110 protein-coding genes, 4 tRNA genes, 1 pseudogene and 1 riboswitch (2 of these 116 cut by a window edge) are annotated in these 112139 nt (G+C 63.4%); of the genes and pseudogenes, 35 read left to right on the top strand and 80 right to left on the bottom strand.

Translation table 11 applies throughout. The features are described 5' to 3' along the window. Positions 1 to 567, top strand: the 3' portion of a protein-coding gene (locus tag R2B70_RS02610) for an ABC transporter permease (RefSeq protein ID WP_019840685.1). 249 nt of this gene lie to the left of the window's left edge; 567 of the gene's 816 nt are visible here — the last part of the coding sequence; its start codon lies off the left edge, out of view; it ends in the stop codon at positions 565 to 567. 29 nt (positions 568 to 596) lie between these two features. Beyond that, the gene (locus R2B70_RS02605) at positions 597 to 2027 is read left to right on the top strand and encodes a gamma-aminobutyraldehyde dehydrogenase (RefSeq protein WP_318162565.1); all 1431 of its coding nucleotides are present in this window, start codon (positions 597 to 599) and stop codon (positions 2025 to 2027) included. A 72-nt stretch (positions 2028 to 2099) separates the two neighbouring features. Here R2B70_RS02605 and cyoE read toward each other — a convergent pair whose 3' ends face one another. The 4 genes from cyoE to R2B70_RS02585 all read right to left on the bottom strand — a co-directional run bounded on the left by cyoE (position 2100) and on the right by R2B70_RS02585 (position 5293). Beyond that, positions 2100 to 3005 carry a heme o synthase gene (cyoE, locus tag R2B70_RS02600; protein WP_318162564.1) on the bottom strand — a complete coding sequence of 302 codons (906 nt, stop codon included), beginning with the start codon at positions 3003 to 3005 and terminating at the stop codon, positions 2100 to 2102. Next, the gene (locus tag R2B70_RS02595; RefSeq protein WP_318162563.1) at positions 3002 to 4012 is read right to left on the bottom strand and encodes a COX15/CtaA family protein; all 1011 of its coding nucleotides are present in this window, start codon (positions 4010 to 4012) and stop codon (positions 3002 to 3004) included. The genes cyoE and R2B70_RS02595 overlap by 4 nt, the downstream gene beginning before the upstream one ends. Positions 4013 to 4088: 76 nt before the next feature. Continuing rightward, entirely contained in the window at positions 4089 to 4571 is a 483-nt protein-coding gene (locus R2B70_RS02590) for a hypothetical protein (RefSeq protein WP_318162562.1), read from the bottom strand. Beyond that, positions 4568 to 5293 carry an SURF1 family protein gene (locus R2B70_RS02585; protein ID WP_318162561.1) on the bottom strand — a complete coding sequence of 242 codons (726 nt, stop codon included), beginning with the start codon at positions 5291 to 5293 and terminating at the stop codon, positions 4568 to 4570. The genes R2B70_RS02590 and R2B70_RS02585 overlap by 4 nt, the downstream gene beginning before the upstream one ends. 18 nt (positions 5294 to 5311) lie before the next feature. On the opposite strand from R2B70_RS02585, the gene R2B70_RS02580 reads away from it, so the two are divergent. Beyond that, entirely contained in the window at positions 5312 to 5518 is a 207-nt protein-coding gene (locus R2B70_RS02580) for a DUF2909 family protein (RefSeq protein WP_209794132.1), read from the top strand. A gap of 8 nt (positions 5519 to 5526) precedes the next feature. On the opposite strand, the gene R2B70_RS02575 is transcribed toward R2B70_RS02580, so the two are convergent. From R2B70_RS02575 to R2B70_RS02550, 6 genes are all read right to left on the bottom strand, one after another. After that, a complete protein-coding gene (locus R2B70_RS02575; RefSeq protein ID WP_216991064.1) occupies positions 5527 to 6408 on the bottom strand; it encodes a cytochrome c oxidase subunit 3 in 882 nt (293 codons plus the stop codon). Between the two features lie 2 nt (positions 6409 to 6410). Beyond that, on the bottom strand, positions 6411 to 6965 hold the full coding sequence (locus R2B70_RS02570; RefSeq protein ID WP_216991065.1) for a cytochrome c oxidase assembly protein: 555 nt from the start codon (positions 6963 to 6965) through the stop codon (positions 6411 to 6413). Positions 6966 to 6974: 9 nt separating this feature from the next. Continuing rightward, a complete protein-coding gene (gene ctaD, locus R2B70_RS02565; RefSeq protein WP_216991066.1) occupies positions 6975 to 8573 on the bottom strand; it encodes a cytochrome c oxidase subunit I in 1599 nt (532 codons plus the stop codon). Positions 8574 to 8582: 9 nt separating this feature from the next. Further along, positions 8583 to 9707 carry a cytochrome c oxidase subunit II gene (gene coxB, locus R2B70_RS02560; protein ID WP_318162560.1) on the bottom strand — a complete coding sequence of 375 codons (1125 nt, stop codon included), beginning with the start codon at positions 9705 to 9707 and terminating at the stop codon, positions 8583 to 8585. A gap of 362 nt (positions 9708 to 10069) precedes the next feature. Beyond that, positions 10070 to 12142 (bottom strand): tRNA(Met) cytidine acetyltransferase TmcA, encoded by a 2073-nt coding sequence (locus tag R2B70_RS02555; RefSeq protein WP_318162559.1) that lies wholly within the window; start codon positions 12140 to 12142, stop codon positions 10070 to 10072. Next, on the bottom strand, positions 12139 to 12453 hold the full coding sequence (locus R2B70_RS02550) for an HlyU family transcriptional regulator (protein ID WP_318162558.1): 315 nt from the start codon (positions 12451 to 12453) through the stop codon (positions 12139 to 12141). Before R2B70_RS02550 ends, R2B70_RS02555 begins: the two co-directional genes overlap by 4 nt. A gap of 138 nt (positions 12454 to 12591) precedes the next feature. On the opposite strand from R2B70_RS02550, the gene R2B70_RS02545 reads away from it, so the two are divergent. The 4 genes from R2B70_RS02545 to R2B70_RS02530 all read left to right on the top strand — a co-directional run bounded on the left by R2B70_RS02545 (position 12592) and on the right by R2B70_RS02530 (position 16273). Next, positions 12592 to 12798 carry a bacterioferritin-associated ferredoxin gene (locus R2B70_RS02545; protein WP_216991069.1) on the top strand — a complete coding sequence of 69 codons (207 nt, stop codon included), beginning with the start codon at positions 12592 to 12594 and terminating at the stop codon, positions 12796 to 12798. A 143-nt stretch (positions 12799 to 12941) separates the two neighbouring features. Continuing rightward, entirely contained in the window at positions 12942 to 13421 is a 480-nt protein-coding gene (bfr, locus tag R2B70_RS02540; RefSeq protein WP_042077684.1) for a bacterioferritin, read from the top strand. A gap of 202 nt (positions 13422 to 13623) precedes the next feature. Then, positions 13624 to 15726, top strand: coding sequence for a DUF885 domain-containing protein (locus tag R2B70_RS02535; protein ID WP_318162557.1), 2103 nt, complete (start codon positions 13624 to 13626; stop codon positions 15724 to 15726). Positions 15727 to 15814: 88 nt separating this feature from the next. After that, positions 15815 to 16273 carry a methylglyoxal synthase gene (locus tag R2B70_RS02530; RefSeq protein WP_216991071.1) on the top strand — a complete coding sequence of 153 codons (459 nt, stop codon included), beginning with the start codon at positions 15815 to 15817 and terminating at the stop codon, positions 16271 to 16273. A 59-nt stretch (positions 16274 to 16332) separates the two neighbouring features. Here R2B70_RS02530 and R2B70_RS02525 read toward each other — a convergent pair whose 3' ends face one another. After that, on the bottom strand, positions 16333 to 16920 hold the full coding sequence (locus R2B70_RS02525) for a superinfection exclusion B family protein (protein WP_209794140.1): 588 nt from the start codon (positions 16918 to 16920) through the stop codon (positions 16333 to 16335). A 180-nt stretch (positions 16921 to 17100) separates the two neighbouring features. Further along, a riboswitch (yybP-ykoY riboswitch) is annotated at positions 17101 to 17207 on the top strand. 89 nt (positions 17208 to 17296) lie between these two features. Between R2B70_RS02525 and R2B70_RS02520 the strand changes: the two genes are divergently transcribed. After that, the gene (locus tag R2B70_RS02520) at positions 17297 to 18283 is read left to right on the top strand and encodes a sodium:calcium antiporter (protein ID WP_318162556.1); all 987 of its coding nucleotides are present in this window, start codon (positions 17297 to 17299) and stop codon (positions 18281 to 18283) included. Positions 18284 to 18372: 89 nt separating this feature from the next. On the opposite strand, the gene ansB is transcribed toward R2B70_RS02520, so the two are convergent. The 3 genes from ansB to R2B70_RS02505 form a co-directional block, all read right to left on the bottom strand. Continuing rightward, positions 18373 to 19431, bottom strand: coding sequence for an L-asparaginase 2 (gene ansB / locus R2B70_RS02515; RefSeq protein WP_318162555.1), 1059 nt, complete (start codon positions 19429 to 19431; stop codon positions 18373 to 18375). Between the two features lie 129 nt (positions 19432 to 19560). Further along, complete coding sequence (locus R2B70_RS02510) at positions 19561 to 19755, bottom strand: heavy metal-associated domain-containing protein (RefSeq protein WP_318162554.1); 195 nt, start codon at positions 19753 to 19755, stop codon at positions 19561 to 19563. Positions 19756 to 19833: 78 nt separating this feature from the next. After that, positions 19834 to 20784, bottom strand: a complete 951-nt coding sequence (locus R2B70_RS02505) for an AEC family transporter (RefSeq protein ID WP_318162553.1) — start codon at positions 20782 to 20784, stop codon at positions 19834 to 19836. 134 nt (positions 20785 to 20918) lie between these two features. On the opposite strand from R2B70_RS02505, the gene treR reads away from it, so the two are divergent. The 4 genes from treR to R2B70_RS02485 all read left to right on the top strand — a co-directional run bounded on the left by treR (position 20919) and on the right by R2B70_RS02485 (position 25847). Next, entirely contained in the window at positions 20919 to 21866 is a 948-nt protein-coding gene (treR, locus tag R2B70_RS02500) for a trehalose operon repressor TreR (RefSeq protein ID WP_209794143.1), read from the top strand. 186 nt (positions 21867 to 22052) lie between these two features. Further along, entirely contained in the window at positions 22053 to 23483 is a 1431-nt protein-coding gene (gene treB, locus R2B70_RS02495; protein WP_042077673.1) for a PTS trehalose transporter subunit IIBC, read from the top strand. A gap of 88 nt (positions 23484 to 23571) precedes the next feature. Beyond that, a complete protein-coding gene (treC, locus tag R2B70_RS02490; protein ID WP_318162552.1) occupies positions 23572 to 25236 on the top strand; it encodes an alpha,alpha-phosphotrehalase in 1665 nt (554 codons plus the stop codon). Further along, entirely contained in the window at positions 25236 to 25847 is a 612-nt protein-coding gene (locus R2B70_RS02485; protein WP_318162551.1) for a sugar O-acetyltransferase, read from the top strand. The genes treC and R2B70_RS02485 overlap by 1 nt, the downstream gene beginning before the upstream one ends. A 121-nt stretch (positions 25848 to 25968) precedes the next feature. Here the strand turns inward: R2B70_RS02485 and R2B70_RS02480 are convergent, their stop codons facing one another. Next, positions 25969 to 26427: an Lrp/AsnC family transcriptional regulator gene (locus tag R2B70_RS02480; RefSeq protein ID WP_318162550.1), complete on the bottom strand. Its 459-nt coding sequence runs from the start codon at positions 26425 to 26427 to the stop codon at positions 25969 to 25971. A 105-nt stretch (positions 26428 to 26532) separates the two neighbouring features. On the opposite strand from R2B70_RS02480, the gene R2B70_RS02475 reads away from it, so the two are divergent. Together R2B70_RS02475 and R2B70_RS02470 are read left to right on the top strand one after the other, a co-directional pair. Continuing rightward, complete coding sequence (locus R2B70_RS02475) at positions 26533 to 27399, top strand: DMT family transporter (protein WP_318162549.1); 867 nt, start codon at positions 26533 to 26535, stop codon at positions 27397 to 27399. Between the two features lie 350 nt (positions 27400 to 27749). Then, the gene (locus R2B70_RS02470; protein ID WP_042077666.1) at positions 27750 to 28082 is read left to right on the top strand and encodes a hypothetical protein; all 333 of its coding nucleotides are present in this window, start codon (positions 27750 to 27752) and stop codon (positions 28080 to 28082) included. A gap of 88 nt (positions 28083 to 28170) precedes the next feature. Here R2B70_RS02470 and R2B70_RS02465 read toward each other — a convergent pair whose 3' ends face one another. The 7 genes from R2B70_RS02465 to plsY all read right to left on the bottom strand — a co-directional run bounded on the left by R2B70_RS02465 (position 28171) and on the right by plsY (position 31632). Then, entirely contained in the window at positions 28171 to 28770 is a 600-nt protein-coding gene (locus tag R2B70_RS02465) for a Yip1 family protein (RefSeq protein WP_042077665.1), read from the bottom strand. Between the two features lie 214 nt (positions 28771 to 28984). Next, positions 28985 to 30328, bottom strand: coding sequence for a potassium channel family protein (locus R2B70_RS02460; RefSeq protein WP_042077664.1), 1344 nt, complete (start codon positions 30326 to 30328; stop codon positions 28985 to 28987). A 229-nt stretch (positions 30329 to 30557) separates the two neighbouring features. After that, positions 30558 to 30633: transfer RNA gene (locus R2B70_RS02455), tRNA-Asn, on the bottom strand. Between the two features lie 6 nt (positions 30634 to 30639). Then, positions 30640 to 30715, bottom strand: a tRNA-Phe gene (locus R2B70_RS02450). A 3-nt stretch (positions 30716 to 30718) separates the two neighbouring features. Then, positions 30719 to 30794, bottom strand: a tRNA-Thr gene (locus R2B70_RS02445). Positions 30795 to 30846: 52 nt separating this feature from the next. Next, a tRNA-Phe gene (locus R2B70_RS02440) sits at positions 30847 to 30922 on the bottom strand. Positions 30923 to 30969: 47 nt separating this feature from the next. Next, positions 30970 to 31632: a glycerol-3-phosphate 1-O-acyltransferase PlsY gene (plsY, locus tag R2B70_RS02435; protein WP_318162548.1), complete on the bottom strand. Its 663-nt coding sequence runs from the start codon at positions 31630 to 31632 to the stop codon at positions 30970 to 30972. 171 nt (positions 31633 to 31803) lie between these two features. Between plsY and folB the strand changes: the two genes are divergently transcribed. The 3 genes from folB to R2B70_RS02420 all read left to right on the top strand — a co-directional run bounded on the left by folB (position 31804) and on the right by R2B70_RS02420 (position 33293). After that, positions 31804 to 32175: a dihydroneopterin aldolase gene (gene folB / locus R2B70_RS02430; protein WP_318162547.1), complete on the top strand. Its 372-nt coding sequence runs from the start codon at positions 31804 to 31806 to the stop codon at positions 32173 to 32175. Continuing rightward, entirely contained in the window at positions 32175 to 32684 is a 510-nt protein-coding gene (gene folK, locus R2B70_RS02425; protein WP_042077658.1) for a 2-amino-4-hydroxy-6-hydroxymethyldihydropteridine diphosphokinase, read from the top strand. The genes folB and folK overlap by 1 nt, the downstream gene beginning before the upstream one ends. A 120-nt stretch (positions 32685 to 32804) precedes the next feature. Next, positions 32805 to 33293, top strand: a complete 489-nt coding sequence (locus R2B70_RS02420) for a YbaK/EbsC family protein (protein WP_318162546.1) — start codon at positions 32805 to 32807, stop codon at positions 33291 to 33293. A 24-nt stretch (positions 33294 to 33317) separates the two neighbouring features. Here the strand turns inward: R2B70_RS02420 and mdtD are convergent, their stop codons facing one another. The 4 genes from mdtD to R2B70_RS02400 form a co-directional block, all read right to left on the bottom strand. Beyond that, the gene (gene mdtD, locus R2B70_RS02415; RefSeq protein WP_318162545.1) at positions 33318 to 34715 is read right to left on the bottom strand and encodes a multidrug transporter subunit MdtD; all 1398 of its coding nucleotides are present in this window, start codon (positions 34713 to 34715) and stop codon (positions 33318 to 33320) included. A gap of 61 nt (positions 34716 to 34776) precedes the next feature. After that, positions 34777 to 35922, bottom strand: coding sequence for a GTP-binding protein (locus tag R2B70_RS02410; protein WP_318162544.1), 1146 nt, complete (start codon positions 35920 to 35922; stop codon positions 34777 to 34779). Between the two features lie 119 nt (positions 35923 to 36041). Continuing rightward, complete coding sequence (locus R2B70_RS02405) at positions 36042 to 37448, bottom strand: D-arabinono-1,4-lactone oxidase (protein ID WP_318162543.1); 1407 nt, start codon at positions 37446 to 37448, stop codon at positions 36042 to 36044. Between the two features lie 117 nt (positions 37449 to 37565). Further along, complete coding sequence (locus tag R2B70_RS02400; RefSeq protein WP_318162542.1) at positions 37566 to 38183, bottom strand: LysE family transporter; 618 nt, start codon at positions 38181 to 38183, stop codon at positions 37566 to 37568. A 76-nt stretch (positions 38184 to 38259) separates the two neighbouring features. On the opposite strand from R2B70_RS02400, the pseudogene R2B70_RS02395 reads away from it, so the two are divergent. Then, positions 38260 to 39170 (top strand): annotated as a pseudogene (locus R2B70_RS02395) (LysR family transcriptional regulator). Between the two features lie 6 nt (positions 39171 to 39176). Here R2B70_RS02395 and R2B70_RS02390 read toward each other — a convergent pair. The 3 genes from R2B70_RS02390 to R2B70_RS02380 form a co-directional block, all read right to left on the bottom strand. Then, positions 39177 to 40751, bottom strand: coding sequence for a cyclic diguanylate phosphodiesterase (locus tag R2B70_RS02390; RefSeq protein ID WP_318162541.1), 1575 nt, complete (start codon positions 40749 to 40751; stop codon positions 39177 to 39179). 227 nt (positions 40752 to 40978) lie between these two features. Further along, on the bottom strand, positions 40979 to 43576 hold the full coding sequence (acnB, locus tag R2B70_RS02385) for a bifunctional aconitate hydratase 2/2-methylisocitrate dehydratase (protein ID WP_042077646.1): 2598 nt from the start codon (positions 43574 to 43576) through the stop codon (positions 40979 to 40981). Positions 43577 to 43805: 229 nt separating this feature from the next. Beyond that, entirely contained in the window at positions 43806 to 46103 is a 2298-nt protein-coding gene (locus R2B70_RS02380; protein WP_318162540.1) for a patatin-like phospholipase family protein, read from the bottom strand. 271 nt (positions 46104 to 46374) lie between these two features. Between R2B70_RS02380 and R2B70_RS02375 the strand changes: the two genes are divergently transcribed. The 3 genes from R2B70_RS02375 to R2B70_RS02365 all read left to right on the top strand — a co-directional run bounded on the left by R2B70_RS02375 (position 46375) and on the right by R2B70_RS02365 (position 49122). Next, positions 46375 to 48285, top strand: coding sequence for a methyl-accepting chemotaxis protein (locus tag R2B70_RS02375; protein ID WP_318162539.1), 1911 nt, complete (start codon positions 46375 to 46377; stop codon positions 48283 to 48285). Between the two features lie 141 nt (positions 48286 to 48426). Beyond that, complete coding sequence (locus R2B70_RS02370; RefSeq protein ID WP_042077642.1) at positions 48427 to 48609, top strand: hypothetical protein; 183 nt, start codon at positions 48427 to 48429, stop codon at positions 48607 to 48609. Between the two features lie 252 nt (positions 48610 to 48861). Next, complete coding sequence (locus tag R2B70_RS02365) at positions 48862 to 49122, top strand: hypothetical protein (RefSeq protein ID WP_084202841.1); 261 nt, start codon at positions 48862 to 48864, stop codon at positions 49120 to 49122. Here R2B70_RS02365 and R2B70_RS02360 read toward each other — a convergent pair. The 6 genes from R2B70_RS02360 to ampD all read right to left on the bottom strand — a co-directional run bounded on the left by R2B70_RS02360 (position 49119) and on the right by ampD (position 58150). Beyond that, positions 49119 to 50075 carry a sensor domain-containing diguanylate cyclase gene (locus R2B70_RS02360; RefSeq protein ID WP_318163311.1) on the bottom strand — a complete coding sequence of 319 codons (957 nt, stop codon included), beginning with the start codon at positions 50073 to 50075 and terminating at the stop codon, positions 49119 to 49121. The genes R2B70_RS02365 and R2B70_RS02360 overlap by 4 nt on opposite strands. Positions 50076 to 50201: 126 nt before the next feature. Next, entirely contained in the window at positions 50202 to 51629 is a 1428-nt protein-coding gene (gene lpdA, locus R2B70_RS02355) for a dihydrolipoyl dehydrogenase (RefSeq protein ID WP_042077639.1), read from the bottom strand. Between the two features lie 148 nt (positions 51630 to 51777). Continuing rightward, positions 51778 to 53673, bottom strand: a complete 1896-nt coding sequence (gene aceF / locus R2B70_RS02350; RefSeq protein WP_318162538.1) for a pyruvate dehydrogenase complex dihydrolipoyllysine-residue acetyltransferase — start codon at positions 53671 to 53673, stop codon at positions 51778 to 51780. A gap of 120 nt (positions 53674 to 53793) precedes the next feature. Next, positions 53794 to 56454 (bottom strand): pyruvate dehydrogenase (acetyl-transferring), homodimeric type, encoded by a 2661-nt coding sequence (gene aceE, locus R2B70_RS02345; RefSeq protein ID WP_042077637.1) that lies wholly within the window; start codon positions 56452 to 56454, stop codon positions 53794 to 53796. 83 nt (positions 56455 to 56537) lie between these two features. Further along, positions 56538 to 57302 carry a pyruvate dehydrogenase complex transcriptional repressor PdhR gene (pdhR, locus tag R2B70_RS02340; RefSeq protein ID WP_010675815.1) on the bottom strand — a complete coding sequence of 255 codons (765 nt, stop codon included), beginning with the start codon at positions 57300 to 57302 and terminating at the stop codon, positions 56538 to 56540. Positions 57303 to 57580: 278 nt separating this feature from the next. Then, a complete protein-coding gene (gene ampD / locus R2B70_RS02335; protein ID WP_318162537.1) occupies positions 57581 to 58150 on the bottom strand; it encodes a 1,6-anhydro-N-acetylmuramyl-L-alanine amidase AmpD in 570 nt (189 codons plus the stop codon). A 112-nt stretch (positions 58151 to 58262) separates the two neighbouring features. On the opposite strand from ampD, the gene R2B70_RS02330 reads away from it, so the two are divergent. From R2B70_RS02330 to yacG, 9 genes are all read left to right on the top strand, one after another. After that, positions 58263 to 58733 carry a TIGR02281 family clan AA aspartic protease gene (locus R2B70_RS02330; RefSeq protein ID WP_042077632.1) on the top strand — a complete coding sequence of 157 codons (471 nt, stop codon included), beginning with the start codon at positions 58263 to 58265 and terminating at the stop codon, positions 58731 to 58733. Positions 58734 to 58736: 3 nt separating this feature from the next. Further along, positions 58737 to 59612 carry a carboxylating nicotinate-nucleotide diphosphorylase gene (gene nadC, locus R2B70_RS02325; RefSeq protein ID WP_318162536.1) on the top strand — a complete coding sequence of 292 codons (876 nt, stop codon included), beginning with the start codon at positions 58737 to 58739 and terminating at the stop codon, positions 59610 to 59612. A gap of 309 nt (positions 59613 to 59921) precedes the next feature. Further along, positions 59922 to 60338: a pilin gene (locus R2B70_RS02320; protein ID WP_318162535.1), complete on the top strand. Its 417-nt coding sequence runs from the start codon at positions 59922 to 59924 to the stop codon at positions 60336 to 60338. Between the two features lie 3 nt (positions 60339 to 60341). After that, positions 60342 to 62048, top strand: coding sequence for a PilB family type IVa pilus assembly ATPase TapB (tapB, locus tag R2B70_RS02315; protein ID WP_042077628.1), 1707 nt, complete (start codon positions 60342 to 60344; stop codon positions 62046 to 62048). A 127-nt stretch (positions 62049 to 62175) separates the two neighbouring features. After that, positions 62176 to 63417, top strand: a complete 1242-nt coding sequence (locus R2B70_RS02310; RefSeq protein WP_209794187.1) for a type II secretion system F family protein — start codon at positions 62176 to 62178, stop codon at positions 63415 to 63417. Positions 63418 to 63484: 67 nt separating this feature from the next. Continuing rightward, on the top strand, positions 63485 to 64360 hold the full coding sequence (locus tag R2B70_RS02305) for an A24 family peptidase (protein WP_318162534.1): 876 nt from the start codon (positions 63485 to 63487) through the stop codon (positions 64358 to 64360). Between the two features lie 18 nt (positions 64361 to 64378). Next, positions 64379 to 64993: a dephospho-CoA kinase gene (gene coaE, locus R2B70_RS02300; RefSeq protein WP_318162533.1), complete on the top strand. Its 615-nt coding sequence runs from the start codon at positions 64379 to 64381 to the stop codon at positions 64991 to 64993. Positions 64994 to 65030: 37 nt separating this feature from the next. After that, positions 65031 to 65753: a cell division protein ZapD gene (gene zapD / locus R2B70_RS02295; RefSeq protein ID WP_209794190.1), complete on the top strand. Its 723-nt coding sequence runs from the start codon at positions 65031 to 65033 to the stop codon at positions 65751 to 65753. Between the two features lie 12 nt (positions 65754 to 65765). Beyond that, positions 65766 to 65960: a DNA gyrase inhibitor YacG gene (gene yacG / locus R2B70_RS02290; protein ID WP_042077620.1), complete on the top strand. Its 195-nt coding sequence runs from the start codon at positions 65766 to 65768 to the stop codon at positions 65958 to 65960. Positions 65961 to 66018: 58 nt separating this feature from the next. Here the strand turns inward: yacG and mutT are convergent, their stop codons facing one another. The 20 genes from mutT to R2B70_RS02190 all read right to left on the bottom strand — a co-directional run bounded on the left by mutT (position 66019) and on the right by R2B70_RS02190 (position 88936). Beyond that, the gene (gene mutT, locus R2B70_RS02285; protein ID WP_318162532.1) at positions 66019 to 66423 is read right to left on the bottom strand and encodes an 8-oxo-dGTP diphosphatase MutT; all 405 of its coding nucleotides are present in this window, start codon (positions 66421 to 66423) and stop codon (positions 66019 to 66021) included. An 8-nt stretch (positions 66424 to 66431) separates the two neighbouring features. Next, positions 66432 to 67616, bottom strand: a complete 1185-nt coding sequence (locus R2B70_RS02280; protein WP_318162531.1) for a tetratricopeptide repeat protein — start codon at positions 67614 to 67616, stop codon at positions 66432 to 66434. Positions 67617 to 67684: 68 nt separating this feature from the next. After that, on the bottom strand, positions 67685 to 70405 hold the full coding sequence (secA, locus tag R2B70_RS02275) for a preprotein translocase subunit SecA (RefSeq protein ID WP_209794192.1): 2721 nt from the start codon (positions 70403 to 70405) through the stop codon (positions 67685 to 67687). A gap of 57 nt (positions 70406 to 70462) precedes the next feature. Beyond that, complete coding sequence (locus R2B70_RS02270; RefSeq protein WP_318162530.1) at positions 70463 to 71368, bottom strand: peptidoglycan DD-metalloendopeptidase family protein; 906 nt, start codon at positions 71366 to 71368, stop codon at positions 70463 to 70465. Positions 71369 to 71508: 140 nt separating this feature from the next. Then, complete coding sequence (gene lpxC / locus R2B70_RS02265) at positions 71509 to 72432, bottom strand: UDP-3-O-acyl-N-acetylglucosamine deacetylase (protein ID WP_124813883.1); 924 nt, start codon at positions 72430 to 72432, stop codon at positions 71509 to 71511. Positions 72433 to 72534: 102 nt separating this feature from the next. Continuing rightward, the gene (gene ftsZ / locus R2B70_RS02260) at positions 72535 to 73686 is read right to left on the bottom strand and encodes a cell division protein FtsZ (protein WP_005305686.1); all 1152 of its coding nucleotides are present in this window, start codon (positions 73684 to 73686) and stop codon (positions 72535 to 72537) included. Positions 73687 to 73725: 39 nt separating this feature from the next. Then, a complete protein-coding gene (gene ftsA / locus R2B70_RS02255) occupies positions 73726 to 74985 on the bottom strand; it encodes a cell division protein FtsA (RefSeq protein WP_025328454.1) in 1260 nt (419 codons plus the stop codon). Further along, complete coding sequence (locus R2B70_RS02250; RefSeq protein WP_029314839.1) at positions 74966 to 75718, bottom strand: cell division protein FtsQ/DivIB; 753 nt, start codon at positions 75716 to 75718, stop codon at positions 74966 to 74968. The genes ftsA and R2B70_RS02250 overlap by 20 nt, the downstream gene beginning before the upstream one ends. Before the next feature lie 97 nt (positions 75719 to 75815). Beyond that, positions 75816 to 77270 carry a UDP-N-acetylmuramate--L-alanine ligase gene (gene murC, locus R2B70_RS02245; RefSeq protein ID WP_318162529.1) on the bottom strand — a complete coding sequence of 485 codons (1455 nt, stop codon included), beginning with the start codon at positions 77268 to 77270 and terminating at the stop codon, positions 75816 to 75818. Positions 77271 to 77381: 111 nt separating this feature from the next. Further along, on the bottom strand, positions 77382 to 78449 hold the full coding sequence (gene murG / locus R2B70_RS02240; RefSeq protein ID WP_161653066.1) for an undecaprenyldiphospho-muramoylpentapeptide beta-N-acetylglucosaminyltransferase: 1068 nt from the start codon (positions 78447 to 78449) through the stop codon (positions 77382 to 77384). Continuing rightward, positions 78446 to 79630 carry a cell division protein FtsW gene (ftsW, locus tag R2B70_RS02235; protein WP_318162528.1) on the bottom strand — a complete coding sequence of 395 codons (1185 nt, stop codon included), beginning with the start codon at positions 79628 to 79630 and terminating at the stop codon, positions 78446 to 78448. The genes murG and ftsW overlap by 4 nt, the downstream gene beginning before the upstream one ends. Beyond that, entirely contained in the window at positions 79627 to 80910 is a 1284-nt protein-coding gene (murD, locus tag R2B70_RS02230; RefSeq protein WP_318162527.1) for a UDP-N-acetylmuramoyl-L-alanine--D-glutamate ligase, read from the bottom strand. The genes ftsW and murD overlap by 4 nt, the downstream gene beginning before the upstream one ends. Before the next feature lie 3 nt (positions 80911 to 80913). After that, positions 80914 to 81996, bottom strand: coding sequence for a phospho-N-acetylmuramoyl-pentapeptide-transferase (gene mraY / locus R2B70_RS02225; protein WP_042077605.1), 1083 nt, complete (start codon positions 81994 to 81996; stop codon positions 80914 to 80916). After that, positions 81990 to 83345 carry a UDP-N-acetylmuramoyl-tripeptide--D-alanyl-D-alanine ligase gene (locus R2B70_RS02220; protein WP_201997248.1) on the bottom strand — a complete coding sequence of 452 codons (1356 nt, stop codon included), beginning with the start codon at positions 83343 to 83345 and terminating at the stop codon, positions 81990 to 81992. Before R2B70_RS02220 ends, mraY begins: the two co-directional genes overlap by 7 nt. After that, positions 83342 to 84826 (bottom strand): UDP-N-acetylmuramoyl-L-alanyl-D-glutamate--2,6-diaminopimelate ligase, encoded by a 1485-nt coding sequence (murE, locus tag R2B70_RS02215; protein ID WP_318162526.1) that lies wholly within the window; start codon positions 84824 to 84826, stop codon positions 83342 to 83344. Before murE ends, R2B70_RS02220 begins: the two co-directional genes overlap by 4 nt. 95 nt (positions 84827 to 84921) lie before the next feature. After that, positions 84922 to 86688 carry a penicillin-binding transpeptidase domain-containing protein gene (locus tag R2B70_RS02210; protein ID WP_209794196.1) on the bottom strand — a complete coding sequence of 589 codons (1767 nt, stop codon included), beginning with the start codon at positions 86686 to 86688 and terminating at the stop codon, positions 84922 to 84924. Beyond that, on the bottom strand, positions 86685 to 86999 hold the full coding sequence (ftsL, locus tag R2B70_RS02205) for a cell division protein FtsL (protein ID WP_042077599.1): 315 nt from the start codon (positions 86997 to 86999) through the stop codon (positions 86685 to 86687). Before ftsL ends, R2B70_RS02210 begins: the two co-directional genes overlap by 4 nt. A 3-nt stretch (positions 87000 to 87002) precedes the next feature. Beyond that, on the bottom strand, positions 87003 to 87941 hold the full coding sequence (gene rsmH, locus R2B70_RS02200) for a 16S rRNA (cytosine(1402)-N(4))-methyltransferase RsmH (protein WP_209794197.1): 939 nt from the start codon (positions 87939 to 87941) through the stop codon (positions 87003 to 87005). Continuing rightward, entirely contained in the window at positions 87942 to 88400 is a 459-nt protein-coding gene (gene mraZ, locus R2B70_RS02195) for a division/cell wall cluster transcriptional repressor MraZ (protein WP_318162525.1), read from the bottom strand. It lies immediately after the preceding gene. Positions 88401 to 88639: 239 nt separating this feature from the next. After that, a complete protein-coding gene (locus tag R2B70_RS02190) occupies positions 88640 to 88936 on the bottom strand; it encodes a hypothetical protein (RefSeq protein ID WP_043762764.1) in 297 nt (98 codons plus the stop codon). A 255-nt stretch (positions 88937 to 89191) separates the two neighbouring features. Between R2B70_RS02190 and R2B70_RS02185 the strand changes: the two genes are divergently transcribed. After that, on the top strand, positions 89192 to 90040 hold the full coding sequence (locus tag R2B70_RS02185) for a lytic transglycosylase domain-containing protein (RefSeq protein WP_318163310.1): 849 nt from the start codon (positions 89192 to 89194) through the stop codon (positions 90038 to 90040). On the opposite strand, the gene R2B70_RS02180 is transcribed toward R2B70_RS02185, so the two are convergent. The 11 genes from R2B70_RS02180 to lafA (R2B70_RS02130) all read right to left on the bottom strand — a co-directional run bounded on the left by R2B70_RS02180 (position 89976) and on the right by lafA (R2B70_RS02130) (position 98758). After that, complete coding sequence (locus tag R2B70_RS02180; RefSeq protein ID WP_209794198.1) at positions 89976 to 90434, bottom strand: hypothetical protein; 459 nt, start codon at positions 90432 to 90434, stop codon at positions 89976 to 89978. The two genes, R2B70_RS02185 and R2B70_RS02180, sit on opposite strands and share 65 nt — an antisense overlap. Then, a complete protein-coding gene (gene lafU, locus R2B70_RS02175; protein ID WP_318162524.1) occupies positions 90421 to 91368 on the bottom strand; it encodes a lateral flagellar motor protein LafU in 948 nt (315 codons plus the stop codon). The genes R2B70_RS02180 and lafU overlap by 14 nt, the downstream gene beginning before the upstream one ends. After that, the gene (gene lafT, locus R2B70_RS02170; RefSeq protein WP_041211799.1) at positions 91368 to 92225 is read right to left on the bottom strand and encodes a lateral flagellar motor stator protein LafT; all 858 of its coding nucleotides are present in this window, start codon (positions 92223 to 92225) and stop codon (positions 91368 to 91370) included. Before lafT ends, lafU begins: the two co-directional genes overlap by 1 nt. Before the next feature lie 50 nt (positions 92226 to 92275). Beyond that, complete coding sequence (gene lafS / locus R2B70_RS02165; protein ID WP_209794201.1) at positions 92276 to 92986, bottom strand: FliA/WhiG family RNA polymerase sigma factor; 711 nt, start codon at positions 92984 to 92986, stop codon at positions 92276 to 92278. Positions 92987 to 92991: 5 nt separating this feature from the next. Next, entirely contained in the window at positions 92992 to 93417 is a 426-nt protein-coding gene (gene lafF, locus R2B70_RS02160; protein WP_318162523.1) for a lateral flagellar basal body-associated protein LafF, read from the bottom strand. A 72-nt stretch (positions 93418 to 93489) separates the two neighbouring features. Then, a complete protein-coding gene (locus R2B70_RS02155; RefSeq protein ID WP_318162522.1) occupies positions 93490 to 94572 on the bottom strand; it encodes a flagellar hook-length control protein FliK in 1083 nt (360 codons plus the stop codon). Then, positions 94563 to 94901, bottom strand: a complete 339-nt coding sequence (locus R2B70_RS02150) for a LafX (protein ID WP_216991106.1) — start codon at positions 94899 to 94901, stop codon at positions 94563 to 94565. Before R2B70_RS02150 ends, R2B70_RS02155 begins: the two co-directional genes overlap by 10 nt. Positions 94902 to 95021: 120 nt before the next feature. Continuing rightward, complete coding sequence (gene lafC / locus R2B70_RS02145) at positions 95022 to 95414, bottom strand: lateral flagellar export chaperone LafC (protein ID WP_134694753.1); 393 nt, start codon at positions 95412 to 95414, stop codon at positions 95022 to 95024. A gap of 39 nt (positions 95415 to 95453) precedes the next feature. Continuing rightward, positions 95454 to 96737, bottom strand: a complete 1284-nt coding sequence (gene lafB, locus R2B70_RS02140; RefSeq protein ID WP_216991108.1) for a lateral flagellar capping protein LafB — start codon at positions 96735 to 96737, stop codon at positions 95454 to 95456. 110 nt (positions 96738 to 96847) lie between these two features. Beyond that, the gene (gene lafA / locus R2B70_RS02135) at positions 96848 to 97714 is read right to left on the bottom strand and encodes a lateral flagellin LafA (protein ID WP_216991109.1); all 867 of its coding nucleotides are present in this window, start codon (positions 97712 to 97714) and stop codon (positions 96848 to 96850) included. A gap of 180 nt (positions 97715 to 97894) precedes the next feature. Further along, complete coding sequence (gene lafA, locus R2B70_RS02130) at positions 97895 to 98758, bottom strand: lateral flagellin LafA (RefSeq protein ID WP_318162521.1); 864 nt, start codon at positions 98756 to 98758, stop codon at positions 97895 to 97897. Positions 98759 to 98957: 199 nt separating this feature from the next. Here lafA (R2B70_RS02130) and fliB point away from each other — a divergent pair, with 199 nt between their 5' ends. After that, positions 98958 to 100121 carry a flagellin lysine-N-methylase gene (gene fliB / locus R2B70_RS02125; RefSeq protein WP_318162520.1) on the top strand — a complete coding sequence of 388 codons (1164 nt, stop codon included), beginning with the start codon at positions 98958 to 98960 and terminating at the stop codon, positions 100119 to 100121. A gap of 61 nt (positions 100122 to 100182) precedes the next feature. On the opposite strand, the gene R2B70_RS02120 is transcribed toward fliB, so the two are convergent. The 12 genes from R2B70_RS02120 to lfgB all read right to left on the bottom strand — a co-directional run bounded on the left by R2B70_RS02120 (position 100183) and on the right by lfgB (position 109954). Beyond that, a complete protein-coding gene (locus tag R2B70_RS02120) occupies positions 100183 to 101184 on the bottom strand; it encodes a hypothetical protein (RefSeq protein WP_318162519.1) in 1002 nt (333 codons plus the stop codon). A 19-nt stretch (positions 101185 to 101203) separates the two neighbouring features. After that, a complete protein-coding gene (lfgL, locus tag R2B70_RS02115; protein WP_318162518.1) occupies positions 101204 to 102103 on the bottom strand; it encodes a lateral flagellar hook-associated protein LfgL in 900 nt (299 codons plus the stop codon). Between the two features lie 10 nt (positions 102104 to 102113). Continuing rightward, entirely contained in the window at positions 102114 to 103433 is a 1320-nt protein-coding gene (lfgK, locus tag R2B70_RS02110; RefSeq protein WP_318162517.1) for a lateral flagellar hook-associated protein LfgK, read from the bottom strand. Next, positions 103433 to 103831 (bottom strand): rod-binding protein, encoded by a 399-nt coding sequence (locus R2B70_RS02105; RefSeq protein WP_043762724.1) that lies wholly within the window; start codon positions 103829 to 103831, stop codon positions 103433 to 103435. Before R2B70_RS02105 ends, lfgK begins: the two co-directional genes overlap by 1 nt. Positions 103832 to 103839: 8 nt before the next feature. Further along, positions 103840 to 104943, bottom strand: coding sequence for a lateral flagellar basal body P-ring FlgIL (fgIL, locus tag R2B70_RS02100; protein ID WP_318162516.1), 1104 nt, complete (start codon positions 104941 to 104943; stop codon positions 103840 to 103842). Between the two features lie 8 nt (positions 104944 to 104951). Next, complete coding sequence (flgH, locus tag R2B70_RS02095) at positions 104952 to 105623, bottom strand: flagellar basal body L-ring protein FlgH (RefSeq protein WP_318162515.1); 672 nt, start codon at positions 105621 to 105623, stop codon at positions 104952 to 104954. After that, positions 105623 to 106408 (bottom strand): flagellar basal-body rod protein FlgG, encoded by a 786-nt coding sequence (gene lfgG, locus R2B70_RS02090; protein ID WP_209794215.1) that lies wholly within the window; start codon positions 106406 to 106408, stop codon positions 105623 to 105625. Before lfgG ends, flgH begins: the two co-directional genes overlap by 1 nt. An 87-nt stretch (positions 106409 to 106495) precedes the next feature. Then, positions 106496 to 107230, bottom strand: coding sequence for a lateral flagellar basal-body rod protein LfgF (gene lfgF / locus R2B70_RS02085; RefSeq protein ID WP_318162514.1), 735 nt, complete (start codon positions 107228 to 107230; stop codon positions 106496 to 106498). Between the two features lie 10 nt (positions 107231 to 107240). Then, complete coding sequence (gene flgEL / locus R2B70_RS02080) at positions 107241 to 108434, bottom strand: lateral flagellar hook protein FlgEL (RefSeq protein ID WP_318162513.1); 1194 nt, start codon at positions 108432 to 108434, stop codon at positions 107241 to 107243. A gap of 18 nt (positions 108435 to 108452) precedes the next feature. Then, entirely contained in the window at positions 108453 to 109136 is a 684-nt protein-coding gene (locus R2B70_RS02075) for a flagellar hook assembly protein FlgD (RefSeq protein WP_318162512.1), read from the bottom strand. Further along, entirely contained in the window at positions 109137 to 109562 is a 426-nt protein-coding gene (gene flgCL / locus R2B70_RS02070) for a lateral flagellar basal body rod protein FlgCL (RefSeq protein ID WP_043762711.1), read from the bottom strand. 2 nt (positions 109563 to 109564) lie between these two features. Continuing rightward, the gene (gene lfgB / locus R2B70_RS02065) at positions 109565 to 109954 is read right to left on the bottom strand and encodes a lateral flagellar basal body rod protein LfgB (RefSeq protein WP_318162511.1); all 390 of its coding nucleotides are present in this window, start codon (positions 109952 to 109954) and stop codon (positions 109565 to 109567) included. Positions 109955 to 110015: 61 nt separating this feature from the next. Here lfgB and lfgA point away from each other — a divergent pair, with 61 nt between their 5' ends. The 3 genes from lfgA (at position 110016) to R2B70_RS02050 (ending at position 111598) form a co-directional block, all read left to right on the top strand. Next, positions 110016 to 110807 carry a lateral flagellar basal body P-ring formation protein LfgA gene (gene lfgA / locus R2B70_RS02060; RefSeq protein ID WP_318162510.1) on the top strand — a complete coding sequence of 264 codons (792 nt, stop codon included), beginning with the start codon at positions 110016 to 110018 and terminating at the stop codon, positions 110805 to 110807. 78 nt (positions 110808 to 110885) lie between these two features. Beyond that, positions 110886 to 111158, top strand: a complete 273-nt coding sequence (flgM, locus tag R2B70_RS02055; RefSeq protein WP_209794221.1) for a flagellar biosynthesis anti-sigma factor FlgM — start codon at positions 110886 to 110888, stop codon at positions 111156 to 111158. Continuing rightward, a complete protein-coding gene (locus tag R2B70_RS02050; protein WP_270821489.1) occupies positions 111155 to 111598 on the top strand; it encodes a flagellar protein FlgN in 444 nt (147 codons plus the stop codon). Before flgM ends, R2B70_RS02050 begins: the two co-directional genes overlap by 4 nt. A gap of 4 nt (positions 111599 to 111602) precedes the next feature. Here the strand turns inward: R2B70_RS02050 and lfiJ are convergent, their stop codons facing one another. Together lfiJ and lfiI are read right to left on the bottom strand one after the other, a co-directional pair. Next, positions 111603 to 112019, bottom strand: coding sequence for a lateral flagellar protein LfiJ (gene lfiJ / locus R2B70_RS02045; RefSeq protein ID WP_216991120.1), 417 nt, complete (start codon positions 112017 to 112019; stop codon positions 111603 to 111605). Positions 112020 to 112028: 9 nt separating this feature from the next. Continuing rightward, a protein-coding gene (gene lfiI, locus R2B70_RS02040; protein WP_318162509.1) for a lateral flagellar FliI-like assembly ATPase LfiI crosses the window boundary here: on the bottom strand, positions 112029 to 112139 show its 3' portion. 1221 nt of this gene lie beyond the right edge of the window; the window shows 111 of its 1332 coding nt (coding positions 1222-1332); its start codon lies off the right edge, out of view; it ends in the stop codon at positions 112029 to 112031.

The following is a 112139-nucleotide window of genomic DNA, read 5'->3' as shown; positions in this document are numbered from 1 at the left end:
GTGCTCGGCACTCTGGCGGCGGGGGCCATCGCCCGTAGCCGCTTCTTCGGCCAGGAGGTGGTGTCGCTCTTGCTGGTGCTGCCCATCGCCCTGCCCGGCATCGTCACCGGCATCGCACTGCGCTCCGCCTACGGGGTGATGGAGATCCCCTTCAGCTTCTGGACCATCGTCATCGGTCACGCCACCTTCTGCGTGGTGGTCGTCTACAACAATGCCCTGGCGCGCTTTCGCCGCACCAACCAGAGCCTCATCGAGGCGTCCATGGACCTCGGTGCCGACGGCTTCCAGACCCTGCGCTACGTGATCCTGCCCAACCTCGCCACCGCGCTGCTGGCGGGGGGCATGCTGGCGTTCGCCCTCAGCTTTGACGAGGTGATCGTCACCACCTTCACCGCCGGCCAGCAGACCACGCTGCCGATCTGGATGTATCAGGAGCTGATCCGGCCACGGGACAGGCCGGTCACCAACGTGGTGGCGCTCATCATAGTGGCCTTCACCACCATTCCCATTCTGCTTGCCTACTACCTCACCCGCGACGGCCAGGACGTCGCCGGCAGTGGCAAATAACGACTCAACGCGTGCGCAAGGATGCAACCATGAAACTCTCAACCCAACTCTTGATCGACGGCCAGTTCGTCACCGGTGACGGCCAGGCCGAGCCCATTCTCAACCCGGCCACCGGAGAGCTTCTCGCCTCGGTGCCAGAAGCCTCGTTCGAGCAGGTGAACCGGGCGGTGAACGGCGCCCAGCGCGCCTTCGCCCAGTGGAGCCGCACCACCCCAGCCCAGCGCAGTACCCTGCTGCTGCGCCTGGCCGATGCCATCGAGCGCCACGCCGAGGAGTTTGCGGCCCTCGAATCCCTCAACTGCGGCAAGCCCTATCTGGCGGTGCTCAATGACGAGCTGCCGGCAGTGGTGGACTGCTTCCGCTTCTTCGCCGGCGCCGCCCGCTGCCTGCAAGGGCCACTGGCGGGGGAGTATATCGAGGGGCATACCAGCATGATCCGCCGCGACCCCATCGGTGTGGTGGGCAGCATCGCCCCCTGGAACTATCCGTTGATGATGGCGGCCTGGAAGATGGCCCCCGTACTCGCCGCCGGCAATACTGTGGTGCTCAAGCCTTCCGAGCAGACCCCGCTTACCGCCCTGCGCCTGGCGGAGCTCGCCAGCGAGCTCTTCCCCCGCGGCGTCATCAACATCGTCTGCGGCCGGGGCGAGAGCGTGGGGGCGCCGCTGGTAGAGCACCCGCTGGTGCGCATGGTGTCGCTGACCGGTGACATCGCCACCGGCCAGAAGATCCTGCAGAGCGCCGCCCGCACCATGAAGCGCACCCACCTTGAGCTGGGGGGCAAGGCGCCGGTCATCATCTTCGATGACGCGGATCTGGAGGCCGTGGTGGCGGGCATTCGCACCTTCGGCTTCTACAACGCCGGCCAGGATTGCACCGCCGCCTGCCGCATCTATGCCCAGGGCAAGATCTACGACAAGTTCGTCGCCGCCATGACCGAGGCAGTGGCCTCCATCAAGGTGGGCGGTCCGCGCGAAGAGGGGGTGGAGATGGGGCCGCTCATCTCGGACCGGCAGCGCAACCGGGTGGCCAGCTTCGTGGAGCGGGCCCAGAGCAGCGGCCACGTGGAGGTGACCACTGGCGGCAAGATCCGCGCCGGCAACGGCTTCTTCTTCGAGCCGACCCTGATCGCCCATGCCCGTCAGGAGGATGAGATCGTGCGCCGGGAGGTGTTCGGCCCCGTGGTGTCGGTGACCCGCTTCAGCGACGCCGAGCAGGTGGTGCAGTGGGCCAACGACTCGGACTACGGCCTCGCCAGTTCGGTCTGGACACGGGATCTTGGCCTTGCCAGCAAGGTGGCCAGCCACCTGCAGTACGGCTGCACCTGGATCAACACCCACTTCATGCTCACCTCCGAGATGCCCCATGGCGGCATGAAGATGTCCGGCTACGGCAAGGATCTCTCCCTCTACGCGCTGGAGGATTACACTGTGCCGCGCCACATCATGCTCAAGCTCTGAACATGATTCAGGCTGGCCCCCGGGCCAGCCTGAATGCGCAAACAACAACGTGACTCCCCTGCCCGATACCTCCTACGACAACCGCCACAACCAGTGGTGATCCAGAATAAGCAGACCAAACAGCAGCATCAGGTAATAGATGGAGAAACGGAAGGTGCGCATCGCCTGACCGGGCCGCTCCCCATACTTCAGCAGCCAGCCATGCCAGCAGAACACGAGGTTCAGTCCCAGGCTGCCGACCAGGTAGAGCAGCCCCGACATGCCGATCAGGTAGGGCAGCAGGCAGACCAGGGTCAGGATCAGCAGGTAGAGCAGGATGGCCGTCTTGGTAAACGCGATGCCGTGAGTGACGGGCAGCATGGGAATATGGGCGCCGGCATACTCGTCGCGCCTGTGGATGGCCAGAGACCAGAAGTGGGGCGGCGTCCAGGCGAAGATGATCATCACCAGCAGCCAGGGTTCGGCCGAGAGCTGCCCCGTGATACTGGTCCATCCCAGCAGCGGTGGCATGGCCCCCGCCAGCCCGCCGATCACGATATTTTGTGGCGTGGCCCGTTTCAGCAGCAGGGTATAGACGACCGCATAGCCGAACAGGCTGGCCAGGGTCAGCCAGGCGGTCAGGGGATTCACCCCCCAATGGAGCAAGACAAACCCCAGCAAGGCCAGCAAGATCGCAAAGGTCATCGCCTGCCTCGGCGCTATCCGCCCCGTGGCGACCGGGCGCCCGCGCGTTCTTTGCATCCGGGCATCGATGCCGTGATCCAGAGAGTGGTTCATGGCCGCCGCCCCGGCCGCCAGCAGCCCTATCCCCGCCAGCCCCAGCGCCATCTCGTCCAGGGAGGCCCGCGTCGGCTCGGCCAGCAGCATGCCGACCCAGGCGGTCAACAGCAGCAGGGCCACCACCTTGGGCTTGGTCAGCTGGTAATAGTCCCGCAGCAGCCGGGGATCGATGAAGCGTGCCAAGGAGTGGCTGTTCATGTCTGACTCCTGATCGCCTCGGGCGACAGCAAGGGGGAAAGCCGGGGGATAGAGAGCCGCCCACGGGCCAGCACGCAGCACACCAGCAGATGGGCCGCCACCAGGTTGTGTGCGAGGGCGTTGGCCAGCGGCAGGGCCAGGTGGACATTCGCCAGCCCCAGCGCAATCTGCACTATCAACAGCACCAGCAAGAGCCCGCCGAGCCACCGCAGGGCAGCGCCCTGGCGGATCAGGGCGAGGGCAAAACTGCCCACCAGCAAGGCCGTGGCCAGGGCCCCCAGACGATGGGCGATATGGATGGTCTGGCGTGCCTCCTTGCTCAGCACCCCGAACTCATAGCTGGCGTGGCCGAGCGGCAGATGAAAGGCCTCCTCCCAGTTCAATTGCGCCTGCCAGCTCCCCTGGCAGAGCGGCAGCTCGACGCAGGCCATGGCGGCGTAGTTCGCCGACGTCCAGCCCCCCAGCGCTATCTGCAGCAGCAGCACGCCGCAGGCTGCATTGCCGAGCCAGGGCAGGCCCTGACCCCGGCAGACGGGCGCATTCGCGGGGGAGCGCGCAAGCTCGGTCCGATAGAGCCAGAGCAGGGTCAGGATGGCAAACCCACCCAGCAGGTGGGTGGTGACCACCAGGGGATGCAGCGCCAGCGTCACCGTCCACATGCCCAGCGCCGCCTGCCCAACCACCAGCACCAGCAAGGCCCCCGAGATACCGCGTAGGCGGCCGCCAGCGCGCCAGCTCAGCACGAACAGGGCCGCAATCACGCATCCCAGCACACCGGCGAAATAGCGGTGCACCATTTCGCTGCGCGCCTTGTGGGGCTCCAGCGGCGTATCCGGGTAGAGGTGAGCCGCCCGCGCTATGTGGCCAGATTGAGGGACGGCCAGGGAGCCGTAACAACCGGGCCAGTCGGGGCAGGCCAGCCCGGCATCCGTCAGCCGGGTATAGGCCCCGAGCAGGACCACCAGCACCGCCAACGCGATGGCGATCGAGGACAATCTCTTCTGCATTTTCATACACCACCTCGCTGACGCCGACCCGATCGTGCCGCAGCCTGGGCCATGTGATCCCACACCAGCCTCGTCGTCATTGCACGCCTCGCTGATACTTGAGCAGTTGCTGCAGATCCGACAGCACCGCCTTGCCAAACAACGGCCACTGCGCCGTGCTGGCCGGCACTCGGTAGCGCAGGATGGCCAGTCCCTGAGCGTCCACCAACAACATGTCACCAGCCCGGACCTCGTCGCTTGCCCCGCGCTGAGAGGGCAATTGCACCAGCGCCAGCTTGTCCAGATTGCGCCCCAGGGCGCTCTGGATCCGTGCCATCAACTCGGGTACCTGCCGGCACAGCCCCTCGCAGGGTCTGGCCACCAGATAGACCAGTCGCCACTGACTCTGGCTGGACGGGAGCGGGGGCAACAGATAGATCTCCTGGTGCATCCAGACCCCTTTGCTGCGGGTACCTGGCTCATACCAGCCCTGGTGAAGAGTCAGAGCCGCCAGCACCACAGGCAGCAGGATCACCGCAGCAAAGAGCGCTGGCACCCGCCAGCGTCGCCATCCGCTCATGGGGAGCACCTCCTTGTCAGCATGACCCCCCCTGACAGAACCACCAGCGCCAAGCCGAGCCATTGCACCGCATAGGCCCGGTGTTTTTCGGGCGGCATGACATTGTGCTGGTAGTGATAGAGGAATGGGGTTCGTCTTTGATACAACACGGCGTCTGCAAGCGGGGCTCCGATCGCCTGTCGCAGGGTCTCGACCCTGATGGATTGCAGCCGGTTCGGGTAGGGGCCTGGTTCTATGTTCTGTCCCAGCAGGAAGCCGCCGGGAGCCATGCGCAGAACACCTTCAAGGGTCATTGCGGCGGGGATGGCGGGATTGGGCAATTGCGACCTGTCGGATGGCGCGGGCACCCATCCCAGGTTGACCAGCAACAGTGAGGATCCCCCCTCTGTGCGTACCGGAATGAGCACGTCATAGCCAACCTCCCCGTTGACGATCTGGTTGTCCAGCAACCAGACATAAGGGCTGACCCACTCGGCTTTCCCTTGCAGAGGCTGGCCATCCAGTGACTCCGGGTGTTGCCAGTCGATCTGGGCCAATGTCCTTGGCCCGGCCTGCTGCATCTTTGCCATCTGCGCCAGCCAGGCCGTTTTTTCCATTCCGCGCTGCCACTGCCAGAACGCCAGCTTGCACAAACCGGCCGCCACCACCAGAGTGAACAACAGCACGAGCCAGCGTCTGTGATGCCAGGGTCGTTGCTTGTTCCATGTTGCCAAGTCGCTCATATCAAGAAGGATCCCGACATGTTGCTCAAGATAGTGCTGGTACTCATGCTGCTGCTCATCATAGGTCAGCTGTTTCACGCCCTCTGGCTGATGATGAGCGCAGGCCATACGCAGAAGATGTCGGCCCCCCTGGGACGCCGCGTCTTCTTCTCCCTGCTAGTAATCGTCATCCTGCTGCTCTCCCTTGCAATGGGCTGGCTGGAGCCCAACCCCCGCCCCTATTAAACACGCCTTCAGAGCAGGTAGACGAAGACGAACAGACAGAGCCAGACCACGTCGACGAAGTGCCAGTACCAGGCCGCGGCCTGAAAGGCGAAATGACGCTGTGGGGTGAAATGGTCCCTCAGCATGATGCGCAGCCAGATGATGGTCAGGAAGAGGGTGCCCAGCATAACGTGCAGACCGTGGAAGCCGGTCAGGATGAAGAAGGTATTGCCATAGATGCCCGAGTCGAACCGCAGCCCCAGATCCCGGTACGCATGCAGGTATTCATAGCCCTGCAGCCACAGGAATGTCAGCCCGAGCACCACTGTCACCAGCAGCATCCCCTTGAGTCGGTTGCGCTTCCCGGACTCCAGTCCGGTATGTGCAAACAGCAGGGTGACGGAGGATCCGAGCAGGATCACAGTGTTGATCAGGGGAATGCCATGCCAGGGCATCGCCTGGGTCGTGGTGCCCCCCGGGGTCTTGAGCAGGGGCCAGTGGGCGGTGAAATCCGGCCACAGCAACTGGGCCGTCATCGCCTTGTTGCCCGCGCCGTCGAGCCAGGGCATGGCGAGCTGGCGGGCATAAAACAGCACGCCGAAGAAGGCCAGAAAGAACATCACCTCGGAGAAGATGAACCAGACCATGCCCTGTCTGAAGGATCTGTCCATCTGGGCGCTGTAGAGCCCAGTCATGGACTCCTGGATGATGTGGCGAAACCAGCCGAACAGCATGAATGCCAACAGGGCAACACCGGCCATCATCAGATACCGACCGATACCTGTCTGTTCGCTCGCCAGCTCGTTGACCAGATGCCCTGCCCCCAGCGCCAGGAGAAACAAGGCCATGGCGCCTATGATGGGCCAGCGACTCTGGTCCGGGACGTAATATGTCTGATTCACCTTGGCCATGATTATTTCCTCTGTGCCAGTGCCGGAACGGGTGCGGCCTGGGTGATGTCATAGAGCGAGTAGGAGAGCGTGATGGTGTTGATGTCGTCAGGCAGCGCCGGGTCGATATAGAACTTGAGCGGCATCAGCTTGCTCTGCCCCGGTTGCAGCTCCTGGCGGTTGAAGCAGAAACACTCCACCTTCTTCAGGTAGGCAGCGGCAGGACCGGGTGAGACGGACGGCACCGCCTGACCCACCATGGTACGCTCAGTGGGGTTGAATACCCGGTAATTGACCAGCTTCACTTCCCCCGGTCGCACCGACAGCCGCACCGTTTCACCGCTGAACTCCCAGGGCATCCTGGCATCCGCATGGGCAAGAAACTCGACCTGTATGCTCCGCGTGCTGTCGGGCACCGCCCGCTCCGTCGTGGCTGGCCGGTCGTCGGTCTTGCCATTGAGACCGGTGATCCGGCAGAAGACGTCATAGAGGGGGACCAGCGCAAAGGCGAAACCAAACATGGCGAGCACGACCAGAGCCAGTTTTCTGAGCAGGGGGCCGTGATTGATCTGGGCCATATGGCCTCCTTACCGATCTTCCGGCCCTATGTCGGGCGGAGTCTTGAAGCTGTGATAGGGGGGCGGTGATGGCAGGGTCCACTCCAGCCCCTCGGCCCCCTCCCATACCCGATCGCTCGCCTGTTTCCCCCCCCTGATGCACTTGATCACCCCCCAGACGAACAGCAGTTGTGACAGCCCGAAGGCGAAGCCGCCGAGGCTGATCAGCATGTTGAAGTCCGCAAATTGCAGGGCGTAATCCGGTATGCGGCGTGGCATGCCCGCCAAGCCGACAAAATGCATGGGGAAAAACAGCACATTGACCGAGACGAGCGAGCACCAGAAATGCCATTGCCCGAGCCGCTCGTCATACATGTGCCCAGTCCATTTCGGCAGCCAGTAGTAAGCGGCAGCCAGGATCGAGAAGACGGCACCGGTGACCAGCACGTAATGGAAATGCGCCACCACGAAATAGGTGTCGTGATACTGGAAATCCGCCGGCGTCATGGCCAGCATCAACCCCGAGAAACCGCCTATGGTGAACAGGGTGATGAAGGCGATGGCGAACAGCATGGGGGTTTCGAACGTCAGGGAACCGCGCCACATGGTGGCAACCCAGTTGAACACCTTCACCCCGGTCGGCACTGCAATGAGCATGGTGGTGTACATGAAGAACAGCTCGGCCACGACCGGCAATCCCGTTGTGAACATGTGGTGCGCCCAGACCATGAAGGAGAGCAGGGCGATGCTGCTGGTGGCATAGACCATGGAGCGATAGCCAAACAGCTTCTTGCGGGAGAAGGTCGGTATGATGCTGGAGACGATGCCGAAGGCCGGCAATATCATGATGTAGACTTCCGGGTGACCGAAGAACCAGAAGATATGCTGGAACATCACGGGATCCCCGCCTCCGGCCGCGTCAAAGAAGCTGGTGCCAAAGTACTTGTCCGTCAGCACCATGGTCACCGCCGCCGCCAGCACCGGCATGACGGCGATGAGCAGAAAAGCCGTGATGAGCCAGGTCCAGACAAACAGCGGCATCTGCATCCAGCCCATGCCGGGCGCCCGCAGATTGAAGATGGTCACGATGACGTTGATCGCCCCCATGATGGAGGAGATCCCCATGATGTGGATGGCGAAGACGAACAGGGCCGTGCTGTTGCCACTGTATTGGGTGGACAGGGGGGCATAGAAGGTCCAGCCCGAGCTGGGTCCACCTCCCTCCATGAACAGACTCGACAGCAGGATCAGAAACGCAAACGGCAGGATCCAGAAACTCCAGTTGTTCATCCGGGGCAACGCCATGTCAGGCGCCCCGATCATGATGGGGATCAGCCAGTTGGCGAGGCCCGTGAAGGCGGGCATGACGGCACCAAAGACCATGATGAGACCGTGCACCGTGGTCATCTGATTGAAGAACAGGGGCTCGACCAGTTGCAGACCGGGGTGAAACAGTTCGGCCCGGATCACCATGGCCATGGCGCCACCGGTAAAGAACATGGTCAGGGCGAAGAGCAGATAGAGGGTGCCGATGTCTTTGTGGTTGGTGGTGTAGAGCCAGCGCCTCAGGCCCGATGCCGGTTGGTGGGCATGCTCGCTGTGCAGGGTATCCGTGATTCCATCGCTCATGCCGGCGCCTCACTTGTCCTTGATGGGTTCGACTGGGTTCAGAAGGGACTGCACCTCGGCAGCCTGGATGAGATCACCGGTCTTGTTGTCCCAGGCATTGCGTTCATAGGTGATGACGGCGGCAAGCTCCTGTGCCGTCAGTTGCTTGCCGAAGGGTTGCATCGCAGTGCCGCTCTTGCCGTACAGGACGATGTCCAGATGCTGGGCCCGATTCTCCGCCAGCGTGGTCACCTTGCTGCCCTTGAGCGCTGGGAAGATGCCGGGCAGTCCGGTTCCGGCGGGTTGGTGGCAGGCAGCACAATGCCCCAGATAGATCTTCTCCCCCATCTCCATGGCCTGCGGCAGCGTCATGGTCTCCGCTGCCTGCACCTGTTGCTCCGCCTGGGCGGCCGCCTGATCTGCCGCCGTCTTGGCGATCCACTCGTCGAACTCCCCGGCAGGTTTGGCCAGCACGACGATGGGCATGAAACCGTGGTCTTTGCCGCACAGCTCGGCACACTGCCCTCGATAGGTTCCGGCCTTGTCGATCCGGGTCCAGGATTCGTTGATGAACCCGGGGTTGGCGTCTTTCTTCACGGCAAAGGCGGGCACCCACCAGGAGTGGATGACGTCGTCCGAGGTCATCAGGAACCGGATCTTCTTGCCGACCGGCAACACCAGCGGTTTATCCACTTCCAGCAGATAGGTGTCGCTCTTGGGCGCTTCCCCAGAGATCTGCTGCTTGCTGGTCGCCAGCAGGGAGTAAAACGCCACAGGATGCTCGAGATATTTGTAATGCCACTTCCATTGCGACCCCGTGATGAGTACGGTCAGATCGGCCTTGGAGGTGTCTTCCATCTTCAGCAGCGTCGAGGTCGCCGGGGCCGCCATCGCGACCAGGATCAGCACGGGGATGGCCGTCCACAGCAGCTCGATGCGGGTACTTTCATGGAATTGGGCGGCCTTGGCACCGCGGGACTTTCGATGGTGCACTATGGACCAGAGCATGACCCCGAAGACGAGCAGGCCGATGACGCAGCAGATATAGAAGATCGTCATGTGCAGGTCATAGACCTGCTGACTGATGGCGGTCGCCCCGCGCGTCATGTTGAAGGTGAGATCGCTGGCGAAGGCGCTGCTGCTGGCAAACCACATCAGCCATGCGCCATGGTTAACTGCATTTTTTCCCACACTGCACTCCCTGTGCACGTTAGAAAAGATGGACGGCATTGACTACCAATAAAGCTAACCACATGAAAAACAATGCATTTATTAAAATGCTATTTACATTCAAGTATTAGTCCATATTCGGAAAAAACCAAAATGCTGGCAGTCGGGGTGGCGCTCGTCAGAGCCGTCGATTGCCAGATAGCCCCGAACGAGGAGCGATTGACGATCGCTCACTTCCTCCGACACTGACTTGGAGAGGCTGTTCAGCAAGCCAGAATGAACAAGGAGCCACCAGGGCTCCTCGTTCGTGTCACGACTATTCGCCTCGTCTTATATCGCCCAGGCGGTCAGCCAGCGATCTCCTTTGGCTCCAGCAGCCGGGCCAGCAGACTGCGCAAGGCCTTGATCAGGGCAGGCTTGCCGGCCATCCCCTGTTTCGTCGCCAGAGCGTCCCAGGGGGCATACTGCCAGATGGTCGCGATCAGCAGCCGGCGCTCGTCGGGGCTCAGTGCATCCAGCACCCTCAGCCGGCTGGCCAGCCAGCGTTGCAGCGTGGCCTGGCACAGCTCGAATGGCTTGTGATGGTGGGCAAAGCAGTCGAGCTCCTGCTGCTCGAACTCCCCCAGCCCAGCGGCCTGCCCCCCCTGCGCCCCTCTCAGGCATAGCCAGACCAGCTCAGGATCCAGCTGCTTTAACTCTCCCGCAAGCAGGGTCGGCAACTGGCTCACGAAACGCTGGCGCCATTGTGCCAGCTCGGCGTCGCAGCCGGTGTGCAGCGGCTTCAGCAGCAAAGCCGCATGACTGCCGCTGGCCGCATCCCGCTGCAGACCGATACGCAGCACCAGCATCCCCCCCTTGAGCCAGAAGGGCAGCAGGTCGGCGCTGGCGGAGAAGGCGGATCCCAGATAGTCGACGCCCTCTACGCGATAGTGTGTCTCCAGCCTCTCCAGCAACAGGGAACCCAATCCCAGGCGATGCAGGCTGGGATGAATGGCGATGCGCATCACCCTGGCGTAAGTGCGATCCCCCGCCGTAGTGAAGCTGGCGTGGGCCAGCAGCGACTGGGGCAGCAGATGACCGCGGGGACGCCGCCGCCCCGCCCAGATATCGCGGGCCAGTGCAGGGGAAATATTGCCCTCCCGCGCCACCAGCGCCACGCCGAGCAATGCCTCTTCCTGCTCCAGCAGGTGGATGTCGAGATCCGGCCCCTCCAGCAAATGCCTGAGGTCGCTGGGGCTGGTCTGGTAGTGGGCCAGCACCAGCAGACCGAATACCCGGTTGAGCAGGGCCTCATCGTCAGCCAGCTCGGCCTGCGCCACCCGACGCCAGCCGGGTGCCTTCGGCAACGACGGCGCCACTGTGTCGGCATCGAGGCCGAGCAGGCGGAAGATCAGGGGCTCCAGGGGGTCATGCCGGCTCCAGCGAATGGGCTCGACCAGGCGCAGCTCCTGCCAATCCGGGGTTTCCCGATCCAGCACCCGCTTGAAACGCAGGTGAAAACCACGCCCGGTCCCCTCGTAGCCGTGCTCCGTGGTGGCGAAGACGATGCGGCTGTGGTGCGCCAGCATGGCTTCCAGCAGCGGCGTCGGTATGGCGGCAGCCTCATCGACCAGCAGCAGATCCGCCTGTACCTCCCCCTGCGCCACCCGATCCGGCGAGACATACTTCAGCCCCGCCAGCCTCTCTGGCGTACCCGCCAGCACCGCCTCTGCATGGGCAAAAAGCGTCGCCACGGTCGCCTGGGAGGGGGCCGTCACCGCTATCGTCAGGGCGGGATCCCGGCTCAGCAAGTCGGCACTGGCCAGACCCAGCAAGGCGCTCTTGCCACGACCGCGATCCGCACTCAGCACCAGGGGTCGTCGGCGATGGCCGTGCAGCACCTTGTGGATGGCGGGCAGCCCCCGGGCCTGATCCACACTCAGTGGCCGGCTCGCATCGAGGGGATGCCAGGGCTCGCCACTGGACGCAGGATCCAGAGAGAGCGCCGGGTCTCCCGCCAGCAGTCGCACCAGGCGGGAGATGAACCCCTGACCGGCCCGTCCGGCATCCTCCGGCTGGGCAACCAGCCTCTGACGATCCGGATCCGGGTAGGCCGGCCACACCTCCCGGGGCGGAGTCAGCAGCAGCAAGAGGCCGCCCGCCCGCAGCGTGCCCGCCAAGGCACCGAACGCATCGGGATGAAAACCGCTGAAGGCGTTGAAGACCAGGGTGTCGCACTCCTGGCCCAGCCGCTGCAACGCCTTGGCGGCAGGCAGCGGAGCATGGTGATCCGGCCCATTGCCCAGCCAGAACACAGCCTCCCCCAGCAAAGGTTCGGCACGGGCGATGCAATCTACCTCCCGGCCTTCCAGCCAGATCAGGCGCCGCTCACCGGCACGGGCAAGAGATTGGCGCAGGGTGACCAGCTCGGCTGGATTCATGGCGCGGGGTTGGGTTCCGGTTTCACCCGGGGTTCAAACATGCCATCCCCCATCTGGTCGATGAAGGTATGGGCCTTCTGCACCATGAAATGCTCTGCATCGGCCGGGTTGGCAAAGAGATCGGAACGGATGAAGCGATGGGTCTGCAACACCCCGTCCAGCTCCTTGGTGATGCGACCGGCCAGCCGGAACTGCCCCCCTTCCGGCATGGGCTCGGGATAGATGAGATAGCCGGCGTATTCGGTAGGCGTCACCTCGGCGCGCTGTGCAGCCTGTCCCTTGAACAGGGCATTGAGTAGTTTCTTGAGCATGTTCGCCTCCTCTCTGGTGATGGCATTCTCCCCAAGGGGAGAATCAGTGGCAAGCACGGGATCTTATTACCATTCGTTCTTTGCACTACGAACTATTCTCATTTAGATTTCTCTCATTCCAGCATAGAGGTCCATATTATGTACGTGTGTTTGTGCCGCGGCATCACAGATACCCAGATCCGCAAGGCGGTACAGGCAGGCAAGACCGAGTTTCGACAGTTGAAACAGTCGCTGGAAGTCGGGGCCCAATGCGGCAAGTGCGTGCGCATGACCATGGAGATCATCGCCACCGAGCTGGACAAGATGGAGTCAGAGCAGGCGCCGCTCTATTACGAAGTGGCCTGATACGGCGTTTATCGGCCCATCACCTCTTATAAAGCGAATGCTCCCCGTCTCGGGAGTGGCAATTCGCAGTCCTTTTTTGGTCATGTTTCTGGACTAAGCTCTAGTGATCGTTGCCCTAGGCTCGAATACGAGGAGTAATGTCGATGAAAGGAGATCCCAAAATCATTGCCCACCTCAACAAGGTGCTGGCCAATGAACTGGTTGCCATCAACCAATACTTCCTGCATGCCCGCATCTATGATGACTGGGGCCTCAAGGGCCTCGGGCACAAGGAGTATCACGAGTCCATCGATGAGATGAAGCATGCCGACGAGCTGGTCAAGCGAGTGCTGTTTCTGGAAGGACTGCCCAACCTGCAGGATCTGGGCAAGCTGCGCATCGGTGAGACGGTCGAAGAGATGCTGCGTTGCGATCTCTCCCTGGAGATGGATGCCATCCCCGATCTGAAGCTGGCCATCACCTATGCCGAGTCCGTGCAGGACTACGTCAGCCGCGATCTGTTCCAGGACATCCTGGAGGACGAGGAAGAACATGTGGACTGGCTGGAAACCCAGCTCGATCTCATCGAACGCATCGGGCTGGAAAACTATCAGCAATCCCAGCTGCACTCGGAATCATCCTGAATAGTTATGGCATGAAATCCCTGCTTTCCAACCCGCTCCGGCGGGTTTTTTCATCTTTGTTCGCATAGCTTTTCACCACCATTATCCATATGAAATATAACGTTATTTTTGTTAAGTGAGTCGCAAAAGGCGGCGGTCTGAAGGTGCACTATTGGAACCCCTTTGTGGGACTCAAAATAACAAGGCATTAAAGGACTAAACCATGTACTTCTCACTCGACAAGGTGGCGCTGGGTTGCGCCATCGCCCTCTCCCTCACCGCCTGCAACGACAACAGCTCCAAGGCGCCGGCGGATCCCGTCGCCACCAAGGCAGCCCTGATGCAAACCATGGACGATGCCCTGCGCGAGAGCCAGGCGCTGGATCCCTACGGCTTTGCCATCGATGTCGCGAGCATCGCCAAACGCAAGGCGCTCGATGAAGCCCTGCTCAAGCGGCTGGATGCCCTGGATCCCGCCGTCCTGAGCGAACGGGATCGGCTGTTCTACGACATGATCCGCTGGGATCTGCAGATCAACCTGGAGGGTTATGGGCTGCCCCAATCCCAGATCCCCATCCATCACTTCCGCAACCGGGTGGTGGACCTGGCCGACGAGGTCGGGGCCGCCCCTGCCAGCGGCAGGGCGGCCCGCACCGTCGATGGGCGTTTCGACTACTTCACCGAGAGCTCGGCCGAGCGGGTCGCACCGGGGGATGCCAGCTGGCGCCGGGATCTCGACCGCACGGCCGCGGCCCCGGTGCAAACCAGGGCGCGAGCGGCGACGGCGCCGCTGGCCTGGTATCAGGAACACCTCATCTGGCTCAAGGCTTATGACGCCTATCTGGCCGAGGTGAAGCACCAGTTCGAGCAGGGCAGCGCCCGCGGCAACACCTTGCCGGATGAGCTGGTGGACCGGCTGCTGGCCCAGCTTGACGGCAAGCTGGATGGCGAGGCGATCGCCGGCTCCTACCTCGGCTGGCAGCAACTGCCCGGTGAGGCCGACGAGGCGCTGCGCACCGACTACAAGGCCGTGCTGGACAGCATCAACGCCCGCTATCTGGCGCTGCGGGACTATCTGGATTACCAGCATGGCGGCGCCTACGCGGTGCGTCTGGGCAACGGTGAGTGCGACGACGGCTTCTGCGGCATGACGGATGGCCGCGACTGGTATCGCTGGCTGCTGAAGAAGCACACCACCACCGAGATGACGCCGGAGGCGGTACACGAGCTGGGGCTGACCGAGGTGAGCCGGATCTTCGGCGCCATGGTCAAGGTGTGCCACACGGTCGGCAAGTGCGACAGCGATGACGTGGCCCGGAGCAAGCAGAGCGGCCAGATCTACGCCTTCTTCCGCTACCTCAACGAACCGGGCTTCTTCTACCAGAACCCGCTGGCGGCCTGGTCCGCCGGCCTGAATCCGGACAACGTGGCCGGAGCGACCTTGAGCGAGCCCCAGCAGCAGGCGCTGGCGGAGCATGAGCGGGCGCTGCGGGAGTACAACGCCTTCAAGAGCAAGGCGGCCCAGGTGCTGCCCGACTTCTTCGATGCCGAGCACACCATTCCCAAGCTGGATTACGAGGTGGTGCCGGTCGCCTACGAGGATGCGCCTTACGGCGGCGTCGCCTGGTATCAGGATGGCAACCCCCAGACCGGCCGCAAGGGGCAGTTCTTCCTCAACACCTATTACCCCTACGGCCTGCAGAGCTGGAACATCAGCACTCTGCTGGTCCACGAGGGGGCCCCCGGCCACCACTTCCAGATCACCATAGCCCAGGAGCTGGCGGCCAAGGATCCCGACTTCCCGCAGTACGTCGCGAACGCCTCCTATACCGCCTATGCGGAGGGTTGGGCGCTCTACACCGAATACCTGGCGGATCACGACATGGGGCTCTATCAGGGGCGTGGCCTCTACGATCCGACGGTGGGGGATGTGAAGGTCGAGGGCTCGCCTGCCTTCAACAACCAGTTGCAGTACTTCGGCCGCCTCAACGAGGAGATGCTGAGGGCCATGCGACTGGTGGTGGACACCGGCATCCACTGGTATGGCTGGAGCCACGACAGGGCCGTCGGCTACATGCAGGAGAACTCGGCGCTGGGGGCCGGCGACATCAGCTCCGAGGTGCCGCGCTACATGGCCTATACCAGCCAGGCCACCTCCTACAAGGCGGGTCAGCTGGCCCTGATCCGGATGCGGGAGTCCGCCGAACAGGCGCTGGGCGGAGGCTTTGACCTCAAGGCCTTCCACCACCAGGTGCTGGAATACGGCATGCTGCCCATCTCGGTGCTGGAGCAGAAGAACCGGCAGTGGATAGAAGCGTCGAAGTGATCACAGTTACGGCGCCCGGCAAGGCAGCGGGCGCCACTTTCGAGTAGGATACGCCCCTACTCCTGTCACTTTGCTACGGATGATCCCCATGGAACTGATTGCACGTGAGATGGCGCCCCACAAACGGGTCGCCCTGGTGGCTCACGACAACATGAAAGCCCCCCTGCTGAACTGGGTACTGCGCCGCAAGGAGGAGCTCAAGCTCCACCATCTCTATGCGACCGGCACCACGGGCACCCTGCTCGGCAAGCAGGCACAACTGCCCATCACCTGCCTCTTCTCCGGTCCCATGGGCGGCGACCAGCAGCTCGGCGCCCTGATCGCCGAGGGCAAGATAGACGTGATGATCTTCTTCTGGGATCCCCTCAACCCCGCCGCCCACGATCCTGACGTCAAGGCGCTGCTGCGTCTGGCGGCGGTGTGGAACATCCCGGTCGCCACCAACGAGGCGACCGCGGACTTCATCATGGACAGCCCGCACATGCAGCAGGCCTTCAGCGTGCAGGTGCCCGACTACGCCGGGTATCTCAAGGCCAGAACCGAGTAGCAGACCCCAGACAGCAAAGAGCCGGACATGGTCCGGCTCTTTTTATGGGTGAGGGGCGATCAGCGCTGGAGGCTCTTCTGGGCGAACTTGGGCCTGGCGTTCATGATCTGCTCCACCTGCTCGTCGCTCATCTTGCCCCGCGACAGCCCCAGCACCTTGTAGGTCAGCAGGGGGCGGGCCGGCAGCGCTATCATCAGGGCGCGGATCTGGTTCTCGTCCTCCTTCTCCCGCACCGGCTTGCCATAGGCATAGGTGAGCACACCGGCATCCATCAGGTTTTTGACGGCAGGCTCGGTGATCGGCAGGTTTATGACGCTCTTGCGCTGCAGCACGAACTCGCGCAGCACCGCCTTCTCGTTGAAATCGAGGAAGCCGATCATCTGGGCCAGCTGATCCTGCTGGCGGCGGGATTGCCACTCGTCGCAGGCCCACTCCCAGGCGATCAGGAAGCCCTGGCTGCAGAAGTAGGAGATGGCGATCAGCATGCCGACCCCGAGCCAGGCGGCGTGGGCCGTGGCCCACTGGCTGACGGCCCCCTTCATCAGACCGGCCGGGAACAGCAGTATGATGCTGCAGCAGAGCAGCAGCCAGACCATGAGCCAGTTGAGGCGGTTCAGCTGATAGAAATGTTGGATCCACCGTTTCATCGTTCACCCTTCCCAAGTCAATGTGGACAGTAGCCAACTCATAGCAATCGCTGTGCCAGCACCGAGATCCCGGGAGAAAGATCAGGATCCTGGCGGGCAGACGTTACATCCCCTTACAACTTGGCGGGCGTGATCCCAGGGTTTTGCCTTGTGGGGCGGCGGTCGACTTGGTAAAAATCCCGCACTGTCATAGGGGAGTAGCAACCCGCCCGTGATCCGGGCAGGGCCCATGTCAACATTCTTGGATCCGCAGATCCATGGCATGGGCGGCGATGGCATCCATCGCCCTGCAAGACCTTTGGCCTCGATATGCACGCCAGCCGGGCGAGCCATGTCGGGTCCATCGGTTGTCCTGCTCGCCCGGCGGTTACTCATCATGCTGATCACTCTGCTGTTGTTTCTGCTCTCCGCCGTCACCATCTACCTGGCCTGCGAATACTTCGTCAACGGCATCGAATGGACCGGCCACCACTTCAGACTTTCCCAGAGCGCCACCGGCTCCCTGCTGGCGGCCCTCGGCACGGCCCTGCCGGAATGCATCGTCACCCTGACCGCCTTGCTGATGGGGGATGCCCCCGCCCAGCAGCAGATCGGGATGGGCGCGGCCCTCGGCGGCCCCCTGGTGCTGGCCACCCTGGGTTATGGCGCCGTCGGCCTGCTTCTGCTGTTGTGCATGAGCCCAGAGCACAGGACCATCGCAGGCGAGGTTCAACGGGAAACGGCCAGGGACCAGGCCTGGTTTGTCGGCATCTTTCTGCTGGCGACGCTGCTCGGCACGGCCGCCTTCACCGGCAAGTCCTGGTTGGCCCCCCTGTTCGTGCTGGCCTACCTCGCCTATGCGAGACGCGAGCTGACGCGGGCCGACAGCCACGAGGCCCAGCTGCCCGAGCCCCTCAGGCTGGATCCGGCCGCCGAGATCCCGGCGCTCGGCAAGGTGCTGGTGCAGACTCTGGCAGCCCTGACGACGGTGGCGCTGGCGGCCCAGCTGTTCGTCCATCAACTGGAGGACATGGGCGAGCTGCTCGGTCTTTCACCTGTGCTGGCGGCCCTGCTGCTGAGCCCGGTGGCCACCGAGATGCCGGAGCTGATGAACGCGCTGATCTGGGTGAGGCAGGGCAAGCAGCGGCTGGCGCTGGCCAACATCGCCGGCGCCATGATGATCCAGGGCACCATCCCCAAGGCGTTCTGCCTGCTGTTCACGCCCTGGCTGCTGGACGGCACCATGATGCTCTCCTCTATGGTGACCCTGCTGGCGGTTCTCTTGCTGTGGTGGGGCTTTCGCCGGGGGCGGATGACGGCGGGCAGGCTCGCCTGGGCGGGACTTCTCTATCTCGGTTTCTGCGGCTGGTTGCTGGCAAGCTGACGGGGAGGACAGCACCATGAACAAGGGCGGGATCCTCTCCCGCCCTTTTCATTGTCATCACCCCATGCCGGCTGACGCCGGGCAGGGGATCAGAACTGCTGGAACCAGCGCTGGATCTGGGCCGGATCCTTGCTCTGGGTCAGGGAGAGCATCAACAGGATGCGCGCCTTCTGCGGGTTCAGGGTGCCGGCGGCCACGAAGCCGTATTTGGCGTCGTCGATCTCCGCATCCAGGGTGGTGGCACCGGTCGGCACGCGGGCGGAGCGCACCACGCGAATGCCGTCCTCGCTCGCCTTGGCCAGGGTATCGAACAGGCTGTGATAGAGGTTGCCGTTGCCCACCCCGGCGCTGACGATGCCGTCAAACTTGGCGTCCACCATGGCCTTGGCCGGCAGATCGCTGGCGTTGGCATAGCTGTAGACGATGCCGACCTGGGGCAGCTTGTCGAGCTTGCTCACGTCGAACGGAGTCTTGCTGGTGTGCTGGCGGGCCGGGCTGCGCTGGTAGTCTATCTTGCCGTTGTGGATGTAGCCGAGCGGGCCGAAGTTCGGGGCGGCGAAGGTCTGCACGCCGGTGGTGTTGGTCTTGGTGACGTCGCGGGCGTCCAGCACGGTGTCATTCATGGCGACCATGACGCCCCGACCCTTGGAGGCGGGATCGGAGGCGGTCACCACGGCGTTGTAGAGGTTCATCGGACCGTCGGCGCTCATGGCGGTGGAGGGGCGCATGGCACCGACCAGCACCACCGGCTTGTCGCTCTTGACGGTCAGGTTCAGGAAGTAGGCGGTCTCCTCCATGGTGTCGGTGCCGTGGGTGATGACGATGCCGTCCACGTCATCCTTGGCCAGCAGCTCGTTGACCCGCTTGGCGAGCTTGAGCCACACCTCGTCATTCATGTCCTGGGAGCCAATCTTGACCACCTGCTCCCCCTGCACCTCGGCCACGTTCTTCATCTCGGGCACGGCGGCGATCAGGGTCTCGATGGCCACCTTGCCGGCCTCGTAGTTGGACTGGGTGGCGGACTGGCCAGCCCCGGCGATGGTGCCGCCGGTCGCCAGTATGTGCACACTCGGCAGCGCCATGGCCATGGGGGAAAGGGTCAGGCCGAGTACGGCCGCGATCAGGGTCTTGCGGATAGGAAGGGTCATGCTGCAATCCTTTTTGATGAGGGTGTTGCAGCATTTTTATCCTTTTCAAACGGAATTTAAGTGATCACTCTCACCAATAAAAAGAGGTAATCAGAATATTAGTCTGATTTTTACCACTTAGGTGATAATTCACTCCGCGGTGAACCCCCTGGCTTCGATCAGGGCGATCAGCTCTTCCCTGCTCAGCTCGCTCTCGATGACGGCCTTGCTGCTGGCGAAGTCGACGCTGGCTTCGCTGACGGCTGGCTGGGCCAGCAGGGCTTTTTGCAGGCTGGCGGCACAGCCATCACAGGACATGCCGGAAACGGTCAGTTGAATGGTCATGGGATACCTCCTCTGTTGATGTGCAATCAGCCTAAAGCTGCCGCCCGCGGCAAGGTCAAGCCACATCTCGCCCCGTGGTCAGCCCATCAACCCCAGGTAGTTCATCAGGGCGGCCCCCAGGCTGGTGGTGACGAGCGAGCCCAGGGTGGTGGTGGCGATGATGTTCGCCGCCAGGGCGCTGTCCCCCCCCATGGCGCGGGTCATCACATAGCTGGCGGCGGCGGTGGGGGTGGAGCTGATGAGAAACAGGATGCCGAGGGCCTGCGGGCTGAAGCCCAGCCCCCAGGCGCCCGTCACCAGCAGCACCGGAATGCAGCACAGCCGGTTGACGGTGGCCCAGCCGGTCAGCAGGGCGCCGCCGCGCAGGGCCTTGAGGTTGAGGCTGGCACCGGTGCAGAGCAGGGCCAGCGGCAGGGTCATGTTGGCGAAGTAGTTGCCCGTGGAGATCACCAGCTGTGGCAGCTCGATGCCGAGCAGGCCGAAGGGCAGGGCCGCCAGGATGGCGATGATCAGGGGATTCTTGCCGATCCCCCTGAGGATGGGCCTTATCCCCTTGCCGCCCCCTAGGCTGCGGGTCAGGGTGATCACCGCGAGCACGTTGTAGAGCACTGTGATGGAGCCCACCAGCAGGGCCGCGGCCCCTATCCCCTCGGGGCCGTAGGCGTTCTGCACATAGGCCAGCCCCATGATCCCCATGTTGCCGCGAAAGCTGCCCTGCACGAAGATGCCGCGCAGCCTCTGCTCGCTGATGAAGCGGGCCGCCAGCAGCTCCAGCACCAGGAAACCGGCCAGGGTGCCGAGCAGGCCGTAAAGGATGAGCCAGGGGCTCGGCATGGTGGAAAAATCGGTGCGCACCATGCTGAGAAACAAGAGGGCTGGCAGGGTGACCTGGAACACCAGGCGGGAGGCAGACTCGACGAAGCTGTCGGGCAGCAATCCCAGCCGCTTGAGCCAGATGCCGAGTACCAGTACCAGGCAGATGGGGCCCGTGATGGAGAGGGAGAAGTGCAGACTTGCCAACAGATCCATGATGCGCGTCCTGTGCAATGGCGGAAGATCCGCCTCGGCAAAAGGGCATTCTAACGCCATGGGCTTGTATTCACAGGACTTAATCACAACAATGTCTGCATCCCGGTTGTCCCCCTCCCTGTCACGGATCCCACATGGAAAAGAAACTGACCATCCTCGATATCGCCAGCCTCAGCGGGGTCGGCAAGTCGACCGTCTCCCGGGTGCTCAATCAGGATCCCAGGGTCAATGCCCAGACCAGGGCCAGGGTCGAGGCGGTGATCGCCCAGCACGGCTTCGTGCCGAGCAAGTCGGCCCGGGCCATGCGCAGCCAGAGCCAGCAGGTGGTCGGCATAGTGGTGTCGCGCCTGGATTCCAGCTCGGAGAACCAGGCGGTGCGCGGCATGCTGGAGACCCTCTACGCCCGCGGCTACGACGCCGTGCTGATGGAGAGCAAGTTCTCCCCCGCCAAGGTGAGCGAACACCTGGCCGTGCTGGAGCGGCGTGGGGTGGACGGCATCATACTGTTCGCCTTCAACGATCTGGACTATGCCGCCATGGCGCCGCTGAAGGAGAAGCTGGTGCTGATGGCGCGCGAGCGCCCCGGTTTCTCGTCGGTCTGCTTCGACGACGACGGTGCGGTGCGATCCGTGCTCACACACCTCAGGGGGCGCGGCCTGAAAGAGGTGGCCTATCTCGGGGTCGAGCGCAGCGACCTCACCACCGGGCTGCGCCGGCATCAGGCCTATCTGGATTACTGCCGGGAACAGGGGCTCACGCCCCGCAGCGCCCTCGGGGATCTCGGCCTGCAGAGCGGCTACCGGCTGGCAGCCGAGCTGCTCACCCCCAGCACCCAGGCCATGGTCTGCGCCAGCGATACCCTGGCCATCGGCGCCGCCAAGTACCTGCAGGAGCAGGGGCGCACCGACATCCTGGTGAGCGGTCTCGGCAGCAACCCCATGCTCACCTTCCTGTTTGCCAACGCCCTCAGCCTGGACTTCGGCTACAAGGACGCCGGCATCCTGGCCGCCAGGCAGTTGCTAGCCCAGATTGAAGAGGGGCAAGCCCCCAGGGCCACCATAGCCCCCTGTCAGCCCCTGTAGTCTATCTTTCCTCTCATTCCCGGCGTTTTGCACTTTTTGTGACCAGCGCCACGAATTGGGAACGTTCCCATTGCTGCCAACGACCACTGGCTTCATGCTGATTGGGAACGATACCAAGAAGCGGGCGGTCATTGGCCAGCCGGTAAAGAAGCGACCATCATTCATGGAGTCACAGAGGGAAGGCTCATGTCAAAAGTCAACACACAACATCTGGCGCAGTTGATCGAGCGGATCGGCGGCAAGGAGAACATCACCACCGTCAGCCACTGCCTGACCCGGCTCAGGTTCGTGCTGGCCGATCCGGCCAAGGCCGACCCCAAGGCCATCGAGACCATACCGTCGGTGAAGGGCAGCTTCACCCAAGGCGGCCAGTTCCAGGTGGTGATCGGCAACGAGGTGGATCAGTGGTACAAGGCGCTGACCCAGGAGATCGGCGTCAGCGGCGCCAGCAAGGATGCCGCCAAGCAGGCCGCCCGCCACAACATGAACCCGCTGGAGCGCGGCATCTCCCACCTGGCGGAGATCTTCGTGCCCCTGCTGCCCGCCATCATCACCGGCGGTCTGATCCTGGGTTTTCGCAACGTCATCGGCGACATCAAGATGTTCGACGACGGGACTCATACCCTGGTGGAGATCAGCCAGTTCTGGGCCCAGGTGCACGCCTTCCTCTGGCTGCTGGGTGAGGCCATCTTCCACTTCCTGCCGGTGGGCGTCTGCTGGTCTGCGGTGAAGAAGATGGGGGGATCCGAGATCCTCGGCATAGTGCTGGGGGTGACGCTGGTCTCGCCGCAACTGATGAACGCCTACGGCATCGGCCAGCAGACCCCGGAAGTGTGGGACTTCGGCCTCTTCGTGATCCAGAAGGTGGGCTATCAGGCCCAGGTCATTCCGGCCCTGCTGGCGGGGGTCTTCCTCGCCTGGGTGGAGACCAACCTCAAGCGCATCATCCCGGCCTATCTCTACCTGGTGATAGTGCCCTTCGTCTCCCTGCTGCTGGCGGTGATCGTGGCCCACGCCTTCATCGGCCCGTTCGGCCGCTGGATCGGTGACGGCGTCGGCTTCGCCGCCAAGGCCGCCATGACAGGCTCCTTCGCCCCCATAGGGGCGGCCCTGTTCGGCTTCCTCTACGCGCCGCTGGTCATCACCGGCATCCACCACACCACCAACGCGGTGGACCTGCAGCTGATGCAGAGCATGGGCGGCACCCCCATCTGGCCGCTGATCGCGCTCTCCAACATCGCCCAGGCGTCTGCGGTGGTGGGGATCATCCTCATCAGCCGCAAGGAGAACGAACGGGAGATCTCGGTGCCCGCCGCCATCTCCGCCTACCTGGGGGTGACCGAGCCAGCCATGTACGGCATCAACCTCAAGTACAAGTTCCCCATGCTGTGCGCCATGGTGGGCTCAAGCTGTGCGGCCCTCATCTGCGGCTTCGCCGGGGTGATGGCCAACGGCATCGGGGTGGGCGGCCTGCCGGGCATCCTCTCCATCCAGCCACAATACTGGGGCATCTATGCCGTCGCCATGCTGGTGGCCATAGTGGTACCGGCCCTGCTGACCCTGCTGGTCTACAAGCGCCAGCAGGCGGCCGGCAAGCTGGATCTGGCCACGGCCTGATCCACACCATATCGGCGGAGCCCCGGCTCCGCCCTTTTTCTTTGCCCTGTTCCAACCAACCCGGTTTCAACCAATGAGCGAACCAACCATGACACAGACCCCCTGGTGGCAGAGCGCCGTGATTTACCAGATCTACCCCAAGAGTTTTCAGGACAGTGGCGCGCGCGGCACTGGCGATCTCAAGGGGATCATGGCCCGCCTCGATTATCTCAAGACCCTCGGTGTCGATGCCCTCTGGCTGACCCCTGTCTACGTCTCCCCCCAGGTGGACAACGGCTACGACATCGCCGACTACCTCAACATAGATCCGGCCTACGGCACCATGAGCGACTTCGAGGCGCTGCTGGCCGCCGCCCATGCGCGCGACATTCGCATCGTGATGGACATCGTCGTCAACCACACCTCCACCGAGCACGCCTGGTTCAAGTCGGCACTGGGGGACAAGAACAGCCCCTACCGCGACTACTACATCTGGAAAGACCCGCTGGACGGCGGCGTGCCGAACAACTGGCAATCCAAGTTTGGCGGCAGCGCCTGGGAGCTGGATCCCGCCACCGGCCAGTACTATCTGCACCTGTTTGCCCGCGAGCAGGCGGACTTGAACTGGGAGAACCCGGCAGTGCGTGCCGAGGTCAAAAACATCATCCACTTCTGGGCGAAGAAGGGGGTCGACGGCTTCCGCCTCGACGTCATCAACCTCATCTCCAAGGATCAGCGCTTCCCAAGCGACGAGGTGGGGGATGGCCGCCGCTTCTACACCGATGGGCCGCGCATCCACGAATTTTTGCAGGACATCAGCCGCGACGTGTTCGCCCCGGTGGGGGCCATGACGGTGGGAGAGATGTCCTCCACCAGCCTGGAGCACTGCCAGCGCTATGGCGCGCTGGACGGCTCCGAACTCTCCATGGTGTTCAACTTCCACCACCTCAAGGTGGATTACCCCAATGGTGACAAGTGGACCAGGGCGCCGTTCGATTTCCTCGAACTCAAGCGCATCTTCAACCACTGGCAGAGCGGCATGCATGGCAAGGGGTGGTCGGCGCTGTTCTGGTGCAACCACGATCAGCCGCGCATCGTCTCCCGCTTCGGCGACGAGGGGCAGCACAGAGTGGTGGCCGCCAAGATGCTGGCCAGCACCTTGCACGGCCTGCAGGGCACCCCCTACATCTATCAGGGGGAGGAGATCGGCATGACCAACCCCGGCTATCAGCACATCGACGACTATCAGGATGTGGAGAGCCGCAACATCTTCGCCATCAAGCGATCGGAAGGGATGAGCGAGGCCGAGATCCTCGCCATTCTGGCGGCCAAGTCCCGGGACAACTCCCGCACGCCCATGCAGTGGAGCGCGGCCCCCAACGCCGGCTTCACCTCGGGCACGCCCTGGCTCAAGCCCGCCGCCAACTACCCCGGGATCAATGCCGAGGCGGCGCTCGCCGACCAGTACTCGGTGTTCTGGCACTACCGGGATCTCATCGCCCTTCGCAAGGCGTACCCCGTCTTCACGCAAGGGGATTACCAGGAGCGGCTGGCGGGGCACGCTCAGATCTGGGCCTATACCCGGAGCGCTCATGGCCAGACCCTGCTGGTAGTGAGCAACTTCTACGGCGAACCGGTGACCTTCGAGCTGCCTGCCGAGCTGGCCGGTGGCGAGGGGCGCCTGCTGCTTGGCAACTACGCCGACAGCCCGGCCCGCCCGCAATCCTGCGAGCTGCGCCCTTACGAATCCCTGATCTGGCTGATGGAGCAATGATGACTGATGCAACGACTGTGCCGCGGCTCGCCGTGCGTGGCCTAGAGTGGCAGAAGATGGTGGCGGGAGAGCCCTATGACGCGGGTGACCCCGAGCTGAAGGCGGCGCGGGAACAGTGCCGCGCCCTGCTGGGAGAACTGAACCGGGAGCGAACCGATGCCCCGGGCTGGGATGAGCGCCTCACCCGCCTGCTGGGCGGCCGCGCAGCGCGCTGTTTCATCACGCCCCCCTTCTTCTGCGACTATGGCGCCAACATCTTTGTCGGCCAGAATTTCTACGCCAATTTCAACTGCACCATCCTGGATGTGTGCGAGGTGCACATCGGTGACAACGTGTTGCTGGCCCCCGGGGTGCAGATCTACACCGCCACCCACCCGGTGGCGGTGGCACCACGTATCAAGGGGGTGGAGTTCGGCAAGCCGGTGCGCATCGGCAACAACGTCTGGATTGGGGGCAGCGTCGTCATCTGCCCGGGCGTCACCATAGGGGACAACAGCGTCATCGGGGCGGGGTCAGTTGTCACCAAAGACATTCCGGCAGGCGTGGTGGCGGTCGGCAACCCCTGCCAGGTGCTGCGCCCCATGACGGCAGAAGAGCTGGTGGCCGGCTAACCCGGCCGACAGGGAGGGGCAGGCATCGCACCTGCCCTTTTTTTGCCCCCTTACCTGCACGCCCCCTGTTCGGGATGGCGTTGCACTCTCCCTGCAGGGCCCAGGCCTGGGCCACTCCAGCCTAGGCTGGCAGCAGGGCGCCACAGCGCTTGTGCTGCCCCATGACCACCAGGGTCTTGAAGCTGCGCACCTGATCCCTGGCGTGCAGCACCCGCCGGGTGAACTGCTCGTAGCTCGCCATGTCCCGGGCGGCCACCTGCAACACGAAGTCCTGCTCACCGGTGACGTACCAGAGATCCATCACCTCAGGCTCCCCCTTCAGGCAGGCGATCATCTCATCGACGATGCGGCCGTGATCCCGCTCCAGGGTCACCAGCACCAGCATGGTGATCGGCCAGCCCATGGTGGCCGGTGCCACCAGCGCAGCTTCCCGCTCGATGAGACCCGACTCCCGCAAGGCGCGGACGCGGCGGTAGCAGGCAGGGGCGGAGAGACCGACCCTGTGGGCCAGCTCCGGCGTGGGCAGACGGGCATCCTGTTGCAGTTCGGCGAGGATGAGCAGGTCGAATTTGTCGGTCATGGGGCTCATTAGATAAAAATTATCGCGCAAGGCCAGTATTAGACCGAAATTACGGCGAGCTCCAGATATATTTTCTTGCTCCTACCCTACTCAGGTTTGAACAAGATGCAGCCAACCAGCCCCGCCCTCTCCTCCCTGCTGGCCGTCATCCTCGCTATGCTGTCGATCACCCTCGGCGCCTCGCTGGCCAAGACGCTGTTTCCCCTGCTGGGAGCCGCCGGCACCACCTTGTTCCGGCTGGGGTGCGCCGCCCTGCTCCTCTCCCTGGTGTTCAGAGTCTGGCAAGCCCCCCTCGACCGGCGCACCCTGCTGGGTGCCCTCCCCTACGGGCTCTCGCTGGGGGCCATGAACCTGCTCTTCTATCTCGCCATCGAGCGCATCCCCCTCGGGGTGGCCCTGGCCATCGAGTTCATCGGCCCGCTGACGGTGGCCCTGCTCGGCTCACGCCACCGGGAAGACTTCATCTGGCTGGCGCTGGCCATCGTCGGCCTGCTGCTGCTCTTGCCGCTGCGGGCGGCCGAGCAGGCCATCGACCCCCTGGGGGTCGCGCTGGCCCTGGGGGCCGGCGTGTTCTGGGGGCTCTATATGCTGACCGGCAAGCGGGCCGGGGCCCTGCTGGGGGCACAGGCACCGGCACTCGGCATGTGGTTTGGTGCCTTGCTGGTGCTCCCCTTCGGTCTGGGCGGTGCGAGCGAGGCCTCCTTCACCCTGCCCGTGGTGCTGACCATCGCCGGGGTGGGGCTGCTCTCCAGCGCCATCCCCTACTCCCTCGAGATGTTTGCCCTGCGCCGACTGCCGCTCAAGAGCTACGGCATTCTCACCAGCGGCGAACCCGCCATGGGTGCCCTGATGGGGCTGATGCTGCTAGGGGAGCAGCTGCCTCCGTCCCAGTGGCTCGGGATAGCTGCCATCATCGCCGCCTCCATGGGTACCACCTGGCATGGGGGACGGCGGCGCGCCGATCCGGCCTGACCCGCAAAAAACAGGGCGCCGTGGCAAGCGGCCAAGGCGGTGACGGGACGCCTGCGGGATCAGGATCTCGGCACATGCGCACATTCGGCGCACAAAAAAGGTTCATATTTTTTGAATGTGTAGACCAGTTTATCTCGCTAACAATGATGGATGAGGCTGTTTAATATTCACCCATCGCTTGGACAGGAGCGCCAAGCCGCGACATGACTGGTCATTCATGACAATGACACCCCAAAACAAGGTGCCTGATGTCAGTGAAAGAACGACACACTATTTGAATGACCTCTTGCAAGGATGCATTGATACGGGCCTGTCCGGCCCTGCCAATGACATAAAAACCAAGAGAGTGAATGAACATGAAAAACGTGATCAAGATGCTGGCCGTCGCAGGCCTGATGAGTGCCGGTGTTGCCCAGGCTGCCGTCCCCGCCGATTTCAGCGCCACCCCGGGTGTGCTGTTCGTGAACTGGCATGCCAGTGCGGCCATGGCCGGCAAGAGCAACCCCATGCTGGAGGTGCGTGACGAGTCCGGCGACCTGATGGCCTCCGTCCACGCCAACCTCACGGGCTCCCAGCAGGTACAGATTCCGAGCCGCGCCCAGGGCAACCTGACCGTCAGCCTCGGGGAGCAGAGCAGCGATTACCGCCTCCCGTTCGGCATCGGCAGCGGCAACCCGCGCTGAGAACCACAGGGCGATCGGTTGCGCCCAGCCAGACACAACAAGGGCGCCATCAAGGCGCCCTTGTCGTCGTTGCAGACTGACCGGAACACTACTGGGTAAACACGGGGCCAAAGCCGGATCCCCACAGAATGGCCGTGGCGGCCAGCACGCACACCAGCAGCACCAGACCGACCGTCACCACGGAGCTGGCATAGATGAACCCCTGCTCCTTAGGGATGTGCATCAGGATGGGCACCCCCACATAGAGCAGGTAGACGGAATAGGTGAGCCCGATGAGGCCGATGAGCATGACGAACCAGAGATGCGGGAAGAAGGCGGAGAAGCCGACCATGAACAGCGGCGTGGAGGTGTAGGCCGCCAGCTCCAGCGAGGTCGTGTAGCTGGGATCCGAGCCGAAGGTATGACCCATCCAGTGCACCAGATAGGAGAGCGCGAGGACGCCGATGATGAGGGTCACGTACATGGCGATGGAGAGCATGAGCGCACTGTCGGCGGTCAGGGTGATGGGCTCACCGACGCCTATGCTCCAGCCGATGTGCACGGCGGAGTAGTAGGCGCAGATGGGAGGGATAAGGGCCACGATCAGGATATGGGTCAGACTGTTTCTGAAACTGTCGTGCCGCTCGTCTATGTTATGCCATTCGGTGTGAGGGTGGGCATACAATCCCCATAAGTGATTCAATATCATAGCGTTATTCCTTCTCTGCTTCGATGGTGGGTCGATCGATACCTTGCCGGCTCCTCTGTTTGTTTCTTGTCGTGCCATCGACCGCCGCGGCGATCGATGACTTTAAATAAAGTCGCTCCACCGCCACGGCGTCAAGGAAGGGGGTTCCGCCGGCGGGCATGGGGCAGATGGATGTTGGCTGCCGGGCGACAGCTGCCTGACGCCCGGTTCGCCATCAGTACTGCTTGGTTTTCGAGGCAAAGCCCGCGAGGAAGAGGCCGGTCAGAAACATGCCGCAGAACGCCTCTATGGCCGACAACAGCTGGAGGGGGGAAGAGGTCTGGGAGATGTCGCCGTACCCCAGGGTCACGAAGGTGACGATGCTGAAATAGAGGGAGCGCCCCAGATGGCCATGGGTCACGGACTCCGGCGCCAGGAAATAGGTCAGGGTCGCCAGCAGGATGACCCCCATCGACATCAGCAGGCTTCTGATGGGCCGCTCGCCAAAGCCCCAGGTGATGAAGCTGATGAACTTGCCGGCACACCTGAGGTAGCACAGCAGGGAGAGCCCTCCCTTCCTCACCATGCCACTGCGCAGCCAGCGCTCCCTGAACAGATCCCGTGGGCTCGCCAGGGACTTCATTTCATGCAGCTTCTCCTTGTAGTAACACTCGCCGGCATCCACTGTATCGCCCACGCTGGAGAAGAGGCGTTTGGCATTGCGATAGAGCTTGCTCGCTTCGTTGTGGTCGATCCGGCCATTCTCGTTGTAGACCACCTGCACCTTGTCCAGGTTGGTGTGCTCCATGGTGGCGTCGAAGTTCTTGGCGCTGACGTTGAAGTTCTTCAGCACGGCCCGGGAGGAGTGGAAGCGGATCTCCTCGCACTCTATGGTGAAGTCTTGGAAGACCCCGTCTTCCAGCGCCAGCTCCCGCTTCTTGGCCCAGGCCCTGTGATCCCAAAGCAGGGAATCGAACAGATCCAGCCCTATCACCCCGCCATTGACCCTCACCCCCTTGGCGGAGCAGTGCCACAGATAGACCTTGGAGTTGTTGACGGCCCCGTCGAGGGAGAGCTCGTCGAGGCAGGTGAAGTCCAGCAGCCGGCCGGAGATGATGGGGCTCTTGAGCGCCACGCCACCGATGTTGAGCAGCCGATGCCTGCCCAGCACCTGGGCCTCCCCCTTGTTGTTCTCCGAGACGGAGAGCAGGCTCTGCACCCGCTTCACCTCGTCCTTGCCATGCTTGCCGGCCAGCCACATGCAGTAAGGCTCGAAACGGCTCTCGGAGCGGATGAGGCCGCTCTTGCGCAGGGACTCCAGGGCGCTCGAGGCGGTCTCATAGAGGCGGATCTTGTCGTCGCTCATGTAGACGCACAGGCTGAGCACGCAGCGGGAGCTGATGAAGCGGGCTATCCCAATCTGGAAGATCACGCTCTTCTCTATCTTCTGCTCCCTCATCCAGTCGTCGAAATGAGGCAGCGACGCCACCAGCAGGTCCCAGATCAGGGGGTAGTCGTTCTCCCGCCGCCATTCGTTGAACTGCTCGGGGGAGAGCTGCCACAGCTCTGTTGCATTCATAGATTACCTCGGTCTTGAAAATGCCTCGAACGTGAGACTCGGTCGAGGGCGGCAAACTGGTGCAAGCTTACGGGAAAACGGGCGGCTCACGCCATCACGACAGGGGAAACGCCATGGTAAGTGGCTGACGGGGAAGATGGACACAAGCGTGGGCAGGCCCTTTGCCAGGCATCAGGCGGAGCGGCTGGGGAAAAGAAAAAAGCCCAGCATTGCTGCTGGGCTTTTGAATTGGCTCCTCCGACTGGACTCGAACCAGTGACATACGGATTAACAGTCCGCCGTTCTACCGACTGAACTACGGAGGAACAATGTGGTGCCCAGAGACGGAATCGAACCGCCGACACGGGGATTTTCAATCCCCTGCTCTACCGACTGAGCTATCTGGGCAAATGGTGCCGGCTACCGGAATCGAACTGGTGACCTACTGATTACAAGTCAGTTGCTCTACCTACTGAGCTAAGCCGGCACACTTCAAACCATTGTGCATGAACAAATTTTTATTTCATGGCACCAAAATGTGGTGCCCAGAGACGGAATCGAACCGCCGACACGGGGATTTTCAATCCCCTGCTCTACCGACTGAGCTATCTGGGCGTGGGCGCTATTAAACGGATTTTAAGGCAGGTGGTCAACGGGAAATTTTACTTTTCGTCTCGTTCGTCTCTTTTTTGCTCAGCATCACCCATTTTCACCACTTCTGCGGGGGAATCCCCTCCCCGGCGGCGCCAGAGGCGGGATTCCTCCCCCTTGAGCAGCCGGGTGATGTTCTCGTGATGGCGGATCAGAATGAGGCAGGAGAGCAGGGAGACCGGCAGGGTGTATTCGGGTTTGAGCAGATAGGTGAAGAGCGGCGTCAGCAGCACGGTGACGATGGAAGCCAGCGACGAATAGCCGCTCACCAGCAGCACCAGCAACCAGGTGGCGATGACGGCGCCCCCCATGGCAAAACCGATGGGCAGCATGGTGCCGAGCGCGGTGGCGACCCCCTTGCCGCCCCGGAAGTGGAAGAAGAGGGGGTACATGTGGCCCAGGCAGGCGGCGACGCCGATGAAGCCGAGATAGACGGGTTTGATCTCCAGATACCAGGCGAGATAGACGGGGGCCATCCCCTTGAGCATGTCGAGCAGCAGGACGATCAGTGCGGCCATCCGGCCACCGAGGCGCAGCACATTGGTCGCCCCCGGGTTGTGGGAGCCATGGTCGCGGGGATCCGGCAACCCCGTGATGCGGGAAACCAGCACGGCACTGGACAGCGAGCCGCCCAGATAGGCCAGAATAATCATCAAAATCGTCAGGGCCGTCATCTTGGTCGTTTTTACCACGATATGAATGGGGTATGATGCGGGCCACATTCTCTGGTCTGGGCTTGCCCGAACGCGTGTCGCCCAAACCGGTCGCCAGCGGCCATCTGCTTGCCAGGCCTGCATCCCTGCGCTGTTTTCACAGCCCATCAAGAGTAAAGAAGAAGTACTGTCATGGACAAGGTGTTTATTCGCGGACTCGAGGTTTTGACCACCATAGGGGTCTATGAGTGGGAGAAAGGCATTCGCCAGAAGCTCTGTTTCGATCTCGAGATGGGGTTTGACAACCGCCCCGCCGCCGCAACCGACGATATCAACCTGGCGCTGGATTACGCCACCCTCTCCCGCAAGATCTGTGATCACGTCCAGGGCAAGGTCGTGGAGCTGGTCGAAACCATGGCCGAGCAGGTGGCCGCCCTGGTGCTGGACGACACTCGGGTGCAGTGGGTCAAGGTGACCCTGACCAAGCCGGGTGCCGTGCCCAATGCCGCCGGCGTCGGGGTCGAGATCCTGCGCCATCGTACCCCGGTGTCGAGCGCCGGCTGATGACCAGCATCTACATCAGCCTGGGATCGAACATCGATCGGGAACGCCATATCCGGGCCGGCCTCGATGCCCTGCACGCCGAGTTTGGCGAGTTGCAGGTCTCCCGGGTGTTCGAGAGCGAGGCGGTGGGCTTCAACGGCCGCCCCTTCTACAACCTGGTGGTGGGAGCCTGGACCGAGCTCCCCCTCGCCACTCTGTGCCAGCGGCTGAGGGCCATGGAGTTCGCCCACGGCCGGGAGCCGGACGCCAAGAAGTTCGCGCCGCGCACCCTGGATCTGGATCTGCTGCTCTACGGCGACCTGGTCTGCGAGACGCCCCTGGCGCTGCCCCGCGGCGAGATCCTCACCAACGCCTTCGTGCTCTGGCCGCTGGCGGAGCTGGCCCCCACCCTGCGCCATCCCGTCGATGGCCGTCCCCTGGGCGAGCTGTGGGAGCGCTACGACAAGGCCTCCCAGCGCCTCAGCCCCATCCCCTTCCACTGGGAAGCGTGCGAGCTGCAACACCACTGATCGACAAGGGCACCTCGCGGTGCCCTTGTTGCTCACGACGGCACTGATGATGGATAAGAAAGGGTGATTGGGCCTGCGCCGGCGCCCGTGGCAGCATGGCTGCCAGCACAGGAGAACCCCATGCCACTCGACACCATCCACGACTTCAACTGCCAGTTGCTGGCCGAGCTGCCCCACCAGTGCTTCGAACACGAACCCATCCTGGATTACGCCACCGACGAGCGGGTCAAGGCCCGTCTCGGCTGGCAGGCCGAATTCAGCAAGACCCTGTTTCTCAAGTTCAAGGACGGCCGCTTCGCCCTGCTGCTGACCCACAGGGACGGGCGGCTCGACAGCAAGGCGGTCAAGGCCGCCCTGGGCGCCAAGCCCTCCATCTGCAGCGCCGAGGAGATGCAGGCCGAGATCGGCTGCCTGCCGGGCGCCGTCTGCCCCTTCCTGCCCAGGGCCGACGTGCCCCTGCTGGTGGACCCGCAGCTGCTGGCCCATCACGCCTTCACCTGGACCCCGGGCCACCCCGAGCTCACCTTCCTGCTGGAAACCGCTCACCTGGCCCGGCTGCTGGCACGACTGCCCGGCCCGGTCAGCTACCTGCCGGCGCCCCAGCCCTGAGGCTCCGGTGCGGGGCTCAGATCCTCATCCCCTGCGCTCCTGCCTGGCCAGCTGGGCAAAGATCAGGGCAGCCAGCATGGACATCAGCCCGATGCACAGATAGGTGAGGTGGAAGCCATCGAGCCAGCGCCCGCTCTCCTGGACCGCCTGCCCGGCGGAGAAGAGCCCCAGCAGGCTGGCGGCGATGGCCACCCCCAGGCTCATGGAGAGCTGCATCACCACCGACAGCAGGCCGTTGCCGCTGCTGGCGTACTCGGCGCTCAGATCTTGCAGCGTGAGCGTGTTCATGGCGGAGAACTGCAGGGAGTTGATGGCGCCAAACACCGCCAGCCACAGCAGCAGCACACCGTGGGGCACCTGGTTGTCGATGAAGTAGAAGCTCGCGATCATGGCCCCGAGCGCCAGGGTGTTGCCGATCAGGATGCGGCGATAGCCGATGCGCGGGATCAGCTTGTTTACCAGCGTCTTGGTCAGCATGGCGCCGATCACGGTCGGGATCATGGTCATCCCCGCCTTGCTCGGCGAGAAGCCGAGCCCCAGTTGCAGGAAGAGCGGGGTCAGGAAGGGCATGGCACCGCTGCCGAGGCGGGCGAACAGGTTGCCCCAGATGCCGATGGCGAAGGTGGATGTCTTGAATAGCGCCAGGCTGAAGAGCGGCTGCTCCACGGTGGCGGCATAGAGCCAGTAGCTCGCCATGGCGGCCAGCCCGAACAGCAGGGCGAACAGGGCCCAACCGGTGGAGAGGCTGTGTTCCCCCAGCCCCTGCAAACCGACGGATACCAGCACCATGCCGGCGCTGAACAGCGCGAACCCCTGCCAGTCGAACCTGGCGGTGTGCTGGCGCAGCTCGGGCATGAAGTGCCAGCTCGCCACAAAACCTATCACCCCCACCGGCAGATTGATGAGGAAGACCCAGTGCCAGCTCGCCACCTCCACCAGCCAGCCCCCCAGGGCCGGGCCGATGAGCGGCCCGAGCAGGCCGGGGATGGTGACGAAGGACATGACCCTCAACAGCTCGTGCTTGCTGTAGACCCGCAGCACCGCCAGGCGCCCTATGGGCATCAGCAGGGCGCCCCCCACCCCTTGCAGCACCCGGGTAACGACCAGCACGGGCAGGGTGTTCGCGACCGCGCAGGCCAGGGAGCCCAGGGTAAACAGCAGGATGGCGGCCAGATAGACGCGGCGGGTGCCGAATCGGTCCGCCAACCAGCCGGAGGCGGGGATGAGCAGGGCCACCGTCAGCATGTAGGCGATGACCACGGACTGCATCTGCAGCGGGCTCTCCCCCAGGGCCTCGGCCATGCTGGGCAGGGCGGTGTTGAGAATGGTGCCATCCAGCGTCTGCATGAAGAAGCCGACCGCCGTCAGCCAGGGCAGCCAGGTACGTTGGGCTGGGGTCACCATGTGAGTGCTGTCAGGCATGAGCTGCCACCTCCTCGTCAGGTAAGAAAAGACCCGCACGGATGCGGGTCATATCAGCATATCAGGCATCCGGCTGGCCGAGCATGGCCCTGAGCTGCGCTTCCAGGCTGGGCTCGGGGGCCCTCAGAGTGTCGAGGAACAGACGCTCTATCCCTTCCCTGTCCTGGCTCTTCACGATGAACACCAGCCGGGACTGGGCCTTGCCTTCGGGCCACTCCCCCAGGGTCTGCAGCGGATAGAGCTGGCCGTGCACGCCGTGGATCACCACGGGCTGGCTCTCCCCCTCCAGCTGCAGTATGCCCTTGAGCCGCAGCAGGGCGTCGCCGTACTGCGCCTGCACCGCATCGATGGCGGCCAGCAGACGGGCGGGTCTGAGGGGCTCGCCGATGCGCAGGGAGAAGCTCTCAATATTGTTGTGAGCAAAAGAGCCGCCGTGCGCGAAATGGGTCGGCGCGGCCGTCCCCACCCTGGCGGCAAAGGGCGTCATCTTCGGCTGCATGGGCGAAGCCAGCCCCTGTTTCGAGGATTCGGTACGCAGCCAGGCCAGCAACTGGCGCACGTCGCGCCCCGCCGCCTCGTTGTAGGCACCGAGCTTCTCCAGCACCGCGGGCGAGAGCACCCCATTGCTGACCCGCTGGATGGGGGCTGCCGGATTGAGGGCCGCCAGTTGGGCTTCCACCCGAGCAAGGGTCTCTTCGTCCACCAGATCGCCCTTGCTCACCACCAGCAGATCCGCCAGCGCCACCTGTTTGACCGCCTCATATTGAGCCGCAAGCTGCTGCTCGATATGGCCGGCATCCACCACGGTGACGGTGCCGTCGAAGCGGTAGCGCTGGGCAATAAAGCCCTCTTCTCTCAACGTAAACAGCACGGGGGCCGGATCGGCCAGACCCGTGGTCTCTATGATCAGCCGTTTGAAGGGTTTGATTTTCCGCTGGATGGCTTTCATGAAGAGCCCCTGCAGCGCCTCCACCAGGGAGCCCTGCACCGAGCAGCAGATGCAGCCGGAATCGAGCAGCACCACCTGCTCGTCCACCTGCTGTACCAGATGGTGATCCAGCCCCACGGAGCCGAATTCGTTGATGAGCACGGCGCACTCCCCGAGCTCCGGCTGCTTCACCCAGTGGTTGAGCAGGGTGGTCTTGCCGCTGCCGAGGAAGCCGGTCAGCAGGGTCACGGGGATGCGGGTGTCTTGCGGGTCAGTCATGTCAAATCCTTAGAACCTGTCGTCATGGGGCTTGAAGAGGCTATCTCCTTCCCCTCCTCCCCCAGCTCCCAGCCGGGGGGAAGGGAGCAAAAATGCCTGCCCTCTCGAAGGGGCCGGCCTCACCGGTCGGCAAACAGCTCGCCAAGCCAGCGGTTCTCGAAGCGGCCATGGGGGTCAAGCTCGCGCTTGAGGGCCAGGAAGTCGTGCCAGCGCGGCAACAGGGCCGGGAAGTCGTAGAGGTCCATCGCCAGATGCTTGCCAAAGTGCGGAGTGCCACCCAGGGGCACCAGCAGCTGTTGCAGCTCGCGCATCTGCTCCATGGAGCCCCCGACGAAGGTGCCGTCCGCCGCCAGATAGACCAGGAACCCAATCCAGCACACCGACTTGCCATAGGCGGCACTGAGCCAGGCCTCGGAGGGACCGGTGCAGCGCAAAATAAAGGGATAGTGCAGCACGCCGGGGTTGGCCTCCTGCCACGCCTGCAGGCGCTCGAGCGCTTCCCCCATGCGTTCGAGGGGCACGGCCACTTCGCAGTTGATCTGGGGCGCCGGAATCCCCTTGCAGAGGATCTGGTAGACGTTGCCCACCAGATCGGAGGCATCCTTGAAGCGGCGCACCGTCTCGAAGTGTTCGCCGGCCCGCGCCTCGTCCTTGGTGTCTCTGGCCATCTTCTGCAGGGTCGCATCTATGGTGGCATTGAGCGCCAGGTTCATGCGCTCGTCCATGTCTCCCTCCAGCACCAGCGGCTCGCTGCCGCCGGCACGATAGCGGGCCACCTCCTCGTCGCTCGCCGGATCCACCAGCCAGATGTGGCTCTCGCCGGTCCAGGCGAACCACCAGCTCTTCACGAAGGCGTGCTCCCGGTTGAGGCGCTCGTTGTGTGCCAGCAGGAAGGGGTAGTCGGTGGTGAACTTGGTGCAGCGCATGATGCGGTTGGGCACGGTCTGCAGGGTGACGTCGAGCAGCACCCCGAGCATGCCCATGCCCATCACGAAGGCGCCGAAGCGTGGATCGCTGCGATCCACCCGGATGATGTCGCCACTCGCCAGCATCACCGTCATGGCCGCTACCGCGTCGCACAGGGCGGACTGGTGCAGCCCCTGGCCATGGGTGCCGGTGCTGAGCGCACCGCCCAGGGTCTGGATGCCGATGACGCCGGGAGACGCCGGCAGCATGCGATCCATGGCGATGAGGTCGGCATAGACGGTATCGAGGGGCGTGCCCGCCTGATAGGTCACGGAATCGGCGGTCTTGGCCAGCTGGCCGCGCAGGTGGTGCAGGTCCACCAGCAGCGCCTGGCTGCCCTCGGCATAGACGCTGTGGATGGGTTCGAAGGAGAGGCCGGAGCCGATGAGCCGCAGCTTGCGCTCGGGGTATTCGCGCAGCAGCTGCTGCAGCTCGTCGCGGGTCGTCGGGCGCCACACCTGATCCAGGGCGCCGAGGGGGTTGGTCCTGGACCAGTTGAACAGCACCTCCCGATTGCCAATCGCCTTGATGCTGTGAAATGCCTGGAACCTGACCGTCATACCGCGCCTCATCTGACTTCAAAATGAGCGGCAATTCTACCGAAAAGTGGCACCCAAGGCATGAAAAACAAGCCCCTGCAATTCTCGGGTGGATTGCGGGGCCTGCAGGTTGCGCCCTCAGCGGGAGGGTTGGGTCAGCGCCAGCAGCATGCCGAATCCCACCAGCAGCCCACCAAACACCCTATCGATCCAGTGACGTACCGCCAGGAGACGGGCCCGCACCGATGCGTTGGAGAAGAAGATCGCCACCGCGCTGAACCAGAGGGCATGGGCCAGCACGATGAAGGCGCCGTAACCGAGCTGAACCGCCAGCGGCGTCTGCGGCTGCACCACCTGCATGAATAGGCTGACGATGAAGATGGTGGTCTTGGGGTTGAGCACATTGGTCAGGAAACCGGTGCGCAGCGCCCCCAGGCTCGAGAGGGCGGGCTGGTCGGCCATCACCTCATCGACCGTCGGTCGGGCCCGCAGCATCCTGATGCCGAGGAAGACGAGGTAGGCCGCCCCCGCCAGCTTGATGAGGTTGAACAGCCAGAGGGATTGCTGGATCAGCACCCCCACCCCCAACAGGGTGTAGCTCACGTGCACGCAGACCCCGGCCGCTATGCCAAGCGCCGTCAGCACCCCGCTGCGGCGCGAGAGCAGCAGGCCGTTGCGCGACACCATGGCGAAGTCGGGTCCAGGGCTGATGACGGCAAGGAGGGTAATGGCGACGACGGCGAGCTGTTCGGTCATGAAAATAGTCCTGACAAGAAGTGATATCGGCTATTTTATTTGGCAATAACACCAATAACGAACGATGATTCCTGACATGAATGGTGAAAATAACTCACAAAAATCCCTCTCGCTCCCCTCCCTCACCGCCCTGCGCTGTTTCGAGGTGGCGGCCCGCACCGAGCACTTCGGCCGCGCCGCCGACGAGCTGCACCTGACCCACGGGGCCATCAGCCGGGCGGTGCGCCTGCTGGAGGAGGATCTGGGGGTCATGCTGTTCGAGCGGCGCCAGCGCCGGGTCTTCCTGACCGAGGCGGGCGAGCGGCTCTATGAGTCGGTCAGGGAGGGGCTTGGCCAGATCCGCCGGACGGCCCAGGCGCTGCGCCAGCAGGGCCGCCCCCAGTCACTGGTGCTCTCCTGCGAGCCCACCCTGCTGATGCGCTGGCTGATCCCGCGCTGGCCCGACTTTCAGGCGCTGCACCCGGAGCTGGACGTGCACCTGATGGCGGGGGGTGGCGCCCTCAGCTTCGACAGCGGCATCGATCTCGCCATCCGGCGCAACGACTTCCACTGGCCGGCCGAGCTCCACAGCCAGTTGCTGTTCGAGGAGCGAACCGGGCCTGTCTGCCAGCCGGCCAGGGTGGCGCAGTTCTTCGAGCGACGGGAGGAGGGCTGGGCCCTGAATGCGGCGGCGCCCCGCCTGCACACCCGAACCCGTCCCGGCGCCTGGCAGGAGTGGCGGCAGCATGCCGGCCTGCCAGCCGGTGACGAGGGATCGGGACAGACCTTCGAGCACTTCTACTTCAGCCTGCAGGCGGCGGTGGCCGGCCTTGGCGTCGCCATCGGCCCCTACCGCCAGGTGTGCGACGACCTCGAGGCCGGCCTGCTGGTGGCGCCGCTCGGCTTCATCCCGGACGGCACCGGCTATCACCTGCTCGCCCCACGAGACCCGAGCCAGGCAGTGCCCACGAGACCCTGGTGAACTGGCTTCACGGCCTGGTGCGCTGAGCCCCATCAGGCCTGGGCGGCGCGCTCGACGAGGGGCCTGCACCTCTCCCCTGCTGCCAGCTCCCGGCAGAACTGGCGCAGCGGCATGGGGCGGGCGAACAGATAGCCCTGCAGATACTGGACCCCCTTGCCCCTGAGGTAGGCGGCCTGCTGCTCCGTCTCCACCCCTTCGGCCACCAGGGAAAGCCCCAGCCGGCGGCCGAGGTCGATGACGTTGTCGACGATGTGCTCGGAGAGGGACTCGGTGCCGATGCGGCCGATGAAGGAGCGATCGATCTTGAGATAGTCCACGTGGAACTGTTGCAGGTAGTGAAGGCTGGAGTGGCCGGTGCCGAAGTCATCGATGGCGAGCCTCACCCCCATCTCGTCGAGCTGGCGGAACAGGGAGAGGGTCTGCGGGTTGGTCACCAGCAGCTCCCGCTCGGTGAGTTCCAGCACCAGCACCACCCGCCCCGGCAGGAAGTGGGCGAGGAAGGCACGGCACTCCGCCAGCAGGGAGAGATCGCGGCAGTGCGTGGCGCTGATGTTGAAACTGATGTGAAAAGCCTCGGGCAACTGTCCCTGTACCGGCTGGAGCTTCTGGGCCACCGCCTTCATCAGGTTGACCGTCATGGGTACGATCAGGCCCGACTCTTCCGCCTGGGGGATGAAGAGATCGGGGCGGATCAGCCCCTCGGTGGCATGCTGCCAGCGCATCAGCACCTCGGCCCCCACCATGTTGCCGCCCTCGCTGGCAATGAGCGGCTGCAGATAGGGGACAAACTCCCTGGCCCGCAGTCCCCGCCTCAGCTCATCCGTGAGGGCCCCGGGCCGCCCGAGCACCCACCACACCAGCAGCGCCAGCAGCAGCGAACTGCCCCCCAGCCAGATCAGGGGCAGATGGCGCGCCTCCCACAGGGCGCGCCAGTAGAACGGCATGGCGTACCCGGCGTGGATGGTGAAGGGGTAGCGCTGGGAGGCGAGGGTCAGCGCGAACTTGCTGTTCAACTGCGGTGGGGCGCTCTGGAAGTGGCCTGACTCATCGAGCCAGGCGGACCCGACCTGCAAGAACAGCTCGCTGGGGTCGCTGCTCAGGGTGAGCATGAAGCTGAGCTGGCTGCTGTCGATGGCGCTGAGCACCGCATCGCGCCCCCGCTCGTGGCGCACCACCAGCAGGGGGTGATTCTTGCGCACCCGATTGCCGCTCATCAGCAGCAGCTTGTGATCCGTGTAGATGGCACCATCATCCACCTCCCGGGCCGGCCCGAACAGCGAGGTACAGTGGATCACCCCGTCACGCACCAGGTTGACCGAGCGCAGGAAGGGCTCGAGCGCCACCCGCTTGCGCAGCAGCAGCAGGTTGTCGGCACAGGGGCGGTCGATCAGCGGCAACATGTCGAGATTGGCCTGCTCGGCCTGATCCAGCATGCGCTCCAGGAGGGCTTTGGCCTTGTCGGCAGAGGCGCTGGCGTCGCGCTTCAACTCCTGCTCGTAGCTGTCTCGCACCAGCCATCCGCCCGCCAGCAGCGGCAGGGTCAATACCAGCAGGGCGCAGCCAAGACGCCACTTCGTACGGGCCAGATCAATCCGGAACAGAAACATAGAGAACCACGCCGCAATTCGCAGGCCTGCCTCGCAAGCACTGCAGTGAAAACATACCCGCCGGGAGGGGGACATCATGACCAGACAACGAGAGTGAAGCGAGCGGGCAAGGCGGATCGACAAGGCCGTCACTGGGCATGGGGCTCCATTATCGCGCAGCCCCCTGAAATGGAAAATGCCGCGTCAAGACGCGGCATTGTTATTTTCAGTGGTCAGACCGGCAGGCCTTATACCGCCTGTTGCAGGATCACCGCATCGGCCTTCCTGGTGTAGGAGGCAATCTCGTTGAAGTTGAGGTAGCGATAGGTGTCGGCCGCAGTGGCGTCCAGGGTCTTGGCGTACTGCAGGTACTCGGCCACGGTCGGGATCTTGCCGATGATGGCGGCAACCGCAGCCAGCTCGGCAGAGGCCAGGTAGACGTTGGCCCCCTTGCCCAGACGGTTCGGGAAGTTGCGGGTGGAGGTGGAGACCACGGAGGCCCCTTCCGCTACCCGCGCCTGGTTGCCCATGCAGAGGGAACAGCCCGGTATCTCGATGCGGGCACCGACCCGGCCGAAGATGCCGTAGTAGCCCTCTTCGGTCAGCTGATCCTTGTCCATCTTGGTGGGCGGGGCTATCCACATGCGGGTCGGCAGCTCGCCCTGGTACTTCTCGAGCAGTTTGCCGGCGGCGCGGAAGTGGCCGATGTTGGTCATGCAGGAACCGATGAACACCTCGTCGATCTGGTCGCCAGCCACGTCGCTCAGCAGACGGGCGTCGTCCGGATCGTTCGGCGCGCACAGGATCGGCTCCTTGATGGTGGCCAGATCGATCTCGATGATCTCGGCGTACTCGGCATCCTTGTCCGCCTCCATCAGCACCGGGTTCGCCAGCCACTCTTCCATCCCCTTGATGCGGCGGGTGATGGTGCGCACGTCGCCGTAGCCTTCGGAGAGCATCCACTTCAGCATGACGATGTTGGACTTCAGATACTCGATGATCGGCTCTTTATCCAGCTTGATGGTGCAACCGGCGGCGGAACGCTCGGCGCTGGCGTCCGCCAGTTCGAACGCCTGCTCCACCTTCAGGGTCGGCAGACCCTCGATCTCGAGGATGCGGCCGGAGAAGATGTTCTTCTTGCCCGCCTTCTCGACGGTCAGCAGCCCTTTCTGGATGGCGGCGTAGGGGATGGCATGGACCAGGTCACGCAAGGTGATACCCGGCTGCAGCTCGCCCTTGAAGCGCACCAGCACGGATTCCGGCATGTCCAGCGGCATGACGCCGGTGGCGGCGGCGAAGGCCACGAGGCCGGAGCCCGCCGGGAAGGAGATGCCGATGGGGAAGCGGGTGTGGGAGTCACCACCTGTCCCCACGGTATCCGGCAGCAGCATGCGGTTCAGCCAGGAGTGGATGACGCCGTCGCCCGGACGCAAGCTTACACCGCCGCGGTTCATGATGAAGTCCGGCAGGGTGTGGTGGGTCTGCACGTCGATGGGCTTGGGATAGGCCGCGGTGTGGCAGAAGGACTGCATGGTCAGATCGGCGGAGAAGCCGAGGCAGGCCAGATCTTTGAGCTCGTCTCGGGTCATGGGGCCCGTGGTGTCCTGGGAGCCGACCGTGGTCATCCGAGGTTCGCAGTAGGTGCCCGGGCGCACGCCCTTCACGCCGCACGCCTTGCCCACCATCTTCTGGGCCAGGGTGAAGCCCTTGCCAGTGTCGGCGACGGGCTGCGGACGACGGAACACGGTGGAGAACGGCAGACCCAGCGACTCGCGGGCCTTGTCGGTCAGGCCGCGGCCGATGATCAGCGGAATGCGGCCACCGGCGCGCACCTCGTCGATCAGCACCTCGGTTTTCAGTTCGAACTGCGCCAGCACTTCGCCCGTGCCGTGGCGGGTGATCTTGCCCTCATAGGGGAAGATGTCGATCACGTCACCCATCGCAAGTGCAGAGACGTCCACCTCGATGGGCAGGGCGCCGGCATCTTCCATGGTGTTGAAGAAGATGGGGGCAATCTTGCCGCCGAGGCAGACGCCGCCGGCGCGCTTGTTCGGCACGAACGGAATGTCGTCGCCCATGAACCAGAGCACGGAGTTGGTGGCGGATTTACGGGAAGAGCCGGTACCGACCACATCGCCCACGTAGGCCAGCGGGAAGCCCTTCTCTTTCAGCGCGTCTATGGTCTTGATGGGGCCGATGACGCCGTCCTTGTCCGGTGTGATGCCGGGACGAGCGTTCTTCAGCATCGCCAGGGCGTGCAGCGGAATGTCGGGACGGGACCAGGCGTCCGGGGCCGGCGACAGATCGTCGGTGTTGGTTTCGCCGGGTACCTTGAATACGGTGACGGTGATCTTCTCGGCCAGGGCCGGGCGGGAGAGGAACCACTCGGCATCGGCCCAGGATTGCAGCACCCGCTTGGCATGGGCGTTGCCCGCCTTGGCCTTCTCTTCCACGTCGTGGAAGGAGTCGAACATCAGCAGGGTGTGGGAGAGGCCCTTGGCGGCAAGAGGAGCAAGGGTCGCATCGTCCAGCAGGTCGATGAGCGGCTGGATGTTGTAGCCACCCTGCATGGTGCCGAGCAGTTCGACGGCCTCGGCGGCGGTCAGGATGGGGGAGTGGGCCTCGCCCTTGGCGACGGCGGTGAGGAAGCCGGCTTTGACATAGGCCGCTTCATCGACACCCGGGGGAATGCGGGAGGACAACAGTTCTTTCAGAAAGTCCTGTTCGCCGGCGGGCGGATTCTTGATCAGCTCAACCAGGGCGGCGACCTGCTCTGCGTCCAGAGGTTTGGCAACCACGCCTTCGGCGGCACGTTCTGCGACGTGTTTACGGTATGTTTCAAGCACGACTAATTCCTCTTTGGTCTTTTTTTGGGGGTTCGCCCAAGCTCGCGGCGATCGTCCTTGCGGGACACCCGTAGGGTGCCCCCCACTATATAAGTTTTAACGACTAATTAAAATCCAAACCCTGTACAGTTATTCAACAAACCAGCATAACAATATAAAAACATTAATCTTTTTAAAAATGACAAGACGCTCACCAATGACGAGTTAACAAAAAGGCATCATTTCATCCTTATTGGAACGTAGTGCCCAATTGCAGATAGAACATGTCATGCCCCCCCTCCGCCACGCCATAGCCGAGGAAGATGGGGCCGAGGAAGCTCTCCACCCCCACGTAGACGGACCCCGAGGTATAGGAAGACTCCAGGCTGATGTCCCTCCCCTTGTCCCAGACCCCCCCCTGCTCCAGGGAGCCCCCGAGGAACAGGGGCGCCTTGATGGCCCCGAAGTCGTTGTCCGCCACCCGGTAGATGTAGCGCAGGCCGCTGAACAGGCTGTAACGGCCGCTCAACTGGTAGTGCTGGAAGCCGGACATGCGGAACAGACCGCCGAGATCCTGCACGAACAGCGGCACCGTCTCCTCAGAAGTAGAGCCGCCCCCCTCCAGCATCAGGTTGAGACTGTGCCTGTCCCAGGACCAGGGCTTGATCATCACCAGCCGGTAGTTCATCCCCTCGGTCTGCTCGGACGGCCCGTCTGACGGGTCCAGCTCGATGTGGGAATACCCCCCCTTGATGTCCCAGTAGACGCCCTGATAGGGGAAGTAGCGGCTGTCGAGGGTGTCGTGCTCGAAGCGCATATAGGGCCCCCAGGCGGAGGCATCGGCATCCGCATTGGCGAGGTTCTGGATCTCGACATTGCCGACCTTGCCCTCCAGCCCCAGGGAGAGTCGGCTCCAGGGCTGGCGGTTCCAGCCAACGGCGAGATCCACGCTGGTGAAGCTGTACTCCGAGTCCAGGTAGCTCACCCCGGACGACGCCGCATCCTCCTCCGGGAAGAAGACACGGCGCTGGGTCTTGTCATAGGCCAGGCTCGCCTCGCCGTAGTAGGTCTGGGACGGCTCCAGCGGCGTGTAGAAGTCGGTCTTGAGATGCTTGGCCGTGCCGAGCGACGCCTCGGTCAGCCACTCGGCCCCCCACTCGTTGACGTTGGTGAGGGTGTAGGACATGCCGACGTTGTAGTTGGAGCTGCTCTCAAAGTCGTCGGAGAAGCCGAGCTGGAAGTTCAGGTAACCAGGCCCCCAGTTCTTCTCGCTGGCATCCACCACCAGCACGTTCTCGCCGCCCCGCTCCTCCACCTCGTAGGTGATGCGATCGAACGACTCCAGGGCGTAGAGGCGGCGGATCCCCGCCTCCAGGCTCTCATAGGTCTGCACCTTGTCCGGCCGCACATTGAGCATGGCGCGCACGGTGTCGTCCGAGAGGCGCGACTTGTTGATGATCTCCACCTTGTCGATGTAATAGGCCGGCTGGCCGCTGCGCTCGGCACGGCGGCTCAGCTTCTGGTTGCGATACTCGGCATAGGCATCGGGAGAGAGGGAGAGGGCGTCCAGCTGGATGGCCGCGCGGCTGGCCACCGCCTCCCCCTGCTTGATCCCCTCCGGCATCAGGGCGAAGTCGGCGATGCCCATGTTGCCGAATTCCGGCGTCAGCAGTATGTCGTTGGGACCGAGCAGCGCCTTCTGCTTCTCGGTCCCCACCTGGGTCATGTAGGTGGTGAGCTGGTCGATCATGGCCAGCCCCGACTTCAAGGATTCCCGGGTGCGCAGCTTGGCGCCGATGTCCACCGCGATCACCACGTCGGCCCCCATGGCCTTGGCCACGTCCACCGGCATGTTGTTGACGGTGCCGCCGTCGGCCAGGATGCGCCCCTCCCAGTCCACCGGCTTGAGGGCACCCGGGATGGACATGGAGGCCTGCATCGCCTTGGCGAGGCTGCCGTGATCCAGCACGAAGGGGGTGACCGTCTCCATGTCGGTCGCCACGGCGCGATAGGGGATGGGCAGATCGTCGAAACTCTTCTGCGCCGGCAGGTTGGAGGTGGCGTGGCGCAGCAGGCTGGCCATGGACTGCCCCTGGAAGAAGCCGTCAGGCAGCTGGGTCTGATCGCCGTTGACCCCGATGTCGGTGCGCAGCTGGTACTTCTCGCTCTGCTGCTTCTTGCGCAGGGAGAGCTCGTCCCGGCCTACCTTGTCCTGATACCCCTTGTTCCAGTCGATGGCCAGCGTGGTGCGCTCCACCTCCTCGGCACTGAGCCCCATGGCGTACATGCCCGCCACGTAGGAACCCATGCTGGTCCCGACGATGATGTCCACCGGGATCCGCTTCTCCTCCAGCACCTTGAGCACCCCGATGTGGGCAGAGCCCTTGGCACCGCCACCGCTCAGCACCAGGGCGATCCTGGGCCGATCCACCTTGGTACCACCGCCTTGCACCTGGGCGCCATCGCTGGCCTGGGCGCCCCCCACCCATGGCAGGGTCGCCAGCAGAAGCATTAGCAGGTGGGTCCATCCCCGATGAAAGATGCGCATATGAGTGTCCATTGATCCGGTAAGAGTCGAGGCCGGTCTGCCGACCAGGTGCTGCCTACTATAAGTGGAAGCACTTTAACCGCAACCCGGGGTGCTGGCGAGATGCCCCGGGGCGGTGACGGCCAATGCGGGGATAAAACGGCGCCAATCCAGTCCTGGCCTGATGTGAGCGCAAACGTTAATCGGCAATAAACGCCCCACCCGCTCAAGAAAGCGCCCGTTCGGCCGCTAATATGAGTTCAAATTCCAGGTCCACACCCGAGTCACGCCCATGTTCGCAAACCTGACACTCAAACAGAAAATTCTGGCCAACGTCATCCTGGCCGTGGCGCTCTCCTGCCTGCTGGTGGGTTATTTCAGCCAGCGCTCGGCGCAGCAGCTGATCGAGACCCGCATGTTCGAGCAGGAGCTGCCGAACCTGACCCAGCGCATCGGCAAGGAGATCGAGAAGGATCTCACCTCGGTCGCCGGCGCCGCCAGACAGCTGGCCAACGATCGCTTCGTGCTGGACTGGGTCGCCCGTGGCATGCCCAAGGAGCAGGAGTCCATCCTCATCGATCAGCTAAAGGACATGACGGCCCAGTACGGCCTGGTCACCGCCTCCTTCGCCGACAGGCAGAGTGCCGCCTACTACAACCAGGACGGCTTCCTGCGCATCCTGAACCACGACCAGGACGGCTGGTTCTACGACTACACCAAGAGCCGCCAGGAGCTGATGCTCAGCATCTTTCGCGAGACCAACGGCGAGGTGAAGCTGTTCGTCAACTTCCAGCAGCTCGACGGCCGCGGCCTCGCCGGCCTCGCCAAGTCCCTCGACAGCATGGTCAGCATGCTGGCCGACTTCCGCATCGGCGACAGCGGCTTCGTCTTCATGACGGATGGCAGCGGCCGGGTGAAGCTGCACCCGGACGCCGCCCGCATCGATCGGGACAACCTGACCCAGCTGGCCAGCGGCAGCAGCACCAACCTGCTCAACAAGCAGCCGTTCGCCGCCACCCGTGCCGAGATCGACGGCCAGCCGGTGATCCTGGCCACCAGCTATATCCCCCTGCTCGACTGGTATCTGGTGGCCCAGGTGCCTGAGGCCGAGATCTATGCGGAACTGGATCGGGCTCGGCTGCACATCCTGCTGGTCAGCCTGGCCATCGCCGTCGGCATGGGGCTGCTCGGCGTGCTGCTGGCCGGTTCGGTCAGCCGCCCGCTCAACGAGCTGGCCCGCCTGTTCCGGGAACTCGGCAGCGGTGACGGCGATCTGACCCAGCGCCTCAGGGTCGATGGCCGTGACGAGCTGGCCCAGGTGGCCACCGGCTTCAACAACTTCGTCACCAAGATCCACGGCTCCATCGAGCAGGTGGCGAACAACTCCCGCCAGCTCGCCGCCACCGCCAACGAGGTGGCCGCCAAGGCCCAGCTCACCCAGCACAACTGCACCGCCCAGCGGGATCGCACCGTCCAGGTCGCCACCGCCATCCACGAGATGGGCGCCACAGTGAGCGAGATCGCCGGCAACGCGTCGCTCGCCGCCGACGTCGCCAAACAGGCCAACGAGCAGGCCGATGCGGGAGCCCAGGTGGTGGCCCAGGCCCGCCATGGCATCGTCGGCCTCTCCGGCGAGATCGAGCAGGTCGCCGGGGTCATCGAGTCCCTGGCCAGCCAGACCGACTCCATCGGCAGCATCCTCGACACCATCCGCAGCATCTCCGAGCAGACCAACCTGCTGGCCCTCAACGCCGCCATCGAGGCCGCCCGCGCCGGCGAGCAGGGCCGCGGCTTCGCCGTGGTGGCCGACGAGGTGCGCAACCTCGCCAGCCGCTCCGCCGCCTCCACCGCCGAGATCCAGATGATGATCAACAGCCTCCAGGAGCAGAGCGCCCGCGCGGTCAGCGCCATGGCACAGGGCCGCAACCAGAGCCAGCTGGTGGTGGCCCAGGCCGACGAGGCCAACGGTGCCCTCGACCAGATCACCGGCCACATCACCCAGATCAGCGACATGAACATCCAGGTCGCCACCGCCACCGAGGAGCAGTCCAGCGTGGTGGGTGAGATCAACCGCAATGTGGAGGACATCAACCAGCTCACCATGGAGACGGCCGACATCGCCCACCAGCTCACCGAGTCCAGCCGCAGCCTGCAGCAGCTCTCCGGCGAGCTCGACAAGCTGGTCGGCAACTTCCGGCTATGAACCACCCCTTCCACCTGCAAACAGGGCGTGCCGTGACGCGCCCTGATTGCACTACGGCAGGCCGTGACGCAGGTCCGCCCGCCCCCTCAAGCTTCCTCATGCCAAGCTGCGCCATAATAGAGGGAAATAACGGGAGGTATCATGAGTAAACTGGTTGTGATCACATTGCTGGCGGGCTTGCTCAGCGCCTGCAGCAGCGGCCCGACGCGGGTGCACAGCGCCGATGTGAGCGTGGGGGATGCCAGGATCCGGGTCAGCGACGGGGATCGAGGGGGTTACGGTACCTTCTGCCCGCCGGGGCAGGCCAAGAAGGGGCGCTGCTAGCGCCCTTTTTTACACCCGGCTGGAACTCGTCAGGCCGCAGAAACGACGCCCTCGTCTCGGACGGCAACTCAGGTGCACGGTTCCACGACCGCGCCAGCACAGGCGGCTTCCCGTGCTGGCAACCCCTCTGCATGCTCCCCCCCGCCCCATTCGGCCCGTCATGCCAGCGGCAAGTCATGACGCAGCCCCCTCAATGCCTCCCTGTGTTCTTGGCAAAGGGCAGCATAATCAGGGAAACCCTAGGAGGTTGTTATGGACAAGCGGATTCTGATGGTACTGCTTGGCATCTTGCTCAGCGGTTGCGCCAGCGGCCCGGTACGGGTACACGGCGCAGACTTCAGCGTGGATGACGCCCATATCCGGGTCACTGACGGCTACCATCGTCATTACTATCGCCATTACGATGATCATTATTACCGTGATGGGTATTACCGCCGTGACTACTATGACCACCACCATGGCGGCTATCGCACCTTCTGCCCGCCCGGGCAGGCCAAGAAGGGGCGCTGCTAACGCCCTCTCTTGTGGTCGTACATCTGCCGGTCGGCCTGCATCAAGAGGAGTTCCAGCTCGGGGGGCATGGCCGGATCATAATGCGCGACCCCGGTGGAACAGGCCAGCCGATAGGGTTTTCCCTCCTCCAGGTTGAATCGCGCCAACGCCTCGTCGAAACGGGCCAGTACCCGTGGCACCAGCCCGGGTCCTATGCCCGGCAGCAACACAACGAACTCATCGCCCCCCAGGCGGGCGAAGATGTCGGCATTGCGAAACACCTTGCACAGCAAACGCGCCATCTGGCGCAGGGCATCGTCCCCCACCTCGTGGCCAAGGCTGTCGTTGATCTCCTTGAAGCGGTTGAGGTCGAGGAACAGCAGGCTCGCCTCCCGTCCCTGCCGATGGGAGAGTTGCAGGCACTTCTGTCCCAGCATGACGAAGCCGCGGCGATTGGTGATGCCGGTCAGCTCGTCCAGGATCGCCAACTGGATGGCGGCCAGCTCGTGCTCCACCATGCCCGCCAGATCCGTCAACAGGGACTGCTGACGTTCATCCAGATGGCGCGGCTTGTGGTCGATGAGGCAGAGGGTACCCACCTTGTAACCCCCGGCGATATGCAGGGGGCAGCCGGCATAGAAACGGATGTGGGGAGCCCCCAGCACCAGCGGATTGTCGGCGAAGCGCGGATCCCGGGTCGCATCCTCCACCACGAAGATCCCCTCGCCGAGGATGGCGTGACCGCAGAAGGAGATGTCCCGCGGGGTCTCTTGCGCATCCAGACCGCAGCGTGACTTGAACCACTGCCGCTCCTCATCCACCAGGGAGATGAGGGAGATGGGCACCTCGAACATGTTGCGCGCCATCCGGGTGATGCGGTCGAAGCGCTCCTCCGCCGTGGTATCCAGGATGGCGAGGCGGCGAAGGCCATCGAGGCGCTGCTGTTCGTATTCGGAAATAGGGGGTGCTTGCATGGCAGGAAGGGCGGTGAACAGGATTGTTCCCAGCATAGCAAACAGCCTCGAACAAATCTCTTTCATCGTCAAAAAACAAAAAAAGCCGCTCCTGGGAGCGGCTTTTCATGGGTGGGAAGAAGGGACTTATTTCTTCTTCTTGGCCTTGGCGTTCGGCAGGTCGGTGATGGAGCCTTCGAACACTTCGGCAGCCAGGCCCACGGACTCGTGCAGAGTCGGGTGAGCGTGGATGGTCAGCGCGATGTCTTCGGCGTCTGCCCCCATCTCGATGGCCAGACCGATTTCACCCAGCAGCTCACCGCCGTTGGTCCCCACGATGGCACCACCGATGACGCGGCCGCTCTCCTTGTCGAAGATCAGCTTGGTCATGCCGTCTGCGCAGTCGGAGGCGATGGCGCGACCGGAAGCAGCCCACGGGAAGGTGGCGACTTCAAAGTTCAGGCCCTGTTGCTTGGCTTCCTTCTCGGTCAGACCCACCCAGGCCATCTCCGGCTCGGTGTAGGCGATGGACGGGATCACTTTCGGGTCGAAGTAGTGCTTCTTGCCGGCGATGACTTCGGCCGCGACGTGACCTTCGTGAACACCCTTGTGGGCCAGCATGGGCTGACCGACGATGTCGCCGATGGCGTGGATGTGTGCCACGTTGGTACGCAGTTGCTTGTCCACCTCGATGAAACCGCGCTCGTTGACGGCAACGCCCGCCTTCTCGGCATCCAGCATCTTGCCGTTCGGCACACGGCCAACGGCAACCAGCACGTTGTCGTAGCGAACCGGCTCGGCCGGGGCGTGCTTGCCTTCGTAGGAGACGTACAGGCCGTCTTCACGGGCCTCAACGGCGGTGACCTTGGTCTCCAGCATGATGTTGAATTTCTTGGCAACGCGCTTGGTGTAGATCTTGACGATGTCTTTGTCGGCAGCCGGTACCAGCTGGTCGGCAAATTCCACCACGTCGATCTCGGAGCCCAGGGAGGAGTACACTGTACCCATCTCCAGACCGATGATGCCGCCACCGATGACCAGCAGCTTGCCCGGAACTGTCGTCAGTTCCAGCGCATCGGTAGAGTCCCATACGCGGGGGTCGTCATGGGGGATGAACGGCAGTTTCACCGGACGGGAACCTGCGGCGATGATGGCGTTGTCGAAGGTGACTGTGGTCTTGCCGTCGGCGCCTTCCACTTCCAGCGTGTTCGGGCCGGTGAACTTGCCGAAGCCGTTCACGACCTGGACCTTGCGCATCTTGGCCATGCCGGCCAGACCGCCGGTCAGCTGGTTGATAACCTTCTCTTTCCACAGACGCACCTTGTCGATGTCGGTCTGCGGGGCACCGAAGACGATGCCGTGCTCGGCCAGCGCCTTGGCTTCTTCAATGACTTTGGCGACGTGCAGCAGCGCCTTGGACGGGATGCAACCCACGTTCAGGCAGACGCCACCCAGGGTGGAGTAACGCTCGACGATAATGGTATCCAGACCCAAGTCAGCCGCACGGAAGGCAGCGGAATAACCGGCAGGGCCAGCACCCAGTACTACGACCTGGGTTTTGATTTCTTTACTCATCATGACCTCTTTGTCGTTCTTATATCCCCGGACAGCACAGTCTTATGCCAAGCAAGGCCGCTGCAGCCGTGAAAAAAACGGGGCAAGTTTACAATCCTGTTAACGAAATGAGAAGCAAAAAGGGCGGGCTCTGGGCCCGCCCTCTCACTTACAGGACCAGTCGACGAATGTCGGACAACACACCACTCAGGGTGGTGATGAAGCGGGCACCATCGGCGCCATCGATGACGCGGTGGTCGTAGCTCAGAGCCAGCGGCAGCATCAGACGCGGCACGAACTCTTTACCGTTCCACTTCGGCTTCATCTCGGACTTGGAGACGCCCAGGATGGCCACTTCCGGCGCGTTGACGATCGGGGTAAAGCTGGTACCGCCGATGCCACCCAGGCTGGAGATGGTGAAGCAACCGCCCTGCATGTCGGCAGCGGTCAGCTTGCCGGCACGGGCCTTCTTGGAGATCTCGGCCAGATCGCGGGACAGCTCGTGGATGCCCTTCTTGTTGACGTCGCGAACCACCGGAACCACCAGACCGTTGGGGGTATCCACCGCCACACCGATGTGGATGTACTTCTTCATGATCAGCTTGCTGCCGTCTTCGGACAGGGCGCTGCAGAAGCGCGGATGGGCTTCCAGGGCCTTGGCGGCCGCCTTCAGGATGAACACCAGCGGGGTGATCTTCACGTCCAGCTTCTGCTTCTCGGCCAGGATGTTCTGCTCTTTGCGGAACGCTTCCAGATCCGTGGTATCGGCTTCGTCGAACTGGGTGACGTGGGGGATCATGGCCCAGTTGCGGTGCAGGGCAGGACCGGAGATCTTCTGGATACGGGTCAGTTCCAGCTCTTCGACAGGGCCGAACTTGCTGAAATCAACCTTCGGCCAGGCCACGACGCTCATGCCGTTGCCAGTGCCGGTGCCAGCAGCCGGAGCGGACTCGGCGCGCTTGACCGCATCCTTCACGTAGGCCTGCACGTCTTCTTTGACGATGCGACCCTTGCGGCCGGAGGCTTTCACCTTGGCCAGGTTGACACCGAACTCGCGCGCCAGACGGCGTACCGCCGGGGAGGCGTGGACGTAGGCGTCGTTGGCGACGAAATCGGAAGCGGCAGCAGCCTGGGCAACGGTTGCAGGAGCGGCGGCAGCCGGAGCGGCAGCAACAGGCGCTGCGGCAGGAGCCGGAGCAGCCACGGTAGCCGGCGCGGCACCAGCCACTTCGAATACCATGATCAGGGAACCGGTGGAGACCTTGTCACCCGCCTTCACCTTGATCTCCTTGACCACACCGGCGAACGGCGCAGGCACTTCCATGGAGGCCTTGTCGCCTTCCACGGTGATCAGGGACTGGTCGACTTCAACCTTGTCACCCACGGCGACCATGATCTCGGTCACTTCCACTTCGTCACCGCCGATGTCCGGCACCTTGACGTCTTTGGCACCGGCAGCAACCGGAGCAGCGGCAGCCACAGGGGCGGCAGCAGGAGCCGGCGCGGCGACGGCGGCCGGGGCAGCGCCCGCCACTTCGAACACCATCACCAGGGAGCCGGTGGAAACCTTGGCGCCGGCGGCAACCTTGATCTCGACCACGCGACCGGCGAACGGTGCCGGCACTTCCATGGAGGCCTTGTCACCCTCCACGGCGATGATGGACTGGTCGGCTTCAACCATATCGCCCACGGCAACCATGATTTCAGTCACTTCGACTTCGTCACCACCGATGTCCGGCACGTTGACGTCCTGGCGAGCGGCAGCAGCAGGGGCGGCGGCCGGCGCGGCTGCAACCGGGGCAGCAGCCTGGGCCGGAGCCGGTGCGGCAGCACCCTCGGCTTCGAAGACCATGATCTGGGAACCGGTGGCAACCTTGTCGCCCACCTTGATCAGGATCTCTTTGACGATACCGGCGGCGGGGGCCGGGACTTCCATGGAGGCCTTGTCACCTTCCACGGCGATCAGGGACTGGTCCAGCTCGACCTTGTCACCCACGGCCACCATGATCTCGGTGACTTCAACTTCATCGGCACCGATATCCGGCACCATAATCTGTTTGGACATTGCGCTTTATCCTCTTGCGTGCATCCGCGTGGCAGCCTGAGCATCGCCACGCGCATCCCGCGTTATCCGTTTAAACCCAGGCAAGGTCGCGCCGGATACCCGGCGCGACACTCAATCCTCTTACGCGTACAGCGGGTTGACCTTGTCGGCATCGATGCCGTACTTGGCGATGGCGTCGGCCACAACCTGTTTGTCTACCTCGCCGCGCTTGGCCAGTTCGGTCAGGGCAGCAACCACTACGTAGAACTCGTTCACTTCGAAGTGACGACGCAGGTTGGCACGGCTGTCGGAACGGCCGTAACCGTCGGTACCCAGCACACGGTAGTTCTCGGTCGGAACGAAGGCACGCACCTGATCGGCGAAGGACTTCATGTAGTCGGTCGCGGCGATGGTGGCTTCGGTACCCAGTACCTGAGCGATGTAGGGAACGCGAGCCTCTGCAGTCGGGTGCAGCATGTTCCAGCGATCCGCGTCCTGACCGTCACGAGCCAGTTCGTTGAAGGAGGTGACGCTGAACACGTCGGAACCCACGCCGTACTCGCTGGCCAGGATCTGGGCGGCGGTGCGCACATGACCCAGGATGGAACCACAACCCAGCAGCTGTACCTTGGCCTTGGTGCCGGCCACGGTTTCCAGCTTGTAGATACCCTTGCGGATGCCTTCCTCGGCGCCTTCCGGCATGGCCGGCATGGCGTAGTTCTCGTTCAGGGTGGTGATGTAGTAGAACACGTTCTCCGGGTTCTCACCGTACATGCGGCGCAGGCCGTCCTGTACGATCACCGCCACTTCGTAGGCGTAGGAGGGGTCGTAGGAGATGCAGTTCGGGATGGTGTTGGCCAGGATGTGGCTGTGACCATCTTCGTGCTGCAAGCCCTCTCCGTTAAGAGTGGTACGACCGGAGGTCGCGCCCAGCAGGAAGCCACGGGCTTGCTGGTCACCGGCTGCCCACGCCATGTCGCCGATCCGCTGGAAGCCGAACATGGAGTAGTAGATGTAGAACGGGATCATCGGGCAGTCGTTGGTGCTGTAAGAAGTGGCAGCAGCCAGCCAGGAGGACATGGCGCCCAGCTCGTTGATACCGTCTTGCAGAACCTGACCCTGCTTGTCTTCCTTGTAGTAGGAGACGATGTCGCGGTCTTGCGGGGTGTACTGCTGACCGTGCGGGCTGTAGATGCCGATCTGGCGGAACAGGCCTTCCATACCGAAGGTACGGGCTTCGTCAGCCAGGATCGGCACGATGCGCTTGCCGATGGACTTGTCTTTCAGCATCACGTTCAGGGAACGCACGAACGCCATGGTGGTGGAGATTTCGCGCGCCTGTTCGCCCAGCAGCGGACCGAAGGCATCCAGCGCCGGGATTTCCAGCTTGGTGGTGCTCTCGCGCAGACGGGTCGGTACATAGCCCTTCAGTGCGGCACGGCGGGCGTGCAGGTACTTGTGCTCTTCGGTACCCTCTTCGATCTTCAGGTACGGCAGGTTTTCCAACTGCTCGTCGGTGACCGGCAGGTTGAAACGGTCGCGCAGGTGACGCACGGAGCCCAGATCCATCTTCTTGACCTGGTGAGCGATGTTCTTGCCTTCGGCCGCTTCGCCCATGCCATAGCCCTTGATGGTCTTGGCCAGGATCACGGTCGGCTTGCCCTTGGTCTGTGCAGCCTTGGAGAAGGCGGCGAACAGTTTACGGGGGTCGTGACCACCGCGGTTCAGGGCGAAGATCTCCTCGTCGGTCATGTCTTTGACCAGCGCGGCGGTTTCCGGGTAACGGTTGAAGAAGTGCTCGCGCACGTAGGCACCGTCGCGGGACTTCATGGTCTGGTAGTCACCGTCCACGGTCTCGTTCATCAGTTGGATCAGCTTGCCGGAAGTGTCTTTCTTCAGCAGCTCATCCCACTTGCGACCCCAGATAACCTTGGTGACATCCCAGCCGGCGCCGGAGAACAGGCCTTCCAGCTCGTTGATGACCTTGCCGTTGCCGACAACCGGGCCGTCCAGACGCTGCAGGTTGCAGTTGACCACGAACACCAGGTTGTCCAGCTTCTCGCGCACGGCAACGGTCAGGGCACCCTTGGCTTCCGGCTCGTCCATCTCGCCGTCACCCAAGAAGGCGTACACGGTCTGCTCGGAGCAATCCTTGATGCCACGGTCGGTCAGGTACTTCAGGAAACGGGCCTGATAGATGGCGGCGATGGGGCCCAGACCCATGGAGACGGTCGGGAACTGCCAGAATTCCGGCATCAGTTTCGGGTGCGGGTAGGAAGGAATACCCTTGCCATCCACTTCCTGACGGAAGTTGTCCAGCTGCTCTTCGGTCAGGCGACCTTCGGCGAAGGCGCGGGCGTAGATGCCCGGGGAGATGTGACCCTGGAAGTAGACCAGATCGCCACCGTCCTTCTCGTTGCGGGCACGGAAGAAGTGGTTGTAGCAGACTTCGTAGATGGTCGCGGAAGAAGCGAAGGAAGACATGTGGCCACCCAGGTCCAGGTCTTTCTTGGAAGCGCGCAGCACTATCATCATGGCGTTCCAGCGGATGATGGCGCGAATGCGGCGTTCCATCTCCAGGTCGCCCGGGTAAGCTGGCTCGTCGCTGGCAGGGATGGTGTTGATGTAGTCGCGGTTTGCCTTGGCAGCCACGTCCACACCGCTTGCGCGGGCTTTCTCGGCCAACTGTTCAAGGATGAACTGAGCGCGTTGCGGACCCTCTTCACGCAGCAGGGATTCCAGAGAGGCAAGCCACTCCAGCGTTTCTATCGGGTCCACATCGTTCTTCAGGATATCAGACATGGCTGGTTCCTATGTTGTTGTGATTGCACGGCATTGCACGGCGAAGGGCGCAAGCATTCGACAATTAAGAAAGCCTTGTGGGATTAGTTTTCCTGCTGACGGATCCGACGCATGGATCGCTGGATCCGGCTGTCTTCCCTCTGCATATCCAACAAGGTGTCCTCGATAAAGGCCAGGTGCTCATGACAAGCAGCCCTGGCCCGCTCCGGAGCCCCCGACAGGATAGCCTCGATCAGGCTCGCACGATGGCGACGGATCTTGGCGACCACTCCCGGACGGCGATTCAAAATCTCATTGTTTCGTAAAATGTTCTGCTCGAGCATGGGGCCCATGGCCCGCAACAGGTGCAGCAGCACCACGTTGTGGGAGGCCTCGGCCACGGCCAGATAGAACTGGGTGACGGCGGCCGACTCGACCACCAGCGACCCTTGCTGACCCGCCTCCTCGATGGCGGCCTGCGCCAGGCGGATCCGCTCGAAATCAGCCTCTGTGCCCCGCAGCGCCGCGTAGTAGGCACAGATGCCTTCCAGCGCGTGACGAAACTCCAGCAGGTCGTACTGGGCTTCCGGGTGAGTGCTGAGCAGTTCGAACAGGGGATCGGCGATCCCCTTGCTCAGGGCATTCTGCACATAGGTGCCGCCGCCCTGGCGACGATACAAGAGTCCTCTCGCTTCCAGGCGCTGGATGGCTTCGCGCAAGGAAGGGCGCGACACCTGAAACTGGATGGCGAGTTCCCGCTCGGGCGGCAACTTCTGGCCCGGCTGCAGGCTGCCTTCCAGAATCATGCTTTCCAGCTCGGCGACGATGGCGTCGGCCAGCTTGGGCTGAGTAATCTTGATATAGGGCATGAGGCTACTTTGTTAAATTGGTATTACCAATTTTATGGTTGGGGCGAAAATTAGCAGAGGGCTTGGAAAAAGTCCACCCAAAATATGATCTGAATCAAGAAGCTGACTTGCCACTTTAGGGGTAAAAACGCGGAATCATGATGTAGCTCATAGAAAATGGTCTGACCAATATTTGTGAGCTCGCTCACCGGCAACATTTGCTCAACAGCATGAAAAATGGCCCGCCCCATAGGGCAAGCCATTGATTCTAAAAACACTAACTAATTTTGCACTTTTCACTAAAAGTGGAGTTTTTCTCGATATCGAAGCCATTCGAAACTGTCGCCAGGATCCGTCTTGCGGCCCGGCGCGATGTCGCAGTGCCCGACGATCCGCTCCGCCGTGATGGCGGGATAACGGCGAGCAATCGCCCGGCTGAGGTCCGACAGCACCTCGTATTGCACGTCACAGTAGGGAAGCTCGTCGGTCCCTTCCAGTTCGATGCCGATGGAGTAGTCGTTGCACGCCTCCCGCCCCGCCCAGCTCGACACCCCCGCATGCCAGGCTCTGGCACCGAACGGCACGTATTGCACCAGCTCGCCGTCCCGGCGGATCAGGCAGTGGGCCGACACCCTCAGCTGATGGATACCGGCAAAATAGGGGTGAGCCTCGGGATCGAGCCGGCCGAGAAACAGATCGTCGATGAAGGAGCCGCCGAACTCCCCCGGGGGCAGGCTGATGCCGTGTATCACCAGCAGGGAGACATCGTCCGGGCTGGCGCGCTCGTTGTGATGAGGCGACGGCACCTTGCGGGCCTGCTCGCACCAGCCTTCACTATCGATGGAAAACGGGGTTCTGGGTTGTGTCATCGTCTGCTCGACTCACAATGGGAAGGGGGTGATAAACAGGAAACAAGTCCCTGAATCCACGGGTAAAGCTGTGTTAGGCTTGGCCATTCACTCGCGCGATGTGGGACATACTATGCACCCGATGGCACGTCGTCTCTGGCTGCTCGCCTGGCTCTCGCTGCTGGGTCTGCTGACCCTCTACTTTCATGGTCGCGAACAACCGTCGGTGACCGCCAGCGGCGATCTGCTGCTCAAGGCGGATGCCAGCGGTCATTATCGTCTGGAGGGTGCCATCAACGACCAGCCGGTGCAACTGCTGCTGGACACGGGGGCGACCCGGGTGACCATACCGAGCCAGGTGGCCTCCCGGCTCGGCCTCGTCGCCACCGGCCGCAGCCGGGTCAACACGGCCGCCGGGGAGATCCTGGTCGATACCGGCCGGATCGAAAGTCTGGCGATGGGTCCGCTGACCCTGTACGATTTGTCCGTCTTTATCAATCCGGCCGCCGACGGGGAGGAGATCCTGGTGGGCATGAATGCCCTGGGCAGGCTGGAATTGCGCCAGAAAGACAGGCAGTTGCTTCTCAGACCCTTGCAGGAATAAGGCATGTTACAACAGGACATCCGCCGCGCCGTGCGCGCCGCACTTCTCGAAGACTTGGGCGATGCCCTCACCGCACTGGACCAACCGGATGCCAGCGCCGATATCACCGCCCAGCTGATCCCGGCGGATCGCATCTCGGCTGCGCGAGTCATCACCCGCGAGGCGGGCGTCTTCTGCGGCCAGCCCTGGGTAGACGAGGTGTTTGCCCAGCTCGGCGGCGACGTCAGGGTGGAGTGGAAGGTGCAGGATGGCGAACGCCTCTCCCCCAATCAGGAGCTGTTCCGCCTGCACGGCCCCGCCCGTGTGCTGCTCACCGGCGAGCGCAATGCCCTCAACTTCGTGCAGACTCTCTCCGGCGTCGCCACCCTGACCGCCCGTTATGTGGCCGAACTGGAGGGAACGGACTGCCGATTGCTCGACACCCGCAAGACCCTGCCCGGTCTTCGTACCGCCCAGAAGTATGCGGTCACCTGTGGCGGCGGCAAGAACCACCGCATCGGTCTCTATGACGCCTATCTCATCAAGGAAAACCATATCCTCGCCTGCGGCGGTATAGCGCCGGCGATCGCACAGGCACGCCACCTCAATCCGGGCAAGCCGGTGGAAGTGGAGGTCGAATCCCTGGCCGAGCTGGAGCAAGCGCTGGCGGCCCGTGCCGATATCGTGATGCTGGATAACTTCGACATCCCCATGATGAAGGAGGCCGTCCACCTGAACCAGGGACGCGCCAAGCTGGAGGTCTCCGGCAACGTGACACTCGACACCCTTGCCAGCTATGCCGCGACCGGCGTCGACTTTATCTCGGTGGGGGCGCTGACCAAACACGTGCGGGCACTGGATCTCTCGATGCGCTTTATGGAAGACGTGGCCGAGGGCTGAGCGAGCCAGACCCGCCGTTTGGCCCAGAAATATTACAGGGCTCGAAACTTGCAAAAGGCGCCATCGGCGCCTTTTCTTTATGCAGGATCCCGCGACATAAGGAGTGTGAAGATGGGCCCTCCCCAACCTTGAGCAGTGCCAAGAGAAACCATTTAATCTTTGATTTTTCTACAACTTTCACTAAATGACACAAAAGTGGTTAACAAGGGCTCCGCCTCTGTTGCCAACCCGAAGCGCTCGGATAAGATACCAATGTGGATAGTATTCCACCTGTGCTTATCAGGAACCATGGAAAAAAGGATATTTGACATGAAAAGACAGTCAGGGTTTACGCTAATCGAATTGATGATCGTCGTTGCGATCGTCGCCATCCTCGCCGCCATCGCCTTGCCGGCGTATCAGAGCTATACCAAACGAGCTAAATTTACAGAGGTCATCGCGGCCACTGGGCCAGCCAAAACTGCCTTTGAAGTCTGTGTTCAGGCATATAGTGGTACAGCAATTGAGACTGATTGCGCTGCTGCTGTAGATGCGGCAGTATCAGGCTCAGTAGTCACTAGTAGAGTGGCATCTGTTGTTTATGACGACACCGCACATGCAATAATTGGTACTGGTGCTGGTGATGTTTCAGGGGCAACTTATACGATGACGGTCTCTGGTGGTGCACCAACGTCTGGCCAGCAAGTTATTTGGACAAAAACTTGCGATCCAGCAGATCTCTGCTAACTCATGACCTCTAGCCTTAATAGCGGCCTGGCCACCAGCCTGGCCGCTTCCTCCCTTCTCAGTGAGCCGGACTCACAGCGCTATCTGAGCCAGGCCAGGGCGCAGCGCAAGCCATTTGTCACCTTCCTGATTGAAAATGACATCCTCGACAGCAAGGCCCTCGCCGACTTTTGCGAGCTGGAGTATGGGGTACCTCTGCTGGATCTGGCCGCCTTCGACCTGGCCGAGATCCCGCAGAAATACCTCAATCAAAAGCTGATTGAAAAACATCACGTCCTGCCCATCTATACCCAGGGCCACACCCTCTATATCGCCATGTCGGATCCGACCAACGTGTCGGCCCTGGAGGATTTCGGCTTCAGCTTCGGTCTGCACACGGAAGCCTTGCTGGTCGAGGAGAGCAAGCTGACCGCCGCCATCGGCAAATTGATGGAAAGCGAGCAGGATACCCTCGGCATGGATCACATCGACGAGGCCGAGATCTCCGAGCTCGAGGTGTCCGACGAGAACTCTCGTCTCGATGAGAGCGTCAATACGGCCGACGATGACGCCCCCATCGTCAAGTACATCCACAAGATCATGATGGACGCCATCAAGCGCGGCGCATCGGACCTGCATTTCGAACCTTACGAGACCAAGTACCGGATCCGCTTCCGGATCGACGGCATACTGCACGAAATCGCCACCCCGCCGGTGAACCTGGCAAACCGTTTCGCGGCGCGCTTGAAAGTCATGGCACGGCTCGACATCGCCGAGCGGCGTCTGCCCCAGGATGGCCGCATCAAGCTCAAGATTTCGCGCAACAGATCCATGGACATGCGGGTCAACACCCTGCCCACCATGTGGGGCGAGAAGATCGTCATCCGACTTCTGGATTCATCTGCAGCCAGGCTCAATATCGATCAACTCGGCTTCGACGACCGCCAGAAGGGGCAATACCTGCATGCCCTCTCCAAACCCCAGGGGATGATACTGGTCACCGGCCCCACGGGGTCGGGCAAGACGGTATCGCTCTATACCGGTCTCAACATCCTCAATACCAACGAGGTCAACATCTCCACCGCCGAGGATCCGGTGGAGATCAACCTGCCCGGCGTGAACCAGGTGCAGATCAACCCCAAGGCGGGGCTCACCTTCGCCAGCGCCCTGCGCTCCTTCCTGCGCCAGGATCCCGACATCGTCATGGTGGGGGAGATCCGGGATCTGGAAACCGCCGAGATCGCCATCAAGGCCGCCCAGACCGGCCACCTGGTGCTGTCCACCCTGCACACCAATTCGGCGGCCGAGACGCTCACCCGGATGATGAACATGGGTGTCCCCGCCTTCAACATCGCCTCCTCGGTCACCCTCATCATGGCCCAGCGCCTCGCCCGCAAGTTGTGCGATCACTGCAAGGCGCCCGAGGTGGTGCCGGAAGCCGAGCTGCTGGAGCTGGGCTTTACCCAGCAGCAACTGGCCGCCGGCTTGCGACTGTTCAAACCCGTGGGGTGCAAGGAGTGCTCGGGAGGCTACCGAGGGCGGGTCGGGATCTATGAGATCATGCTGATGTCAGACAACATCGCCAAGCTCATCATGCAAGGAGCCAACTCGCTGCAAATCGCGGCCATTGCCCAGAAGGAAGGGATGCGCACCCTGCGCACCTCCGGCCTTGAAAAAGCCCGCCTGGGAGTCACCAGCCTGGCCGAAATAAACAGGATCACTACCAACTGAGTACGCTGTGTTCGAGTCATCTCACAGGGTGAAGCCGCTGCCATCACCCCGATGATGTTCTTCAAGCCAGGATGAGCCGGATGGGCAGCAGCACCCGGCCACCGTCGCCCAATTGCAGGATGCAGTGATGGCTACATTAGCTCAAAAACAGAACGCACCAAAAAAGGTCTTCTCCTTCCGCTGGCACGGGTTCAATCGCAAGGGACAGAAGGTGTCCGGCGAGTTGCAGGCCGACAGCATCAATACCGTCAAGGCGGAACTGCGCAAGCAGGGCGTCAATGTCACCAAGGTCAGCAAGCAGGGACAGGGGCTGTTCTCCAAGGGCGGCGCCCGGATCAAGCCGATGGACATCGCCGTCATCTCCCGCCAGATCACCACCATGCTCTCCGCCGGCGTGCCCCTGGTACAGAGCCTGCAGATCATCGCACGCGGCCATGAAAAGGCGGCGGTGCGCGAACTGATCGGCCAGATCGCCGCCGATGTGGAGACAGGTACCCCGCTGTCCGAGGCACTGCACCGTCACCCCCGTTACTTCGACGATCTCTATTGCGACCTGGTCGAGGCCGGAGAGCAGTCCGGTGCACTGGAAACCATCTACGACCGGATTGCCACCTATCGCGAGAAGAACGAGGCCCTCAAATCCAAGATCAAGAAGGCCATGTTCTATCCGGCCATGGTCATCCTGGTGGCCATCGTCGTCACCTCCATCCTGCTGCTATTCGTCATCCCCCAGTTCGAGGAGATCTTCCGGAGCTTCGGGGCCGAGTTGCCCGCCTTCACCCGGTTCGTCATCGGCATCTCCCGCTTCATGCAGTCGTGGTGGTATGTCATCTTTGGCGGCCTCGCCCTCGCCATCTTCCTCTATGTGCGCGCCTGGCGAAAATCCCAGAAGGTCAGGGACAGCACAGACAGGTTCATCCTCACCATTCCCGTGGTGGGCAACATATTGCACAAGGCCGCCATGGCCCGCTTCGCCCGCACCCTCTCCACCACCTTCTCCGCCGGTATCCCCCTGGTGGATGCGCTGGTCTCGGCGGCCGGGGCGTCGGGCAACTATGTCTATCGCACCGCCATCATGGCCATTCGCAACGAGGTAGTGGCCGGCATGCAGATCAACGTCGCCATGCGCACCGTGGATCTCTTCCCCGACATGGTGACCCAGATGGTGATGATCGGCGAAGAGTCCGGCGCCATCGATGACATGCTCTCCAAGGTCGCAGCCATCTTCGAACAGGAGGTGGACGACATGGTCGACGGCCTCACCAGCCTGCTGGAACCCATCATCATGGTGGTACTCGGGGTGCTGGTCGGCGGCATGGTCGTGGCCATGTACCTCCCCATCTTCAAGCTCGGCTCTGTGATACACTGAGCCCCTTCGGCAAGAGGGCCGGCCAGTTCGGCCTGGCCCCTTCTCTCTCAACGCAAGCGGTTGACTTATGGCGCCCCTGATCGAACTGGCCCAGGCCCTGCCCTGGCTTTATCTCTCCCTGGTGTTTCTCTTCTCCCTGATGGTGGGCAGCTTCCTGAACGTGGTGATCCATCGCCTGCCCATCATGATGGAGCGGGACTGGCACGCCGAATACACCGACTATTTCGGTGACCATACGCCCCCCATCCCGGCCACAGGACGCTACAACCTGATGGTGCCCCGCTCCCGCTGCCCCCATTGCGACCACCCCATTGGTGCGCTGGAGAATATCCCCCTGCTGAGCTGGCTCTGGCTCAGGGGGCGCTGCCGCAACTGCCGTGCCCCCATCTCAGCCCGCTATCCCCTGGTCGAATTGCTCACGGCCCTGCTGTCGGTCGCCGTGGCCGCCACCCTCACTCCCGGCTGGGGAACCTTGGCGGCCCTCGTGCTGACCTGGGTACTGGTGGCGCTCACCTTCATCGATCTGGACAAGATGCTGCTGCCGGACCAGCTCACCCTGCCACTGCTGTGGGGCGGTCTGCTGTTCAACCTGTTGGGAGGCTTCGTCCCCCTGGCGGATGCGGTGATCGGCGCCATGGCAGGCTATCTGGTGCTCTGGGCCCTCTACTGGGCCTTCAAGCTGCTCACCGGCAAGGAGGGCATGGGTTATGGCGATTTCAAGCTGCTGGCAGCCCTCGGCGCCTGGCTCGGCTGGCAGGTGCTGCCCATAGTGCTGCTGCTCTCCTCCCTGGTCGGCGCCGCCATAGGTATCGGCCTCATCCTGCTTCGCAACCACCATCAGGGCAAGCCCATCCCCTTCGGCCCCTATCTCGCCATCGCGGGCTGGATAGCGCTGCTGTGGGGGGATAGCATCACCCGCTGGTATCTCCATGTCGTGCTCTAGCAAGAGGATCTCTGACCCATGTATGTAGTCGCCATCACAGGGGGCATCGGCAGCGGCAAGACCACAATCGCCAACCGCTTTGCCGAGCTGGGCATCGAGGTGGTGGATGCCGACATCATCGCCCGCGAGGTCGTGGAGCCCGGCACCCCGGCCCTGGCCGCCATTGCCGACCATTTTGGCCAGGATGTCATCTCGTCCGATGGCCGGCTCGATCGCCGCAGACTGCGCGAGCATATCTTCAGCGACCCGGCGGCCAAGGCCTGGCTCAACGCCCTGCTCCACCCCCTCATCCGCAGCGAAATGCTGCGCCAGTGCGCGACCGCCAAGTCTCCCTACTGCCTGCTGGTGGTGCCCCTGCTGGTGGAGAACCGGCTCACCTCCCTCGCCGATCGGGTGCTGGTCATCGACGTGGACGAGGAGACCCAGATAGAGCGAACCTGTCGTCGGGATGGCGTGAGCCGGGCGCAGGCAGAGGCGATACTGGCGTCCCAGGCGCGCCGCGGGGAACGCCTGGCGATGGCCGATGACGTGCTGGACAACCAGAGTGGCACAAGTGAGACCATCCGAGAGCGAATTTTGGCCCTGCACCAGACATATCTGGCATTTGCCTCTCAACAAGCCCGCCAACAGTGAGTACACTAGGCCGGTTTATGGCTGGCCAGGATTAGGCATGATTTACGATTTCCCCCTCAATGAAAAAAGCCGGACCTATCTTCGTCTGGAGTCCCTGTTTTCCCAGATCCGCGACAATCTGGAGAGTGACCAGTCCTGGGCACACATCGCCTTCTTCAAGGGGTTGTTCGATTTGCAGGAGCTGCTGGAGCGCGGCGACCTGCGCGCCGATCTCATCAAGGATCTGGAGCGCCTCGGCCAGCGGCTGAGCCACTGGGCCAGCCTGCCTGACGTCGACCTCGAGCAGATCCAGCGGATGCAGCAGGAAAGCACCCAGCTCTCCCGCAGCCTGCTCAACTCCCCCCGTCCCGGTGCCCGCCTGAAGGAAGATCGCCTGCTCGGCTCCATCCGCCAGCGTTTCTCCATTCCGGGAGGGCTGTGCGCCTTCGACGTACCCCAGCTGCATCACTGGCTGGCCACGCCGGCCGTCGCCCGCCACCAGCAGATGCAGCAATGGCTCAGCGACATCACCCTGCTGATGAACGCCATCTCCCTGCTGCTGCGCCTGTGGCGCGAGTCAGGCAACTTCAGCGATCAGGTGGCCACCAACGGCTTCTTCCAGGACACCGCCGAAGGGGCCGAGCTTATACGTATTCGCTTGCCTAATGGACAAACCTGCTACCCCACCCTGAGCGGCCACAAGAACCGCTTCGCCCTGCGCTTCCTGCCGACGACGGAACAGCAGATTGGCGACGTCCCCTTCCAGCTCGCCTGCTGCTAAGGAGAGAACGACATGGTCACCAAGGTAAAATGCCCCACCTGTCAGAGTGAGGTTGAATGGACTCCCGAGAGCCCGTTTCGCCCCTTCTGCAGCAAGCGCTGCCAGCTGATCGACCTCGGTGAATGGGCCGACGAAGAGAAGCGCATTCCCGGCGAGATCAACCCGGATCTGCTGCCCGACCCGGAACAGGGCGATCCCTGGCAATAAACACAACACGATCAAGAAAGGGCCTGACCGGCCCTTTTTCAATGGTTGTGCTCTGCCCTCAGGCCAGCGAGGCTTGCAGCCGCGCCACTATGGGGCCGTTGGCATCCGGGAAGTGGTACTCGTGGAGCGAGGCCAGCGGCACCCAGCGGCACTCCTGCCCCTCCTTGCCGAAGGGCTCGCCATGGAAACGGGTTACCTTCCAGATATCCAGCAACACCTGCTTGTCGGGGTAGTCGTGGTGCAGCTCCATGAAGGGAGCGCAGTCCTGCACCCGGATCCCGATCTCTTCCCATAGCTCTCTGTCCAGCGCGGTGAGCAGGTCTTCCCCCGACTCCACCTTGCCCCCCGGAAACTCCCAGCGATCTCCCTGATGGCGATCGGCGGAGCGTTTGGCGATGAAGATATCGCCCTGTTCGTTCTCGATGACACCGACCGCCACCCAGATCCGTTTCTTCTGTTCCATCATTGTCCTCAACGTAAACACGACAAACGGGCGATCCAGGGGGCCAGCCGAGCGGCCTGCTTTTCCCCCTGGGCCCTGAAGAGATCCTGCCCCACATGTTCATTGCCCGCCGGGGCCGGCTGCGGCCAGGGGACGACGCCTGCCGGAGCAAAGCAGCGATCATGTACCAGCGCACTCTGGCGCAGATAGCGCCACAGGCAGTCACGCAGGAACCACTGATCGATATTCGGCGTCTCCATGGTCCTGGATTGATAACCCTCCAGCAGCGGCTGCAAGGGTGGAAGCACGCCGGCCACACCGCCCCACATGCCTGCCAGCACCAGATCGGTGTGGCTCCACCAGTCACGCATGATATGGAACCAGCGCCCCGATGCAAGCCAGTCATCGACCGCCAGCCGCTCCCGCAGATTCAGCACGGAGTCCGCATCGCGCACAAGAAAGCGTCCCACTCCGGGATCATTGGCGACCTGGAAGCGCCAGCACAGGCGCTGACGCAGGGACTGACCGTCGGGTTGCATCCTGACCTCGGCGCCATGCTCCCGCAGGCAGGTCAGCAGCTCTCCCGGCACACTGGCATCCACGTAGAAGCGCACCCGCCAGCCGGGATAGAGGTAGGCTGCGGCCAGCACATTGTCGAGCGCTCCCCGCAAGTAACGGGCCTGCTTGCCCCAGAGGGAGAAGGCGATGACGGGCTGCCTCTCCCCCTGCCCGGCCAGCCAGGCGGCCGGCCCCTCTGCCGGCAGCGCCCACCCCTCGACGGGCTGCGAGACGGCCTCATCCTTGAGGGTCAGGGCCCGGGCCCCCGCCACCGCGGCTTCGGCATAGCGCCCAAGCTTGGCGAGGGAAGTGCAGAGTCCGTCATAGGTCAGATAATCGGCCGGCTCACGGCGGACCAGCTCGGTCAGATGAACCACGGCCCGCTCATGCTGACCCGAGCGGGAGAGACAGACGCAGAGATTGCGCAGCACCTCGTCGTCCTCTGGCGAGCCCTGGTGCGCCAGCATCAGTACCTGGGCGGCCGAGGCGGGATCCCCTGACAAAAAGAAGTAATAGGCCAACTGCAGCTGCTGGGGAACGGGCTTGATCCTTGCCTCGTTCAGCCTCATCAACACTTGCTGGACAGCCTGCTGGCGATCCCCCCTCGACCAATGGCTATGTGCCTCGTCATCCCACCCCGCCGGCAGCTTGCTCATCGGCGATCTCCTCCTGTCCCGGAAACAAATACACCGCCCGGAGGCGGTGTATTCATCATGGCAGGGTGTCAGGTCAACTGACCGTGACAGTGCTTGTATTTTTTACCCGAGCCGCAGGGGCAGGGATCGTTGCGGCCCACCTTCTGCTCGTCCCGCACGAAGGTGACGTGACCCGGTTCGGGCTGGGCCTCGTCGTCGGCCAGCTGGTTCTCGGCGGCGGCGTGGGTATAGGTGCGGGGAGCCGCTTGTGCCTGCTGGCGCTGCTGCTCTTCCATCGCCTCCACGTCGCGCTCCTGCACCTGGACACGGCTCAGGATGCTGACCACGTCGCGCTTGAGGGTCTCCAGCATCTGGGTGAACAGATCGAAGGACTCGCGCTTGTACTCCTGCTTGGGGTTCTTCTGGGCGTAGCCACGCAGATGGATGCCCTGACGCAGGTGATCCATGGCCGCCAGATGCTCCTTCCACAGGCCATCCAGGGTCTGCAGCATCACCGCCTTCTCGAAGTTGCGCAGCACCTCCTTGCCGACCAGCTCCTCCTTGTGGGCATAGAGTCTGGTGGCCTCTTCCAGGATGCGCTCGCGCAGCTTCTCCTCATACAGCTTGTCGTCTTCCGCCAGCCACTGCTGCAGCGGCAGATCCAGCGCGAAGTCGGACTTCAGGCGCGCCTCCAGACCCGGCACGTCCCACATTTCCTCTAGGGACTGGGGCGGGATGTATTCGTCGATGACGCTGCCATAGACGTCGTCACGGATGACGTGGATGGTCTCGGAGATGTCGCTGGTGTCCAGCAGCTCGTTGCGCTGCTCGTAGACCACCTTGCGCTGATCGTTGGCCACATCGTCAAACTCCAGCAGGTTCTTGCGGATGTCGAAGTTGCGACCCTCCACCTTGCGCTGGGCGTTTTCGATGGCCTTGGTCACCCAGGGGTGTTCGATGGCCTCGCCCTCTTCCATGCCCAGCTTCTTCATCATGCCGGTCACGCGATCGGAGGCGAAGATCCGCATCAGGGTGTCTTCCATGGAGAGATAGAAGCGGGAGGAGCCCGGGTCACCCTGGCGACCGGAACGGCCGCGCAGCTGGTTGTCGATACGACGGGATTCGTGGCGTTCGGTACCTATGATGTGCAGGCCACCGGCGGCCAGCACGGCATCGTGACGCACCTGCCAGGCGGCTTTCAGCTCGGCGATCTGCTCGCTGGTCGGGTTCTCCAGCTGGGCGATCTCCGCCTGCCAGTTGCCGCCGAGTACGATGTCGGTACCCCGGCCCGCCATGTTGGTGGCGATGGTCACGGCGCCGGTCTGGCCCGCCTGGGCGACGATCTCCGCTTCCATGGCGTGGAACTTGGCGTTCAGCACCTTGTGCGGGATGTTTTCCTTGGTCAGGATGCCGGAGAGCAGCTCGGAGTTCTCGATGGAGACGGTACCGACCAGCACCGGCTGGCCGCGCTGCACGCAGTCGCGGATGTCTTGCACGATGGCGGCGTATTTCTCCTGGGCGGTCAGGTAGACCAGATCCCCCATGTCCTTTCGCACCATGGGCTTGTTGGTCGGGATGACCACGGTGTCCAGGCCGTAGATCTGCTGGAACTCGAACGCCTCGGTGTCGGCAGTACCCGTCATGCCCGCCAGCTTGTCGTACAGGCGGAAGTAGTTCTGGAAGGTGATGGAGGCCAGGGTCTGGTTCTCGTTCTGGATCTTGACCCCTTCCTTCGCCTCGACCGCCTGGTGCAGGCCGTCGGACCAGCGGCGACCCGGCATGGTACGGCCGGTGTGCTCGTCGACGATGACGATCTCGTCCTTCTGGACGATGTAGTCGACGTTGCGCTCGAACAGGGTGTGGGCACGCAGGCCGGCGTTGACGTGGTGCAGCAGGCTGATGTTGGTGGCGGAGAACAGGGAGTCCTCCTCCGCCAGCAGCCCCTCTTTCTTGAGCAGCTCCTCCACGAAGATCTGGCCGTTCTCGGTCAGCAGCGCCTGGCGGTTCTTCTCGTCCACCGTGTAGTGGCCGTCGCCGGTGTACTCTTCGGAGTCTTCCTTGTCCTGCTTGACCAGTAGGGGGATCAGCTTGTTGATCTGGGTGTACATGGCGGAGCTGTCCTCCGCCGGGCCCGAGATGATGAGCGGGGTACGGGCTTCATCGATGAGCACCGAGTCCACCTCATCCACCAGCGCATAGTTGAGCGGACGCTGCACGCGCTGTTCCGGCGAGAACGCCATGTTGTCGCGCAGGTAGTCGAAGCCGAACTCGTTGTTGGTACCGTAGGTGATGTCGGCGGCGTAGGCGTCGCGCTTCTGGGACGCATCCATGCCGGGCACGTTGCAGTCGACGGTCAGGCCGAGGAAGGCGAACAGCGGGCGGTTCGCCTCGGCATCGCGCTTCGCCAGATAGTCGTTCACCGTCACCACGTGGACGCCGCGGCCGGTCAGGGCGTTCAGGTAGGCTGGCAGGGTGGCCGTCAGGGTTTTACCTTCACCCGTCTTCATCTCGGCGATGCGGTTGGAGTTCAGCACCATGCCGCCGATCAGCTGGACGTCGAAGTGGCGCATGCCGAACACCCGGCGGGAAGCTTCACGCACGGTGGCGAAGGCCTCCGGCAGCAACTGCTCCAGGGTCTCACCCTGCTCCAGGCGCTGGCGATACTCGGCGGTCTTGGCCTGCAGCTCGCTGTCGGACAGTGCCTCGAACTGAGGCTCCATCGCATTGATCTGTTTTACAATTTTGCGCAAAGCCTTGAGCGTTCTGTCGTTCCGGCTGCCGATAATCTTGGTGAGCAGTGTGCTAATCATGGGTACCAACTGTTTTGGTTATATAAGCGTTCCGTCACTGGAACCTGAAGAAAAAACCTAACCCCGTCTGGCATTCAGAAAGCGCGCGGGGTTGACCTGACGACCATCTTTCAACACTTCGTAATGCAAATGAACTCCGGTCGCACGACCGGTTCGTCCCATCAGGGCGATCTTCTGGCCTTCGTCGACCAGGGTGCCCACATCCACCAGCAACTTGGAATTGTGGGCATAGCGGGTAACCAGACCATTGCCATGGTCTATCTCCACCATGTTGCCGAACTCAGGGTGACGCCCCGCCCAGCTGATGATCCCCTTGCCGGTCGCCAGTATGGGGGTGCCGGGCTTGCCGCGGAAATCCACCCCTTTGTGCATCTTGGCGCGACCGTTGAACGGATCGACCCGGCCACCGAAACCGGAGGAGATCCAGACCCGCTCCTGTTTCACCGGTGAACCCGAGATGAAACCGGCATCGGTGATATGGTGATTCATGATGAAGGATTCAAGTACCGACAGCTGCTCTTCGCGGCTGCTGAGCTGACGGTTGAGGTGTTCCATGGAGTCTTGCAGCTCGCCCAGGCTGACTTCCAGGTCCGCCTCGTAGGAAGGACCGCCCATGGGGGGCAGCTCCTTGAAGTTGAACTCCTCGGGATCGAGGTCCGCCTTCTCGGTCAGGCGTTCGCCGAGGGCGTTGAGACGACCGAGCTGCCCCTGCATCGTGCCCACCTGGGCCGCCAGCATGGCGAGCTGTTCGCGGGCTTCATCGGCCCCTTGCGTGGATTTTTGCTGCTGCGCCAGGGTCAGCGCCACTTCCAGCGCCTCCATCTTCTGGTGCCAGCTCTGCCAGAGCCAGCCACTCCCCAAGGCCAATGCAGTGAAGAGGATACCGCCGACCCAGGCCAGACGTTGTTTGGGTAAGTGCAACTTGCGGCGCTGCTTACCGTGGAGGATCAGGGTAATGCTCATAGGAATCTGTCTTCTCGGTCAGGTGAGGCCAAGGGCCTGCACGGGCAATAAAACCGGGAGATAATCGGTATTAAAGGATGGAATAAACAAATGACAGGACGTCGGTGCGGAGAGATGACCGACGTCCTGTTGCACAGCTATCAGGCCAGAACCAGACCGTTGTCGTAGTAAGCGATGGGCGCTTTGTCGCCCTCACCCTCGAAGGTCACCAGTTCCCAGGCCTCCTGCTGGGCCAGCAAGGCACGCAGCAGCTTGTTGTTCAGGGCATGGCCCGTCTTGTAGGCACGGAATTCACCGATGATGCTGCGGTTGCACATGTACAGGTCACCGATGGCATCCAGCATCTTGTGCTTGACGAACTCGTCCTCGTAACGCAGACCATCTTCGTTCAGCACCCGGTAGTCATCCAGCACCACGGCGTTTTCCAGGCTGCCGCCCAGTGCCAGGTTCTGGGAACGCAGGTACTCGATATCACGCATGAAGCCGAAGGTACGGGCACGGCTGATCTCTTTCACGAAGGAGCTGCCGGAGAAGTCCAGCACGCAACGCTGGTTGCGGCCTTCAAACACCGGATGCTGGAAATCGATCTCGAGATCCATCTTGAAGCCGTTGCGATAGGGGTGGAATTCCGCCCACTTGTCGCCATCTTCAACCCGAATGCTCTGCTTGATCCGCACGAACTGCTTGGGTGCGTTCTGTTCACGGATACCCACTTCCTGCAGCAGGTAGATGAACGGATGCGCACTGCCATCCATCACAGGGATTTCGGGTGCGTCGACCTCTACATAGAGGTTGTCGATCCCCATCCCGGCCAGGGCGGCAGAGAGGTGTTCAATGGTCGACACGCGGACGCCGGCTTCGTTCACCAGAGCGGTACAAAGCACGGTATCACGCACCTGATCGGCGTTGGCTGGCAGCTCTACCACAGGATTCAGATCGGTACGCAAGTAAACGATCCCTGTGTTAACAGGCGCCGGACGGAACGTCATAGTGACTTTCCGGCCCGAATGCAGGCCCACACCGGTGGCCTGGACACTCGTTTTCAAGGTTCTTTGTCTAATCATGGGCGTATCCGCTTTAACAGCTCAAATTCCTGACCAGATGGTCGTTGCCGGGCCATCTTAGCACAATCCTTAAGCAACAAACAAACCAGAGCCATCAGAGGCTTAGTCTGCCTGTTTGCGCAGGAACGCAGGAATATCGAGATAATCCGGTTCGCGACGAGCCTGCGGCTCGGCGTTCACCACCTTGGCCGGCGCCTCTTCCATCACGCGAGACTGCAGCGCTTCGCTGATCAGGGGCTGACGGGCCGGACGTTCCTGGACCATGTTGTTCTTGACGAGGGTGATGTCGGGCTTGCGCTCGGCACCGATACCGGTGGCCACCACGGTGACGCGCAGTTCGTCGTGCATCTCCGGATCGATGACGGTACCCACCACCACGGTGGCGTTCTCGGACGCGAAGGCCTTGACCGCGTTACCCACGGTCTCGAACTCTTCGATGGTCATGTCCATGCCGGCGGTGATGTTGACCAGGATGCCGCGGGCACCGGCCAGATCCACGTCTTCCAGCAGCGGGCTGGAGATGGCCTTCTCGGCCGCTTCTTCGGCACGGTCGTCACCGGAGGCGGAGCCGGTACCCATCATGGCGGTCCCCATCTCGCGCATCACGGTACGCACGTCCGCGAAGTCGACGTTGATCAGGCCCGGACGGGTGATCAGCTCGGCAATGCCCTGTACCGCGCCCAGCAGCACGTCGTTGGCCGCCTTGAAGGCGTCCAGCAGGGAGATGCCACGGCCCAGCACCTTCAGCAACTTGTCGTTGGGGATGGTGATCAGGGAGTCGACGTTCTTGGACAGCTCCTCGATACCGTGGGCGGCGAAGCCCATCCGCTTCTTCCCTTCGAAGGAGAACGGCTTGGTCACGACGGCAACGGTCAGGATACCCATCTCACGGGCCACTTCGGCCACGATCGGCGCGGCGCCCGTACCTGTACCACCGCCCATGCCGGCGGCGATGAACACCATGTCGGAACCGGTCAGCAGCTCGCGCAGCGCTTCCCTGTCTTCCATGGCGGCGTCACGGCCCACTTCCGGGTTGGCCCCGGCACCCAGACCCTTGGTGATGCCACCACCGATCTGCAGCGTGGTGTTGGCACTGGAGTTGCGCAGCGCCTGGGCGTCGGTGTTGACGGTAATGAACTCAACACCCTCGATGTTTTGACGAACCATGTGCTCGACTGCGTTGCCGCCGCCGCCACCCACACCTATCACCTTGATGACGGCTTCGTCAGTGTGGCTATCCATAAATTCAAACATGTTGTCTCTCCGCTTTATTTGCCTGACTCAGCAAAATCTTTAGAACTCGCCACGCAACCAGTTGCTGACCCGTTTGACCAGCCCACCTACGCTTGCCTTGGCGGCATATTCCTTGCTACTGCCGGTGGATTGATTGGTGCGGCCGTACTGCAGCAACCCGACCGCAGTCGAGTACACCGGCGCCTGTACGTAATCGCTCAATCCCCGGATATTCATGGGTTCGCCCACCCGGACCTGGCTCTGGAAGATCTGCTCTGCGCACTCCACTATGCCTTCGATCTGGGCAGCGCCACCGGTCAAGACCACACCGGCGGCCAGCTGATGCTTGACCCCCTGTGCCTTCAATTCGCTCTGCACCCGCACCAGCTCGTCATTCACCATGGAGAGCAACTCGGTGTAACGGGGTTCAATCACTTCCGCCAGTGTCTGCCGCTGCAGGCTGCGCGCCGGACGACCGCCGACACTGGGCACTTCGATATTGTCTTCCTTGCTGACCAGGCGGCCGAGGGCGCAGCCGTAGCGCACCTTGATCGCCTCGGCATCCAGCGGCGGCGTGCCGAAGGCGTAGGCGATGTCGCTGGTCACCGTGCTGCCGGCGTAGGGGATCACCTTGGTGTGACGCAGGGCGCCGCCGGTAAAGAGCGACATGTCCATGGTACCGCCACCGATGTCCACCACGCAGACACCCAGCTCCTTCTCGTCCTCGGTCAGCACCGCATAGCTGGACGCCAGGGCCGAGAAGATCAGCTGATCCACCCGCAGACCCACCTTCTCCACGCACTTCTCGATGTTGCGAGCCATGTCGTTGTGGCAGGTGATGAGGTGCACCTTGGCCGCCATCCGCACGCCGGATAGGCCGACCGGGTTCTTGATCCCTTCCTGATAGTCGATGGCGAACTCCTGGGGCAGCACATGCAGCACCCGCAGCTCGTCCGACAGTCGCACCGACTTGGCGGTGTGGATGACGTTGTCCACGTCCTCCTGGGTCACCTCTTCATCGGAGATGGGCACCATGCCGGTCTCGTTGCGGCAATCGATGTGCTTGCCGGACAAGCCCAGATAGACGGAGCTTATCTGGCAGTCGGCCATCATCTCGGCCTCTTCCACCGCGCGGCGCAGGGACTTGACCACGGAGTCGAGGTCATTGACCCCGCCCTTCTCCATCCCGCGAGAAGCGTGGCTGCCCATGCCGATGACATTGAGTTCGCCATCGGGCAATACTTCGCCAACCAGTACCGCCACCTTGGTCGTGCCGATATCCAGTCCGACAATCAAATTTCTATCTGCGGTGTTGGTCATTCACTTTCTCTTCGCTTTTCTTCCAGCCAACTGCCATCCCGGTGTCGTATCGAAGATCCACGTAAGCAACCCGCTCACGGGGCTCGATGACCGGAAAGGCATCGATAAACCGCTGCAGACGAAGCGCGATATCAGAGCGCCCCACAAACAGCTGAATGTTGCCATCCAGGGTCAGTTCCCAGGCATGGCGGGGGGTCAGATTCACCCCCAGCAACTTGTATCCCTTGGCCGCCAGCAGCGTCTCGTACTGATGGCTGGCTTCCAGCACCTTGGCGGCCTGATCATCGGGCCCGGACAACTGCATCAGGGGTTTCTTCACCCTGTCCGGAGCACTGAACACCTCACCCTTGGTGTTGACGAAGCGGTTGCCGTTCCAGCGGGCCGCCACGTCCTGTTCGGTGAGGTAGACCTTGATCTTGTTCGGCCACTTCTTGCGTACCGAGACCTGGGCCACCCAGGGCAGGGCGTTCAACCGCGCCTGCAATTCGTTCACGTCCAGCTCGAAGAAGTTGCGAAGCTCGGCACCATCCAGCACGGCGGCACGCAACTCATCGGCCTTCAAATATTCGTGTTGCCCCTGCAGCAACAGCTCGCTCATGGGCAACCGACTGGCATCCGTCAGCCAGTCTTTAACATCCAGCGCAGTCTGGTAGAGCCCCCACATGACCAGGATGAAAAATGCCACCCCGGCGATGAAGCCCCCCTTGGTGCGCCCTTGTGCCCTTGCCTCCACCCGATCGATCCCCGTTTAACGCGCCTTGCCGGCCACTTGCAGACCGGTTCGCCATTATATAGGCCCCGGCTTGGCGGTCAAAATACTCATTGGGCCCTCAGGCACCGGATTTCATGCTATCCACGCTCAATTTCATCTCGCCGAGACGGCGGGCCAGCGCCCCGACGTTACCCGCCCCCTGGGTCAGCACCAGATCCCCCTCACCGATGAGGTCGGCCAGCACGGCCGGCACGTCGTCAGGCGTTGCGACAAAGATGGGCTCCAGGGTGCCGCGGGAGCGGATGGTGCGGCACAGGGCGCGGCCATCGGCCCCTGGGATCGGCTCCTCGCCGGCGGCATAGACCTCCAGCATCACCAGCACGTCCACCTTGGAGAGCACGTCGGCGAAATCTTCGTAGAGATCCCGGGTCCGGCTGTAGCGGTGGGGCTGGAACACCATCACCAGCCGCTTGTCGGGCCAGCCGGCGCGGGCGGCGTTGATGGTCACCTTCACCTCGCTCGGGTGGTGGCCGTAGTCGTCCACCAGCATGGCCTTGCCACGGCCGGTCTCGAACTCGCCGTATTGCTGGAAGCGACGTCCCACCCCTTCGAACTTGGCGAGCGCCCGGATGATGGCCTCGTCACCTATGCCGTCTTCGGTCGCCACCGCGATGGCGGCGGCGGCATTGAGCGCGTTGTGGATGCCCGGCAGATTCAGGGTCACCTCCAACTCGCCAGCATCCTTGCGACGGACCCTGAATCGGCTGCGGTTGCTGGTCTGCACGAAGTCCAGCACCTGCACATCGGCGTCATCAGACAGGCCATAGGTGATGGTCGGGCGGGCGATCTCCGGCAGCATGCCGCGGATCACGGGGTCATCCACACAGACCACGGCCAGGCCGTAGAACGGCAGGTTGTGCAGGAAGTCGATGAAGGTGGCCTTCAACTTGGAGAAGTCGCCGCCATAGGTGTCCATGTGATCCGCTTCGATGTTGGTCACGATGGAGACCATGGGCTGCAGATGCAGGAAGGAGGCGTCGCTCTCGTCCGCTTCCGCAATCAGATAACGGCTGCTGCCCAGGCGGGCATTGGTGCCGGCGCTGTTGAGCAGGCCGCCGATGACGAAGGTGGGATCGCGATCCGCTTCGGCGTAGATGCTCGCCACCAGGCTGGTGGTGGTGGTCTTGCCGTGAGTGCCGGCGATGGCGATGCCGTGGCGGAAGCGCATCAGCTCCGCCAGCATCTCGGCGCGGCGCACCACGGGGATGCGCAGCTCGCGGGCGGCCAGCAGCTCGGGGTTGTCCTGCTTGATGGCGGTGGAGACCACCACCACGCTGGCACCGTCCACATGCCCGGCACTGTGCCCCACGAAGATGTGGGCGCCGAGGGACGCCAGCCGCTCGGTCACCCCGTTGCGGGCCAGATCAGAACCGGTGACCTGGTACCCTTCGTTGGCAAGCACCTCGGCAATACCGCCCATACCGGCGCCACCTATGCCGATAAAGTGGATGCGACGCACGCGGCGCATTTCGGGGATAACGGTACGCAGTTTTGCCAGTTCAACCTTGGTCATAGTTCTTTCTCAATTCGCGGCCACAAGCCATTTTCATTCGGCGACACATGTATTCGGAGACAGGGGGCGCGGCCTTGGCCAGCGCCATCCTGTCCATCAATCTCGTTCGGCTCACCCGGTGGCGAGTCGCTTGCACTCATCGGCCACCCGTTCGGCGGCATCGATGATGGCGACCCGGCGCGCGGCCTGGGCCATGTTCAACAGGGTTTCCCTGCGCCCGGCGAGCCAGGAGAGACGGGCGGCCAGGGCGGCCGGCGTCAGCTCGGACTGGGGCAGAAACTCGGCCGCACCGCCGTCGACCAGGGTCAGGGCGTTGCGGGTCTGGTGATCGTCCACCGCGTGGGGCAGGGGCACGAAGATGGCGGCCACCCCGGCGGCGGCCACTTCGGAGACCGTCAGGGCCCCGGCACGGCACACCACCAGGTCCGCCCAGGCGTAGGCATCCGCCATGTCCCTGATAAATTCACTCACCTCGGCCTCGACCCCCAGCCCGGCATAGGAGGCAGCCACGGCCTCCCCGTTGCCCTTGCCGCACTGGTGGCGCACCGCGATGGGCACACCGGCGGCTGCAACCGCAGGAGGTACCTGCTCATTGAGGACCCGGGCCCCCAGGCTGCCACCGACGATGAGCAGGCGCAGAGGTTCGGCTGCGCTGCGCAGCACGGGGTCCGGCAGGGCCACCACCTCGGGGCGCACCGGGTTGCCCACCACGGCGGTGCGGGCGTTGGGGGCGAAGGCGCCGGGGAAGGCCATCAGCACCCGCTTGGCGAGGCGGGCCAGCAGCTTGTTGGTCATGCCGGCCGCCGCGTTCTGCTCGTGCAGCAAGAGCGGGATGCCGGCAAGCCAGGCGGCCACGCCACCCGGGCCCGAGGCAAAGCCCCCCATGCCCAGCACCACGTCGGGCTGGATGGTCTTGAGCACCTGACGGGCCTGCAGCACGGATTTGACGATGCGGTAGGGGGCCGCGAGCAGCCGCTTGATGCCGTTGCCACGCACCCCCTGGATGTCGATGAAGGAGATGGGATAGCCATGGGCAGGCACCAGCTCCGCCTCCATACGGTCGGCGGTGCCGAGCCAGTGGATGGTCCAACCCTGGGCCTTGAGGCGATCGGCAACGGCCAGGCCGGGGAACACATGGCCCCCGGTACCACCCGCCATCACCAGTAACGTCTTGCTCACGAAACCTCCCTCACGCGCGCCTGGGCACTGGCCTGGCGCAACTCGAAATCGATACGAATCAACATGCTCACCGCCACCATCATGATGATGAGGCTGGAGCCGCCATAGCTGACCAGCGGCAGGGTCAGCCCCTTGGTGGGCATCATGCCGCTGGCGGCGCCGACGTTGACGAAGGTCTGGAAACTGAACCAGATGCCGACGCCGATGGCCAGATAGCCTTCATAGAGCCGCTCGGCCACCAGCGCCTGATGGCCCAGCTTGAGCGCCTTGACCGCCAGCGCGAAGATGAGGAAGAGCGCGCCCAGCACGCCCACATAACCCAGCTCCTCGCCGAGGATGGCGAACACGAAGTCGGTATGGGCCTCCGGCAGGTACTCCATCTTCTGGATGGAGTTGCCGAGCCCCTCGCCAAACCAGCTGCCGCGGCCAAAGGCCATCAGGGACTGGGTCAGCTGATAGCCGCTGCCGAAGGGGTCGGCCCAGGGGTCGAGGAAGGAGGTCACCCGCCGCATCCGGTATGGCTCGGCGATGATCAGGGTCACCACGGCGCTCACCCCCACCAGGATCAGGCCGATGAACTGCACCAGCCGGGCGCCGGCCAGGAACAGCATGCCGAGCGAGGTGACGAACATCACCACCACGGACCCGAGATCCGGCTGGGCCAGCAGCAGTATGGCCACCACGAACAGCACCGCCATGGGCTTCATGAAGCCGATGAAGCGCTCGCGCACCTCGCTCTGGCGGCGCACCAGGTAGCCCGCCAGGTAGACGAACAGCGCCAGCTTGCCGAACTCGGCCGGCTGCAGGTTGAAGGGACCGAGCGGCAGCCAGCGCACCGAGCCGTTGACGCTGCGCCCCACCAGCAACACCATCACCAGCAGCACGATGGCGAGCAGCAGCATGGGGCCGTTGTACTGCTGCCAGCGGGCCATGGGCACCTGCAGCACGAACCAGGAGATACCGAGCGCCATCACCAGGAACATGCCGTGGCGCTTCACGAACATGAAGGGATCATCCCCCAGGGCTATCCCTTCGGGGATGGAGGCGGACGCCACTATCACCAGCCCCACCGACATCAGCGCCAGCGCCAGCACCACCAGTTGCCGATCGTAGAGACCGGCGGGGCGCACCGGTAGCAACCAGCGCTGCAGAAAGCCTGCGACTGCGCGAAGGGCGTTCATAACTTCTGTACCAGCTCGGTGAAGCGATCACCGCGCGCTTCGAAGGACTTGAACTGATCCAGGCTGGCGCAGGCCGGCGCCAGCAGCACCCAGTCACCGGGTCTGGCATCGGCCGCCGCCTTGGCGACGGCGGCGTCGAGATCCGCCACCCGCTCGGTCTGCTCGCCCAGGGCCAGCAGCACTTCGGCGTCCTGGCCGAAGCAGTACATGTGATCGATCTGGTTGCCGAGCAGGGCCTGCACCGGGCCGAAGTCCTGGCCCTTACCCTGGCCGCCGGCCAGCAGCAGCAGACGCCCCCTGACTGACTCGCGCACCCCGGCCACGGCGGCCAGGGTGGCCCCCACGTTGGTGGCCTTGGAGTCGTTGATCCAGCGCACCCCGTTCACCTCCCGCACGAAGCGGGCGCGATGGGGCAGGCCCTCGAAACGGCGCAGCACGGCGAGCTGGGGCTCGCGGGGAATGCCGACCGCGTCGCACAGGGCCATGGCCGCCAGGGCGTTGGCCTGGTTGTGGGCACCGACGATCTTCATCTCGTCCACCGCCAGCAGCGGCTCGCCGTGCAGGGTCAGCCAGTGGCGGCCCGCCAGCTCGCAGCGGCCATAGCCGTTGCAGTCCAGCCCGAAGCTCTGCCATACCTGGCCCACATCGGGCAGGGTCTGGGGATCGTCGCGATTCACCAGGATGTGCTGGGAGTGCTGATGGATCTCCATCTTGGCGGCGCGGTAGTCGGCCATGCCCTCATAGCGATCCATGTGATCTTCGGAGAGGTTCAATACCACGGAGGCGGCGGCTCGCAGGCTGTGGGTGGTCTCCAGCTGGAAGCTGGAGAGCTCCAGCACGCAGAGATCCATGGGCTGCTTGAGCAATTCCAGGGCCGGGGTGCCGATGTTGCCACCGACCCCGACCTTGAGGCCGGCCTCGGCGATCATCTCCCCCACCAGGGTCGTCACCGTGCTCTTGCCGTTGGAGCCGGTGATGGCGATGACGGGCACCTGGGTCTCGCGCACGAACAGCTCGATGTCGCCGACTATCCTGATGCCGCGCTCTGCCGCGGCCCTGAGCTCCGGGGTCGAGAGGGCGATGCCCGGGCTCGCCACTATCATGTGCGCCTGCTTGAGCCGTTCTCCGTCCAGCCCGTGGACGAGCTCCACCTCGGGGGGCAGCTGCTCCTTGCCGGGGGGGTTGGCACGGGTGTCCATCACCAGGGGCGTGACGCCGCGGCCGAGGAAGTAGTCGACGCAGGAGAGTCCGGTTTTGCCGAGTCCGATGATGATGACCATGGCTTACCTCACCTTCAGGGTGGCGAGGCCAAGGAGCACCAGCATGAGGGTGATGATCCAGAAACGCACGATGACGCGCGGCTCCGGCCAGCCCTTCTTCTCATAGTGGTGATGAATGGGCGCCATGCGGAAGATCCGCACGCCGCGCAGCTTGTAGGAGCCCACCTGCAGGATCACAGAGACGGTCTCCATCACGAAGACGCCCCCCATGATCACCAGCAGGAACTCCTGGCGCACCAGCACGGCGATGGTGCCGAGCGCCCCGCCCAGGGCCAGGGAACCGACGTCCCCCATAAAGACCTGGGCCGGATAGGTGTTGAACCAGAGGAAACCCAGGCCCGCCCCGACGATGGCGGTACAGACGATCACCAGCTCGGAGGTGTAGGGCACGTAGGGGATGTGCAGGTAGTTCGCGAAGTTGACGTTGCCGGTCGCCCAGGCGATCAGGGCGAAGCCCCCCGCCACCATCACGGTCGGCATGATGGCCAGCCCATCCAGGCCATCGGTCAGGTTGACCGCGTTGGAGGTGCCGACGATGACGAAGTAGGTCAGCAGGATGAACATCAGGCCGAGCTGGGGCATCACGTCCTTGAGGAAGGGCACCACCAGCTGGGTCTGTCCGTCGTGGGTGGCGGTGGCATAGAGGAACACGGCCACCCCCAGCGCAACGGCGGATTGCCAGAAGTACTTCCAGCGGGCGATCAGGCCGTCGGTGTTCTTGCGCACCACCTTGAGGTAGTCATCGGCGAAGCCGATGGCACCGTAGGCCCCCAGCACGAACAGCACCAGCCAGACATAGGGGTTGTCAAGGCGACACCAGAGCAGCACCGAGATGAAGATGGCGGCGATGATCATCAGGCCGCCCATGGTCGGAGTGCCCTTCTTGCTGAGGTGGGACTCGGGACCGTCGTTGCGGATCACCTGGCCGAACTTCAGGATCTGCAAACGGCGGATGAGGCGCGGCCCCATCCAGAGCGCCACCACCAGGCCGGTGATGATCGACAGGATGGCGCGAAACGTCAGGTAGGAGAAGACGTTGAAGAAGGTGAAGTGCGGGGTGAGCAGTTCCGCCAGCCAGACTAGCATGTGGCTGACTCCTGATGGCCCTTGACCATCTCGACGATATCTTCCATGCGGGAGCCGCGGGCGCCCTTGACCAGAATCGAAATTTCCTGATGTGTCTTTATCATTTGCGCAAGCACTTCAAACAACGACGCCTTGTTATCGAAATGTCGGCCAGCCGCGGCATCTGCGGTGTGGCGACTCTGTTCCCCTACGGTCAGCACGGCGTCAAGGCCCTGCTCGCGGGCGTGGCGACCGACCCGGGCATGCTGCGCGGCGGACTCCTCACCCAACTCCTTCATGTCACCGAACACCAGCACCTTGTAGCCGCCCATGGCGGTCAGGGCGTCGATGCCCGCCAGCACGGACTCCACGCTGGCGTTGTAGGTGTCGTCCACCAGGGTGAGACCACCCCAGCGCTGCACGCAGAAGCGGCCCTTGACCGGCGCCATCTGCTCCAGACCGGCTTTGACCGAGGCCAGAGAAGCGCCGAGCGCCAGGGTCCCGGCGGCGGCGGCCAGAGCGTTCGCCACGTTGTGGCGGCCCGGAATGGCCAGGGTCAACGCCACCTCCCCCTGCGGGGTCACCATCACGAATCCGGCGCAGCCCTGCTCGTTGAGCACGATGTCGCGGGCATGGAACGGCTGGCTCTGATCCTCGAGGGAGAAGGCGCAGCGGATGCCCTTCTCACGCCACTTGGGCCAGAATTCGTTGTCGGCATTGACGATGGCGCTGCCGCCCTCGCGCAGGCCTTCGAAGATTTCGCTCTTGGCATGGAAGACCCCCTCCAGGGAGCCGAAGCCCTCCAGATGGGCCGCCGCCACGTTGTTGATGATGGCGGCATCGGGCTTGGCCAGCGACGTGGTCCAGGCGATCTCCCCCGGGTGGTTGGCCCCCAGCTCCATCACCGCAAACTGGTGCTGCGGCTCGAGGCGCAGCAGGGTGAGCGGCACCCCCACCTCGTTGTTGAAGTTGCCGGCGGTGGCCAGCACCTCCCCCTCGCAGCGCAGGATGGCGGTGGCCATCTCCTTCACCGTGGTCTTGCCGCAGCTGCCGGTGATGGCCAGCACTTTCGGGTTGATGCGCTCGCGCACCAGCCGGCCCAGACGCCCCAGCCCCTTGAGGCTGTCGGCCACCACCAGTTGCGGTATGGCCAGGGGCAGCTCGCGTTCCACCAGCAGGGCACTGGCGCCGGCGGCCACCGCCTGATCGCAGAAATCGTGGGCGTCGAAACGCTCGCCGCGCAGGGCGACAAACAGCGCCCCTTCGCCCAGGGTACGGGTGTCGGTGCTGACCGCCGTGATCTCATGGTCGCTCCCGATCAGACGGGCATCGAGCACCTGCGCCAGGTCGGCAAGCCTGAGGGTCATCATCTGAATGACTCCATTAATGTGTGCAAGGCGGCCGCGACGGTTTCCCGGTCGCTGTAGTGCCGCTTGTCGGTTCCAATGATCTGATAATCCTCGTGGCCTTTGCCGGCCACCAGGATGATGTCCTCTTTGCTCGCCTGACTCAGCGCCAGCCGGATCGCCTTGACCCTGTCGTGCTCGATCTGCACGGCGCCGGGATCGCGAAGCCCCGCCACCATGTCGGCCATGATCCGGGCCGGCTCCTCGGTACGGGGGTTGTCGTCGGTCAGGATCACGCGGTCCGCATGCAGCTCCGCCATGGCGGCCATCATGGGCCGCTTGCCGCGATCCCGATCGCCGCCGCAGCCCACCAGGCACCAGAGGCGACCGTGGCAGTGCACCCGCAGGGCCTGCAGCGCCTTCTCCAGCGCGTCCGGGGTATGGGCGTAATCGACCACGGCGAGCGGCGCATCGTCACCGCCGAAGCACTCCATGCGACCGGTCACCGGCTGCAGCTGAGGCGCGGTGGCCAGCAGGGCGTCGAAATCGTAACCGAGCACCAGCATGGCCCCCATGGCGCCCAGCACGTTGCTGACGTTGAAGCGGCCGAGCAAGGGGGCGGATAATACACCATTCCCCCAACTGGAGTTAATGCGCGTGTCAAAACCTCGTTGATGGAAATGGGGATCCTGCGCCGTCAGCTGTCGTCCGGCATGGTTTTCAATCGGGCCATGGACGCCGAAGGCCACCGCACCGGGATAGGCCGCCAGCCACTGCCGCCCCAGGCGGTCGTCCGCATTGATGACGGCGCAGGGTTCGTCCACCAGCTTCAGCAGCTCCTCCTTGGCGGCGGCATAGGCCTCCATGGAACCGTGATAGTCCAGGTGATCCCGGCTCAGGTTGGTGAAGACAGCCGCGGCAAATGGCAGGGCGGCGACGCGGTGCTGCACCAGACCGTGGCTGGAGACTTCCATGGCCACCAGATCGGCCCCCTGTTGCTGCAAGGCGGCCAGATTGGCCTGCACCTGGACCGCGCTGCCGGTGGTGTTCTCTGCTTCCACCAGCTCGCCGAACAGGCCGTTGCCTATGGTGCCCATCACCCCGGCCTTGCCTCCCAGCAGGGTGCGCCAGTTCGCCACCAGCAGGGCCGTGGTACTCTTCCCGTTGGTGCCCGTGATACCCACCAGTTGCAGTTTCTGCCCCGGATGATCGTAGAAGTGGCCGGCCAGCTCGGAGAGGCGGGCGGGCAGATCCTGCATGCCGATGCAGGGGATCTGGGCCGCAGGAGGGACGAATTCCCCATCCTCCTCAAACAGCACGGCGGTCGCTCCCTGAGCCACCGCCTGTTCGATGAAACGCCTGCCATCCACCTGATGGCCTCGGATCGCCACGAAGAGAGAGCCGGGACCGACCCGCCGGCTGTCGAGCTGGAGGTCGGTGAGGGGAAGCGCCGGGGCAGTGATGCCGAAGCGGCTCATCAGTTGATCAAGTGAGATGGACGGCATGGGCAGCCTCCGAAAATGCGGGAATGCGGGCGCACACGGGCGCCATGGAAAATGCCCCGACAGCGGCGGGGCCGATGGAAAAAGCCGGATGCCCGTCAAGTACGCGGTGCGCCATTGGTGGCCTCCGTGCGGGCAAGCTTGGCGGGCACCTCGGGCGGGATCGCGTCGGGACGGATGTTGAAGAGCTGCAGCACGCCCCCCATGGCCTCGGCAAAGGGCGGCGTCGCCACGGCGCCGCCGTAGTAGGCATCCCCCTTGGGCTCGTTGATCACCACCACCATGACGAAGCGGGGATTGCTGGCCGGGGCGAAGCCGGCAAACCAGGCCATGTAATCCTTGCCATAGCCCCCCGCCACGGCGACCTTGGCGGTACCACTCTTGCCGCCGACCCTGTAACCCGGGATCTGGGCCTTGGGAATGGCGTTGCTGACCACGTACTCCAGCGCCTGCAGCATGGCGGCCGCGTTGTTGTGGTCGATGACCTGCTCGCCCTTGGGCGGCTTGGTCACCTTGATGATGGAGAGCGGCACCCGCTTGCCCTTGTTGGCCAGGGTGGCGTAGGCGGAGGCGAGCTGCAGCGGGGTGACCCGCAGGCCGTAGCCGAACGACAGGGTGGCCCGCTCGATGTCGGACCAGCGGCGACGCTGGGGCAGCATGCCACTGCTCTCCCCCATCAGGCCGCTGCCGGTGTCCATCCCGAAGCCCACCATGCTGAGGGTGTTGATCATCTCCTGGGCCGGCATCCGCAGCGCGATGCGCGACATGCCGATGTTGGAGGAGTAGCGCAGGATGTCGTACAGGTTGGTCGCCTTGTGGATGCTCACGTCACGGATTTGCTTGGCCCCGATAAAGAGCGGCCCACCCGGGATGAAATCCTTCCAGCTGGTGACGCCGGCCTGCAGGGCACTGAGCAAAATCAATGGCTTGACCGTGGAACCCGGCTCGTAGGTGTCGGTGACCACCCGGTTGCGCACCCGGAAACTCTGGTACTGGCCGCGGTTGTTGGGGTTGTAGGAGGGGGTGTTGACCATGGCGAGCACCTCGCCGGTCTTCACGTCCAGCATCACCATGGAGCCGGAGGTCGCCTTGTTCTCGTCGGTGGCCCGCTTGAGGGCGCGATAGGCCAGCGCCTGCACCCGCTGATCGATGCTCAGCTGCAGATCGTTGGCGTGCTTGCCCTCCTTGACCAGACCGAGCCGCTCGATGACGCGGCCCTGGCGGTCCTTGCGCACCCGCATCTCCCCCGGGGTCGCGGTCAGCCACTCGTTGTAGCTGCGCTCGATCCCCTCGATGCCGCTGCCATCGATGTTGGTCACCCCCACCAGGTGGGCGCTGATCTCGCCGGTCGGATAGAAGCGGCGCGCCTCGGGGCGCAGATAGATGCCCCCCAGTTTCAAGCCCTTGATGTATTCCGCCACCGCCGGCGTCACCTGCCGCTGCAGGTAGACGAAGCGCTTGCTCGGGTTGGCGATGCGGTGCTTGAGGGTGTTGATGTCGAGCTTGAGCACGGCGGAGAGCGCCAGCCAGGCGCGCTCGTTGTGGATGGCGCCGGACTCGTGCACCGTCTTGGGATCGGCCCAGACGGCCTCGACCGGCACGGAGACCGCCAGCTGCTCGCCGTTGCGATCCGTGATCATGCCGCGCACCGCCTGGGTGGAGGTGGTGCGCAGGGAGCGCATGTCCCCCTCCTGGCGCAGTCTGTCCGGATCGATCACCTGGATCCAGGCCAGCCGCAGGATCAGCCCCGCAAATGCGATGCCGATGAAAAACACCAGGGTGCGAAAGCGCCAAGGGTAGAGTGACGGTGCTTTCGCCTTGGCTTTGTCCTTTGCCGGAGCCTTGGTGGCGGCCTTGCGTGTCATGGTTGTGTAATTACCTTCTCGGTGGTCACCAGCGGGCGAGCCATCTGCAACTTGTCCATGGCCAGGCTCGCCACCCGGGAGTGCTCGGCCAGGGTGCCCTGCTCCAGCAAGAGGTGGCGCCACTCGATGTTGAGCCTGTCCTCTTCCGCCATCAGATCGTTCTGCTTGGCCGTCAGCCCCCGGGTCATGTTGGTCACCAGGATCACCGCGAAGGCGGTGACCAGCACGGCGATGGTCAGCACGACCTGCAACTTGTGGCGCCAGAGATCCGCAACGATCTCCCTAGCGAGGTGAACGCGCACTTCGCTCATGGCTTACTCCGCCAGCCGCTCTGCGACCCGCAGCACCGAGCTGCGGGATCGGGTGTTTTCATTGACTTCATGCTCGGAAGGCTTGAGCGCCTTGCCGACCGACTTCAGCTTGCGACCGCCGGCCAGCTGGGCCTCGGTCAGCGGGATGCCGTGGGGCACCTCGGGTCCTTTCTCGTGCTTGCGGATGAAGTGCTTCACCAGCCGATCTTCCAGGGAGTGGAAGCTAATGACGGAGAGACGGCCGTGAGGAGCCAAGACTTCCAGCGCGCCGTTCAACGCGGTTTCGATCTCGTCCAGCTCGCTGTTGATGTAGATGCGGATGGCCTGGAAGCTGCGGGTGGCCGCGTGCTTGCCCTTCTCCTTGCTCGGGTTGACCCGGGCGATCATCTCTGCCAGCTGGCGGGTGCGCACATAGGGCTCGGTGACCCTGTCGTGCACGATGGCGCGGGCAATCTTCTTGGCGAAACGCTCCTCGCCGAAGGTCTTCAGCACCCAGGCTATGTCGTCCACATCGGCGCGGGCCAGCCACTCGGCGGCGCTCTGGCCAGTGGTCGGGTCCATCCGCATGTCGAGGGGGCCGTCCTTCATGAAGCTGAAGCCGCGTTCGGCATCGTCCAGCTGGGGGGAGGAGACCCCGAGATCCAGCAGGAAGCCGTCCACCTTGCCCAGCAGACCGCGCTCGGTCAGATAGCGGGTGATGCCGGAGAAGGGGCCGTGCACGATCTCGAAGCGGGGATCCTGGATCTTGGCCGCCTCGGCAATGGCCTGGGGATCCCGGTCGATGGCGATCAACCGGCCGTTGGGGCCGAGCTGCTGGAGAATGAGACGAGAGTGACCACCCCGGCCAAAGGTACCGTCGACGTAGACTCCGTCCGGCTTGATGGCCAGCCCTTCGACGGCTTCGTGCAACAGCACTGTGATGTGTTCAGCGGCTTGGGTCATTTATAAAGAAAAATCCTGTAGTCGTGGTGAACTTGCCCAGTCGTCCTCGGGCAGGCCCAGGATGTCGTCATTGATCTGTTGTTGCCAGCGGGCTTCATCCCACAGCTCGAACTTGTTGAGCTGGCCCACCAGCATGATTTTCTTGTCCAGCCCGGCATGGCTGCGCAGCGGCTGGCTCAGCAGCAGACGGCCGTTGCCGTCCAGCTCGCATTCGGTCGCATGGCCGAGCAGCAGGCGTTGCAGGCGGCGCTCGGCCGGATTGGTGCTGGAAAGGGTCTTGAGCTTGCGCTCTATCTCTTCCCATTCGTTCAGGGGATACAGCAGCAGACAGGGATGAGCGATGTCGATGGTGCAGACCAGCTGGCCGTCGCACTCGTCGCGCAGCCAGTCTCGAAATTTGGTCGGAATCGCCAACCGGCCCTTGCTGTCCAGGCTGATGGCGTGAGCGCCACGCAACAAATTGCAGTCCCTGAAAATGAGTTAAGGGGGCAAATCGCCCGATAAAAACCACTTTGATCCACTTTTCTCCACCATGAAGTTTAAGGACGAGCAGGAGGCTTTTCAAGCAAGGATCTCGGGCAGGGGAAACATATTGACGCAGCGTGGGGAGACGACCGATTAAATGAATTGATTTTTCACAAGTTATTTACTGCCAAATTAAATACATGCCCTCAGGCTGGGCTCAAAATTAATCTGTTTCAGGGGGAAATGATGAAACGAAACAGCACGACGGCACACAGGATAATGCTCACCCCCACCACGGGATAGATGATGTAACCGTCTCCCGCCCGCCGGGCACGCAGCACCACCAGCTGGCAGAGCAGCAGGTTATAGAGGATCAGAAGAAAAGTCAGCAGAAGGTTGGCACCAAATGTCAGCTCATCGGCATACACGACATAGAGCCACATCAAACCAAAATTAACGAGGATCAGATAAAGCAGAAATTTCTGAATCGCCCTGCCCGCCTTTGGGGTCTTTTTTACTCGTGTTATCATGCTTATCACGTCCTGGATACCACATGAACAGTCGACAGATATTGTCAAAAACTGTTGAGATACATCGTGTTTTTATCATTTTCCCGCCAGGCTATGCCCTCTCTTGCCAAATTATCGTCTCGCCTTCTCGCCGGGCTGTGCCTGCTAAGCAGTCCCGTTTGCTACTCCTACGATCATTATCATTGGCAGGCGGGTTTTCCTACCCCTCTCGCCGGCCCCGGCGCCGATCTGGTCACCGAGCAGACCCGCTTCCTGTTGCAGCAGCGCAGCCACCTGCAGCAACGCCTCATCGAGTCCCAGCCCATGATCCGCTGGGTCACGGAGCAGGTTCAGGCGCGAAAACTCCCACCCATGCTGGCACTGCTGCCCCTGATCGAGAGCAGCTACCGGCTGGACGTGATCTCTTCGGCGGGCGCCGCCGGTCCCTGGCAACTGATGCCGGATACCGCGGCCCGCTTCTCCGTCCCCATGACGACCGCCTTCGATGGCCGCTATTCCCTGCCATTGGCGACGGAGGCCGCGCTCACCTATCTCGGCTGGCTGCATCGATTCTTCGGGCAGGACTGGCTACTGGCCCTGGCGGCCTATAACGCGGGAGAGGGACGGGTGCTGAAGGCGGTGCTCAGCGGCGGGACACGCAATCTGTGGGCACTGCAGTTGCCCACGGAAACGCGGCTCTATGTGGCGCGTTTCATCGCCCTCTCCCAGTTGCTGGCGGCGCAGCACGACTTCGTGCTGCCATCCTGGCAGGAGGGAGAGAGCATTCGGGTGTGGCGGCAGCCGGGCGACTGCTCCCTGCTGGGCTGGGCCATGGCCAAAGGGGTGTCGATGAACGACGCCAGCCGCTGGAATCCCGCCTGGCGCCTGCCAGAGGCGCAAGGTGTCAGCGACTGCCCCATCGTCTATGGCGGTGGCAAGGCGCCTGCCCGCAGCACACCGGATAAACGGCCGCTGCTGGCGCGAGCCGTGTCGCTGGAGAGCCTGCACGACCCCTTGCTGCTGCGACCGGCAAGGGGGCTCGACATGGGGCGGGGGGGGATCACGCTGGAGCGGATGCCGGATCCTCTGGGACTGGGACAGACCCGGCCTCTGCTGGCGCCATGAAGCAGTGGCGCCAGTGACTGAGCACGGGGGCGAGATCGATGGACGCCGGATCGGCCCAGCGCGCGCCGTAGAAGCTGAGGTATTGGCCTATGGCCCTGCGGTGGGTGATATGACAGGCCAGCACGATTCGCGGTGACAGGGACAGGCTGACGGTATCGGGCAGGGCGAAGCGGGCGGGGGCCAGGAAGCCGACCCCGCCGGGCCCTATGTCCTTGATCACCGCCCGGCCGATCTGCTTGTCGAACAGCAGGCCGGACACCATGAGCCGGGCCGCGATGCCGCAGCTCTGGGACTCCAGCGGCGTGGTGCCGTCGTGCAGATACCAGCGAGGGACCTTGCGCCTGGGATCGTTGAACGGGGTGACGGGGGGCAGATCGGTATCAGGGGTTTCCATGGGCAGTGGCATCCTTGGCTTGCCGGGTGGCGGCTTGGGTTTGGGCGCTGAACAGCTGCTCCAGGTTCTTCTCCGCCTGGGTCGTCATCACCAGCAGCTCGATGCGGCGATTCTGGCTGCCCCGGGGATCGGCGGTGTTGTCCAGCATGGTGTCCGACATGGCGACCACCTGACCCACCCGCTCGGGGGGCATGCCGCCGGCAAGCAGGACGCGCCTCGCCATCATGGCGCGATCGGAGGAGAGCTCCCAGTTGCTGTAGTTGTCCCCGGCGAAGGGGGTGCTGTCGGTGTGACCGGAGATCATGACCCGGTTCTCCACCCGCTGGAAGATGGGGGCCAGCGCCATCAGCAGATGGCGGAAATAGGGACTGATGCGGGCACTGCCGCGGCTGTACATCTCCCGCTCGTCGTCGTCGCGGATCAGGATGCGCAGCCCCTGGGGCACCAGTTGCAACTCCAGGTTGTTCCTGGCCTGCATCTGATCCGCCATGGAGCCGATGAAGCCGGCCAACTGCGCCATCTGCTTCTCCCCCTCAATCTTGCCCACCAGCAGGCTCTCGTAGCCGCCCTTGGCACCGTCGGTGAAGATGCTGCGGTCGCGCTCCATGTGTCTGGGCATGCGCTGCCCCTCCTCCACGAACTGGGGGCTCAGCTCCTCCAGTACCGAGGGGTTGCCACCGAGATCCACCGGATAGGGGCTGTTGCGGATGTCGAACGGGTTCGCCTCGCTGTCCATGATGCTGTAGTCGCGCAGGCGGCTGGCCACCATCTCGCGCTCCTCCTGGCTGGAAACGGCCAGGATCCAGAGCACCATGAAGAAAGCCATCATCGCCAGGGTGAAGTCGGCGAAGGCCACCTTCCATGCGCCGCCGCCCTTGGGACCACTGCTGCGCCGCTGCTGGCGCTTGATGATGATCTGTTCGTGGTTGCGCATCACATGGCCCTGTTGGTCACCCAGTCTTCCAGTTCGAGGAAGCTGGGTTTCACGTCAGGCTCCAGCATCTTGCGGCCCGAGTCGACGGAGAGCAGGGGCGTCTTGCCCCGCAGCTGGGCGATCAGGATCGACTTGATGCACATCAGCATGCCGATGCGGCGCTTGACCATCTCTTCCATGGCGTTGCTGATGGGCTCCAGCAGGCAGTAACAGAGGAAGATGCCGATGAAGGTGCCCACCAGGGCGGCCGCCACGTGCACGCCGATGTTGCTGAGGGGACCGTCGAGCTGCTGCATGGTGATGATGATCCCCATCACGGCCGCGAGGATCCCGAACCCGGGGCAGGCTTCCCCCGTCTTGTGCAGCGCGTGGGCGGGCTTGAGCATGTCCTCCTCGATGGCCATGATCTCCTGCTCCAGTATGGTGTCGAGCTCGTGGGGGGTGATCTTGCCCATGCCCAGCAGGCGCAGGTTGTCGATGATAAAGCCGAGCAACTGCGGATCTTCCGACACCTGGGGATACATCAGGAAGACGGAGCTCTGCTGCGGGTTCTCCACGTGTTCGTCCAGCGCCTTCATCCCCTTGTTGCGGGTCTCTTCCAGCAGTTGGTGCATCAGGGTCAGCAGTTCGCGATAGATCTCCTTCTCGTCCTTGTTGGACTTGAAGCAAAGCTTCATCTGGCGCCACATCTCATGCATCACCTCCTTGGAGTTTCCGAGGAACATGGAGCCGACCGCAGCACCTATGATGATGATGAGCTCGGCGGGCTGCCACAGGGCGATGGGACGCCCCCCGGCCATCATGAAGCCGCCGATCACACAAACGAAAATGACACCAAGACCGATCTGTTTTTGCATGGATGCTCCCGCAGAATTCACGAAGACTCCCCCCGCGGGGAGAGCCATTACTATATGGAGTCGACCAAACGCTGCTTGAGCTGAAGGACGCACTGCTTGTGGAGCTGGCATACCCGCGACTCGGTCAGGCCGAGCACCAGCGCAATCTCCTTCATGTTCAGCTCCTGCTGGTAGTAGAGGGAGAGCAGCAGTTGCTCGCGCTTGTCCAGGGTACCGAGCACCTTGCTGAGGGTCATGGCCATGTCCTGGTCGTCTGATTCCGACGCCGGCGCCCTGCCGCCGTTCTCCAGCCACTCCTCCAGGCTCTGCAGGGCCTCGGCCTGGCTGGCATAGGCCAGCTGGCGCACCTCCTCGACGGAGCAATCCAGTGCCTGCGCCAGCTCCTGCTCGGTCGGGTTGCGCCCCAGCCGGTTGAACAGCTCCCGCTGCACCTGGTTGTGGCCGTGCACCTGCTGGCGCAACTGGCGGGGACGCCAGTCGAGGCGCCGCAACTCATCCAGCATGGCGCCCCGCACCCGCTTGAACGCATAGCTTTCGAACTGGGCATCGGGCTCGCTGCCATAACGGCGCCAGGCCTCCAGCAGGCCCATCATGCCGACCTGCTCCATGTCCTCCTGATCGAAGCAGGCGCTCACCTGGCTGCGCAGGTGAGTGGCCGCCCGCTTCACCAGAGGCAGGTAGCGGCTCAGGATCGCCTGTTCACCGGTACGGGGGGCGGAGGCGGTCAGTTCGCAGGGGATGTCCCAGCCGGCGTCCATCATGTCCGCTACTGCACCAGCACCTTGGTGACCAGCACTTCGTCCAGATAGGGCTTGTAGCCATACCCTTCCAGCGTCCCCACCAGCTTGCCGAGCAATGAGGTCTGCAGGGCCGAGATGTTCTGCAGCTCCTGCTTCACCGCCTCATGGGAGCGATGGCTGAAATATTGCACCATGGCATTGCGGATCAGGGGGGTCAGCTCGTTGAGCGTCTCCAGTTGCTGGGGGTTGTGGGTCACCAGTGCTAGTTCTAGCACCAGATAGTGGGGCTCCCTGTCCCCTTCCAGGCTGATGACGAAGCGTTCCATCGGCTTGAACAGCGGTGTCTTGCTCAGCTCGGGCTTGGCCTCCGCCAGCCCCAGCCAGACGGCTACCGTATCTCGCTTGAGATAGGCGCCATAGGCCAGCGCCACCAGCAGGCACAGTGCCATCATTATCACCATCATCCACTTCATGACACGCCGCATAATTTGAAGTCACTCTCGCTATTGCCAGATTGTAAAATGTCACACCAGGGTATTGAGCCAGTCCTGACCAGCGCCGCTCGATGCATCCCGTTCTTCCTGCCACTGCCGCCGGCCAGCCAGGATCTTCTCCTGCTGCCAACGTTCCCCCCGCTCCTGCTCTCCCCCCTGCCCGACGTTCACCTCGACGCCGCCGGCATGGTGGGGGGCCAAGCTCATGCGCAGCCGTTCCATCGACTGGATCATGGCCTCGCGCACCGCCGGGTTGGTCACGTTGAGCTGCACGTTGAGCCGATCCCCCTCGACCCTGACCGTCAATTCGAGGCGCCCCAGCTCGGGGGGATCGAGCCGGATGTGAGCCTGCTTGATGTTCTGGTTCACCTGCAGCTCAACCCTGTCCTTCAGCACCTCGACCAGTTGCTGGCCCCACTGGGTCGGACCGTCCGTCAGACGAGCCGGCGCCCACTGGTATTCCGTGGGCCTGGCCGCAGACAGCGCGGGTTGCAGCCCCACTGCCGCCTTGAGATCTGCCACGGCAAGCTCCCGCTCCGGCACCGCCTCCCCGGGAAGGGGCGGCAGACCGACCGGGGTCGGGAGCGGCGACCGCTCCCCCTGCACGCCTGGCTGGGCCAGCCGCAGGGCGAGCTCTCCCGCCGGCAGGGGGAAGTGCGCCTTACTGTCCGGCGCCATCATCACCGGCACCCGTTCGCTCTCCAGGCGCACGAGGCGGGTGAGCGCTCGCAGCGCAGGCGAGGAGTGCTCCGCTCGCGCCCCTTGCTCCGCAGGGGGAAGTTCGGGCTCCACCGGCGGGCGGACAAGGGAGAGCCGTACGCTCTCTTCTGGTCGGACAAAGGGTGGGGGCATATGGGTGAAGGCGGACAGCTGCTCGGCAACGTCGGACGCAGTCTCGGCATTCGTCTCGATACTCGCCTCCTCACCGCCCTCCTCGTCGGGGGTGGTGACAGGGACGGCGGGCACCGGGGGGAGCGAGGCCAGGGCCTCCTGCGGGAGATCGAGCGGCTGGTATCCCTCTCCCTGCCCATCGGGCTGGCGCGAGAGACGGGTGAAGCCGCTTGAAGCGGAGGGCGGCAGGGCCTCGGTGCCGATAAAGGGGATCATGCCCATGTCTGCGCCTCGTCATAGGCCTGCAGCCCTTCCCGCTTGAGGGAGAGCGCATCCCACTCCTGCTTGCGCAGAGCGGTTTCCTGCTGGCAGAGCGCGAAGGCCTCCTGATGCCAGTGGCGCACCTGATCCCGGGCCGGCATCAGGGCCTGCCACAGGGCAGGTTGCTGGCGCAGACTCTCGACCAGCTGGGCCAGACGGTGATCCGCCAGGCGCACCGCATCCCACTGCCCGGCACGGGCCTGCTGTAAAATCAGACGCCCCAGCCCCAACAGCTGGCGCTGGCGCGTCTCGCGTTCCGTGCTGGGCGGCACGGCCCCGGTCATGGACATGATGATGGCCCCAAAATAAGACGACCCTGCCAGCAAGCAAGGAGCAGGCCAGATATATAGATGCAATTTTTCAATACGTTAGTCGCTTTCCCTGGCAGACGAGGAAGGAGGACTTCCGCATCAGCGGGGATGGCGGGCCATCGCTTCCCAGCCCTCTTTCAACTCCAGCAGGATACGGCGCACTTCGGCAAAGCCCGCGACGTCGTTGGCCACGCTGATCTCGAACAGGCGCTGACCACAGTAGTCATACAGGCGGTGCAGGTTGCCGGCGAGCTCCCCGCCCTTGTCCATGTCGAGGGCGCTGTCGAGCCCCCCCAGGATCTGCAGGCACTTGTTGATGGACTGCCCCTTGCGCTCATACTGCCTGGCCAGGATGTGGCCCTCGGCCCGCGCGATCTCGTCGAGCAGGCCGTCCATCAGCATCAGCACCAGCTGGTGCGGGTCGGCGCTCGCCGCCTTGGCCTGGGTGGCGGCGAACTGGTAGGCGTCATAGCCTTCTTGGGGTTCAAACATGAAAGACTCACTTATTCAGGGTGTGATGGGCACGCCGTCTCACAGGGCGCCCATGGTCTGCAACATCTGGTTCATGGTGGTGAACTGGTTGAGGTAGCGCTTATACGCGGAATCCATGCGCCGATCCAGCGCCTCCATCCGTTCGTTGACCCGCTTCTCGTTCGCCTCCAGACCGGTCTTGCGCCCCTTGAGTGCGCCGTCCCGCTTGGTATAGGGGTCGAGCGCATTGCTCATCCGCTTGAGCAGACCATCGTCTCCCATCAGTGCCTTGCCGAGCAGCTCGGGATCCTTCTCCAGCGCCTTGTTGAAGTCGGTCTCGTTGAAGGAGAGCTTGCCCGCCTTGTCGGTCTTGATCCCGAGGCTCCCCAGGGTCAGGTCATCGGGCAGATCCCGCACGCTGCGGGCGATCAGGCTCTTGAGGCTGCGCACCCCGCTGTCGGAGGAGAGGGCCCCCGGCGCCTTGGGATCGCTGGAGGTCATCTTGGCCAGCTCATCCACCAGCTCGTTGTAGCTGTCGACGAACTTCTTGAGTGAGCCGGTGACGGCCTCCTTGTCCTGATCCACCGTCACCAGCAGCGGCGCATCCCCCGCCTTCTGCGCCTTGGTCAACTGGAAGGTCAGGCCGTCCACCACGTTCTCTATCTTGTTGCTGGACGAGGTGATGGTGAGCGGGTTGTCGCCCCCCATTTGCAGCTTGGCGTCCTGCGCCTGGGTGATGTCCGTCTTGCCGGCCACGGCCACCCCGAGGGCATTGGCCGCATCGCCGCTGTAATTGAGGGTGATGGCGTTCTCCACCCCGCTCTCCTTGCTGGTCAGCACCATGCTGACCTTGCCGTCGGTACGCACTAGGGTCGCCTTCACCCCGGGGTTGTCCTTGGCATTGTTGATCTGGGAGACCAGATCCTTGGCGGTGGCACCAGCCGGCAGGGTCGCCAGATCGATGTCGAGGGTCTTGCCCTTGACGGTCAGGGAGAGCACGCCGTCTGCGGGCAGCGGCGCCGTGTCGCTGTCGAGCTGAAGGCCGACCTGATGGGACTGGGCGAGCTGCTCCACGAAGAAGTTGTACTGGCCCGAGCTGGCCTTGCCATTGCTCGTCACCGTCATGATCCCGTCCTGGGACATGGTCGCCTTCTGCGCCTGCAGGCTGCTCGCCTTGTTCAGATCCTTGAGCAGGGTCTGGAAGCTCGACAGCTTGGTGGTGAGGGTGCTGATGGCGCTCTGCTGTGCCTTGACGCTGTCCAGCTGCTTCTTCAGCAGCTTGTCCATGTTCTGGCGCTCGACGGCTACCAGCTGCATCGCCATGCTGGCCGGATCTACTTGCATCTCTCTCCCCTTGTTCGGTGGCCTGCCTGTTGGAAAGGACCGCTCCGATCCTTTCCAACCGGCAGGCGGTTGTCAGACAGGGGCCGCCCCAGGGGCGGCCCCACCACACATCAACGCAGCAGGGAGGTCACCATGCCGGTCATCTGGTTGGAGTTGGACAGCACGGACATGCCAGCCTGCATCAGCATCTGGTTCTTGGTCATGTTGGTGCTCTCCTGGGCGAAGTCGGCATCCATGATGCGACCGTTCGCCATGTCGGTGTTCTCTTTCATGTTGGAGAGGTTGTTGACGGTGTGCTCCAGACGGTTGATGTTGGCACCGAACTGGGAGCGGGCGGTACCGATCAAGTCCAGAGCGTCTTCCATCTTGGTGATCTGCGCATTGAAGTCGGTGGAGGCCAGGGCGGAGGCCGCCACGTCGGCGGTGGCCAGATCCGTGGTCGCCGTGGTGATGGCGGCATTCACGGCCTGGACGTTGGTGTCGGCCTTGACGTCCAGCTTCTCGGCGGCGGTGCCACCGATCTGGAAGGTCACGGTGCCGGCGCCGAACTTGCCCGCATCGCTGATCAGCGTTTCACCACCAAATTTGGTGTTGTCGCTGATGTTCTTCAGCTCGGCGGTCAGCTCCTTCATCTCGGTACCGATGGCCAGGCGATCTTCCGCGCTCGAGGTACCGTTGGCGCCCTGGGTGGCCAGGTCCTTCATGCGCTGAACGATGTTGGTCATCTCGTCCATGGCCCCTTCGGCGGTCTGCATCATGGAGACGGCGTCCTGGGCGTTGCGCATGCCGACCTTCTGACCATTGGACTGGGCTTGCAGACGGGTGGCCATCTGCAGACCGGCGGCGTCATCGGCGGCGGAGTTGATGCGAAGGCCGGTACCCAGACGCTGCATGGCGGTGCCCAGCATCTTGTTGGTGTTGTTGAGCTGGTTCTGAGTGGTCAGAGAGGCGAAATTGGTGTGGATGGACAAACCCATGGTTTTACTCCTCGAAAAAGGCTGCTACCGCAGCGGATAACCGTACTAAGAGGAGAAGCGACCGGGCAGAGGCAGGACTTGAATGGCGAACGAAAATTGTGATGAAAAAAGCGGGGAAGGGAGAACAGGGAAGCAGTGAGGGGAAGAGGGCACCCATCGCCAGGATGGGTGCCGCCAGGATCAACGCAGCAGGGAAGTTACCATGCCGGTCATCTGGTTGGAGTTGGACAGCACGGACATGCCAGCCTGCATCAGCATCTGGTTCTTGGTCATGTTGGTGCTCTCCTGGGCGAAGTCGGCATCCATGATGCGGCCGTTCGCCATGTCGGTGTTCTCCTTCATGTTGGAGAGGTTGTTGACGGTGTGCTCCAGACGGTTGATGTTGGCACCGAAGGAGGAACGGGCGCTGCCGATGTCTTTCAGGAAGGTTTCCATCTCGGTGATGGCCGCGGACGCCTTGGTCTGGTCACCGATGCCGGCCTTCAGGGCCGCGCCATCCAGACCGGAGCCCCCGGTGGACCCGGTGATCTTCTTCAGGTCGGTGGAGATGTCCACGCTCAGGGTCTCGGCGGCGGTGCCACCGATCTGGAACTTGACCGCGCCCTTCTCGAAGTTGCCGGCACCCTTCTTCAGCAGGGACTGGCCACCGAAGGTGGTGTTGTCGGTGATGTTGGTCAGCTCCTTGGCCAGTTCGCCGAATTCGGCGTTCAGGGCGGTGTAGTCCTCGGTGCTGGTGGTGCCGTTGGCACCCTGGGTGGCCAGATCCTTCATGCGCTGGACGATGTTGGTCATCTCGTCCAGGGCGCCTTCACCGGTCTGCATCATGGAGATGGCATCCTGGGCGTTGCGCATGCCGACCTTCTGGCCGTTGGACTGGGCCTGCAGGCGGGTGGCCATCTGCAGACCGGCGGCGTCGTCGGCGGCGGAGTTGATGCGCAGGCCGGTGCCCAGACGCTGCATGGCGGTGCCCAGCATCTTGTTGGTGGAGTTCAGCTGGTTCTGGGTGGTCAGAGAGGCAAAGTTGGTATGGATGGACAAGCCCATGATGTATTCCTCGAGTTAAACGCTGCACTGCAGCCTGTTAGGTTGACACCACATATAGACGACCCCTTTGCCGCAAAAATGTAGCCACGCCACCGTATATTTTTCTCTCCCCGCGCTCCCGGACGCCGGGGTTGATTGCCACAATCTTCCGGCATGCTTATTGCTTTTAAAATGCCACCTCTCACTACCGGATGGCGACATGGCTGCCTCGCTCTACACCCCGCATTTCGTTCAACATTTCCAGTGCATCGGCGATCGCTGCGAGGACAACTGCTGTCACAGCTGGACCATCAGCATCGACAAGCAGACCTTCCGCAACTACGAGCGACACCCCGATCCCACGGTCAAGTCCCTGAGCAAGCTGCACATCATCAAGGTGAAGCAGAGCAACGAACGCTGGGGGGAAATCAAGCTCGACGAGCAGGGTGCCTGCCCCTTCCTCGATGAGAAGCGACTGTGCCAGATCCACAGCAAGGCGGGTCCGGATGCCCTGAGCCAGACCTGCAAGACCTACCCCAGGGCCCAGACCCGGATCGGCAACCAGCTCAAGAAGTCCCTGATGCTCTCCTGCCCCCAGGTATGCCGGCAACTGCTGCTGGACCCCATGGCGATGCAGACAGAGGTGACCGAGCTGGCACACTCCCTGCCTTTCGCCCCGCCCCCCGCCGCCGCCATGGCCACCCTGCACAGCCTGAGCATTCACGTGCTGGCCGCCACCGACCTCCCGGTCGAGCTGCGGCTGTGGCTGATCGGCATGCTGATCCACCGGGATCCTGGGCAGCTGTCCCACGAGGCCTTCCTCGACCAGGTGGCCGTGCTGGCCGAGCGGGGGGAACTCCACACCATGTTCGAACAGTTGCCCGCCCTGCCCCGGCTGCAATGGTGGGGACTGAGGACCATGACCCACCAGTTGCTGGCCTACTCCCAGGGACGGCGGGGACGCCAGACCATGCAAGCCTGCCTCGACAAGATCAATGTGGTACTGGAGGGGGTCTACGATGAGGGCAAGATCGCAGGGTTGCAGCAGGTCTGGCACGACAGGGTCGCCCCTTTCCTGGCCGAGCGCCCCCAGATCATGGACAACTACCTGCTCTACTACGTCTATCACCACAACTTCCCGCTGCTGCAGGGGGACAGGTTCCAGGCCTATCAGTTGCTGGTGATCGACTACTTCCTGCTGCGCAACTACCTCTGCCTGCTGGCCATGGACAAGGCGCTGGAAGAGCAGGACGTGGTCAACCTCTTCTACAGCTATCACACCATACGCCAGCACAATGCGCACTTTCTCAAGACCATAGAGCAGGGGCTCAGCGACTCCGGCTTCGCGTCGGATATCTCCCTGTACGCCCTGCTCAAGCCCTGAAAACAGGAAACCGCCTGCGGGCTGCATGGCGGTTTCCTGCTGTGAAGGGGGCGTCCAGACCCTAGGTCAGCAGCGCCACCACGTTCTGGCGTGACACGTTGGCCTGGGCCAGCAGGCCGGACATGGTCCCCATGAAGCCCCCCTCCTTGAGCTGCTGGCTGAGCTTGCCCTGCAACTGGGTCAGCTCCTCCTCCTGCAGGTGCTGGCTGCGCGCCTTCACCCGATCGAGCTGCTTGACCATCTTCTGGCGGAACTGCTTCAGCTCGCGTACCGACTGCTCGATCTCCCCGAGCAGCCGCTTCAGGCGCTGCTGCTCCTGCTTGATCTCGCCCCTGTCGAGCCCCTCGCCGAGCTGGGTCAGCTGCCCGGCCCTTTGCTTGAACTGCACCGGTACCGGGTTGCCCGCCGGGATGCGAATGCCCTCCCCGCTCAGCAGCACGGGCTCGTCCAGCTTGCGCCTGTGCTGATCCGGCACGCTCAGCTCCAGCTTGCCCAGCTCGTTCAGGCGAGCCTGGATGTGCTCCTTGCGCAGGGCGCGATCCAGCCGGGAGGCGGCCTCCGACTCGCTGGCATCGGCGGGCAGCAGCACCTCGACGGCACTGCTGGTCTGGGGGAAGGAGAAGACTATCCGCTCGGCGCTCGACCTGGGGCTCAGCAGATCGAGCCGTTCCGCGCCGTAGTGCACCCGGCTGTCCGCGGCCGACGCCAGCAGGCGGGGCCTGAGTTCGCTCGTCAGCGGCGCCTGGGGCTGGGTCAGCTTCTCTTCCAGCAGCTTGAGGCGGGAGACCAGATCTCCGCTCGCGGCCTTCTGCTGGCCGAGCTGCTGCTCGAGGCGCTTCAGCTCGCCCCAGACTTGGCTCAGGGCCTGCTCGCTCCCCTGGGCATGGGCGATGCGCTGCTGCGCCGTGCCGATCAAAGCCCAGCGATCGAGCCGGATGACGTTGGGCTGACGTTCGTTGCGGGGAGTCTGCGGGGAGCCGGTCTGGGCAGTCGAACGCCCTTGCAGCCTGGGCTGGGCCGGTGTCTCGGCCACGCCGCCCGGGCGGGTTTGTTGAATCTGCATCCTGGCTCCTTAGACCGACTCAGGGCATGTAGTTGAACAGGCTCAGGCCATTGACCTTGGCGAAGGCCTGCTGCTGCACCTGCAGGGCCATCAGCACGTGGGCCTGCTGGGTCACGGCCCCGGCATAGTCGAGGGACTCTATCTGATTGCTCACTTCCTTGCTATAGGTGCCTTTCTCGGCATGCCCCTCGTCCACCTGATCCAGCAGGTTGATGCGCGCCCCTATGGTGCTGACCATCTGGCTGATGTCATCCTGCAGCGTCTTGCCGCGATCCAGCATGGCCCTGGCCTGATCCGCCGCATCCGGTGCGCCGGCATCGAAGGCCGCCACCATGTCGTCCAGCTGCTTGAAGAAGTCCCCGTTCTGGATGAAGAGGGTGTCCGCGGTCTGGTTGAGGGAGACAGTCACCCCGCGGGCGATCTCCACCTCGCGCACCAGGGCGTCACCCTGATAGAGATAGTCGCCACCCGGCCCCTGGACTAGGGGGGTCTTGTCCACCTGGCTGCCGCTGAACAGGCTGGAGCCGTTCTCGTTGCGGGCGTTGGCCAGATCCAGCAAGCCCTCCTTGATGATGGCTGCCTCGCTGGCCACGGCACGACGATCGTCCTCGGAGAGGGAACCGGTGGCGGCCGTCTGAGTCAGCTCCCGCAGCCGGCCCAGCATGTTGGTCATGGTCTCGAGCTGCAGCTCCCCCTGGGAGAGCTGGCTCTTGGCGTTGGCGATGTTCTTCTGGTACTGCGCCATCGCCACCTGCTCCTTCTTCAGGCCGAGCAGCTGCACGCTGCCGACCGGATCGTCCGAGGGCTGGAGGATCCGCTTGTTGGACGCTATCTGGCGATCCAGACGAGCGTATTCGCCGAAGCCCCGTTGCAGGTTGTCGAGCATGCTGAGCTGGATTTGATTGGTGCTGATTCTCATGCCGCCCTCATCAGAACATGTTCAGGATGGAGTTGAAGAGTTGATCCGAGGTGCTGATCACCTTGGCATTGGCCTGGTAGGCCTTGGTGTAGGCCATGATCTTGACCCCTTCCTCGTCGGTGTTGACCCCGCTGACGCTGCTGAGCTTGGTGGCGAGCTGCTTCTCCATGTTGGCGTCCGCCTCCATGGTCGCCTTGGCCTGGCCGCTCTGCACCGCCATCTTGCCGAGCAGGGCGCTGTAGGCGTCGTACTGGCTGTCCTTGATGGTCAGCAGCTCCTGCAGGTTGCGGTTGTCACCGCTGCCGCCACCCGCCTTGGCGAAGGCAAGGTGATCGCCGGTGAAGCCGTCGGCCACCTTGAGGGTGCCGGACGGATTGAGGGGATCGTAACTGAACAGGGGTTTGCCCGGATCGCCGTTCAGATCGATCCCGGCCCCCTGCTTGGCGTTGAAGTCGTCCACCAGCTTCTTCGCGATCTGGTTCAGCTCGTCGCGCAGGGGGCGCAGCACTGTGGTGCGATACTCCAGCACCCCGGCCAGGGTGCCCCCCTGCAGTTTGGGGACCTCGAAGGATTGCGGCCCGAAGCTCAGGCTCAGGGTGTCGCCGGCCAGGGAGAGGGTGCTGCTGCTGCCCGCCAGCACCAGGGGCTGGCCCTGGGGCAGACTCAGGGAGAAGGAGCCGTCGCTCTGGCGGTTGACCCTCACCTCCATGAAGGTCGAGAGCTCGCGCACTATCTGCTCGCGGCTGTCTTCCAGCGCCGAGGTGTTGACCCCCTTGGAGGCCTGTTCGCCGATCTGGGTGTTGAGCTCGGCCACCTGCTTGAGATAGCTGTTGACCTGGGTGATGGTGCTGCCGAGCTGATCGTCGATCTGCTTCTCCTGGGTCAGCAGGCTCTCGTTCAACTGGCCAAACCGGTTGGCCAGCGCCCCGGCCGAGCTGACGATCTGGCTGCGCTGGGCCGGCGTCTCCGGGCTGTCGAGGGCAGCACTCAGGGAGGCGAAGAAGCTGTCCAGCCCCTTGGCGATGTTCATGGACTCGCTGCCGAGCAGCTGCTCCGTGGTGTTGATGTACTGATGAAACGCATAGGAGGCGCCGGTCGATGAGCGGCTGCGCCAGTGCTGGGACACCAGGTAGTCATCGGTGATCCTGCGAACCCCGGTCACCTCGACCCCCATGCCGTTGTCCAGCCGGCCGAAGCCCGACAGGCTGCCCATCATGGCCTCCTGGCGGCTGTAACCGACGGTGTTGACGTTGGCGATATTCTGGGCGGTGACGTTCAGCGCGATCTGCGCCGCGTTGAGTCCGCTAAAACCGATATTGAGCAGCGACATCAGTCAACTTTCCTCATTTTTGCCGAATTCAGAGGCTGACTGAAGGCAGCCAGGGTCTGGGGTTCTGAAGCGACCACGGGCTCGGCATTCTTTAATGTGGGGGCCAGTTGATTGACCATCTGCTCCTTGAGCCCCATGCCACCGCGCTTGACCAGGCTCATCGCGAGCTGGCTGTCGTACATGTCGCGGTAGAGGGACTCCCCCTTGATGATCCTCTCCTCGTCGTCCTGCAGGGCGTCGGAGGCCGAGCGCATGTGCTTGAGCACCGTCTGCAGGAAGCTCACCTCGAACTGGCCGGCCGCCGCCTCCAGGGCTGCACGCTGATCCGGGTTGCTCTTTATCTGCTGCAACTCGTTGAGATCCTGATAGAAACCAGGCTCGGATGTAATTCTGGTCATAGAGATCCTTAGATGACCACCAGCTCGCCTTCGAGGGCGCCCGCCTCGTCGAGGGCTTGCAGAATGGCCATGACATCGTCCGGGGTCGCCCCCAGGGAATTCACCGCCTTGACGATCACCTCCAGGGAGGTGCCATCCGGCCAGACAAACATGTTGTTGCGCTCCCGGTCAACCTGAACCTGGGAGTTGGGCGTCGTGGTGGTCCGGCCGTTGGAGAAGGCATTGGGCTGGCTCACCGTCTGGCTCTCGCCGATCGTCACCGTCAGGCTGCCGTGGCTGACCGCCGCCTTGTGCACCTTGACCCCCTGCCCCATGACGACGGTGCCGGTGCGGCTGTTGAAGACGACGCGCGGCCGCTCCTTGCCCATGTCGATCTCGATATCCTGCAGCAGGGCCATGAAGGAGATGCGCTGACTCTCGTCGCGCGGGGCCGCGATCTGGATGCGACCGGCGCTGACCGCCTTGGCCACTGGACCGAGCTGGCGGTTGATCTCCCGCTCCACGTTGCGGGCCGTCTTGAAGTTCGGTTGATGGAGGTTGAGGGTGACTTCCGGCTTGTCCGAGAAGTTGCTGGCCGCCTCCCGCTCTATGATGGCCCCGTTCGGTATGATGCCGGCGGTCGGCACGTTGATGGTGACGGAGGAGCCGGACTGCCCCTCGGCCTTGACCCCGGCCACCACCAGATTGCCCTGGGCGACCGCATAGACCTCGCCGTCGATGCCGCGCATGGGAGTCAGCAGCAGGGAGCCGCCCCGCAGGCTCTTGGCATCGCCGATGGAGGTGACGGTCACGTCCACCAGCTGCCCCTTGCCCGCCAGGGCAGGCAGGGTCGCCTGCACCGAAACGGCGGCCACGTTCTTGAGCTTGGGGTCGATGTCATCGGGCAGCTGCACGCCGAACTGCTTGAGCATGTTGGTCATGGACTGGCCGGTGAACTTGACCTGGCTGCGATCCCCGGTGCCGGAGAGGCCGACCACCAGACCGTAGCCCACCAGCTGGTTGGTGCGCATCCCCTGCACATCGGCGATGTCCAGCAGGGCCCGCTTGGCGGGTGCGGCGGCGGCAATGCCCGGCAGCAGGCAGCAGAGCAAGGCGATACAACATCTGTTCATTGGAGTCCTCACAGGGGGGCGAAGGCGGAGCTGAAGAAACGCGCCAGCCAACCCATCTGGTTGCTGTCGGCGAGGGCGCCGCGTCCCGCATAGGTGATGCGGGCGTCGGCGATGCGCTGGGAGGAGATGCGGTTGCTCTGGTCGATGTCCTCGACCCGCACCATGCCCCCCAGACGGATGTACTCATCCCCCTGGTTGAGGCGGATCCACTTCTCCCCCCGGATCCCCAGCACCCCGTTCGGCATCACCTCGGCCACGGTGACAGTAATTGCCCCCGCCAATGTGTTCTGCTGGCTGGAAGTGGCGCCGCCGTCGAAGTCCCGGTCTGCGCTGACCGAGGCGCCCCAGTCGGGCCGCGACACGCCGCCGATGGAGGGGGCCGGCACATTGATGCTGCTGGCCTTGTTCATGCTGGTGTTGGCCTTCTTGCTGGACTGGGTGCGCTCCTCCAGCATCACGGTCAGGATGTCGCCCACCCGGTAGGCGCGGCGGTCCTGGAACAGGGTCATCATGTAATCGTTACGGTAGAGGCTGCCATCCTCCCCCACCCCAGCCTTCGTCATCTCGGAGCGGGAGGGAGCCCACTTCTCGTCGCCGGGTTCCGGGGCCTGCAACTCATAGGTGGAGCAGCCCCCCAGCAACAGGCAGAGCACGACGCAATACCACACCGGCTTCATCATCACAGGGCCTGGGTCACGAACTTGAGCATCTGATCGGCGGAGGAGACCACCTTGGCGTTCATCTCGTAGGCGCGCTGGGTGGTGATCATGTCCACCATCTCTTCCACCACGTTGACGTTGGAGCTCTCCAGGGTGAACTGCTTGATGGCCCCCATGGCCTCTTCACCCGGCACCCCTTCGATGGCCTCGCCGGAGGCACCGGTCGCCCGGTAGAGGTTGCCCCCCAGGGCTTCCAGGCCGGCCGGGTTGGAGAAGTTGGTCAGGGTGATGCGCCCCAGCTCCACGTTCTCCTGCTGTCCCGGCAGGGTGGCGCTCACGGTGCCGTCGGTGCCGATGGCGATCTTGGTGGCGTTGTCCGGGATCTGGATCTGCGGCAGCATGGGCAGGCCGTCGGCGTTGACCAGCAGCCCTTCCGCGTTGCGGTGCCACTGGCCGTTGCGGGTGTAGGCGGTCTCGCCATCCGGACGCTCGACGCTGAAGAAGCCCGCGCCCACCACCGCCATGTCCAGATCCTGGTTGGTGTTCTGGAACTGGCCCGGGGTGAACACCTTCTGGGTGCCGACCACCCGCACCCCGTTCCCCATCTGGATGCCGATGGGAGACAGGTTCTGCTGATCCTGCTGGGCCCCCGGCTGGCGCTGGACCTGATAGAACAGATCCTCGAACGCCACCCGATCGCGCTTGAAGCCGACCGTGTTGACGTTGGCCAGGTTGTTGGAAATGCTGGCCATCTTGGCATCCTGTGCCGACAGACCCGTCTTGCTCACCCAAAGCGCTGCATGCATCTTCGTCTCTCCACCCTTCATGGGAGGGCGCCTGGCGCCCTCATCAAGCTAGTGCAGGGACGGCCAAACCGACCCTGCGTCATTCTGTCAGCCCTGGCCGGAAATCAGCCTGGCCCCCTGTCTCGCCTGCTCGTCCGCCGTCTTCATCAGCTTGACCTGCAGCTCGAAGTTGCGGGTCAGGGACATGCTGCCGATCAGCTCGTCCACCGCATTCACGTTGGCCCCCTCGAGGAAGCCGGACGCCAGCACCACCTGCTCGCTGATCTCCGCATCGCCGCCCTGGCGCTGACGGAACAGGCCATCCGCCCCCTTGACCAGCTCGGCCGGATCCGGGTTGACCAGCTTGAGCCGGCCCACGTCCAGCCGGGCGCCGCCCCCCGGCGGGGTGATGCTGAGGGAGCCGTCCTTGCCAAAACTCAGATCCCGATAGGCCGGCAGCACCATCTCGCCGCCATCCCCGAGCACGGGGCGACCGTTGAGGGTCAGCAGTCCCTCACCGTCCACCTCCAGGTTGCCGGCGCGGGTGTAGGCCTCCTTGCCGTCGGCGGTCTGCACTGTGAGAAACCCCTCGCCGCGGATCGCCACGTCCAGCTTGCGGCCGGTCTGCATCAGGGCGCCCGCCCGAAAATCGGTGCCCGCCTGCTCCTCCCTGGCCATGACCCGGCTCTGGTAGCCGTCACCGGTCAGGGCGTAGGCGGAGGCCCGCTCGAAATCGGCCCGAAAGCCTGCGGTATTGACGTTGGCCAGGTTGTTGGCCCGGATCTGCTGGGCCATCAGGGTGTGTTGCGCCCCCGACATGGCGGTATAGATAAGCTTTTCCACGCATCACACCTTAGAAGGAGTTGAAGAGCACCTGGGTCATCTTGTCCGCCGAGCTGATGGTCTTGGCGTTGGCCTGGTAGTTGCGCTGGGAGGTCATCAGGCTGACCAGCTCCCCCGTCAGATCCACGTTGGAGGCCTCGTAGGCCCCCGCCGTCAGGCCGCCCAGGGTGCCGGTCCCCGGCGCCCCCAACACGGGCTGACCCGAGCTGAACGACTGCAGCCAGGTGGTGTTGTTGGCCTGCTGCAGGCCGTTGGGGTTGGTGAAGTTCGCCATCACCACCTGGCCCTGGAGCAGGCTCTGGCCGTTGGTGAAGGTGGCATAGACACCGCCGTCCGCATCCACCCGGACCCCGGTCAGATCCCCGGCGGTATAGCCGTTGGACTGGTTGCGGGTGGCGTTGAAATCGGAGGCGTACTGGCTGACCTTGGCCAGATCGGCGGTGAGGGCGATGGGCTCGGCACCCGCGGGGGCCAGGTTCAGCACCGGGGCCGTGGTCGGGGACTTCAGGGTGCCGTTGGTGTTGAACACCATGGTTACCGGGGTGCCGGTCTGGGTGCCGTTGAAGGCGTAGTTGACCTGCCAGGTGTTGTCGCCGGTCTTCACGAAGTACTGGGTCAGGGTATGCTCGACCCCGAGAGAGTCATAGACTTTGCTGGACTGGGAGTAGCTGAAGCTGTCGGATTTCGCAGGGTCGAACGGGTGCGCCGTCTGATCGATGATGCTGGCATCCGCCTTGAGGTTCGCCACGAACTCCAGGGTGTCGGAGGGCTTGGCGGGCAGGTTGCCGGTCTTGACCTGGATGTCCCCCACCACGCCGGACTGCAGCTCCCCCGCCTCGTTGGTGGTGTAGCCCTGCAGACGGGTGCCGCTGGCGGTGGTCAGGTAGTTGCTGGCGTCCCGCTGGAACATGCCGGCCCGGGTGTAGGAGGTCTGGCCGTTGCCGTCCTTGAGGACGAAGAAGCCGTTGCCGGAGATCGCCAGATCCAGCCCGCGCCCGGTCCGGGTCACGTCGCCGTTGCGATCGAAGTTCTGGGAGACGTTGTTCATCTCCACGCCGCCGGCCTGGCCGCCGCCGTAGATGGCGGCAAACTCGGCACGGCTGGACTTGAAGCCGGCGGTGCTGGCGTTGGCCACGTTGTTGCTGATGACGCTCAATTCCTGGTTGACGGCGCGCAGGCCGCTCAGTCCGATACTAAAAGACACAGTGTCGCTCCTTTCTGATTACGCCGACTTGCCAAACTGGACGGCGCTGAACAGGGGAACATCCCCGACGCCCGCCACTTGCAACATGATTTCGCCCGTGCCGGGCAGGCTGACGCGCTCCACCCGGCTGGCCACATAGTTCTTGGTGGTGGTGGCCACCCCGGCGAGGGAGGCCTTTACCTCGAAGCTGTACTCGCCGGCCGGCAGGGCCGGTAGCTCGTAATCCAGCGCCCCCGCCTTGCTCTCGCCCCAGCTCTTGGTCGCGACCAGGGTGCCGTGCTTGTCATAGACCTTCAGCTCGACCGCATCGGCCGCGCCGGCCAGTTCCACCTGACCGCGGATCGCCCCTTCTTTCTGCTGCTCCAGGGTCTGGCTCGGCACCATCACCTCCTTGTCGATGAGGTCGGTGCTCTGCAACACCTGCTGGGTATCCATCATGTTGATGGACTTCTGCTGCAGCACCTTGAGCCCCTCAACCCCCTCCACCATGCTGAACTGCGCCAGCTGGGTGACGTACTGGGCGCCATCCAGCGGGTTGGTGGGATCCTGGTTCTGGATCTGGGCCACCATCATCTGCAGGAATTCGTTGCGCAACTGGACACCCTGACCATCGGTGGTGCCGTTGGCGGCGATCTCCGGGGTGGCCGAGTACTGGCTGGTGCTGCGGGCGGTATCCAGACCGCTGACTTGTGGCAGGCTCATTTATGCCCCCTGGCCGAGACGCAGCAGCCCCTGCTGCATGCTGTTGATGCGGTTGATCACCTCCACCGAGGTCTCGAAGCCCCGGGAGGCGCTCATCATGTCCGCCATCTCCTCCACCGCGTTGACGTTGGAGTAGTAGACAAAGCCGTCGCCATCGGCCAGGGGATTGGTCGGCTCGAGGCGCTTCTCGACTTGGCGGTCGGACTGGACGATGCCGGCGATCTGCACCTGGGCGGCTCCCAGCCCCTCGGCCTCCTGGACCCGCTGGTACAGGGTGGAGAAGACGGGCTTGATGGCGCGAAACGCGGCCTCCTCGCTGCCGGCGGCGCTGTCGACGTTGGCCAGGTTGGAGGCCACGGTGTCGAGGCGGACGGTCTGCGCCCGCATGGCGCTGCCGGCGATGTCATAGATTCGGTTGAACGACATGATTAACGGCCCTCGATCGCCTTGGCGATCCCGGTGATTTTCATATTCAGGAAGGTGAGGCTGGTCTGGAAGTCGGTGGCATTGCTGGCAAACTTGCTCTGCTCCACGCTGAGCTCGGCGGTGTTGCCATCCATGGAGACCTGGTAGGGGATGCGGTAGAGGGGATGCTGCATGTCGTTGTCCATGGCGTCCTGGCGAATGGCGTCGCCAGACTCCCCGGCGGCCACCTGTCCGGCGACACGGCCGAGGATCGCCTTGTAATCCACATCCCGCGCCAGATAGCCTGGGGTATCCACATTGGCCAGATTCCCTGCCAGAATACGGGCCCTGTCCGCCCGCACATCCAGGGCATAGGGATGGACGCCAAGTGCGCTGTCAAATGAGATACTCATGCTTCATCCTTCTTGTGAACCAGTCAGACCGGTGCATCCTTTATCAAGACTCATGCCAATCATGAAAACCCGTGATTTCCGCTGGTCAGGCCATCTCCCATGGCGGGCGGGGCGGACAAAGGGGGAAGCAATGTTTCCCATATGGAAGCGGGCAGGTCTGCTCGCCCTGCTGATCCTGGCGCTGCCCCTGCGGGCCGAGCCGGTCTCCCTGGCGCAGCGGCTGAGCGATGGCCTGACGGCGGATGCGACGGCGGCCCTCGACGACTACCTGCACCGGCAGGGCTGGCCGCAGACCCAAGCCGACTATCAGGTCTGGCTCTCCCCCGCCGTGGCCCACCTGCCCGACTGCCGGCAGGCGGTGCGCTATCAGGCCGGGGGGCAGTATCGCCAGCCCTGGGGAAGGCGCCCCTATCTGGTGGAGTGCACCGAGCCGGCCTGGCAGCTTCGGGCTCGGGTGGAGGTGACCCTGATGCTGCCGGTCTGGGTGACGGCAAGGGAGATCCAGAAGGGGCACACCATAGGGCCGGGGGATCTGGTCGAGAAGTCTCTCGAGGTCAGCCGGCTGCAGCGGGGCTTCGTCCCCAGCAACGACGACCTGGTGGGCAGCAAGAGCACGCGCCATCTCAGGATGGGGCAGCTGATCGGCGAGCTCGACCTGCAGCAGGCCTGGGCCGTTCGCGCGGGGGAAGGGGTGCTGATCCGGGCGGGGCAGCCGGGCTTTTCCGCCACCACCCGTGGCCAGGCGCTGGCGAACGGCGCCATCGGAGAAGGGATCCGGGTCAGAAACCTCGGCTCGGGCAAGGAGATCCAGGCCTGGGTGATCGACAAGGGGGAGGTCGAAACCCGTTTTTAGCCCACAAAAGGCGAGTTTGATTCAAGTTCGGCCGCCTTCGGGTCGCCTGTCAGAGAGAGACCACCAGGAATTCACGTTATGAAAATCACACGCACCGACCCTATCTACGTTCAACCCCAGTCGCAGCGCAAGGCCGATGCCGCGCCCGCAGCCCAGCCACGGGCCAGCCAGGGGGACGCCAGGATCAGCGCCACGGCCCAGACCATCAATCAGGCGAGGGCTGAGCTGGCCTCCACCTCCGACGTGGACATGGAGAAGGTGAACCAGATCCGCCAGGCCATCGCCGAAGGCCGGCTCGAGCTCGACATGGATGCCCTGGGCCAGGCTATCCTGGACATGCACCGCCGATGACCATGACCCCCAGGCTGAGGGTCCAGCAGTTGATCGTCGGCATCCAGCAGGATTGTGGCCGCTACGCCGAGCTGCAGCAGCTGCTGCTCAACCAGTACCGCCTGCTGGCCAGCCACGACGTGGACGGGCTGGCGGCGCACAACCAGCAGCAGACCCGGGTGATGAGCGAGATCCAGCAGCAGGTCCAGCTGCGCTGCCAGCACCTGAGGGCCCTGGGCCTCAAGCCCGACGAGCAGGGCATGGCGACCCTCATCGGCAAGCTGCCCGCTCCGCTGCAACAAAGGGTCGGCGAGCAATGGCAGACGCTCGAGCTGTTGCTGCGGCAGTGCCAGCGCCAGAACGAACAGAATGGCCGCCTGCTGGCGGGGCAGATCGAGACCATCCATACCCTGCTGGGCCAGGAATCCGCCTATGGCAGGCAGGAACACTTCCCCGACTGAACCCTCACTTCCCCTGCAGGGCGCGATGGCGCAGCGCGGCGAGCTCGTCCAGCTGACGCTGCTCCCCTGACTCCTGGCGCTGGCGTGCCGCCAGGGCCCGTTTGTCCAGCAGCAACTCCAGCCCCTTGACCCGGCCAAACTGCCTGATCAGCTGCCCCTCGTGGTGCGCCAGATCCTGGCTGGCCAGGGCACACTGCTGCTGCTGGTGCGCCAGCAGGTGGCGAAGCTGCCCCTGCATCTGCTGCTTGTTCTGCCACAGCAGGGGGTGGAAGCTGGCGGCGCCCGGGTGCATCGTCTCGATGACCTCCTGCAATTTCAGGGCCCTGCGCTCCTCCCGCTGCGCCACTTCCCGCAGGCGCTGGCGCTCCTTGCCCATGGCGTCCAGCGCATCCTGTTGCAGGCCGAGGTAGGATTTCAGCATGCCGCGTCCTTAGGCCCTGCCGAGCACTTGTTTCAACCCGGCCATCACCTGGGTGATGGGGGTCTCCTCGTGCAGGCCCTGCTGCAGGAAGCTGGCGATGGCGGGATAGCGCTGGACCGC

The organism is Aeromonas sp. XH (genome assembly GCF_033348475.1).
GTDB lineage: Bacteria > Pseudomonadota > Gammaproteobacteria > Enterobacterales > Aeromonadaceae > Aeromonas > Aeromonas sanarellii.
Note: the sequence above shows the minus strand (reverse complement) of the source record. Positions and strands in the feature narration are given on the sequence as shown.

Bases quoted from the DNA above. Each gene is read 5' to 3' on its own strand.
- R2B70_RS02605 (WP_318162565.1), top strand. From the start codon at position 597: ATGAAACTCTCAACCCAACTCTTGATCGACGGCCAGTTCGTCACCGGT.
- cyoE (WP_318162564.1), bottom strand. From the start codon at position 3,005: ATGAACAGCCACTCCTTGGCACGCTTCATCGATCCCCGGCTGCTGCGG.
- R2B70_RS02595 (WP_318162563.1), bottom strand. From the start codon at position 4,012: ATGCAGAAGAGATTGTCCTCGATCGCCATCGCGTTGGCGGTGCTGGTG.
- R2B70_RS02590 (WP_318162562.1), bottom strand. From the start codon at position 4,571: ATGAGCGGATGGCGACGCTGGCGGGTGCCAGCGCTCTTTGCTGCGGTG.
- R2B70_RS02585 (WP_318162561.1), bottom strand. From the start codon at position 5,293: ATGAGCGACTTGGCAACATGGAACAAGCAACGACCCTGGCATCACAGA.
- R2B70_RS02580 (WP_209794132.1), top strand. From the start codon at position 5,312: ATGTTGCTCAAGATAGTGCTGGTACTCATGCTGCTGCTCATCATAGGT.
- R2B70_RS02575 (WP_216991064.1), bottom strand. From the start codon at position 6,408: ATGGCCAAGGTGAATCAGACATATTACGTCCCGGACCAGAGTCGCTGG.
- R2B70_RS02570 (WP_216991065.1), bottom strand. From the start codon at position 6,965: ATGGCCCAGATCAATCACGGCCCCCTGCTCAGAAAACTGGCTCTGGTC.
- ctaD (WP_216991066.1), bottom strand. From the start codon at position 8,573: ATGAGCGATGGAATCACGGATACCCTGCACAGCGAGCATGCCCACCAA.
- coxB (WP_318162560.1), bottom strand. From the start codon at position 9,707: ATGTGGTTTGCCAGCAGCAGCGCCTTCGCCAGCGATCTCACCTTCAAC.
- R2B70_RS02555 (WP_318162559.1), bottom strand. From the start codon at position 12,142: ATGAATCCAGCCGAGCTGGTCACCCTGCGCCAATCTCTTGCCCGTGCC.
- R2B70_RS02550 (WP_318162558.1), bottom strand. From the start codon at position 12,453: ATGCTCAAGAAACTACTCAATGCCCTGTTCAAGGGACAGGCTGCACAG.
- R2B70_RS02545 (WP_216991069.1), top strand. From the start codon at position 12,592: ATGTACGTGTGTTTGTGCCGCGGCATCACAGATACCCAGATCCGCAAG.
- bfr (WP_042077684.1), top strand. From the start codon at position 12,942: ATGAAAGGAGATCCCAAAATCATTGCCCACCTCAACAAGGTGCTGGCC.
- R2B70_RS02535 (WP_318162557.1), top strand. From the start codon at position 13,624: ATGTACTTCTCACTCGACAAGGTGGCGCTGGGTTGCGCCATCGCCCTC.
- R2B70_RS02530 (WP_216991071.1), top strand. From the start codon at position 15,815: ATGGAACTGATTGCACGTGAGATGGCGCCCCACAAACGGGTCGCCCTG.
- R2B70_RS02525 (WP_209794140.1), bottom strand. From the start codon at position 16,920: ATGAAACGGTGGATCCAACATTTCTATCAGCTGAACCGCCTCAACTGG.
- R2B70_RS02520 (WP_318162556.1), top strand. From the start codon at position 17,297: ATGCTGATCACTCTGCTGTTGTTTCTGCTCTCCGCCGTCACCATCTAC.
- ansB (WP_318162555.1), bottom strand. From the start codon at position 19,431: ATGACCCTTCCTATCCGCAAGACCCTGATCGCGGCCGTACTCGGCCTG.
- R2B70_RS02510 (WP_318162554.1), bottom strand. From the start codon at position 19,755: ATGACCATTCAACTGACCGTTTCCGGCATGTCCTGTGATGGCTGTGCC.
- R2B70_RS02505 (WP_318162553.1), bottom strand. From the start codon at position 20,784: ATGGATCTGTTGGCAAGTCTGCACTTCTCCCTCTCCATCACGGGCCCC.
- treR (WP_209794143.1), top strand. From the start codon at position 20,919: ATGGAAAAGAAACTGACCATCCTCGATATCGCCAGCCTCAGCGGGGTC.
- treB (WP_042077673.1), top strand. From the start codon at position 22,053: ATGTCAAAAGTCAACACACAACATCTGGCGCAGTTGATCGAGCGGATC.
- treC (WP_318162552.1), top strand. From the start codon at position 23,572: ATGACACAGACCCCCTGGTGGCAGAGCGCCGTGATTTACCAGATCTAC.
- R2B70_RS02485 (WP_318162551.1), top strand. From the start codon at position 25,236: ATGACTGATGCAACGACTGTGCCGCGGCTCGCCGTGCGTGGCCTAGAG.
- R2B70_RS02480 (WP_318162550.1), bottom strand. From the start codon at position 26,427: ATGACCGACAAATTCGACCTGCTCATCCTCGCCGAACTGCAACAGGAT.
- R2B70_RS02475 (WP_318162549.1), top strand. From the start codon at position 26,533: ATGCAGCCAACCAGCCCCGCCCTCTCCTCCCTGCTGGCCGTCATCCTC.
- R2B70_RS02470 (WP_042077666.1), top strand. From the start codon at position 27,750: ATGAACATGAAAAACGTGATCAAGATGCTGGCCGTCGCAGGCCTGATG.
- R2B70_RS02465 (WP_042077665.1), bottom strand. From the start codon at position 28,770: ATGATATTGAATCACTTATGGGGATTGTATGCCCACCCTCACACCGAA.
- R2B70_RS02460 (WP_042077664.1), bottom strand. From the start codon at position 30,328: ATGAATGCAACAGAGCTGTGGCAGCTCTCCCCCGAGCAGTTCAACGAA.
- plsY (WP_318162548.1), bottom strand. From the start codon at position 31,632: ATGACGGCCCTGACGATTTTGATGATTATTCTGGCCTATCTGGGCGGC.
- folB (WP_318162547.1), top strand. From the start codon at position 31,804: ATGGACAAGGTGTTTATTCGCGGACTCGAGGTTTTGACCACCATAGGG.
- folK (WP_042077658.1), top strand. From the start codon at position 32,175: ATGACCAGCATCTACATCAGCCTGGGATCGAACATCGATCGGGAACGC.
- R2B70_RS02420 (WP_318162546.1), top strand. From the start codon at position 32,805: ATGCCACTCGACACCATCCACGACTTCAACTGCCAGTTGCTGGCCGAG.
- mdtD (WP_318162545.1), bottom strand. From the start codon at position 34,715: ATGCCTGACAGCACTCACATGGTGACCCCAGCCCAACGTACCTGGCTG.
- R2B70_RS02410 (WP_318162544.1), bottom strand. From the start codon at position 35,922: ATGACTGACCCGCAAGACACCCGCATCCCCGTGACCCTGCTGACCGGC.
- R2B70_RS02405 (WP_318162543.1), bottom strand. From the start codon at position 37,448: ATGACGGTCAGGTTCCAGGCATTTCACAGCATCAAGGCGATTGGCAAT.
- R2B70_RS02400 (WP_318162542.1), bottom strand. From the start codon at position 38,183: ATGACCGAACAGCTCGCCGTCGTCGCCATTACCCTCCTTGCCGTCATC.
- R2B70_RS02390 (WP_318162541.1), bottom strand. From the start codon at position 40,751: ATGTTTCTGTTCCGGATTGATCTGGCCCGTACGAAGTGGCGTCTTGGC.
- R2B70_RS02380 (WP_318162540.1), bottom strand. From the start codon at position 46,103: ATGCGCATCTTTCATCGGGGATGGACCCACCTGCTAATGCTTCTGCTG.
- R2B70_RS02375 (WP_318162539.1), top strand. From the start codon at position 46,375: ATGTTCGCAAACCTGACACTCAAACAGAAAATTCTGGCCAACGTCATC.
- R2B70_RS02370 (WP_042077642.1), top strand. From the start codon at position 48,427: ATGAGTAAACTGGTTGTGATCACATTGCTGGCGGGCTTGCTCAGCGCC.
- R2B70_RS02365 (WP_084202841.1), top strand. From the start codon at position 48,862: ATGGACAAGCGGATTCTGATGGTACTGCTTGGCATCTTGCTCAGCGGT.
- R2B70_RS02360 (WP_318163311.1), bottom strand. From the start codon at position 50,075: ATGCAAGCACCCCCTATTTCCGAATACGAACAGCAGCGCCTCGATGGC.
- lpdA (WP_042077639.1), bottom strand. From the start codon at position 51,629: ATGAGTAAAGAAATCAAAACCCAGGTCGTAGTACTGGGTGCTGGCCCT.
- aceF (WP_318162538.1), bottom strand. From the start codon at position 53,673: ATGTCCAAACAGATTATGGTGCCGGATATCGGTGCCGATGAAGTTGAA.
- aceE (WP_042077637.1), bottom strand. From the start codon at position 56,454: ATGTCTGATATCCTGAAGAACGATGTGGACCCGATAGAAACGCTGGAG.
- pdhR (WP_010675815.1), bottom strand. From the start codon at position 57,302: ATGCCCTATATCAAGATTACTCAGCCCAAGCTGGCCGACGCCATCGTC.
- ampD (WP_318162537.1), bottom strand. From the start codon at position 58,150: ATGACACAACCCAGAACCCCGTTTTCCATCGATAGTGAAGGCTGGTGC.
- R2B70_RS02330 (WP_042077632.1), top strand. From the start codon at position 58,263: ATGCACCCGATGGCACGTCGTCTCTGGCTGCTCGCCTGGCTCTCGCTG.
- nadC (WP_318162536.1), top strand. From the start codon at position 58,737: ATGTTACAACAGGACATCCGCCGCGCCGTGCGCGCCGCACTTCTCGAA.
- R2B70_RS02320 (WP_318162535.1), top strand. From the start codon at position 59,922: ATGAAAAGACAGTCAGGGTTTACGCTAATCGAATTGATGATCGTCGTT.
- tapB (WP_042077628.1), top strand. From the start codon at position 60,342: ATGACCTCTAGCCTTAATAGCGGCCTGGCCACCAGCCTGGCCGCTTCC.
- R2B70_RS02310 (WP_209794187.1), top strand. From the start codon at position 62,176: ATGGCTACATTAGCTCAAAAACAGAACGCACCAAAAAAGGTCTTCTCC.
- R2B70_RS02305 (WP_318162534.1), top strand. From the start codon at position 63,485: ATGGCGCCCCTGATCGAACTGGCCCAGGCCCTGCCCTGGCTTTATCTC.
- coaE (WP_318162533.1), top strand. From the start codon at position 64,379: ATGTATGTAGTCGCCATCACAGGGGGCATCGGCAGCGGCAAGACCACA.
- zapD (WP_209794190.1), top strand. From the start codon at position 65,031: ATGATTTACGATTTCCCCCTCAATGAAAAAAGCCGGACCTATCTTCGT.
- yacG (WP_042077620.1), top strand. From the start codon at position 65,766: ATGGTCACCAAGGTAAAATGCCCCACCTGTCAGAGTGAGGTTGAATGG.
- mutT (WP_318162532.1), bottom strand. From the start codon at position 66,423: ATGGAACAGAAGAAACGGATCTGGGTGGCGGTCGGTGTCATCGAGAAC.
- R2B70_RS02280 (WP_318162531.1), bottom strand. From the start codon at position 67,616: ATGAGCAAGCTGCCGGCGGGGTGGGATGACGAGGCACATAGCCATTGG.
- secA (WP_209794192.1), bottom strand. From the start codon at position 70,405: ATGATTAGCACACTGCTCACCAAGATTATCGGCAGCCGGAACGACAGA.
- R2B70_RS02270 (WP_318162530.1), bottom strand. From the start codon at position 71,368: ATGAGCATTACCCTGATCCTCCACGGTAAGCAGCGCCGCAAGTTGCAC.
- lpxC (WP_124813883.1), bottom strand. From the start codon at position 72,432: ATGATTAGACAAAGAACCTTGAAAACGAGTGTCCAGGCCACCGGTGTG.
- ftsZ (WP_005305686.1), bottom strand. From the start codon at position 73,686: ATGTTTGAATTTATGGATAGCCACACTGACGAAGCCGTCATCAAGGTG.
- ftsA (WP_025328454.1), bottom strand. From the start codon at position 74,985: ATGACCAACACCGCAGATAGAAATTTGATTGTCGGACTGGATATCGGC.
- murC (WP_318162529.1), bottom strand. From the start codon at position 77,270: ATGACCAAGGTTGAACTGGCAAAACTGCGTACCGTTATCCCCGAAATG.
- ftsW (WP_318162528.1), bottom strand. From the start codon at position 79,630: ATGAACGCCCTTCGCGCAGTCGCAGGCTTTCTGCAGCGCTGGTTGCTA.
- murD (WP_318162527.1), bottom strand. From the start codon at position 80,910: ATGGTCATCATCATCGGACTCGGCAAAACCGGACTCTCCTGCGTCGAC.
- mraY (WP_042077605.1), bottom strand. From the start codon at position 81,996: ATGCTAGTCTGGCTGGCGGAACTGCTCACCCCGCACTTCACCTTCTTC.
- R2B70_RS02220 (WP_201997248.1), bottom strand. From the start codon at position 83,345: ATGATGACCCTCAGGCTTGCCGACCTGGCGCAGGTGCTCGATGCCCGT.
- murE (WP_318162526.1), bottom strand. From the start codon at position 84,826: ATGCCGTCCATCTCACTTGATCAACTGATGAGCCGCTTCGGCATCACT.
- R2B70_RS02210 (WP_209794196.1), bottom strand. From the start codon at position 86,688: ATGACACGCAAGGCCGCCACCAAGGCTCCGGCAAAGGACAAAGCCAAG.
- ftsL (WP_042077599.1), bottom strand. From the start codon at position 86,999: ATGAGCGAAGTGCGCGTTCACCTCGCTAGGGAGATCGTTGCGGATCTC.
- rsmH (WP_209794197.1), bottom strand. From the start codon at position 87,941: ATGACCCAAGCCGCTGAACACATCACAGTGCTGTTGCACGAAGCCGTC.
- R2B70_RS02190 (WP_043762764.1), bottom strand. From the start codon at position 88,936: ATGATAACACGAGTAAAAAAGACCCCAAAGGCGGGCAGGGCGATTCAG.
- R2B70_RS02180 (WP_209794198.1), bottom strand. From the start codon at position 90,434: ATGGAAACCCCTGATACCGATCTGCCCCCCGTCACCCCGTTCAACGAT.
- lafU (WP_318162524.1), bottom strand. From the start codon at position 91,368: ATGCGCAACCACGAACAGATCATCATCAAGCGCCAGCAGCGGCGCAGC.
- lafT (WP_041211799.1), bottom strand. From the start codon at position 92,225: ATGCAAAAACAGATCGGTCTTGGTGTCATTTTCGTTTGTGTGATCGGC.
- lafS (WP_209794201.1), bottom strand. From the start codon at position 92,986: ATGATGGACGCCGGCTGGGACATCCCCTGCGAACTGACCGCCTCCGCC.
- lafF (WP_318162523.1), bottom strand. From the start codon at position 93,417: ATGATGGCACTGTGCCTGCTGGTGGCGCTGGCCTATGGCGCCTATCTC.
- R2B70_RS02155 (WP_318162522.1), bottom strand. From the start codon at position 94,572: ATGGGCATGATCCCCTTTATCGGCACCGAGGCCCTGCCGCCCTCCGCT.
- R2B70_RS02150 (WP_216991106.1), bottom strand. From the start codon at position 94,901: ATGTCCATGACCGGGGCCGTGCCGCCCAGCACGGAACGCGAGACGCGC.
- lafC (WP_134694753.1), bottom strand. From the start codon at position 95,414: ATGTTTGAACCCCAAGAAGGCTATGACGCCTACCAGTTCGCCGCCACC.
- lafB (WP_216991108.1), bottom strand. From the start codon at position 96,737: ATGCAAGTAGATCCGGCCAGCATGGCGATGCAGCTGGTAGCCGTCGAG.
- lafA (WP_216991109.1), bottom strand. From the start codon at position 97,714: ATGGGTTTGTCCATCCACACCAATTTCGCCTCTCTGACCACTCAGAAC.
- lafA (WP_318162521.1), bottom strand. From the start codon at position 98,758: ATGGGCTTGTCCATCCATACCAACTTTGCCTCTCTGACCACCCAGAAC.
- fliB (WP_318162520.1), top strand. From the start codon at position 98,958: ATGGCTGCCTCGCTCTACACCCCGCATTTCGTTCAACATTTCCAGTGC.
- R2B70_RS02120 (WP_318162519.1), bottom strand. From the start codon at position 101,184: ATGCAGATTCAACAAACCCGCCCGGGCGGCGTGGCCGAGACACCGGCC.
- lfgL (WP_318162518.1), bottom strand. From the start codon at position 102,103: ATGAGAATCAGCACCAATCAAATCCAGCTCAGCATGCTCGACAACCTG.
- lfgK (WP_318162517.1), bottom strand. From the start codon at position 103,433: ATGTCGCTGCTCAATATCGGTTTTAGCGGACTCAACGCGGCGCAGATC.
- R2B70_RS02105 (WP_043762724.1), bottom strand. From the start codon at position 103,831: ATGACCAGAATTACATCCGAGCCTGGTTTCTATCAGGATCTCAACGAG.
- fgIL (WP_318162516.1), bottom strand. From the start codon at position 104,943: ATGAACAGATGTTGTATCGCCTTGCTCTGCTGCCTGCTGCCGGGCATT.
- flgH (WP_318162515.1), bottom strand. From the start codon at position 105,623: ATGATGAAGCCGGTGTGGTATTGCGTCGTGCTCTGCCTGTTGCTGGGG.
- lfgG (WP_209794215.1), bottom strand. From the start codon at position 106,408: ATGCATGCAGCGCTTTGGGTGAGCAAGACGGGTCTGTCGGCACAGGAT.
- R2B70_RS02075 (WP_318162512.1), bottom strand. From the start codon at position 109,136: ATGAGCCTGCCACAAGTCAGCGGTCTGGATACCGCCCGCAGCACCAGC.
- flgCL (WP_043762711.1), bottom strand. From the start codon at position 109,562: ATGTCGTTCAACCGAATCTATGACATCGCCGGCAGCGCCATGCGGGCG.
- lfgB (WP_318162511.1), bottom strand. From the start codon at position 109,954: ATGAGTATCTCATTTGACAGCGCACTTGGCGTCCATCCCTATGCCCTG.
- lfgA (WP_318162510.1), top strand. From the start codon at position 110,016: ATGAAAACCCGTGATTTCCGCTGGTCAGGCCATCTCCCATGGCGGGCG.
- flgM (WP_209794221.1), top strand. From the start codon at position 110,886: ATGAAAATCACACGCACCGACCCTATCTACGTTCAACCCCAGTCGCAG.
- R2B70_RS02050 (WP_270821489.1), top strand. From the start codon at position 111,155: ATGACCATGACCCCCAGGCTGAGGGTCCAGCAGTTGATCGTCGGCATC.
- lfiJ (WP_216991120.1), bottom strand. From the start codon at position 112,019: ATGCTGAAATCCTACCTCGGCCTGCAACAGGATGCGCTGGACGCCATG.